Origin of the sequence: Microlunatus endophyticus (genome assembly GCF_014646195.1) — a bacterium.
GTDB lineage: Bacteria > Actinomycetota > Actinomycetes > Propionibacteriales > Propionibacteriaceae > Microlunatus > Microlunatus endophyticus.
Genome location: NZ_BMMZ01000001.1, coordinates 679,132 through 774,678 on the forward strand (window position 1 = coordinate 679,132; position 95,547 = coordinate 774,678).

Consider the following 95,547-nt stretch of genomic DNA (forward strand, 5'->3'; position numbering starts at 1 on the left):
GGACTGACCGGCAGGCTCCGGGCGTGCCCGGGTCCGATCCGTGGCAGCACGGCCACACCGACGAGGACCATGATCAGCACGGCGACGGTAGCGGCGACCACACCACCGACACTCCGGCGCCGGAGGTGCCGGCGGCGTTCCCGGCCGCGGACCAGATCGGCCCCGGGGTCCGCATCCGGCGGTGGCGCGAGATCGACCAGCCGGCCCAGCTCGCGGCCGACCACCTCGTCCAGCGCTTCGTCATGATCAATCACGCGGATCACCTGGCCTTCCTGTCCCGGGGGACGGGCTGTCGTCCAGCAGCAACACGCCGCGAAGGATGCTGAGGGCTGCCGAGGTTTGGCTCTTGACGGTGCCCGTGCTGACTCCGAGGTCGTCGGCGACCTCTTGCACCGACAGTCCCCAGTAGTGCCGCAGGATCACCACCCGTCGCTGTTTCGGGCTCAGCCGTCTCAGCGCAGCCCACAACTCGTCGTTGTCCTCGGATGCCGGTTCCGGTTCTGCCGGCTGATCGATCAGGTCGAGTCCGGGAACCTCGCGATGCCATCGCTGCCGGGCGTGGTCGATGTGGGTGTTGATGATCGCGCGGCGGGCGTACGCACCGATGTCGACCCGGCCGTGGAGGCGGCGCCAGCGGACGTACAGCTTGACCAGGGTCGATTGGACGATGTCCTCGGCACGCTCCCGGTCACCACCGGTCAGGAGGTAGGCGGTCCCGAAGAGCGCCCGCCGACGCGCGGCGACGAAGTCGGTGAACGCGGCATCGAGCTGCGCGTCCTGCTCGCGGCGGCTCACACCGTCCGCCCGTCCCGGCCCGTCACGTCCCGCAGACCTCCCGTCCGATGTCGGGCGCCCGTCGACCCGACATCAGCTATGACGCGTGCGGAGTCGGTTCGGTTGTCTCCGAGTCCGATGTTTCTTCCGTCAGCTCACCTGATCGATCAGCCAGGCGAACTCGAAGGCGGTCTCCTTCCAGCCCTGGTATCGTCCCGAGACCCCGCCGTGGCCGGCCTGCATCTCAGTCTTCAGCAGGATCGGCCGGTCCGGGCCGTTGGTCGCAGTGTGCCGCAGGGCGGCGATCCACTTGGCCGGCTCGGTGAAGAGCACCCGGGTGTCGTTCAGGCTGGTCGTCGCCAGGATCGCCGGGTAGTCCTTGGCCTCGACATTCTCGTACGGGCTGTAGGACTTCATGTAGGCATAGATCTCCGGATCGTGCAGTGGGTCGCCCCACTCCTCCCATTCGGTGACGGTCAGCGGCAGCTCGGGCATCAGGATCGACGTCAGCGGGTCGACGAAGGGCACGCCGGCGTGGATCGCACGGAAGGCGTCCGGAGCGAGATTGGCCACCGCACCCATCAACAGTCCGCCGGCACTGGCGCCGCGAGCAGCCAGCCGATCGGCCGAGGTGTAGCCCGCCGAGACCAGATAGCGCGCGGCGTCGACGAAGTCGGTGAAAGTGTTGATCTTGGTCGTGGTGCGGCCTCCGCTGTACCAGGCACGTCCCATCTCGCCGCCGCCGCGGATGTGGGCGATCGCGTACACGAAACCGCGGTCCAGCAGGGAAAGCCGGGCGATCTGGAAGCTCGGGTCCATCGAGGCCTCGTACGACCCGTAGCCGTAGATCAGCGCCGGTGCACTGCCGTCGATCGGCGTGTCCTTGGCGTAGACGATGGAGATCGGGATCTTGGTGCCGTCCTGGGCAGTCGCCCAGTCCCGCACCTGGACGTAGCCCTCCGGCCGGTAGGCGCCCTTGGTCGGATGAGCAAGGACCGGGGTGATCTTGCGCAGGATCAGCTCCCGATCTGCGACCCGGTAGTCGTAGACGGAGCCGGGCGTCACCAGGGAGGTGTACGAGAGCCGGACCAGACCGGTCGCGTACTCGCTGCCGGAGAACGATCCGACCGTGTAGAGCGGCTCGGCGAATTCGATGTCCCAGCCTTCGCCGAGATCGCCGATGCCGTCGCGCGGGATGATGTGCACACCCGTCAATCCGTTGCGCCGCAGGCCGACCACGACGAAATCGGCGTACGCGTCCACTTCATCCAGCCGGACGCCCGGCTGATGATCAAGAACCGTCTGCCACTGTTCGTGGCTGCTGGCGTCAAGCGGTGCTTGTGCCAGGGCGAAGTCCTCGGCGCCGCCGTCGTTGTGCAAGATCAACAGTCGGTCGCCGGCCGGCTCGACCTCGTACTCGACGCCTTGGCGACGGGGCGCGACGATTCGCGGTTCGGCCGTCGGATCGCCGCTGGACAGCAGCCTGACCTCGGTCGTCAACTTGCTGCCGGCGTGGATCACGATCCATTCCCGGTCCCGGCTGTTGCCGACGCTGACCCAGTAGCGCTCATCGGGTTCTGCGAAAATCACCGGGTCCGTCGAGGAGTCCGTCCCGAGCGCGTGCCGGAAGATCTGGAAGGGCCGCCAGGCGTCGTCCGCGCGGGTGTAGAAGAGTTGGTCATCGCCGGCCCAGGCGAGCCCGTAGGCGACGTCGGAGATCACGTCCGGCAACTGCTCGCCGGTCACCAGATTCCGCAGCCGGAGCTGGTAACGCTCGTTGCCCATCAGATCGACGGCGTAGGCGAGCAGGCCGCCGCCGGGGGAGACGCTGAAGGCTCCGAGGGAGAAGAACTCGTTGTCGCCGGCCTCGGCATTGCTGTCCAGCAGCACCTCCTCGCCCGGGATGTCGGCCGCGATATCGGGCGGGGTCTGCGGGTCGGCGGCAGGTGCCCGGCAGAAGATCGGATACTCCCCGCCCTCGATCGTGCGCTGGTAGTACCAGTACGCCGGCGCCTCGCCGTCCGGTCCGGGCAGGTGGCTGGTGTAGGACGGGACGCTGAGGTCGGTCTCCTTGGTCCGTGACCGGATGTCGGTGAAGATCTCCTCACGCAGCCCGTCGAGGTGCCTGGTCTGCTCCTCGGTGTAGGAGTTCTCGGCCTCGAGGTAGGAGATCACCGCCGGGTCGTTCTTGTCCCGGAGCCACTCGTACGGGTCGTCGAAGGTGTCGCCGTGGTGCGTGCGGATGAAGGAGCGGCGCTCGGCGATCGGAGGCTCGGTGGCAGCAATGTGCGTGTCTTGTGCGGTCACCCGCTCAGGCTAGTGGGCGTTCATCCGACAGCTTGCGCAGCGTCAGGATCTGTTCGGCCCGGCCGACAGGCCCGCTCGGGTCGTACAACGTCGTGGTGGTCAGGCCGATCCCGGACGCTCCCCAGATCGCGGTGCTGTCCAGCCCGACCCAACACCGGGCCGGGTCGTCGAACCGCGGCGCCCGGTAGTAGTGGATGGTCAGATCGATGTTGGGGAATGCCCATCGGTTCGGATGCTGGCGGGCGGCGATGCCGTTGGCGGTGTCGACGAGAGCGGTGAAGGTGGCCAGGTCGGATGCCGGCTCGCCCTCGACCAGCCCGACGTCGGAGCGCAACCAAGCCCGACTGCTGCCCGGTACGGATGCGGGATCGACTCGGAAGTCGACGCTGTCGATGTAGCCGCCGGACCAGAAGCCGGCGACGTCCCAGTTCGGCCATGCCTCCGGGCCGGGCATCGGCGCAGGCCCGCCGCCGGCGACCGCGGCGGTGTCGGAGGTCGCCAGCCGCCAACCGGTCGCCCTGATCGCCGGCCGGCTGCTGATGATCATGCGTGCCTCGACCATCTCGATGGTCCTGCCGGGGCGTACGACCTCGACCTCGATCTCGAACGGCTCGCGGCTGATCACCCCGAGGATCTCGTAGCTGATCCGGCAGAGTTGAAGATCATCGCGCGGATACTGCGTCTGCAGGGCATGGGCCAGCAGTCCGGAGGCCGGCCCCATGTGCTGCTCGGCCTCCCGCCAGGCACCCTGGGTGTGCTCGGTCGGCTCGAAACGGTTGTCGCCGATCCGTCGGTAGAAGCTGGCAGTTGGGTCCGATGTGGAGTCCGACCTGGTCACCGCAGGAGCCTAATCCGCCACCCCGTGGGTAAAGATGGGCCCATGGGTGACGACGTCGAGGAACAGAAGTTCACTCGCGCCGATCGCACCCGGCACCGGGAGCGGGTCCGGGCCGGGCTCGATGTGCTGGCGCGGATGATCGCAGAGAACCGGTTCGAGGCCGAACGTCCGATGAGCGGACTCGAGGTCGAGCTCAATCTGATCAACGACCGCTTCGAACCCGCGATGCAGAACGCCCAGGCGCTGGCCGCGATCTCGGCACCGGAGTTCCAGACCGAGCTCGGCCGTTTCAACCTGGAGATCAACGTCCCGCCGCGGGAGCTGTCGGAGGGCGGCCTCGGATGGTTCGAGCAGTTCCTCCGCCGGGCCATGGTCGAGGCCGACCAGGCGATCAGCGGCGCCCGGCTGATGATCATCGGGATCCTGCCGACCCTGCGTCCCGAACACGCGATCATGGAGAACCTGTCGGCCAACCCGCGCTACGCCCTCCTCAACGACCAGGTGCTGCAGGCCCGCGGTGAGGACATCACGATCAGCATCGACGGCGAGGAGCGGCTGCAGCTGGTCAGCGATTCGGTGATGCCCGAGGCGGCCTGCACCTCGACCCAGGTGCATCTGCAGGTCAGCCCCCAGGAATTCGGTGCCTACTGGAACGCCGCTCAGGCGATCGCCGGGATCCAGGTCGCGGTCGGCGCCAACTCGCCCTTCCTGTTCGGCCGACGGCTGGTCGACGAGTCACGGATCCCCCTCTTCGAACAGGCCACTGACACCCGCAGCGATGATCTCAAGGCCCAGGGCGTACGCCCCCGGGTCTGGTTCGGCGAGCGCTGGATCACCTCGATCTACGACCTGTTCGAGGAGAACAGCCGCTACTTCGCGCCGCTGCTGCCGGTGATCAGCGACGAGGACCCGTCCGCAGTCCTGGACGCCGGTGGCACGCCGCAGCTGGAGGAGTTACAGCTGCACAACGGGACCGTCTATCGCTGGAACCGGCCGGTCTACGACCCCGCCGGCGGCTCGCCGCATCTCCGAGTCGAGAACCGGGTCCTGCCTGCCGGGCCGACGGTGATCGACACCGTCGCCAACGCCGCGTTTTTCGCCGGTCTGGTCCGGGCACTGGCCGAGGCGGACGTACCGATCTGGTCGGAGCTGGACTTCGAGACCGCCGAGTCCAACTTCCGCAGCGGAGTCCGCAACGGGATCGAGGCGACGGTGGCCTGGCCCGAGGCCGGCGAGGTGGCGGTGACCGACCTGGTGCTGCGCAGTCTGTTGCCGCTGGCCCAGGACGGGCTTCGGCGCTGGCAGGTGCCCGATGCGGAGGCGGATCGACTGCTCACAGTGATTGAACGGCGGTGCCTGTCTCACTGCAACGGCGCAACCTGGCAGACTGCCGCCGTAAGGCGACGGCAACACGCGGGGGCTGATCGGGACACAGCGTTGCATCAGATGGTGGCCGACTATCGGGAACTGATGGCGGCCGGCGATCCGGTGCATAGTTGGCCCGTCGGATGATCGTGTGCACGGCGCAACGGTCGGCAGTGTCGCTGGCGAGGTGGGCCGGTGACTCGATCGCCGGCGGACGGGCAGGGAGGACCATCGCATGACGGGAACCGGACCGATACCGGACGCAGACTCGGTCGCCGCCACGATCGTCGTCGGCTACACCGCCAAACCCGAGGGGCGGGCCGCGCTCGAGCGCGCCATCCGGATGGCCCGGGCCGGGGCCGCGAAGATCGTGATCGTGCACACGGCACCGGCCGACGAACTCGTCGGGCTGGACGAGGAGATGGCGACGACAGGGGTGGCGTACGAGATCCACCAGGCGCCCGACGTGTTGGATCCCGCTGAAGAGTTGATCAAGGTTTCGGAAAGCTCCCCGGACTCGATCATCGTGATCGGTTTGCGTCGGCGCTCGCCGGTCGGAAAATTGTTCCTGGGAAGCAATGCCCAGCGGGTCCTGCTGGACGCCTCCTGCCCGGTGCTGGCGGTCAAGGCCGACAACCCCGGCCGGTGATCGCGCTTGATCGGGCCCGATCGGCGACACGTCGAGTCCGACCCGATTCTGCCGATTTGGGTGGCCGTGCCAGAATACTTTTCGGAGCAGGGGTTGACTTCCAATGGCCTGGCCCTGCCCTAAAGTGAGCAGCTCTGCACCGCAGAGACATATCCGATGCATCCGTACCGGTAAGCGAGAGGTTCTTTGTGACACCCACCTCCAATGCCCGACCGGCCGACGGACGCGCGTCCGCGGCGACCTCGGCCGCCAGCAAGATCGACGCGCCTGTCAAGAAGGCCCCTGCAAAGAAGACGTCGAAGTCGACGGCCCGTAAGACCCCGCTGAAGGCGGTGACCGACGCTCCGGAGGTGCTTGAGGAGGAGTTGGCCGCCGACGGGGTCGAGAGCGGTACGGCGAAGAAGTCGACCAAGACTGCGTCCAAGAAGGCGCCAGCCAAGAAGGCATCTGCCAAGACCGCCCAGGGGCGTAAGGGCAAGGACGAGGTCTCCGTCGAGGTCGACGGCAACGACGTCGTGGTGACCGTCGGCGGCAAGAAGCGCAGCCTCGACGATGTCGACGAGTCCAACTTCGACCAGGCCGAAGAGGGCAAGCTGGAGAAGGAGCTCACCGAGGACCAGGGCTTCAGCCTCTCTGACGCCGACGACGCCGATGAGCCCGAGCAGCAGGTGCTGGCCGCCGGCGCGACCGCCGACCCGGTCAAGGACTACCTGAAGCAGATCGGCAAGGTCGCCCTGCTGAACGCCGAGCAGGAGGTCGAGCTCGCCAAGCGGATCGAGGCCGGCCTGTTCGCCGACGAGCAGCTCGCCTCGACCGATGTCAAGATCAAGGAGTCGGAGCGCTTCGACTACGAGTGGATCGCCGAGGACGGCCGGCGCGCCAAGAACCACCTCCTGGAGGCCAACCTCCGCCTGGTGGTCAGCCTGGCCAAGCGATTCACCGGCCGCGGCATGATGTTCCTGGACCTGATCCAGGAAGGCAACATGGGCCTGATCCGTGCGGTCGAGAAATTCGACTACACCAAGGGCTACAAGTTCTCGACCTACGCCACCTGGTGGATCCGACAGGCGATCACCCGGGCGATGGCAGACCAGGCCCGGACCATCCGGATCCCGGTGCATATGGTCGAGGTGATCAACAAGCTGGCCCGGGTGCAGCGGCAGATGCTGCAGGACCTCGGCCGCGAACCCACTCCGGACGAGCTCGCCAAGGAGCTCGACATGACCCCGGAGAAGGTCGTCGAGGTGCAGAAGTACGGCCGCGAGCCGATCTCCCTGCACACCCCGCTGGGTGAGGACGGCGACTCCGAGTTCGGTGACCTGATCGAGGACTCCGAGGCGGTCGTTCCGGCCGACGCGGTCGGCTTCACGCTGCTGCAGGAGCAGCTGCACGACGTGCTCGACACGCTCAGCGAGCGCGAGGCGGGTGTGGTCTCGATGCGTTTCGGGCTGACCGACGGCCAGCCCAAGACGCTGGACGAGATCGGCAAGGTCTACGGCGTCACCCGCGAGCGGATCCGCCAGATCGAGTCCAAGACGATGTCGAAGCTGCGGCACCCGTCCCGGTCCCAGGTGCTTCGGGACTATCTGGACTGAGATCTGGACTGAGTTCCTGCCGAGCGGCCCTTCTCCTTCGGGAGGAGGGCCGCATCGCGTTGTGGTGGGCCGGCCTCGTGAGTATTTTCGCGGTCCAGATCAGGCGGCTGTGGCGTGTCGGGCACGATCCGGCGAACTGGCCCGCAGGTTTACTCAGCTGCCCCGATAGTCCGCCAACAGTCGGTCCCGGGCGGCCGCCTTCTCGGCTGTCCACTGGTTGTCCCAGCTGACGTTGCCGAAGTGCACGACGCCGTAGGCGGACTCCTTCCAGCCCAGGCCGTGGGTCGCCATCACCTGGGTGAGGATGCCGAGGGTGTCCCACCAGCGGCCGGTGCGTTCGCTCTGCACCAGGCCCGCCGAGAGTCCGAAGAGCTCGACCGTCCGGCGCAGCGCCGTGGTGTTGCGCAACAATGCGCAGAACGGGTGGATCCGATCGCCGGCGCGATTCTCCACCTCGAACTCGTACGGCTCCGACCAGCTGTCGGCGCCGGCCGCCCGGATGCTCTCGCGGATCCGGGTGTGCGGGTATCCGCTCGTCGGCGCCGGCCGGAAGACGTCCCCGTCGGGGCCCAGCCATTGCGCCTGGACACCGAACAGCGTCGGATCTGCCGCCAGTTCCTCGGCCAGGCCCGAGATCGTGTTGTCGGTGCGGAAGCAGACGTCACTGTCCAGCAGCAGGTAGGCATCGGTGTCGGGATGTTCGAGGATCGCCGCGGCGACGATCTCGCCGTGCGTGATCACCTGGTGCTCCAGGCTGTAACCCGACGGGCGGACCTCCACGCCGTCGACCGCAAGCTGCTCGAGCCGTTCGAATCCGGGCGAGCTGTTGTCCAGCAGCAGCAACCTGTGGTCTGGTGGTGCCGGACGAAGGATCGGACGAGGAGCTCGGCATACTCAGTGGTGCCGTGGTTGACCGCGATCGCCTGGATCTTCACAACCGGAGAAGCTAGTCGCAGGTACGCAAGTGCCGCTGAGCATTTTCGCCGTCCAGTCCGGGCTCACCCGGCGTGTCGGGCAGGATCCGGCCATCTGGACGGCAGAAATACTCATCGCTGCCCCGAAAAGCACACCGCCGCGACCTCCCAGAGGGAGATCGCGGCGGCGATCGGATATCAGCGGCGGCCGTACTGCTGCTTCCGGCCTACCGAAAATCTCAGCTCAGCTGATCTTGGACGTCTCGTCGTGGATGTTCAGCGCTACCTGCCGGAGCTTGTCGGCGTGTTCCTTGCCGTGATGGGCACAGAACAGCAGTTGCGAACCGCCCGGCATGGTCACGCGTACGTAGGCCTGCGCGCCGCAACGGTCGCACCGGTCCGCTGCCGTCAGGGCGGCGTCGTCGATGACTGAAGTGCTCACGATGGCCTCTCTTTCTCGCGATCTTCCGGTTGCCCGGCCGATCCACCTTCTCAACGCTTCCGACTTACCTACCAGTAAACAGCGGGTCGGCCGAAGTTAGTTCCAGTCTGCGGCCCAATTTCGTGAAGGTTCTGTTACAAGCCCCCCTATGTCCCTGGCACTGCCAGATTACCCGCGGCACCGCAGCCGTCACGCGGCAATGTCAATACTCGGGAGCGTCGCGATCGAGTCGATCCAGCTCGCGGCCCGATCACGCAGCGGCTGGGGAGTGGCTCCGCCGAACTGTCGTCGCGGACAGGTAATCTCACCGGGTGCCCACAGCAAGGAAAACAGCCGCACCCGGCGCCGAGGGCCGGGATTACGAAGCCCGCCATCTGCTGGTCCTGGAAGGCCTGGAAGCCGTACGGAAACGGCCCGGGATGTATGTCGGATCGACCGACACCCGCGGCCTCATGCACTGCGTGTGGGAACTGATCGACAACACCGTCGACGAGGCGCTGGCCGGATTCGGCACCGAGGTCGAGGTCTCGCTGAATGCCGACGGCAGCATCTCGGTCAACGACCACGCCCGCGGCATGCCGGTGGACACCGAACCGCGGACCGGGCTGAGCGGCGTCGAGGTGATCTTCACCAGGTTGCACGCCGGCGGCAAGTTCGGCGGCGGTGCCTACAACGCGGCCGGCGGCCTGCACGGCGTCGGCTCGTCGGTGGTCAACGCGCTGAGTTCTCGACTGGACGTCGAGGTCGACCGCAACTCGACCACCTGGGGGATGTCCTTCCAGCGCGGGGTGCCCGGCACCTTCACCGGGCCGGGGGAGAAGGCCAAGTTCACTCCCGGCAGTGGCCTGAAGAAGATCGGCAAGGCCAAGCGGGGCGTGACCGGGACCCGGATCACCTTCTGGCCGGACCGACAGATCTTCCACAAGGACGCCAAGCTCTCGGTCGAGGAGTTGAAGGCGCGGCTGCGGCAGACCAGCTTCCTGGTGCCGGGCCTGGCGCTGACCATCATCGACGCCAGGAACGGTGACCCCGAGACCGAGACCTTCAAGCACGACGGCGGGATCACCGAATTCTGCGAATACCTGGCCGAGGACGAGGCGGTCACCGACGTCATCCGGTTGCAGGGCACCGAACAGTTCACCGAGACGGTGCCGATGCTGGACGACGACGGCCACATGACGCCCACCGATGTCGACCGCGATCTCGAGATCGACATCGCGGTTCGCTGGGGCAAGGGGTACGGGACCTTGGTCCAGTCCTTCGTCAACGTGATCGCCACTCCCAAGGGCGGCACCCACGTGCAGGGATTCGACCGTGCACTGACGCGGACGTTCACGAAGGCGCTGGAAGGCACCCGGCTGCTGAAGAGTGGCGACGAGGTGATCAAGGACGACATCCTCGAGGGGATGACCGGCGTGGTCACCGTACGACTGGCCGAACCGCAGTTCGAGGGTCAGACCAAGGAGGTGCTCGGCACCCCGGCGGTCACCCGGCTGGTGGGCAAGGTCGTCGACAAGGAGCTGTTGGCCTTCCTCACCTCGACCAAGAGCGCGACCAAGGCCCAGGCTCGGGCCGTGATGGACAAGGTCGTCTCGGCGTCCCGGGCACGGGTCGCCGCGCGGCAGCACAAGGAGGCCCAGCGGCGCAAGAACGCGCTGGAGTCCTCCAGCCTGCCGACCAAGCTGAAGGACTGCCGCAGCACCGACGTCGAGCGCTGCGAACTCTTCATCGTCGAGGGTGACTCCGCGCTCGGCACCGCCCAGGGTGCCCGCAACTCCGAATACCAGGCGTTGTTGCCGATCCGCGGCAAGATCCTGAATGTCCAGAAGGCATCAGTCGGCGAGATGCTCAAGAACGCCGAATGCGCCTCGATCATCCAGGTCGTCGGCGGCGGCTCCGGACGTACCTTCGATCTCGACGCGGCCCGCTACGGCAAGGTCATCTTCATGGCCGACGCCGACTCTGACGGCGCCCACATCCGTACGCTGCTGGCCACCTTGTTCTTCCGCTACATGCGACCGATGGTGGAGGCCGGCCGGGTCTACTCCGCGGTCCCGCCGCTGCACCGCTTCGAGCTGACCAACCCCAAGAAGGGGATGGACAAGTATCTCTACACGTACTCGGATCCGGAGTATCAGCGCAAGGCGGCGGAGTTGACCAAGAAGGGCATCAACTTCAAGGAGCCGCAGCGATACAAGGGCCTGGGCGAGATGGACGCCAAGCAGCTCGCGGAGACCACCATGGATCCCCGCCACCGACTGCTGCGCCGACTGACCATCGACGACGTCGCCGCGGCCGAGGTCACCTTCGAGTTGCTGATGGGCAACGACGTCGCCCCACGGCGCGACTTCCTGGTCGAGGGCGCCTACCAGCTGGACGTCGCCAGTATTGATGCTTAGCCGGCTTCCTGCTGCTGCCGCGAGCTGCGTGGACCAATAGCCAGTTTCCGGGGGCGACCCCGGACCCCGTGCGCACTCACGTCAATGGTTAGCCAGACTCGCCGGCTCCGTTCCTCCGCCGGCGGCTCGCTGGCGCTCGCGGGTGCCGTTCCCTGTGTTGGGGTCGTACGGCTGGCGTCCTGGGTTGTCGATAGGTTTGTATTCCGTGACTGCGGTTGAGGCATCTGCGGAAGATCTGAAGTTGGCGGGCGAGCTTGTCCGCGAGGCTGGGGAGCTGGCCCGGCGGATGCTGGCAGAGGGGCTGGAGACCCACCACAAGACGTCGATCTCCGACGTCGTCTCCGATGCCGACCACGCCGCCGAGCGATTGATCAGTGGCCGGCTGATCGCCGAGCGACCGGAGGACGGCCTGGTGGGCGAGGAGGGTGCCCGGCGGGAGCCCGCCGACGGCAATGCCGGGCGGACCTGGTTCATCGATCCGGTGGACGGCACCTACAACTTCTTGTCCAAGCTCGGCATCTGGTGCTCTGCGGTCGGCCTCACCGACGCCGATGGTCTGGTTCTCGGCGCGATCTACCACCCGGTCGCCGACGAGTTGTGGCTGGGCGGTCGAGGGGTACGGACCACCTGCAACGGCGTACCGGTGGAGCCCCTGGCGGACGCCCCGCTGGCAACGCTGTCGATCGGCAGCTACCTGCCGCCGGCGCGATTGGCCGCCGACCGCGTCCAGGGCATCCAGCCGCTGCTGACCGCCATCTCCGGTGCGGCGACGCTGCGAGTGATCGGCTCGGGCTCGATCGAGCTCGCCTCAGTGGCTGCCGGCCGGATCGGCGTCTCGCTGCACAACATGACGCTGCCCTGGGACTGGGTCCCCGGAGCGGCGCTGGTGGAGGCCGCCGGCGGCCTGACACGGGTGATCGAGCGTGGCGAGCAGCGCTGGCACCTGGCGGGCAATCGGCTGGCCGTCGAAGAGGTTGCACAACTGCTCGCGGAGAGTTGAGCGATTCCTGATCCTCAGCGTCATCCTGAAACGATTCAGCTGTCAGTTTTCGACGTTCGTGTTACAGCTAATGCACGAACGTGAGAGATATCCGTACAAATGATGCACTAGCGTGCAACGATGATCCCCGTTACGCTCCGAGGAACCTCGGCAGCGATCGATGAACTGTCCGGGGAAGACAGCGAAGTTGGGGAGGGGTATGGCGGCGATCGAAGCCGGCGTTCGAGGACGCCCGGCGACGGGTGCGGTCCCGATCTTGAAGAAGGTCTGGCGCAACTACGCGTTGCGTCGTTTTCTGCGCGCGATCTTTGTGATCTGGGTGGTCGCGACGGCGGTCTTCTTCCTGGTGCGACTACTGCCCGGCAATCCTGTCGAGCAGTACATCCAGGTGCAGGTGAGCCAATACGGCGCCACCTACGCCGACGCCCAGCGCAGCGCCCAGGCGTACTTCAACTTCGATCCCGGCACGCCGCTGATCCAGCAGTATTTCGTTTACCTGTGGGGATTGTGCCGACTTGATCTTGGTATGTCGATCGGCAACCGCGGGATGGCGGTCTCCACGCTGATCGCCCAGTACCTGCCGTGGACGCTCTTCAGCGTCGGCATCGGTGTCGGCATCGCGATCATCATCGGCTTGATCCTCGGCATGATCATGGCCTACCGTCGCGGTGGCGCGATCGATCACGCGGTCACGGCGATCGGCAGTTTCCTGCACGCGATCCCGAACTACCTGCTGGCAATGATCATCGTGGTGATCGGTGGCGCTCGGTTCGGTCTGTTCGACATCGCGACCATGCGCGGCACGGCGTCGCCCGGGGTGACCTTCAAGGCCTACGGGCTGGCCTTCTTCCCCGACATCTTCTACCACGCGTCGATGCCGATCCTGACCTACGTGCTGACCACGGTCGGCACCTGGTCGCTGGTGATGAAATCGTCCACCACGCAGGTGCTCGAGGAGGACTACGTCACCGTGGCCCGGGCGCGCGGGCTGCGGGACCTGCGGATCCGGACCAACTACGTCGGGCGCAATGCGATCCTGCCGCTGGTCTCGCAGATCGCCACCACCGCAGGCTTCGTCGTCGGCGGCGCGATCTTCGTCGAGCAGACCTTCAAGTACGACGGCATCGGCACCTTGCTCTACACGGCTCTGCAAGGCCGTGACTACACCGTGCTGGAAGGGATCCTGCTGATCGTGACAGTGACGGTCGTGTTCGCCAACCTGATCGCGGACCTCGTCTACAGCCTGCTGGATCCCCGGATCCGGACGACGGAATCGGGGGACTGAGATGGCACAGGCAACCGTTGAGACCGCAACCCTGGAGACCAGCGTCGACTCGGGCGTACGGAGCGTTCGCGGCTCCAGCCTGTTGTCGCAGCTGACCCGCAGCGCCTCCGGATTCGCCGGACTGATCATCGTGGTGCTGATCGTGGCGATGTCCTTGATCGCACCGCTGGTGGTGCCGGAGGCGAAGCCCAACGTCAACCAGATCTGGAGCGGTCCGTCGTCCCGGCACTGGCTGGGCACCAACAACTCCGGCCAGGACATCGTCACGCTGATCCTGCGCGGCGGCCGTACGGTGATCTTCGTCGGCTTCGGCGCCGCCCTGCTCACGACGGCGATCGCCGTGGTGATCGGTTCGCTGGCCGCCTACTTCCGCGGCCGGTTCGACGCGATCATGCTGCAGATCACCGACATCGTGATGACCATCCCGCAGATCATCCTGCTGGCGGTGATGGGTGCCTTCTTCGAGCTCAACTCGCCGTTCGCGCTGGCCGCCCTGATCGGGGTGCTCAGCTGGCCGGTACTGATGCGGTCCATCCGGGCCCAGGTGTTGTCGCTGAAGGAGCGCGAATTCGTCGAGGCGGCACGGCTGCTCGACCTGGGCACGTTGCGGATCGTCTTCATGGAGATCGTGCCCAACATGGCCAGCTTCATCCTGATCAACTTCATCATCGCCATCACCAACGCCACCTACGCGCTGATCGGCATGTACGTGCTCGGCCTCGCGCCGATGTCGGGTGACAACTGGGGGATCATGATCAACGACGCCTGGATCTCCGGCGCCATGTTCAATCCGAATTCGATGCTCTACATCCTGGCGCCGGTGGCGATGATCGTGATCATGCAGCTCGGACTGATCATGCTCAGCAGGTCATTGGAAGAAATCCTCAACCCGCGATTGCGGGATCGGTGACCGGGAGGCGATGACGATGGCAGAGACGACGATGACAGCGGCGAAGTCCGACGTGAACACGGAAACGCCGATTCTTTCGGTCAAAGACCTGGTGGTGCGCTACACCACCGGTTCGAAGAGCTATCTCGATGCGGTTCGGGGTGTGAGCTTCGATCTCTATCCCGGTCAGTCACTGGCCCTGGTCGGCGAGTCCGGTTGCGGCAAGACCACTCTCGGCCTCGGCCTGCTGCGATTGTTGCCGCGGCTGGGCTCGGTGCCGAGCGGCAGCATGACCTTCGTCGGAAAGAACAACAAGCCGGTCGACGTGCTCAAGCTGGGCACGGCGGCCTTGCGGCGCTGGCGCTGGGAAGAGGCCGCGATCGTCTTCCAGGGCGCGATGAACTCGTTCAACCCGGTGCTGCGGATCGGCGAGCAGATGGCCGACACGATGAAGGCGCACCTGATCGACGGTCACAAGCCCAGCAAGGATGAGATTCTCGACAAGAGTGCCGAGATGCTGCGCGCCGTCCGGCTGGAACCCAAGCAGGTGCTGCCGAGCTATCCGCACGAGTTGTCGGGCGGTATGCGGCAGCGGGTGCTGATCGCGATGAGTCTGCTGCTCGATCCGCGGCTGCTGATCCTGGACGAGCCGACCACCGCGCTGGACATCCTGACCCAGCGGGCGATCGTCGATGTGCTGGGGGAGCTGCGGGAGCGGCTCGGCTTCACGATGATCTTCATCACCCATGACCTGGCACTGGCGGCCGAGCTCGCCGACCGGGTCGCGACGATGTATGCCGGTCGGATCATCGAGACCGGGAGCGTCCGCGACACCTTCCAGAATCCACGCCATCCCTACACTGCGGGCCTGATCAACGCGGTGCCGCCGGTCACCGGCGATCTGCCCAACCTGGCATCGATCCCGGGTTCTCCGCCGTCCCTGGCGACGCTGCCCAAGGGCTGCGCCTTCCGGGACCGGTGCAGCTACGCCGAGGACAAGTGCGCCGAGATCGATCCCGAGCTGGAGATGATCGAGAGCCGGCTCGCCGGCCTGAGCCATACCGCCGCCTGCATCAACTGGCAGCAGGTCCACAGCCCGCGAGAGGTGGTGACGGCTGATGCCTGATCCGATTTCATCCGATCCCAAGTCGTCCGATCGCCCGTCATCCGATCGCCAGACGCCGCTGATGGAGCTGAGCGGCATCTCGCAGATCTTCAAGACCAAGCGAGGTGACCGGCCCGCGGTGCGTGACGTCAACCTGACGGTCAACGCCGGCGAGGTGTTGTGCCTGGTGGGCGAGTCCGGTTGCGGCAAGACCACGACCGCGCGGATGGCCGCCGGGCTGACCAAGCCGACCGACGGCACGGTCGCGTACAACGGTCAGGACATCTGGTCGATGGACAAGGACCAGTTCACCGAGTTCCGGACTTCGGTGCAATACGTGCACCAGGATCCGTACGCTTCCCTGAATCCGATCCGCAGCGTCTACAAGACGATCTCGGCCCCGTTGCGCAAGCACGGACTGTCCAAGGGCAACGACGACTCCTGGAAGCAGGCCTCGGAGCTGCTCCGCAGGGTCGACTTGACGCCGCCGGAGAGCTACCTGTCCAAATTCCCGCACCAGATGTCCGGCGGTCAGCGGCAGCGGGTCGCGGTCGCCCGGGCGTTGTCGCTGAATCCGAAGTTGATCATTGCCGACGAGTCGACGTCGATGCTCGACGTGTCGATCCGGGTCGGCATGCTGAACATGCTCGGCCGGCTCCGCGACGAACTCGGGGTCGGCTTCATCTTCATCACCCACGACCTGGCCATCGCCAAGTATTTCGGCTGGGAGGGCCGGACCGCGGTGATGTATCTGGGTGAGGTCGTCGAATATGGCCCCACCCAGCAGGTCATCAACGACCCCCAACATCCGTACACCCGCGCACTGCTCAACGCCGTGCCGGAGCCGGATCCTGATCTTGCCGCCCAGAAGCTCCCGGGCGGCGGGTTGCGCAGTGCAGACATTCCGAGCCTTGCTGCACTGCCGAGTGGTTGCACCTTCCATCCCCGCTGTCCGTTGTTCGAGGAGGGCCTGTGTGACGTGACGTCGCCCGAGCTGTCCTTGATCGGCTCTCGACGCGAAGTCGCGTGTCACGTTGTGGCGCGAGAGTCCGGACGGGCAGCGGCCGATGCTTCGGTGTCAGTCAGTGGTTGATCGCAGTGGTGGCTCTGGCGGCCAAAGCCGCGATCATGCTCGGGTCCTTCCTCCTGGCGGGATCAGTTCTGCTGTTGTTCCTCGTCAAGCCAGGGACTGACGAGTTCGTAGTGACCATCATCAACCTGATCATGGGCGGGGCCCTCGTCGGGGCGGGCGCAATCGGCGCCCGTTGTATCACCCGCCTGACTTCGTACAAGGAGGACTTGTGACTGAACCCAAGGGCGTGTCCCGGCGGAACGTGTTGCAGATCATGGGCCTGTCGACCGTGGGGGTCGCCGGGCTGGGGGCCGCCGCAGCTTGTGCTCCGGCGACACCGAAGAACGACACCGGCAGTGGCGGTGGAACCAGCGGAACCGGCGGCGCCGCCGCGGGCACCGGCGAGTACCACGGCGCGTACCCGTACACCCAGCCGCCGCAGGGCCACTTCAACATCGCCGGCCAGCCGTTCGTCGCGGTTCCGAACGCGATCTTCCCCGGTCCGTACGGCGACCTGATGAACCTGCCCAGCGGCTACTACCAGTGGAAGGCCAACGCCTGGACCCTGTTCCTGCTGGACTCCTACAAGCTGGACAAGAGCACCAACACCTACACGCTCAAGCTCAAGTCGGGTCTGAAGTGGGCGGACGGCACGCCGCTGACCTCCAAGGACTACCTGACGACCTTCTACTGCCAGTTCGCCCTCAACTCGCCGTTGTGGGCGCTGATCAGCAAGATCGACGCCCCGGACGACACCACGTTCACCGCGGTGATGAAATCCCCGGCGATGGTGGTGGAGCGCTACCTGCTGCGTAGCAACATCATCGACACCAAGACCTACGGCAAGTACGCCGACCTGGCCAAGGCGATCGTCGATGCGGGTGCCGATACCAGCGGCGCCGACTTCACCAAGCTGAATTCGGATCTGATCGGCTTCAAGCCGAGCAAGCTGATCCCGAACGGTCCGTTCGACTACGACTATTCGACGATCAACGCCACCCAGCTCAGCCTGAAGAAGAACACCAGCAGCGTGCTGGCCGAGGCGGTCAAATTCGCCAGCATCCTGCTCTACAACGGCGAGACGCCGACCGTCACGCCGCTGGTGCTGAGCAAGGACGTCGACTACGCGACCCACGGCTTCGCGGTCGCGTCGGAGAAGCAGTTCCAGGCCCAGGGCTACAAGATCCTCCGGTCCCCGGTCTACTCCGGCCCGGCGATCTACTTCTCCTACGACAAGGTCCCGGAGTTCGCCGACTACCGGGTCCGGCAGGCCCTGATCCAGGCGTTCGACCACAAGCAGAACGGAACGGTCGCGCTGGGCGAGTCGGGTGTCCCGCAGACCTACTACTCCGGCTTCTCCGACAACCTGGTCGATACCTGGATCACGTCCGACGGCAAGGGCAAGCTCAAGCAGTACCAGCACGATCCCGACGCGGCAGCGCACGGGCTCGAGGCCGCCGGCTGGAAGAAACAGGGCAGCGGCTGGCAGTTGCCGAACGGGAAGAAGGCCGCCTACGAGCTGCTCTACCCGTCCGACTACGCCGACTGGAGCGGGGCGGCGAAGGACCTTGCCGACCAGATGAAGTCCTTCGGCATCCCGATCACCCTGCACGGTGTGGTGTCGACCCAGATCACCACACCGTGGCAGAAGGGCCAGTACCAGTGGACGATCAACTCGTGGGGTAACTCGACCCAGCCGTACCCGTACTTCTCCTTCGTCACCAACTTCATCACCAACAACTACCCGGGCCTGAAGGGTGTTGGCGGTAAGGGAATGGACTTCCCGATGAGCGCGACGATGCCGGGTCAGGGCAAGATCGACATCAACGACATGATCAACAAGTCCGGGTCGGGCATCGACACCGCCGAGCTGCAGAAGAACATCACCGAGCTCGCGATCGTCTTCAACACCCTGCTGCCGATCATCCCGCTCTTCGAGCGGCATGCCAACGCACCGGCGTTGGACGGCGTCCGGGTCGCGAAGTTCCCGGATCCGAATTCCGACATCGTGCAGAACTCGCTGTACGCCGACAACCCGGTCCTGTACGGGATGTTCACCGGCACGATCGGACCGAAGGCCTGATCAACCGCTCGTGAGCATCCGTTCGTGATCAATTCGTTCTGATCACCGGCTGGGTCCGAACCGAAGGGCCGCTCCTACCGCACCTCCCGGTGTGGTTGGGGCGGCCCTTCATTGTCCCAGGGAGTCTTGACATCCAGGTGTCACGGTCAATACGTTTGGGCTAATTTCGTTCACCCTGAGAGAAATCTACGTCGCACACCATGGTCACTGCCGAACAGGCCCGCTCAGCGAACCGGAGTGCCGTGTTGTCGGTGCTGCTGTCCGGAAACCTCCTCGACCGCAACCAGATCATCGATGGCGCAGACCTGAGCCGGGCGACGGTGTTCCGGATCGTCGACGAGCTGCGCGCATCGGGTCTGGTCGAGGAGTGCGAGCTCGAGCCGCCGAGCGGGCCTGGACGCCCTCCGGTCGGAATCCGGATCGTGGCCGGATCCCGGCTGGTGTGCGGGGTTGATCTGGGTGGCTCACAGTGCCGCTTCGTTGTGGCCGACCTGCTGGGGCGGGCGGTAGCCAGGTCCCACCACCAGACGCCTCGTGATCTTGACGGACCGGGTCTAGCAGTCTGGATCGGCGATCGGGTCGCCACCCTGACCGCAGGCCGGTCGGGGCCCGGAACGCTGGGATCGGTTGCGATCGGCCTGCCCGGCGCACTGTCGGGGGACGGCAGCCGGGTGGTCGCGTCCCAGAACCTGCCGCAGATCGGGGGCACCGACTTCATCGACGCCCTGCGGTCGGTCTTCGCGGCGCCGGTCGTCCTGGAGAACGACTCGAATCTGGCCCTGCTCGGAGAGTTGCGCTACGGCTCGATCGGGGCCGGCGACACCGTCAGCCTGCTGGCGATCGGCACCGGGCTCGGCTCCGCGGCGGCCATCGACGGGACCATCCTGCGGGCCCAGGACGGCCGGCTGGGAGAATTCGGTCGGCTGAATCTGCCGGGCTCGAAGATCCGGATCCGGGACCTCGTCTCCGGGGCCGGACTGGTCGCGTACGCCCAGCAGAACGGGATCGACATCACCGATGCCCGTGAGGTGCTGCAGGCACCGCTGCGCTTCGGCGGCCTGCACCGGCAGGTGATCGAGGCCCTCGTCCATCTGGTGGCGATCGTTGCACTGTCCTACGAGCCGCGGGTGGTGCTGCTGACAGGCGGTTTCTCCCACGGGCTGGACGATGCGCTGCTGCATCGGGTCAGTGCAGAGGTCAGCGAGATCGTCGGTATCCCGGTCGATCTGCAGCGGACCTCGCTGGGTGATCATGCCGGGCTCTACGGCGCGCTGGCGACGGCACTGGCAGGGCTGTACGGGTCGATGGGGATCCTCGAAGAACATCTCGGGTCGATCGACGTCGATCGCGCCAGGGTGACCGACCTCTTCGGCCGGGCACCGAATGTTGTCTGAAAGGGGTTAGGTGATGGCGACTGTCGACCAGCTCGCCCATGCGGTCCTGTTCCCGTCGCTGGGGCGTGCCACCGTACCGCGCTGGATCAGCGAGCCGGTTGCGGCCGGGCTCGGCGGATTCGTGCTCTTCGGCCGGGAGGCCGTTTCCGCTGATCAGTTGCGCGCGCTCACCGCCCAGCTGCGCGAGCGGGCGCCGGGCATCCACCTTGCGGTCGACGAGGAGGGCGGAGACGTCAGCAGACTCGAGGCCACCGGGGTGATCAGCACCCCGGGCAACCTGGCGCTCGGACGGATCGACGATCTTGCGGTCACCCGGGACTGCGCGGTCCAGCTCGGACTGGCGCTGCGCGATCTCGGCGTCGACTGGGACTTCGCCCCGGCCGTCGACGTCGCTGTCAACCCCTTGACGCCCAACGGTGTCCGGTGCTTCGGCAGCGACCGGAAGCGGGTCGCCGAGCACGCCGTCGCCTGGGTCGAGGGACTACAGTCGACCGGCGTCAGCGCCTGCGCCAAGCATTTTCCGGGACACGGGCTGAGTGGTACCGATGCTCATCTCGGCACCCCCAACCTCGAGCTGTCCCGGCATGAGCTGGTCGATCACTACCTGGACCCGTTCCGGGCCGTTGTTGCCGCCGGTGTCGACTCGATCATGGTCTCGCATCCGCAGGTCCCCGCCATCGACGAGTGGCCGGCGTCGATCAGCAGGCCGATCATCACCGGGCTGTTGCGGGACGAGCTCGGCTACGACGGCGTGGTGATCACCGACGCGCTGGAGATGAAGGGCGTCGCCCGGATGGCCGACCTGGCCACCGCTGCCGTACGGGCCCTGCAGGCCGGCGCGGACGCGCTGTGCCTGGGCTCCTGGTCATTCGGCGACGACGTCCGCACCTGCGTCGAGGCGATCACCGCGGCGGTCGCCGCCGGTGACCTCGACCAGGATGCCCTGGAGCGCTCCGCCGAGCGGATCCGGCGAATCGGAGCCGGTCCGGTCACCGTCAGCGGTGCTGCCGATGTGACGACCGGCCCACGGTTGGCCAGGGAGGCGATCGAGGTCAACGGACGGCCGCAGCTGCGCGGCTCGGCGGTCCTGGTCGTACGCCTGGAGCCGGGCGTCTCGCCGGCCGCGGGGCGCGGCCACGGTGATGTCGAAGGGTTGCTGGCCCAGCGAGGTCAGACGGTCGAACGGGTCGCCGTGTCGGAGCAGACCTACAACGGCGACGGCATGATCCACGCGGCCATCGCGGAATTCCGCGAGGAGTACGGTGCCGACGGCGAGGTCGTCGTGCTGGTCCGCAGTCCGCACCGCTACGACTGGCAGCTGCGGGTGCTGGACCGGATCCTGCAGACCACTCCCGATGTGGTGGTGCTGGACATGGGCTTCGCGCACCGCGACTTCTCCGCCGCCCGCGCCTGGATCCGCACCTTCGGCGGCTCGGCGGCGTGTGCGACAGCGGCGACCGAGATCCTGTTGCCGGTATGACCGCGAGGTCCGACGGTCCGATCACCTTTACCGGGGCCAGGATGGTGCTGCCCGACCGGCTGCAGCAGGGCTGGCTGACGATCGACGGCGACCGGATCGTCGCGCTCGGACCGGGCACACCGCCTGGGCCCGGCGGCACGCACATCGATCTCGGCGGTCGCTATCTGGCGCCGGGGTTGGTCGACATCCATTGTCACGGCGCCGATGGTGCGGTGGTCTACTCCGGGTCCGATGATGATCTTGCCCGGGTCACGACATCGCACCTGCGCCGTGGGACGACCTCGATGCTCGCATCGGTTGCCACGACTCCGGTTGACCGGATGATCGACGCCGCATCGACGATCGGCTCGGCGACCCGGGCTGGTCGGCTGCCGAATCTGGCCGGGGTGCATCTGGAGGGACCGTTCCTGTCGCCGGTCCGCCGAGGAGCCCAGCTCGAGTCGGCGCTGGCAGCGCCGGATCCGTCGCTGACCGGTCGGCTGCTGAACGCGGCGGGAGAGATCCCGATCATGATGACGATCGCACCGGAACTCGAGGGCGCGGTCATGATCATCGAGCAGTACGCGTCGCGGTGCCGGTTCGCGATCGGCCACACTGATGCGACCTTCGAGCAGACGATGGCCGCCGTCGGCGCCGGGGTGCGTCATGTCACCCACCTCTTCAACGGGATGATCCCGCTCGGCCACCGGAGCCCCGGCCCGATCACCGCGGCGCTGACGGATCCTCGGTTGAGCTACGAACTGATCGCCGACGGGCATCACATCGCGACCCCGGTCCTGCGGTTGGCGGCCGCGGTCGAGGGCGGCCGCCGGGCGGTGCTGGTCACCGATGCCTCGATCGCCGCCGGTCTCGGGGACGGCCACTACGCCTTCTCCGGCCGGGAGGTCGACGTGATCGATGGCGTCGTCCGCCGGTCCGGCACCGGCAGCCTGTCGGGGTCCACCGTGTTCTTGATCGACTGCGTCCGGACCATGATCACCCGGGTCGGGGTCGGTGTGGCAGACGGATTCCGGATGGCCTCGCAGACCCCGGCGGCTGCGGCAGGACTGGCCGACCGCGGCAGTCTCGCCGTCGGCAACCGCGCTGATCTGCTGGTCCTGACCGAAGAGTTTCCTTGCAGGAAACGTATTGCGGTGGCGTACGCCTCCCGCCGAGCAGCAACCCCTGAAGTCGAACCCGCGGCAAGGATGCCGGAGCCACAACCCCCAAGGAGTGCCATGAGTGACCAGAGCGGCGTGTCACGCCGGAATCTCTTCCAATTGGTCGGCCTGTCGTCGCTGGGCGCCGTCGGCGTCGGCGCGCTCGGGTCGGCCTGTGCACCGGCGACGCCGAAGAGTGCGCCGGGCAGTCACGGAGCTGCGGCCGCCGGCGGCGAGTTCCATGCCGGCACGCTGTATCTCCCACCCACGCAGGGCAATTACAACTGTGCCGGTCAACCCTTCGTGAAGGTGCCCAACGCGATCCTGTTCTCCGGCAACTACGGCGATCTGGTGATGTTGCCCAGCGCCTTCTACCACTGGAAACAGCAGACCTGGGACCTCTATCTGATCGACTCCTACAAGCTGGATGACGCGACCAAGACCTACACCGTCACCATCAAGTCCGATCTGACCTGGAGTGACGGCAAACCGATCACCTCCCAGGACTACCTGACGACTTTCTGGTGCCAGTGGGTGCTGGGATCGCCGCTGTGGGAGTACATCGACAAGATCGCCGCTCCGGATGATCATACCTTCACCATGAGCATGAACCAGCCGGCGCCGGTCGTCGAGCGGTATCTGCTGCACAGCAACATCATTCCGACCAGCCAGTACGGCGACATCGCCGAGCAGGCACGCAAATCCGCTGAGACGGGGGGAGCGTCGGCGAAGCCATCGGCCTCCCTGACCAACAAGCTGGTCGGGCTGCAGCCGGACGCCTACATCGCCAGCGGCCCCTTCAACATCGACTACAAGACCCTGAACAACACCCAGCTGACGCTGGTCAAGAATGCCAAGGGGTACGCGGCCGATCGGGTCAAATTCGACAAGATCGTGATCTACAACGGCGAGACGCCCGCAGTCACGCCGCTGATGTTGAGCAAGACCATCGACTATGCGACCAACGGTTTCCCGGTGGCGTCGGCCAAACAGTTCGAGGCCATCGGCTACGAGATCCTCAAGCCGCCCACCTATTCGGGCCCGGCACTCTTCATGAACTACGGCGCGCAGCCGGAATTCAACGACGCCAGGGTCCGGCAGGCGCTGAACTACGTGATCGATCATGATCGCAACGGCGATGCTGCGCTGGGATCGTCGGGCAAGGCGACCAAGTACTACACGGGATTCTCCGACTTCCTGGTGGACGGCTGGGTGGATCCGGCCGGCAAGTCCAAGCTCAACGGCTACGGCCACGACCCGGACAAGGCGGCAGCACTGCTGGAGAGCGCGGGATGGAAGCGCTCCGGTAAGAAGTGGCGGCTGCCGAACGGCAAGCCGGCCACCTACGAGTTGCTGTTCCCCTCCGACTACGCCGACTGGAGCGGTGCGGCCAAGGATCTCGGCGAGCAGTTCGGCGGCTTCGGCATCCCGATCACCCTGCGCGGTGTGGTCTCCACTCAGCAGCCGACCAGCATCTACAAGGGCCAATTCCAGCTGGCCATCCAGTCCTGGGGCAACTCGGCCCAGCCGTATCCGTACTTCTCCTTCGTCGCGGCATTCCTGAACTACAACTACACGATGGCGCAGAGCAACGGCGGCAAGGGCATGAACTACGCCCTGAAACGTACGGTGAGCGGCTTCGGCACCGTGGACATCCAGAAGTTGATCAACGCCACCGGCAGCGGCATCGACCAGAAGGTGCTGATCGCCAACACCACCAAGCTCGCGCAGATCTTCAACGCCGATCTGCCGATCATCCCGCTCTTCGAGCGACTGGGGAATTCGCCGGCGCTCAACGGTGTCCGGGTCAAGAACTTCCCGACCAACGACGATCCGCTGATCCAGGACTCGCTCTACGCCGACAACGTGGTGATCTTGTCGATGCTCAGCGGGCAGCTGGAGCCGGTGGCCAAATAGCGGTCTCCATCGCTCACTGGGCCAGCAGCCTGGTCCCGGCCGCCACGATCGGCTGTGCGGCCGGGGTGCCGGAGCCGTCCCGACGTCCGTCGGCCGCCGGCAGATCGATCGGTGCACCACTGTCGGCGGCGGCAACCGCCGGTACCGGTCCGGCCCAGGCGAACAGCAACGTATCCTCGCCCTTCAGGAACCGATGGCACCGTACGCCGCCGGTCGCGCGGCCTTTGCCCGGATACTGGTCGAAGGGCGTGACCTTGATCGTCCCGGCGTCGGTGCCGGGCAGCGCATCGCTGCTGCCGGCGACGGTGACCACGATCGCATCGGTGTCGGGGCGGAAGGCGCCGAAGAAGGCCACCCGGCGGCCGGCCGAGAGCTTGATCCCGGCGATACCGCCCCCGGACCGACCCTGGGGGCGTACCGAGGATGCGGGGAAGTGCAGCAACTGGGCGTCGTCGGAGATGAACGCCAGCTCGGCGTTGTCGTCGGCCAGCTCCAGCGCACCGACCACCTGGTCCCCGTCGTCGAGCCGCATGATGTCCCAGACGTCGCGGTTGAGGGTCTCCGGATTGACCCGCTTGACGATGCCGTTGCGGGTGCCCAGTGCGATGGTCGTGGCCTCGTCGCCGAGCCGGACGAGAGCCAGGATCCGCTCGCCGGGCTCGGCGGCCGCGATCAGCTCGGCGACGTGGGCGCCGCCCTGCAGGTTGGGAGCATTGGCAGTCACCGGCACGGTCGGCAGATCCAGTGCGTTGCCACGGATCAGCCGGCCGGAACTGGTGATCAGGCCGTACTCACCGCGGGCCGTGGTCCGGACCGCGGAGATGATCACGTCGTGGTTGCTCCTGCCCCCCTCGGTCGGTAGCGGTTCGGCATTCTCGGTCCGGGCCAGCAGCCCGGCCGAGGACAGCAGCACCCAGCACGGGTCATCGGGCACCTCGAGCGGGGCCGCGTTGGCGGTCGTGGTGACACCGCTGGAGGACAGCAGGATCGTCCGCCGCGGGGTGCCGAACTGCTTGGCGACCTCGGCCAGCTCATTGCCGACCAGGGTCCGCAACAGCTCGTCGCTCTCGATGATCTCGGTCAGCTCGGCGATCGTGTTCTGCAGCTCGTCGCGCTCGGACTCCAATTCGATCTTGGAGTACTTGGTCAGCCGACGAAGCTGCATGTCCAGGATGAAGTTGGCCTGGGTCTCGGTCAGGTCGAAGGCCTCGATGAGGCGCGCCCGGGCAGCCGCGGCGTCGTCCGAACCGCGGATGATCGCGATCACGTCGTCGATGTCGACGATCGCGATCAACAGGCCCTCGACCAGGTGCAGCCGGTCGGCCGCCTTGTCCCGGTCGAAGGTGGTACGCCGCAGTGTCACCTCCAGCCGATGCTTGAGGTAGACCTCCAGCATCTCCTTCAGGGGAAGGGTTCTCGGCTGTTCCTCGACCAACGCGACGGCGTTGATCGCGAACGAGTCCTCGAGCTTGGTCAGCCGATAGAGCTGCTCCAGCAGGGCATCGGGGTTGAAGCCGTTCTTGACCTCGATCACCAGCCGGGTGCCATTGGCCAGATCGGTCAGATCCTTCAGGTCGGCGATGCCCTGCAGCTTCTTGGCGCCCACCTGCGTCTTGATCTGCTCGATGATCTTCTCCGGACCGACGTTGTAGGGCAGCTCGGTGATCACGATGCCCTTGCGGCGCGGGGTGACCTGCTCGACCCGGGCGGTGGCTCTGATCTTGAAGGAACCCTTGCCGGTCTCGTACGCCTCCCGGATGCCGTCCAGGCCGATGATCTTGCCACCGGTCGGCAGGTCAGGGCCAGGGATGAAGCGCATCAAAGTGTCGAGGGTCGCGTTGGGATGCTTGAGCAGGTGCCGCAATGCCTGGACGACCTCGACCAGGTTGTGCGGGGCGCAGTTGGTCGCCATCCCGACCGCGATGCCGTTCGTGCCGTTGACGAGCAGATTCGGGATCGCCGACGGCAGCACGATCGGCTCGGTCTCCTTGCCGTCGTAGTTGCTCTTGAAGTCGACGGTGTCCTTGTCCAGCCCGTCGGTCATCGCCATCGCCGGTGACGCCATCCGGCACTCGGTGTAACGCATGGCCGCCGGGCCCGCGTCCAGCGAGCCGAAGTTGCCGTGCCCGTCGACCATCGGCAACCGCATCACCCACGGTTGGGCCATCCGGACCAGCGCGTCGTAGATCGCGCCGTCGCCGTGCGGGTGCAACACGCCCATCACCTGGCCGACGACCCGGGCGCATTTCACGTGTGGACGGTCGGGATAGATCCGCATGTCCCGCATCGAGTAGAGGATCCGCCGCTGCACGGGTTTGAGGCCGTCCCGGGCATCCGGCAGCGCCCGGGCGTAGATCACCGAATAGGCGTACTCGAGGAAGCTGGTCTCCATCTCCGAGGAGACGTCGATGTCGACGATCCGCTCGGCGAAGTCGTCGGGCGGTGGTGTCTGGGACTTGCGGGCAGGCATCGTGGGTCGGTGACTCCTCAGTTCTGGGGCTTGGGAGATTGTCTCTCAGGCGGCCAACAATCGCTGTGATGGCTCGCCGAGAGGTCACCGAGCCCGCGACGCGCCGCAGGAATCAGGGACTTTGTGACCCCTCGGCTATTTGATGCGCTTGGCGACCAGCTTGCGGAGCCGGCGGCGGTGGTCGGCCTCGGCGGCGTACAACACCCCGAAGGTGAAGCCGTTGCGGCCGGGGATACCGCCGAGATCGCGCAGGAAGACCGAGGCCAGCCGGCTGTCCTGGTAATCGCCGAGCAGGTCCTGCAGGTCCTTGCGGTCGGCCACCACCTTGTCGGCGGCCTGACCGAGCACCGGGACAGCCGCCTCGGCCGCGTACCGGTGCCGCTTGCCCGCCTTGCGCGCTGAATGGATCAGCTCGTCGGCCTCCTCGTCGTGGGCGGCGACGGCGGCCATGGCCCGGCGCAACCGCTTGGCCAGCGTGTGGTCGGCCTTCCGGACGTACTTCTTGATCTTGGCAGCGGGCTTGTCGGCCGGCGGGGCCCACGGCGGGCGGCTCTTCCAACCGTGCAGCTGCGCAGTGAGGTCGGCGTAGCGCTCGCTGTGGGTGGCATCGCGGAGCCCGGCGATCGCGATCTGACGCCGGTAATCGATCTGCTGCGCCAACTCCGCCCTCGGATCGTGCAGCACCAGATCCTCGTCCAACTCGTCCAGGGCGGCACCGATCCGCGCGGCCAGCACGTCGAGGTCGCGGATGCCGCCCAGCGCCAGCCCGTACCAGCGCGCGTCATCGGACAGTCGTCCGGCCTCGGGAACCGAGAAGACGTCGGCGAAGACCCGGGTCACGCTCCGCAACCGACGACAGGCGACGCGGGCATCGTGCACCTGGTCGTCGTCGATCTGGGGCGCCGCCGACTCCAGGACCTTCTCCAGTTCGGCGTTGATCGACAGCACCACCTCGCACTGGACGGCGATGTAGCGGCCCAGGACGTCGGCCAGGGTGCTCTCGGACTCGATCTTGCTCACCTGATGTCCCCCGTCGGTCGTGGGCTAGTCGAAGTCACTGGCGTAGAACTCGTTCTCAGCGCGCCGGCCGTCCCGGGCCTCCTCGGTCCGGCGCAACTCAACCCGCCGGATCTTGCCGCTGATCGTCTTGGGCAGGTCGGCGAATTCCAGGATCCTGATCCGCTTGTACGGCGCCAGCTGGGCCCTCACGAAGCCGAAGATATCCTTCGCGGTCTGCGCGTCGGGCTCGCGACCCGCCGTCAGCACCACGTACGCCTTCGGGACCGCGAGCCGGACCGGATCCGGGTGCGGTACGACGGCGGCCTCGGCAACCGCGGGGTGCTCGATCAGCACCGACTCCAACTCGAACGGGCTGATCCGGTAGTCGCTGGCCTTGAAGACGTCGTCAGCCCGTCCGACGTAGGTCAGGTAGCCGTCGGCGTCGATGCTGACCACATCGCCGGTGTGGTAGACCCCGCCGTCGAACGCGTGCTGGTTCTTGACGTCGTCGAAGCTGTCGGCGCGTTCCTTGTAGCCGGTCATCAGCGACAGCGGACGGCCGTGTCCTGAGCCTGTCGAAGGATCGAGGTCGAGGCACAACTCGCCCTCGTCGGGCCGGGTCTCACCGGTCGCCGGATCCACCAGGCGTACGGAATACCCGGGCAGTGGCCGGCCCATCGAACCGAGCTTGAGCTCCACTCCGGGCGGGTTGCCTGCCTGGGCAGAGGTCTCGGTCTGGCCGTAGCCGTCGCGGATGGTCAGGCCCCAGGCCGTACGGACCTGTTCGATCACCTCGGGATTCAGCGGCTCGCCCGCCGAGACCGCCTCCCGGATGGAGTTGGTGGCCGCCGCGAGATCGGTCTGGATCAACATCCGCCAGACCGTCGGCGGCGCGCAGAAGGTGGTCACGCCGGCCTGGCCAAGGACGCGCAGCAGCCCGTCGGCGTTGAAGCGCTGGTAGTTGTAGACCAGGATTGACGCGCCCGCCAGCCAGGGTGCGAAGAAGCTGCTCCACGCGTGTTTGGCCCAGCCGGGGGAACTGATGTTGAGATGCACGTCGCCCGGCCGCAGGCCCAGCCAGTACATCGTGCTCAGATGCCCGATCGGATAGGAGACCTGGGTGTGTTCGACCAGCTTCGGCAGCGCGGTGGTGCCGGAGGTGAAGTAGAGCAGCAGCGGGTCCTCGGCCTTGCTGACTCCGGGGAAATGGCGGTCCGCGGACGGATCCGTGATCACGGTCGCGTAGTCGTGCCAGCCGCCGGGTGCCGGGGCGCCCGAACCGGAGCCGTCGACCGCGACCTTGCCGTACGGAACCTGCAGGTCGGCGAACTTGTCCTGGTCACCGGTGTCGGCGATCAGAATCTTGGCGTCGCCCCGATCAACCCGATCGGCAAGATCATGCGCGGCCAGCTGCGGGGTGGCCGGGATGATCACCGCGCCGATCCGGATCGCGGCCAGCATCACCTCCCAGAGCGGGACGCAGTTGCCGAGCACCAGCAGCACCCGGTCACCGCGGCGTACGCCCAGGCCCACCAGCCAGTGCGCCACCGCAACCGAACGGTCCCGCAGCTCGGCGAAGGTCAGTGACTGATCGCGCCCGATGCCGCCGTCGGCCGTCGCATCGACCACCCGCAGCGCGACCTGGTCCGGCGTCTCCTCGGCCAGCCCGTCGAACCAGTCGGTCGCGAAGTTGAACAACGGCAGCTCGGGCCAGGTGAAGCCGGCGTACGCGGTGTCGTAGTCACTGCGGTGCAGCAACAGGAAGTCCCGTGCGGCGCGCACCTGCGGATGGGTCGGCATGAGCCGACGCTACCGTGAATCGACGTCGACCCAGCCCAGCGTGCGCTCAACCGCCTTACGCCAGTTGGCGTGTCCGCCGGCGCGGGCCTGGTCGTCGATCCGCGGTGTCCAGCGTTTGTCCTCGTGCCAGTTGGCCCGCAGTTCGTCGGTGTCCTTCCAGAAGCCGGTCGCCAGGCCGGCGGCGTAGGCCGCACCCAGGGCGGTGGTCTCGGGGACCTGTGGGCGGCTCACCTGGACGCCGAGCACGTCGGCCTGGATCTGCATGCACAATTCGTTGGCTGTGATGCCGCCGTCGACCTTCAGCACGTCCAGATGCACGCCGGAGTCCTTCTCCATCGCGTCGGCGACATCCTTGCTCTGGTAGCAGATCGCTTCCAGCGTGGCCCGGGCGATGTGGGCGCCGGTGTTGAAACGGGACAGGCCGACGATCGCGCCGCGGGCGTCCGATCTCCAGTAGGGGGCGAAGAGGCCCGAGAACGCCGGCACGAAGTAGACGCCGCCGCTGTCCTCGACGCTGGCTGCCAGGGTCTCGCTGTCCGCCGCGTCGTCGATGATCTTGAGCTGGTCCCGCAACCACTGCACTGCCGAGCCGGTGACGGCGATCGATCCTTCGAGCGCGTAGACCGGGTCGTCGTCGCCGAAGCGGTAGCACACCGTCGACAACAGCCCGTTCTCGGAACGGACCAGGTCGGTGCCGGTGTTCATCAACAGGAAATTGCCGGTGCCGTAGGTGTTCTTCGCCTCTCCGCGCTGCAGACACACCTGCCCGACCATCGCCGCCTGTTGATCACCGAGAATGCCGGCCAGCGGCAGTTCGGCACCGGCCGGACCGTCCGCGCGGGTAGTGCCGAAGAGATCGGGCTCGGACGAGCTGCGGATCCGCGGCAGCATGGTGCGGGGAATGCCGAAGAAGCCGAGCAGCTCGTCGTCCCAGTCCAGCGTGACCAGATCCATCAGCATCGTCCGGGAGGCGTTCGTGACGTCGGTGGCATGGACGCCGCCGTCCGGGCCGCCGGTCAGACTCCACAAGATCCAGCTGTCGACGGTGCCGAAGAGCGCGTCACCCTTTTCGGCGGCGGCACGGACACCGTCGACGTTGTCCAGGATCCACTGCACCTTGCCGGCCGAGAAGTAGGTGGCGGGCGGGATGCCGGCCTTCTGCCGGATCACATCGCCGTGGCCGTCACGGTCCAGGGCGGCGGCGATCCGGTCGGTGCGGGTGTCCTGCCAGACGATGGCGTTGGTGTAGGGGCGGCCGGTCCGCTTGTTCCAGACGACAGCGGTCTCGCGCTGGTTGGCGATGCCGACCGCCTCCAGATCGGAGGCGGCGAGGTGCAGCTTGTCGAGGGTGGCGCCGATCACCTCGCGGGTGCGTTCGATGATCTCGACCGGGTCGTGTTCGACCCAGCCCGATCGCGGCAGGATCTGCTCGTGTTCGACCTGGTGCTTGCCGATCTCCTTGCCCGCGTGGTCGAACACCATGAACCGGGTGCTCGTCGTCCCCTGATCGATCGCCGCTACGAAATCGCCCATGCGGGTGATCATGCCAGGGCGGCCGTGAGTACATCAGCGGGCCAGATCGGTCATCATGGACTTGGGGGTCGGTTTTGCGCATCTGACCCGCAATAGTTCACACCCGCGCTGCCAGAGCGCGCCGGATGCACCCGATCACCCAGTCGGCGGACTGCGTGATCTGCTCCCACGTGAAGTTGAGAACCGTGTATCCGGCGAGAACCAACTCGTTGCGCCGACGACGATCTCGCTCGAACGCGGCCCGGTCGTGGTGGAACTCGTAGCCGTCGACCTCCACCACGACCTTCCGGCTCTTGAACAAGACATCTACGAAGGCGCCCCGGGTCTCCAGATTCGGCAGACCGATCCAATAGTTGGCGGACCAGCCCTTGATGTTTTCGGCGTGGAGCAGGGCGTGCAGCCGTCGCTCCGCCTCCGACCACGGGCTGTCCCTGGAGTCTCGCAGCAGCCGCTTGCGAGCCGTATTCCCGACGCGGCCCCGAGTGTTGTCGAAGGCCGCCTGGATCCGGTCCAGGGTCACCCCGGCTCGCAATGCACGATCGATCGCATCGCCGCCGTCGCGCTCCGACGCCAGATCGATCGCGGTCAGTTCGGGTGCTGCGATTCGCAGGCCGTGGTGATGCCACACCAGTTCTGGTGGGGTGACTCGCTGGGTCAACGTCCATGGGCCACGACGTCCGTGGCGCTTACGCGGTGTGGCGAAGTCGTAACGTCGGACCTCGAGTTCCGGCCAGAAGGTGAGCCGGGCGGCCGAACGTCCGATCAGGACCGAATCCGGTCCTGCCCACAACTGGCCCGCCCGGAGTGCGATCACCAGGTCGTTCGTCGAACCCGGGAGGCAGAGAATTCCCGGCAGCGGAGATTCCAGGATGCCTCGGCTGCGTAGGCCATCGAGGCGACGGCTGAACAACGGATGGTCAGCGCGGCGCAACACCCCTCCGTTCGCTCGGAAGAGCTCTTCGATGTCTGCCTTCACAATCGGAACAATGGGGCTCGATCGAGCAGGTGTTTCGGGCCGAGCCGAATCTGTGGAAAAGCCTCGGAGTGTGTTCGGCTGTGGACAACGTGCATTTCTGCGGGTCAGATCATCGATTCGGCCCAGCTCTGGCAATGGATGCGATCTGGCCCGCCGATCTTCTCGTATTACCGTGGCCCAGTGCATGATCACGCTTCTTGCTGCGCTCCGGGCGGACGGGGCGACGGCCCGCAACCGCTCGGCAGCCCCACGATGCCGAGCCCGATGCCGAGCCGGGTGGAGCCGGACCTGGGAGAGCGGATCGAGTTGCCGGGCGGCGAGTTCCGGATGGGGACCGACGACGCCGAGGGTTTCCCCGACGACGCCGAGGGGCCGATCCGGTCGGTGCGGCTGGATCCCTTCGCGATCAGCGCGACCGCCGTGACCAACGACCAGTTCGCCCGCTTCATCCGGGCGACCGGCCACCGGACCGAGGCCGAGACCTTCGGCTGGAGTTTCGTGTTCGCCGGATTCCTGCCGGCCGCGCTCCGCAAGATCAGCTCGCGCCCAGAAGGAACGCCCTGGTGGTGCGCGGTCGACGGCGCCACCTGGGATCACCCCGAGGGGCCCGGCTCTGAGCTGGGTGGTCGCGGCAACCATCCGGTGGTGCATGTCTCCTGGAACGACGCGGTCGCCTACTGCGACTGGGCCGGCGGCCGGCTGCCGACCGAGGCAGAGTGGGAGTACGCGGCCCGTGGCGGCCTGGACCAGGCCCGCTATCCGTGGGGCGACGACCTGACCCCCGGCGGCAAGCATCTGTGCAATATCTGGCAGGGCCGCTTTCCGATTCGCAACGAGGCCGAGGACGGCTACCGCGGGACCGCCCCGGTGCGCAGTTTTCCGGACAACGGCTACGGCCTCTACGAGGTGGTCGGCAACGTCTGGGAGTGGACGGCCGACCGCTGGGGGACCGATCACCCGATCCGCGCCGACGGGACGCCCGAGCACAATCCAACCGGCCCGGAGACTGGCCCGCAACGGGTGATGCGGGGCGGGTCGTATCTGTGCCACAAGTCCTACTGCAACCGCTACCGGGTCGCGGCGCGGAGCAGGAACGACCCCAACAGCGGCGGCGGCAACAACGGATTCCGGATCGCTTTCTGATCGCCGGACAGGCCTTTACAACCTTGTAATCAGTGTGGCAGGGTCACAATCACGGTCTGTTTCCATCGGGGTGGATCATCGAGGCGAGCTAATCGAGAAAGGGGAGTGCCATCCGTGCCGCAGCCCGCGAACGCGACGATCAGACTCGATCCGATGTTCACGGTCGGCCCGTTGCGCCGCCGGTTGTTCGGTTCCTTCGTCGAACACCTCCGCCGCTGCGTCTACACCGGCATCTACGAGCCCGACCACCCGACAGCCGACGAGCACGGCTTCCGTCGCGATGTCGCGGAGCTAATCACCGAACTGGGTCCGACGATCATCCGCTACCCGGGCGGCAACTTCGTCTCCGGCTACGACTGGCGCGACGGCGTCGGTCCGGCCGCCGACCGACCGACGAGGCTGGACTTCGCCTGGAACACGATAGAGACCAACGAGGTCGGCACCGATGAATTCCTGCAGTGGTGCACGCGGCTGGACCTGGAGCCGATGCTGGCGGTCAACCTCGGCACCGCGGGCGTCCGGGAGGCGATGGAATACCTGCAGTACGTCAACGGCAAACCGGGCACCGCGCTGTCGGACGAACGCGTCCGCAACGGGCACCCGGAGCCGTACGATGTCGATATCTGGTGCCTGGGCAACGAGATGGACGGGCCGTGGCAGCTCGGCCACAAGACACCGCAGGAGTACGGCCGGCTGGCTGCCGAGACCGCTCGGGCGATGAAGATGTTCGACCCGTCGCTGCAGCTGATCGCCTGCGGGTCGAGCAATCGCGGGATGCCGACCTTCGGCACTTGGGAACGTGAGGTGCTCGACCGCTGTTTCGACCAGGTGGAGTTGATCTCCGCCCATGCCTACTACGAACCGGTCGACGGTGATCACCAGTCATTCCTGGCCAGCGCGGAGGACTTGGACCGATTCATCTCCTCGGTGGTGGCGACCGCTGATCATGTCGCGGCGACGCACAAGTCCGACAAGCAGATCATGATCAGCTTCGACGAATGGAATGTGTGGTTCCAAGAGCGGTTCGCCGACCGTGATCTCGAACGGGTGAAGGCGGCCCGGGATCTGATCGAGGACAGTTACGACGTCCAGGACGCTGTGGTGGTCGGCAGCCTGCTGATCGAGCTGCTCCGGCACACCGACCGGGTCGCGGTCGCCTGCCAGGCGCAGTTGGTGAACGTGATCGCCCCGATCATGACTCGGCCGGGCGGTGCGGCCTGGCGGCAGACGATCTTCCATCCGTTCGCGCTGACCGCCCGGCACGCGAAACCGGTCGTGCTCGACGTCGCCTCCCGCGGCCCGGTGATCACCACCGACCGGTACGGCGAGGTGGATCAGTTGCACAGTGTGGCCACCTACGACGATCAGACCGGCGAGCTGGTGATCTTCGCCGCCAACCGGAGCCGTACGGATCCGTTGCAGCTGACCGTCGACCCGGTCGCCTTCGGCGGCACGCTCCGGCTCGTCGAGCACCTGATGATCAGCGATGACGACCCGCATGCCCACAACACCGAGGAAGCCCCGGACCGCGTGATCCCCAGGCCCGGTAGCGCCACCGTCACCGACGGACGCCCCACCGCCGTACTGCCGCCGATCTCCTGGCACTGCCTGCGATTGTCAACACGCTGACACAAACCCGCACGAAGTCCGACGACAAGGATCAATGATGATCATGAACCGCGGAGTTGCCACCAAGTGCTTGATCATGTTCTCCGGCCTGTTGATGCTGATCGGAGGCCTGGTCGCCGTCCGGCCGGTACCGGTCGCCACAGCCGCGCCACCCGGCCCAGCGGCGCTGCGCTACACGAATGCGGTCAGTGATTCGTTCTCCGACACGTTCGCCGATCCGTCGATCATCCAGGCCAAGAACGGGTGGTGGTACGCCTACGCGACCGCCGATCCGCTCAAGGCCGGTGATCAACCCGGGCTGATCCACATCGCCCGGACCAAGGACTTCGTGCACTGGCAGTACCGCGGTACGGTCTTCACCGACAGGACCCGGCCGTCGTACGCGACCGGTTCCGCCGGGCTGTGGGCGCCGGACATCCGCTACATCGACGGACGCTACGTGCTCTACTTCGCGGTCACCGACACCACCCTCAATGCAGACGGCGCCGACAACGCGATCGGCGTCGCGACAGCGCCGAATCCCGACGGTCCGTGGACCGCGACCGATGCGCCGATCATCAAGCCCCGGTTGGCCTCGGGCGGCTACTTCCTGGGCACCATCGACCCGGCCGGTTTCACCGACGTCGACGGCCGGAACTACTTGTATTTCGGCGGTTTCAACGGCGGCATCTGGGTGGCCAAGGTCAGCGCCGACGGGCTGACTGCGGACACGAACTACACCCAGATCACCATCGACAACCGTTACGAGGGCGGCTACGTCATCCGCCATGGCGGCTGGTACTACTTCATGGGCTCGGTCGCCAACTGCTGCGCCGGGCCGACGACCGGCTACTCGGTCTACGCCGGCCGGTCGCGATCACCGCTGGGTCCGTTCGTCGACCAGGACGGTCAGAGCCTGCTGGATCCGTACGTCGGCGGCACCAACGTGATCATGCAGAACGGCAACACCTACATCGGCCCCGGACACAACGCGATCGCGACCGACGCCCAGGGACGCACCTGGATCGTCTACCACGCGATCGATCGCAACAATCCCTGGCTCACTGATCCGTTCGGGGTCAACCGGCGGCCGATGCTGATCGACAGGATCGACTGGATCGACGGCTGGCCGCGGACCCGGGCCGGCGCCGGCCCGTCGGACACCTCGCAGGCCGCTCCGGTCACCACCTCCGGGCTGGGCATCGCCGCCGACGATCCGGCCGCGCACGGCGTTCGCGGGCTGTCCGCAGGTCCGATCGATGATCAGGCCGGCCGGACCGCCCGGTTGGACGGAATCGCCACGACGGTTGCCAAAGCTTCGTCCGGATCGGTACGCGTCCGGTTCGATCTCAAGGCCACCGGGCATCCGGTGACGGTGACGGTCGGCGACCAGGGCGACGGGCTCAGGGTGACCGTGGATCCCACCGCCGAACAATTGCAGGTGATCACCACGAGCCACGGCCGGACCCGGACCGGCGCCGACACGATCGTGGGCTGGGACAGCGGATGGCACACGCTGACCGTGCAAGTCGATCATGCGAGGATCCAGGCCTCGCTCGGCGAATCCGATCTTGCCGATCCGGGGGCCGAGGTGCGCCTCGGCGGCGTACGACTGCCGGCCGCACCGGTCCGCTTCAGTGGGCACGGCGCCGAACTGGACAACCTCACCATCCGGCCGGTTGCCCGGGAGGCGACCAGGTTGGTTGCCACACCGAAGGCCGGGAAACTTCTGGCGGACGAGGAATTCTCCGATTCCGACCTGACCGGTTGGACCTGGATCCGGCCCGACTCCGCGGCGTCGGTCAGCAAGGGCCAGTTCGACTTCCCGGTGCAGGCGGGTGACCTTTCCGGTGACGACGCCGACGCATCGGTGCTGTTGCACGATCCGCCGACGACCCCGGGCGACTGGATGGTCGAGACCAAACTCGATCTTGATCTCGGCACCGACGAGGTCCGCAACTACCAGCAGGCAGGACTGGTCGCGTACCGGAACGACAACGACTTCGCCCGGCTGGACAAAGTCGCGATCTGGAACACCCGGCAGGTCGAATTCGGGCGGCAGCTGGTCGCGACCGACGACGGTCAGACCTCCTGGGGCGGCTCGATCCAGGCCAGGCCCGCCAGGGGGTCGACCTGGTTGCGGCTGGCCTACCACCGCACCGCCGACGGCGAGCAGCAGTTCCGCGCCGCCGTCAGCCGGGATGGGAGGAACTGGACCTGGGGCGGCGTCTGGACCTTCAGCGCCGGCGAGGTGCCGCGGATCGGGCTGGTCGCTCAGGGCGGCAGCAGTCCCGCGCTGGACGCGAAGTTCGACTACGTACGGTTCCACGCCGTGAACTGATGCTGGGAAGTGATGGGAGCCACAGGTGCCGCGGCCCGGAATGACGCAGCACCGGCAAGGCGCGCCTCCTACGATGGGGCGCGTGCCCCACACCCCCCGCGAGAACCCGCCCGGTTATCCGGCCGGCTGGGAGGCCGATGTGGTCCTCAGCGACGGTGGGCTGGCGCGGCTGCGCCCGATCCGGCCGGCCGACGCTGATCTGCTGGTCGACTTCTACGGGCGGGTCTCGGACGAATCGAAATACCTGCGGTTCTTCGCGCCCTACCCACGGCTGAGCGAGCGCGACGTGGAGCGCTTCACCACGGTCGACTATGTCGACCGGGTGGCCTTCATCCTGACCGTCGCCGACCAGATGATCGGGGTTGGCCGCTACGAGCGACTGGAGGACGACCGGGCCGAGGTGGCGTTCCTTGTGGAGGACGCGCACCAGGGCCGTGGTGTCGGCCAGTTGCTGCTGGAACATCTGGCCGAGGCGGCGCGGGAGCGCGGGATCACCGGCTTCGTCGCCGAGGTGCTCCCGGAGAATGCCCGGATGGCGCAGGTCTTCGCCGACGCGGGCTACCGGCTGACCCGCCAGTACGAGGACGGCCTGCTGGTAGTGGAGTTCCCGATCCTGCCCTCCGACACCTCGGTCGGGGTGATGGAGCGGCGTGAGCATCGCGCCGAGGGCGAGTCGATCCGGCGGATGCTCAACCCACAACGCGTGGTGGTGGTCGGTGACGGCGTGCGTGCGCAGGCCATCGTGACGGCGATGCTGTCCGGCGGATTCCGCGGCGAGGTGGTCGCGGTCAGCACCGACGATGTCGAGGTCTCCGGCGTGCCGACCAGCCCGTCGCTGGCGACCGTGGACGGCAGATTCGATCTTGTGGTGGCCTCGATCCCACGTGATGATCTTGGTGCCGCGGTGATCGACGCAGCGCACAAGGGTGCGCACGCGATCGTCGTGCTGACCGGTGCCGACATCGGCATCGCCGACAGTGCGCGGGTGGTGAGCCTGGCCAGGGCGTACGGGATCCGGGCGCTCGGCCCGGATGCGCTGGGCTTGATCAACACCAGTCCCGAGGTCGCGCTCAACGCCAGCCCCGGGCCGATGCCGCGGGTCGGTGGTGTCGGGCTGTTCTGCCAGTCTGCGGCGGTCGGTGTGGCGCTGCTGGCGCCCGCGCTGCGGCAGCAGATCGGTATCTCGTCCTTCATCTCTACCGGTGAGTACGCCGACGTCAGCGGCAACGACGTCATGCAGTACTGGGAAGACGATGATCAGACCCGGATCTGCCTGCTGTCGCTGGACAGTCTGGGCAACCCGCGCAAATTCACCCGGATCATCCGCCGGTTGGCCCGGCGCAAGCCGGTGGTGGTCGTCTCGCCCGGCCGGGCGCGGCGCGCCTCGCGCCCCGATGATCATGGTCAGACGTACGCCCCCGATGCCGCCGTGGACGCGCTCTTCCGGCAGTCGGGCGTGATCGTCACCGATCGCCGGGACGAAATGTTCGGTATCGCGCAGGTTGCTGCCCGGCAGCCCCTGCCGGCCGGGCCGCGGACGAAATTGATCATGAATTCCGAGACCTTGGCGCACCAGTCGTCGCACACCGTGGCCGCCTCCGGCCTGATCCTGGCGGGCGATCCCGTCGTCCTCGGCCCGGGGCAGCCGCCGGAGCGGTTGGCCGAGCTGGTCGCCGAGGCCTTGCGGGACGACGGCTGCGACGCGGTCATCTGTGCGGTGATCGGGGTGTTCGGGTCCGACCCGCAGGCCGCCCGGTGGCGACTGGATGAGTTGGCCGCGACCACGACCAAACCGCTGCTGGCCGCCTTCCTCGACTTCACCGAATTCGACGAATCCGAGGACGGGCCAGACGCCGGGCAGTCGCTGCCGATCTTCGAGGGGCCGGCCGACGCCATCCATGCGCTGGCCGCTGTCAGCGCCTACGCGCACTGGCGCGAACGCGACCAGGGAGCCGTTCCGCTCCTGGAGGACATCGACCCGGCCGCAGCGCACAAGGTGGTCAACCAGGCGCTCGCCAGAAACCCGCTGGGCGGGCGGCTCTCCGACGACGATGCGGCGGCGCTGTTGGCGGCGTACGGGATCGAGCTGGTCAGGCAGCGCCGGGTGGACGCGCTGGACGAGGCGCTGGCCGCCGGGGAGGCGTACGGCTGGAATGTCGTGCTCAAGGCGACCGACGAGCGGGTCAGGGGCCGGCCGGACCTGGCCAGCGTCTTCCGCAGCCTGGACGGCCCGGACGCGATGCGACGGGCGTGGCTGGATCTCACCGTGCTGGCCGGTGAACTGGGCCTGGAGACTGAAAAGGGTCTGGCGGCGGCGGCTCCGGTGGTGCAGCCGATGGTGCCGGCCGGCGTACCGCTGCGGATCGCCACCCACGAGGACATCGCCTTCGGCCCGATCGTCGAGCTCGGTCTGGCCGGCATCGCCAGCGATCTGCTCGGCGACCAGGCATTCCGGGTGCCGCCGCTGACCACCGTCGACGCCGCGGCGATGGTGCGTGATCTGCGGGCTGCCCCGACGTTGTTCGGTCAGCACGGTGCGCCGGGAGTGGATGTCGCCCGGGTGGAGGAGTTGCTGCACCGGGTGTCCCAGCTGGCCGATGAGCTGCCGCAGTTGTCCTGGCTGCTGTTGACCCCCTGCATCGCCACCCGCAACGGCCTTTCGGTGCTCGGCGCCCGGATCGAGATCGCCCCGACAGGAGACCAGCGCGACCCGCTCGCCCGCACCCTGTAGCGGCCCCCAGCGGATGCCCGGGGGCTGTGGATGCGGATAGGGTTCCTTGCCGGACCGCGTGCAATCATGGCCCCTATGACCCAGGCGTCGATCAGCGTACGGCAGGAACTGCGTGCCGATATCGAGTCGTGCGGCTTCTTCCCCGATCTGGTCGAGGACGGGGTGCTGCTGGCTGCCGGCGACGAGCCGATCCTGAGCTTCCTGGTGCACTACGAGCCCACCTTCGACCGGGACGAATTCCACCGGCACCTGACGGTGCTTGCACTGACCGCGACCCGGCTGCTGGTCGGGCACACCGACGATCACGCGGTGGAGGGTGCCGGTGAGCACACCTATGCATCGTCCTCGACGGAGTCGATCGCGATCCGCAACATCAACACCGTCGTTCTGACCCGGGTGGTGGCGGATCCGGAGAATTTCCGACCCGCGGCGTCCCCGGTCGAGGAGACCTGGCTGTCGATCGGCTGGGGGGCGATGCGCCGGTTGGATCTCGAACCGGCCGGCTGTGCTGACCCCAATTGCGAGGCCGATCACGGCTACACCGGAAACCTGGTCGCCGACGACCTGACCATCCGGATGAGCCCGGCCGGCAATGGTGCGGACCGGGTGGCGCGGCTGGTCCGATTCTCCAGCGACCTCCAGCGGGCGGCCGCCCTGTGACGATCGCGAACGGGGGGACGATCGCGAACGGGGGGACGTTCACCAGCGGGACGTCGTCACCGGTTGCGGTCGGTGCGGCGATGGGCGGCCCGCGCCGGCTGCCGGAGATGATCAGGCCGGCGTATCAGCGTTCGACCTTGGCCGATGTGCTCCCGTCCGCGTGCGCACAGTTGGGCGTCCCGGGCTGCGAGGACGTCCTCGGCCTGCCGGGATCGCAACGCTACGTGGTGGTGCTTGTCGACGGGCTGGGCTGGCATCTGCTCCGCCGGGCCGTACGCAGTGCGGCCTTCCTGACCAGCTTGCTCGGCGATGCCCGGCCGATCACGGCGGGCGTGCCGAGCACGACGGTGACCAGCCTGACCAGCCTCGGCACCGGCCTGCCGCCGGGCCAGCACGGCATGGCCGGATACACCACCCGAGTGCCGGACCTCGGCATAGTGCTCAACGCGCTCTACTGGGACGTCCCGGTCGATCCGCGGGACTACCAGCCGCGCCAGACGATCTTCGAGCGGGCGCTGGCGGCCGGTGTCGCGGTGACGTCGGTGTCACCGCAGCATTTCGCCACCAGCGGGCTGACGATCGCCGCCCAGCGCGGCGCCGAATTCGTCGGTTTTGCCAACAAGAGCAGCGATCGACGCCGGTGCGAATTGATCACCGAGGCGGCACTGCGCGGCAGTCGCAGCCTGGTGTACGCCTATGAACGCGATCTTGATCATGCCGGCCACGCCTACGGGTGCGAGTCCGGCGACTGGCTGGATGCGCTGACCCAGATCGACCGCCGGCTCGCCCTGTTGCGCGACCTGTTGCCCGACGAGGTGACCATGATCATCACCGGTGATCACGGCATGGTCGACATCCGGCCGGGACACCGGTTCGTCGCCGAGGATGAACCGGATCTGCTGGTGGGCGTCGATGCGATCGCAGGTGAAGCGCGTTTCCGGCAGTTGTACGTCGACCGCGACAATCCGCATCTGGTCGCCGCCCGCTGGGCCGATCTGCTCGGCGAGCGCGCCTGGGTGCGGACCCGCGACGATGCCATCGACGACGGCTGGTTCGGCCCGGTGGAGGATCGGGTGCGGGAACGCTTCGGACACGTCCTGGTCGCACTGCGCGACGACTGGGCGGTGATGACCCAGACCCAGACGCGGGAGCATGGGCTGGTCGGCATGCACGGTTCGCTCACCCCGGCGGAGATGACCGTCCCGCTGCTCGTCGGCTAGCTGCCGGGCTCCGGTCCCCGAGAAGCGAACGCCCCGGCGGGAAGCGAGGACCGCCGGTGCGGACCCGGCGGGAGCGAGGTTGCCGCTGGAACTGGCAGGATGGACCCTCGTGGCTGAGTTGGTGTTCTTCACGGGTCCGATGGATTGTGGCAAGTCGACGCTGGCGCTGCAGATCGACTACACCCACAGCAATACCGGCCGGCTCGGGCGGCTGTTCACCAGCCGCGACCGGGCGGGCGATTCGATCATCTCCTCCCGGCTCGGGCTGCGAAGGCCGGCCGTCGAGGTCACCGAGGAACTCGACTTCTGGTCCTATGTCGTCGGGGAGCTGACCAACGGGCAGCGGATCGACTATCTGATCTGCGACGAGGCGCAGTTCTACCAGCCGGGACAGATCGACCAGCTCGCACGGCTGGCAGACGAGTTGCAGCTCGACGTCTTCACCTTCGGGATCCTGACCGATTTCCAGACCAAGATCTTTCCCGGCTCTCAGCGACTGGTCGAGCTGGCGGACCGGATGGAGACCCTGCAGGTACGGGCCCTGTGCTGGTGCGGCGCGCGGGCCACCCACAACGCGCGTACCGTCGACGGTCAGATGGTGACCGAGGGCGATCAGGTCGTGGTCGGCGACACGGCACCGGACGACCAGGATGCTGATCATGATCAGCCGCAGTACGCGTACGAGGTGCTGTGCCGCCAGCACCATCGCCGGGGCGTGACCCGGGCGGTCGCCCGGGCGACACTGTCGGACCCGCTGCCGTTCGGCGAGGAACCGGGCTTCTACGACGAATCCACCGATCGGCTGCACTGATCTCGGTCCGGCACCGACCGCTCACCGCCGCCGATGCTCGCCAGCACCGAGGTTGTGACCACGCGCGTCCGGCGGCGGGCCTGGCCTCAGCTGAGGTCGACGAGCTTGATCGCGAGATTCTCCGGGTAGGGCTCGCCGAGCGGTTCGGTGATCCAGCCCGAACGAGTCCCGTCGGCGGTGTGCCGCAGCCGCAGTCGGTGCGGGGTGTTGATGAAGGAGAGCTCGGCGTCGATGGTGCCGTCGGATCCGGCCACGGCGCTGCCTGAGCAGGCCAGTGTGTGATCACCGATCGCGATCGTGTTGGCGACCCAGTGCCCGACTCCGCAGTTGATCTCGAGCTGCACCACATCGTCGGTGCTCGGCCGCAACGGTGCTCCGACGGCCTGCTGATCATGATCAAGGGTCAGTGTGATCACATCACCGTCCTGGTCGACCTTGATCACCCGGACGGGGTCGCGATTCGTCGCCGGGTTGTTGACCGGCTCCGGGATCGGCTGCGGCTGCCAGTCCTCGGCGCCGACCGGGGTCAGGGTCAATCCCGCCAACCGCTCGGCCAACGCGGCATCGGCGTTGTCATCGGCAGGCTGCGGCTGGTCACCGAAAGCCGGCAGCAGGTGCTCCCAGATCCGGTCCAGGATGCCCTGCATGTCCGACGAGGCGCTGGTGATGGCGACCACTGCATCCTGCTCCGGCAGGACGACGCAGAACTGCCCGTACGCCCCGTCGCCGCGGAAACCGTGCCGCGCCATCCAGAACTGGTAGCCGTACCCCTGGCTCCAGTCCGGATTCTCCTGGCTGCTGTTGTCGGTCTGGTACGAGGTCGCTTCGGCCAGCCACTGCGGATCGAGCAGCTGCCGGTCGCCGATCCGACCACCGTCGATGATCAACCGGCCGAAACGGGCGATCGACCCGGTGGTCAGGTGCAGCCCGGAGAAGCCGAGGTTGCGGCCCCGGTTGTCGGTCTGCCAGTAGCAGCTGTCGATGCCGAGCGGCTGGAAGAGCCGGGGCGCCAGGAAGTCGACCAGGCTCTGCCCGGATCGCTTCTGCACCGCGGCGCCGACGACGAAGGTGGCGACGTTGTTGTAGCAGAAGATGGTCCCGGGATCCTCGTCCAGCGGTACCGACAGGAAGCCGCGGACAAGATCATCGGGGGAGTTGCGGTAGGCACGCTCCAGGGCGTCCTCGCGATGCCCGGTCGCCATCCGGACCAGCTGCCGCAGGGTCAGCTCGTTCGACCGCGGATCGACGACCGCGTCGGCGTGTTCGGGGAAGATGTCGACGACCTTGTCGTCCAGCGACAGCAGCCCCTCGGCCTGGGCCAGACCGGCGGCGGTCGAGGTGAAGCTCTTGGACAGCGAGTAAAGCAGGTGCACGTGATCCGGGCCGTACGGCCCCCACCAGCCCTCACTGATGATCCGGTCGTGCCGGACGATGATCAGGCTGTGCGGCTCGATGCCTTCGGCGTCTTGCACCGAATCGAGGAAGGCGTTGATCGCGGCCGGGTCAACGCCCTGGCTCTCCGGGGTGGCCCGTTCGAAGGGCGGAACCGTCGGTGCCTGGGTTGATGGTGCCGGGGTTGACGGTGACGTGAGGGGCGAGGGCTGAGGCGACGTTGACACGTTGTCAGCCTATAGATGCCGTGCAGGATCAGGCCAGGAGGATGCCAGGATGGGCATGCGGATGAGTGCAGGATGAACCGGACGTGCGCTGAAGAGACGCGCGCTGACAGGAGGGGCGGCAACCGATGGGTGTGCTGATCGAGGTCGACGAACTGGCCGCACTGCTGGACTCGGCTGCGCCGGGCACGGTGCTGGACGTGCGCTGGACGTTGGGCGGCCCGTCGCGGGAGCCTGACTTCCTGGCCGGTCATGTTCCGGGAGCCCGCTGGGTCGATCTGGAGAACGACCTGTCCGACCACGAGCGCCCCGGTGGGCGGCACCCACTGCCCGAACAGGCGCACTTCGAGTCGGCTATGCGCCGGGCCGGCGTACGGTCCGACCTGCCGGTGATCGTCTACGACGCCGACAACGGGCTGGCAGCGGCCAGGCTGTGGTGGATGCTCACCGACGCCGGCCACGGCGAGGTGCGGGTGCTCAACGGCGGGTACGCGGCCTGGATCCAGGCGGGACAGCCGACCGAGGACGGTCCGGGTGGGACGCCTTTGGCCGGTGACTTCATCGCCCACCCGGGGCAGCTACCGCGGATCGACGGTGATCAACTGGCGGCACGGGTCGCTGACGGCACGGCTCCGCTGATCATCGACGTCCGGGGCGCTGAGCGGTATGCAGGGGAGTCCGAGCCGATCGACCCGGTGGCCGGTCATGTGCCCGGTGCGGTCAACGTGCCCTCGATGGTCAACGTCGACGGATCAGGCCGATTCCGTGCGGCTGCGGAGATCGCCGCGCACTTTCCCGAGGCGGGCACCGAGGACGTCGTCTACTGCGGTTCCGGCATCACCGCCGCCCACACCGCGCTGGCCCGAGCCTCGGCGGGGCTGCCGATTCCGACGATCTACCCCGGATCGTGGAGCGACTGGATCACCGATCCGGACCGTCCGGTCGCCACCGGCGACAAGCCCTGAGTTCGCAGCAGTTGCTGTGACCGACAGGCAGTCGACAGCTGGCGCCGGGTCGATCGGTGAGGTGATCGCCCGGCTGCCCGACGAGCCGGGCGTTTACCGGTTTCGCGACGCCTCCGGTCGTGCGCTCTACATCGGCCGGGCGGTCCGGCTGCGGCGCAGGGTCCGCTCCTACTGGGGCGATCTCGGGGACCGACGGCATCTGCGCCGGATGGTGCCCCAGATCGTACGAGTGGAGGCCGCGGTCTGCGCTTCGGCCCATGAAGCGAGTTGGCTGGAACGGTTGCTGTTGGAGGAATCCCGGCCACGCTGGAACCGGGCACTCGGCGGTGCCGAGGTGGGGCTGATGATCATCCTCGACCGGGGCCGGGCTCGGGTGCAGGTGGTGCATGAGACCGGGCTTCCTCCCGACGACGAGTTGATCTTCGGACCGTTCCTGGGTGGCACGAAGGTACGGCTGCTGGCGAGCGCGATCCATCGCGTCCATCCGATGATCTACGCCCGCGAACAACTCAGCGGCGCGGAACGCGATCTCGGCCGGATCCGTGGCGTCGGCGTCCAGGATCGCGACCGCATGGTCGCCTCCGTGATCGCGGTGTTGGAACGCCGGCCGTCCGCTGTCGCGGAATTCCTGGCCGCGCTCGAGTTGCGCCGGGACACGGCATCCCGGCAGCACTCGTACGAACTGGCTGGGCAGATCCATCAGGAGTTGGCCGCCGCGACCTGGCTGCTGGCGCCACAGCGGGTGGCGATCGGAGCGGACGGCCGTACGGTCGACGAGCGGGATCTGTACGGCTGGCACGACGGCGTTCTGGTCCGGTTCACGCTGCGATCGGGCCGGATCCGGGGATGGCAGATCCGCGATCTGGGGGACCGGGCGTCCCGGCAGCGTGTCGCAGCGACTCCATCGCAGTGGCGAGACTTCACCGAGAGCAATGCCCGCCTGGCCGCGGCGCTACGGCACGTCGCCGACTAGCACCACGATGGCCCCCGCGGCTGCGATCAGGTGCTGATCCTTACCCTGTCACTTGCCCTTGGGGCCCGGGCTGCCGAACATGATCTCGTCCCAGCTCGGCACGGCAGCTCGTTTCCGCTTCTTGGACTTCGCCGCCGGCTTCTCCGCGGGCGGCTCGGGGGAAGGTTCAGTCTCGGTCGCGACTTCAGGCTCAGGCTCAACCTTGAGTTCAGGCTCACCATCGGGCTCAGGATCTGCACCGGGGAGCGTCTCCTGGGTCGCACCGTCAGCGAAGATGTCGGGCTGGACGGGCTCGCCGGGCTTGATGACCGGGACCGTCGGCTCGGGGTCTGCAACGGAATCGGCCGGCTCGGCCTCGTCAGCGCGGCCTTCGGTCTGATCCGCGATCTCGGTCCCGTCCGGGGTCTCGGCTTCATCCTCAGGCGGCTGCCAGCCGCTGTCGGCGACATCGGGCACGGCGACCGCGTCGCTCAGTCCCTCGAAGACCCGGATCGAGTCCTCGGCGAAACCATCGTTGCCGAGCAGTTCGTAGAGCAGGTCCAGCTGCGACGACTGGTCCGGGATCGCGCTCGATGCCTCCGGATCGCCGTCATCAGCGACGACCGCCTGGTAGTCGACGACCTCGACCACCGCCTCGAACTCGGTCTCAGGCTCAGCTTCAGCCTTGCTGTGGGTCTCATCGTCGGGCTCCGGATCAGAACGAGCCTCAGGCTGCGGTTCAGGTTCGGGCGAGCGCTCAGGCTCGCGCGCAGGTTCAGGCTCAGGTGTCGGCTCGTTGGTCTCGATTGCGCGCACCAGGGCAAGTTCATCAGCAGGGCCCGCCAGCTTGAGGGTCGGCTCGGAGTCGAATTCCTCGGCCCGCTCCCTGACGCTCGTGCGACGGGCATCCTCGCTTTGCTCGCCGATCGCCCAGCGGGCGTCGTCATTGCCTGCGACGGAGAATCTGCCGCGCTGGTCGAAGTAGAAGACCGCGTCTCGGTCGGCCTGTTCCAGCCGGTAGGCAGCGCTGACCGACCAACGACCGTCGTCCATCTTGAACGCGTCCCAGGTCACCGTGTCCGGATCGACGCCGCGTTCTTTGAGCCGCTCGTTGACCGCGGCCCGCAACGTACGGTGTCCGCTCGGTTCGCCGGTGCGTCGGACCGATCCGGTCTGTGCCAGCCCGGCGATGTGGTTGCGCTCGGCGATCACCGGCGCGGCGAAGGCCTCGACCCTCTCGACCGGCATCCCGGAACTCTCGACGATCTCCTCGACCGAGGCGCCGGCACGGATCTTCATCTGGATCTCGCGAGGTGTCATCGATTGCTCCATCTCGTTCTCCAGGTGTCGTCGTGGCCGGTTCCGTAAGGCTGCGCGCAACCCATCGTCGACAGGGATGGAGATCGACTCGCCGTCGGAGGTCTCGACGATGATGAACTGTCCGTCATCGCTGTGTCCCACCGGTCGTGCCGTACGCATCGATGGGTCGTGCCTCGCTCTCTCGATCCATCCCAATCCACTCGCCTTGGGGAATCAACCTACCTCGACTGTTCGCCCGGACGCTGCAGGCGCGGCAAGCGTGCCAACGGTGGTTGCCCGATTGACCTTCCGTTTGGTCCTGATCAGTCAGCACGCGGCAGAGTCAACCAGAGGAACGTGCTGAGGTCTGCCTGGCCCCGGGCGTCGGCGCCGACGTGATGGAGAGCAACGATACTGTGCGGTGCCAGGACGGATTAGGACTGGTCGGCCTGCCGGTCGAGCTTGGCTTCAGGGGGTCTGATGACACTGTGGGACGTCACCGGTCACGGAAGTCTCCACCCGAATACCCGGGCCCTCGACCACCAGGGCCGCCATGATCCGCTCGGTCGGTTCGCGCACCTGCTGCCCGAATGTGGGTTGAAAGTGGGGATACTGACGGATCTGAGCCAGCGGACTTTGTTGCGCGAATGGTTGGGCCGGCTATCGAAGAGCACCATCGACCTGGTCCTTCCGCCCTACTCCGATCCCACGGGGTATGCGAGTGAGGGCATCAGATGCCACCTCGCTGCGGGCTACCTTCAGGTACAAGAACGACTGAGGACCGTCGGGCCGCACGACGTGATCATCGATCTTCGAGATCGGCGCGACATTGTCCGAGCGCGGGTCTGGCGATCGATGTTTCTTGACCTGCGACCTGGCGGCCTGTACATAGTCGACCGTAGGACCGCCAGGCGACCCGATCCGCGGCTGGCTACGTGGTTGGACTCCCTGGATGCCCGCAGGAGCGACGATCGGGAGTATCTGGACGCCGTGGAGGATATCGCTGTCAACCGGCAAGTAGTGATCTTGACCAAGCGCGGCGTCCACCTGCCGAAGCTCACCTCGGCCAAGGTCAATGGAATTCTCCCGAAGCGCGACGGGGGAGTGCAGCTCCGGCTGCTGTCTGCGTTGGATGCAGGAACGTTCAGCCCCTCGTCGAGGGATTTCTCAGGAGCCGTCGGCGCCGCTTTCGGGGAAGACGTCACGTATCCGCGGATCTATCTGCGCTGTTACGCAGGGGATGTCGTCTGGTCGCCGCCCGGACTGATCATGGCCAACTACTGCGTGCTTCCCGGGTCGACTGGCGTGGATCCGGCCTCGATGACGCGAAACCAGCCGCCCCAGGCAGGTTTCGTCCGTGTCGAGGAGATTCAGCCAACCAACGAAATCTCTGGCGTCGCCTATTCGGTCGATGTCCCACCGGGACTGGACATCGCTCGTACGGTCTCCGAAGTCGCATCTCGTTTGTGGGGATGGGACATCGCGAAGGCAAGGTTTCCCGATCTTAAGGCCGTGTACACCAGCCGGGGGCTGGAACATGACGACCTGCTCATCGCGATGCTGACCGCGTACGGTATCGATCCCTCCGAGATAGTCGGGGTGCAGGAATGTGTGAAGGTCGAAGCGCTGATTTCTGCCGACGCGGTGTGGGGGGACGGTGCGGACACGTTTGCCCATCCCGAAGTGAAAATCCCGTGGCATCGGATTTCCGCGGGCCTGGCCGACCGGTCTGGACCGGGTTCTCCACCGCGACATAAGCGTGTGCTCATCAATCCTCGGGCCTCGGGACAGCCTGAATCAGTCATTCAGCTGTTACAGGCAAATGGGTTCGCCGTTATCGTGCCTGAGGAGTGTGCACTGCCTGAGTTGGCCGCAGTTGTGCGGCAGGCCGAGGTCGTCGCGGGCCGCGGTATGTCGGCGATGACGGCATTCATGCCTGACTGCCCCCAGACCTATGTCGTAGTCGGTTCGGATCCATTGGGTCATCGCCGAGCGACAATCCATGCCGCGCTGGCGGGGGGAGCAGTTCACCATCTCGGTCACACGACCGCACCTGGCCAAGCCGATACGGCATCCGAGCGCGATGAGGCAGATCAGCTGGTCCTGGAGCGCGAGCTGAGCGACGTGTTGCAGCTGCTCTGACCAGGTCGACCTGGTCAGACGGCTCTTGCGCGAGGGGTTAGCGTGAGTAGCGTCTCTACTGAGCCCTCCATTCCTGTCCGCCCAATAGTCAGCCCGCACGACCCATTCCGACTGCTCGTGATGACGCGAGGTCGTGGATCGGCCAGGCAGCGGGATGATCACAGGAGCTCCATGTCATGAGTCAGGCATCCACCCACACCCCATCGGCCGAACGCCCCCGCACCGTCGGGCAGCTAAAGGCCTCCGGATATCGCACTCGCGGAGTCAAGGAAGAGATCCGCGCCAATCTGCTCGATCGGCTGAGGTCCGGTGAGACCGCGTTCCCGGGCATCGTCGGCTTCGAGGACACCGTGCTGCCCGAGCTCGAGGCCGCGCTGCTGGCCGGCCACGACTTCGTGCTCCTAGGCGAACGCGGCCAGGGCAAGACCCGGCTGATGCGGACCGTCGGGAAGCTGCTGGACGAGTGGGTCCCGGTCGTCGACGGTTGCGAGATCAACGACGACCCGTACGAGCCGTTGTGCGTCCGCTGCCGGACACTGGCCGCCGAGCTCGGGGACGAGCTGCCGATCGGCTGGCGGCACCGTGATGACCGCTACACCGAGAAACTGGCCACTCCCGATACGTCCGTCGGTGACCTGATCGGCGACGTCGACCCGGTCAAGGTCGCCGAGGGCCGCACCCTCGGCGATCCGGAGACCATCCACTACGGCCTGGTGCCGCGCACGCACCGCGGAGTCTTCGGCCTGAACGAGCTACCGGACCTTGCCGAGCGCATCCAGGTGGCCTTGTTCAATGTGCTGGAGGAGCGTGACATCCAGGTCCGCGGCTATTCGATCCGGCTGCCGCTGGACGTGCTGGTGATCGCGACCGCCAACCCCGAGGACTACACCAACCGCGGTCGGATCATCACCCCGCTCAAGGACCGTTTCGGCGGCGAGATCAGGACCCACTACCTGTCCGACATCTCCGACGAGGCGCAGCTGCTGCGGCAGGAGGCGCAGCTGGTGGCCGAAGTGGGTGATCATCTGCTCGAGGTGATTGCGCGGCTCAGCCGAGGCCTGAGGGAATCTCCGTCGGTCGATCAGCGGTCCGGCGTCTCGGCCCGGTTCTCGATCGCAGCGACCGAGGCGGTCAGTGCATCAGCGCTGCGCCGCTCGGCCCGCACCGGCGAACCGGACGCAGTGGCCCGGATCGGTGATCTTCCGCAGATCCTGCCGACATTGCTCGGCAAGATCGAATTCGAGATGGGCGAGGAGGGCCGGGAGGCCGCGGTCCTTGATCATCTGCTCAAGCTCGCGGTGGCCGAGACCTTCCGAGAGCGGCTCAGCGGAGTTGATCTTTCGGCCTTCACCCAGATCTTTGCCGAGGGTTCGGTGGTGGAGACCGGTGACCTGGTCGCTGCCGACGAGTTGCTGGGCCAGTTCGGCACCTTGTCGGGGTTGTCCCGGGTGCTGGACCGGCTGGGCTACGGCGACGACGCCGGGCGGGGTGAGGTCGCCGCCGCCGTCGAATTCGTGCTCGAAGGCCTGTATCTGACGCGGCGGATCGAAAAGGATGTCGTCGACGGTCGTACGGTCTACGGCGGCTGATCATGAACGATCGTCAGGACAACCTGGGATTCCACCGGGACCGGCACGGACGGATCCGTTACGGCCCGTGGCGTGGCGGGCCCGATCCGCTGGCCGCGCCCTTCGATGTCCGGTCGGCGATGGACGAGCTCGGCCAGGACGTGCTCAACTCGGGCAACATCGGCGATGCGCTGCGGGATCTGCTGCGGCGCGGCGCTGACGGCCGTGGCGGACTCGACCGGCTCGCCGACAGGATCCGGCGGATGCGCGAACAGGCCCGCAGGCGGGGCAACCTCGGCGGCACGCTCGATCAGATCCGGGCCGCGCTGGATCAGGCGATGGCTGCGGAGAAGGAAACGCTGGCCGGTGACGACAGCACCGACGCGCGATTCGCCGAGATGGAGCTGGACACGGTTCCCGATGACGTGGCTGGAGCCGTACGGGCGCTGGAGCCGTACAACTGGAAGTCGCCGGAGGCACGTCAGACCTACGAGTCGATCAAACAGATGCTGCGCCAGCAGGTGCTCGAGTCGCAGTTCCAGGGACTGCAGCAGGCGCTGAGCAATCCGGACCCGGAGGCGATGCAGCGGGTCAAGGACATGATGGCCGATCTCAACCAGTTGCTGGACGCCCATGCCCGCAATGAGGACACCGATCAGCAATTCTCCGACTTCATGGACAAGCACGGAGAGTTCTTCCCCGACGATCCGCAGAATGTCGAGGAGCTGATCGACTCGCTCGCCCGGCAGCAGGCCGCGGCGGAGCGGATGCTCAACTCGCTCAGCCGTGAACAGCGTCAGCAGCTCAGCGAGTTGATCAACGACGCGTTGCGCGATGCTGATCTTGCTGCCGAGATGGCGCAGTTGCAGGACAACCTGCGCGCGCTGCGGCCGGGGCTTGATCGACGGTCGCCGACCGGGATGCCCAACGAAGGCGAGGGTGAAGGGCTCGGGTACGGCGATGCCGTCTCCGCGGTTGCTGATCTTGCCGATCTGGAGGCACTCGAGGCGCAGCTAGGGCAACGGCACCCGGGCGCAACTCTGGACGACGTCGACATCGACGCGCTCGAACGGCATCTGGGCCAACAGGCAGCCAGGGATTTCAGCCAGCTCCGTGATCTTGAACGCGAACTGGAACGGCAGGGCTATCTGCGCCGCGACGACGACGGTTTGCGGCTGACGCCCAAGGCCGTACGGCGTCTGGGGGAGACGGCGCTGCGTCGGGTGTTTGCGGAGATGGAGGCGCACGGAACCGGTGACCACGCGGATCGACGGACCGGTTCGGCCGACGAGCAGACCGGGTTGTCGCGGCAATGGACCTTCGGCGACGAACTGCCGATCGACGTGCCTCGTACTGTCGGCAACGCGCTGCGCCGCCGGGCCTCGGCCGGGGCACTGCGGTCCGGGCGGTTGCTGGAGGTCGACGATTTCGAGGTCACCGAGACCGAACGCCGGACGACCGCCGCGGTGGCACTGTGTGTCGACCTGTCGTTCTCCATGTTCGCCGACGGCCGCTGGGGGCCGATGAAACAGACCGCGCTGGCGCTGTCGCACCTGGTGGAGACCCGGTTCCGGCAGGACGCGCTGCAGATCATCGGCTTCAACCTGCTCGGCCGTCGGATGTCCGCGGTCGAGTTGGCCGAATCCGAGCCGGAATGGGTGCAGGGGACGAATCTGCAGCACGCGCTGATGCTGGCGTCCCGGCACCTACGTCGGTATCCGGATGCCGAACCGGTGGTGATGGTGGTCACCGACGGCGAGCCGACCGCGCATCTGACCGAGACCGGCGAGCCGGTCTTCCACTGGCCGACGACGCCGGAAGCAGTACGGGCGACCGTCGCCCAGGTCGATGAACTGGCCCGCTACGGAGCGACGCTGAACACCTTCATGCTCGGCGAGGATCCCGGTCTGGCACGATTCGTGGACGCCATCGCTCGGCGTTGCGGCGGCCGGGTCTTCACTCCCGACATCGGCCGGCTGGGGGAGTACGTGGTGGCGGACTACCTGAGGACGCGCAACCGAGGACGCCGCTGAGTGATGCCGGAGATCCTCGGTCAGGCCCACGCGGTGCAGTGGCGCCTGATGCGGCGGGACCCGAGTCAGAACGGTTCGCCTGACCGGAGGCGCTTTGGCGGATCGACACAGCGCCTGATTGTTGGCAGATCGTTCAGTTGGCAGTAACTCCTGGTTAGGATGCGTGACAACCTACGTATCTGTGGAGAGGCTGTTGATGAGCGAGACGAAGAGCGCCTATTGGGAGCGCTACTACGCCAAGGGTTCTGGCCTCGCCCGGCCGGTACCGTCGCAGTTCGCGGCTTTCGTTGCAGGCGAACTGCAGGGGCCGTACAGGGTCGTCGAGTTCGGATGCGGCAACGGACGCGATGCGCTGTTCTTCGCCTCGCATGGTCATGAAGTGACTGCGATCGACGGCTCGTCGGCGGCAACCGAACGCGGCAAGGCGGTCGCGGATGCCCACGGGGAGAAGGTCGAATTCATCACCTCGGCGATTGACGCCGCGGAGTTGGCGGATCTGGTTTCCGAGGCCGGCGACAAGACCTTGGTGTACGCGCGATTTTTCCTACACGCGATCACGGGCGCTGAAGAGCAGGCGTTTCTCGAGTGCGCTGGCGAGCTGACCAAACCGGGCGACCTGATGGCAGTGGAGTACCGGACGATCAGGGACTCCAGCGGCGTCAAGGAGACGGCGGAACATTACAGGCGCTTCATGAGCCCGGCGGAATTCCAGTACTCGGCGATCCAGCATGGTTTCCGAGTGACCTATGCAGTCGAGGGGTACGGCTTCGCCAAGTACAGGCAGGACGACGCCTATGTTGCGCGAAACCTGCTCGAGCGGGTGTGAGGCGAGGTGCGGCGTAGGTAATGCGGGCGCGACGGCCGCCCAGCCGATCGGCGCCGTACACAGATCAGATTCACAAACAAGGAGGTCGGTAGCGGATGGCGATCGGGCGCAGCACCGAAGTGGCAGGAGTTCAGCCTGACTACTCCGGCCAGGAGTTCAGCGAACAAGACGTAGCCAACGGCGAGCACCGTAAGTTCGTTGGCGGATCGTGGGACACGCACGGCAAAACTCAATTGCATTACTTGCAGTCCCGAGGTCTGAAGCCCGAGCACCGACTGCTTGACATCGGCTGCGGCGCGTTCCGGGCGGGCAGGCACTTCATCGACTACCTCGAGCCGGGTCACTATTTCGGTATCGAGGCCAACCCGACCCTGATCCAAACGGGCTACGATCGTGAGCTATCGGATGAGCAGCGTGATAAGGCTCCAGAAGACAACTTTCGGATCACCGATCGTTTCTGGAGTAAGTTCGGGGCGACGAAGTTCGATTACGCGCTGGCGCAATCAGTCTTCACTCATATTTCGCTTAACCACATCCGTCTGTGCTTGCACAGGACAGCTCAAGTTGTGAAGCCTGGCGGGCATTTCTACGCGACGTTCTTTGAGCGTCCCGATGATACGTCCCTGGGTAAGGTCTTCAATCAAGGAGGCAACCGCCCGTTCTTCACGGAGAAGAATGCGTTCTGGTACTACCGGGGCGATCTCGAGTGGGCGGCTTCTTACGCGCCGTGGAAGATGAACTACATCGGGGATTGGGGCCATCCCGCCAAGCAAATGATGATTGAGTTCGTTCGGATGGGGCCTGGCGAGGAGATGCGTTGGCGCCAGCGCCGAGCCGCCCAGATCGATGGCGTACCCGATGAGCCGTCAGTGAGGTCTAGCCTGCAAAGACTGCAGAGTGATCTCGCCGACTTGTCGCGCGTAAGCCGCTCATGGGTAGCCGAGAAGATCGCTTCTTCTCGGTCGTGAGTTGTCAGCGAGATCCAGCTTGACTCATTTGCATCTGCGGGCGTCTGTGCGCGTGTTCTTGGCAGCTCAACATGGCGCAGCCGGAATGCATGCCGGTTCTCCCGTCGTTCATGGCGGCAGTCGGCGCCATCGTAGGGCAACATCGATTGATAGGGGTTTGCGCCATGGTGGCAATTAGCGAGGCGGTTCGGATGCCCCTCATCGAGGAGCAAACTGTCTCGGACTCGCTCGCGCTGGGGCGGCGGGTGGTCGCGAAGTTCCCGGATCTGCGGTTCCTCAACCCGGGTGGCGAGTTGGAGCTCAAGATGCGCATTCCCGCGGCGACCGCAGTGCGGATCGAACTGCCGTCCACCGAATCGCTGCACCTTGCGACGGTCCTTATCGATGCCGACGGTGTGACGGACCTTGTCGCGGCCACCAGTCGAACCACGAGCAGCAGCTGGAAGGACTACGACAAGACACTCGCCTCGGGCATCCTATTCGACCCGGGGAACCGGGAGACGGCTATGCATACCCGAAAAGAGTGGCAGCCGTGGATGCAGATAAGCTTCACAGACCCTGTGGAAATCTCGCGCATCTTCATCCGTAACAGAGACGACGGCACGAGCGTTCGAGCTCGTGGCCTGCAAGTGTTAGTGCAAAATGATCACGGTCGTTGGACGACAGTTTATGACGGGATCCGCCGCGAGCGTGAATTCGCCGCGGCGATGAATCGCGCTTACGGCGGTCTCACAGCGAGGCTCGACCCCGTCATCGGCCGATTGCCCGCTTGGATACGACCTGATCTTCACCGCGGCGCTCCGGCAGGCATCCTTGCCAGCAAGCCGCAGACGAACAGACTCGGCGGTGATCTAGTCAGAATTCTGACAGCGCTCTATCTTCGCGACTACACAGGTGTTGCGCGAGACTCGGATCTACTCGATATGTCGGCGGATCAGGCCGCCCACTTTCGGGCGCTTGTTAATAGCAATATCCTGGCAGAGCGTGAACTTGAGTGGACTAGTCACGGAATTCGCAGGTCATTCAGATTTTGGCCACGGGTTGAACAGGAACAATATGTCAGCTTTGCAATGGGGGTGGTCGAGGCACTCAGGGACCTGAATGACTGTGTGTGTCTCGGCTTCGGGTCTGTGCTTGCCGTTGTTCGAGATCATACGCTGATACCGCACGACGACGACCTTGATATTCTGATCGGATTTACTCAGGATCAGGCAAGTTCGCTTGCCGATGGAATTGCGCTCGTACGCCAATGCTTAATCCCGAAGGGCTATTCGGTGACCGGAAATCTCACGGCCCACCAATGGGTGACTAAGTCGGGAAGTAGCCATAAGGTAGATGTCTTCGTGGGTCTTTTTGAGGGTCAAGCCATCTCCTGGTATCCAGGTAAGCGTGGTTCTCTGACGCGTGAAATGATGTTTCCGGCCAAGTCTATGCAGTTTCTTGGTACGGAGTGTGTCGTGCCACGCGAGCCCGAACAGTACCTTGAACAGGTGTACGGTTCTACCTGGTCTATTCCGGACTCGAACTTCCGCCATCAATGGGTACGGTCGGAGTACGCAGACATCGCCAAGTGAACACATCATTCGTGGTCGTGTCCTCTATGGAATCAGCGAAAGGTGGAGGAGTCAGTAGGGCGGGTGCTTCGTGCGCTGCCATGGTCTTGTATGCTCGTCGCGCGTTGGCGGGACGAGGGAGGCGATCGATGACACGACGAGGAACGTCGTCTCCGGGGCAGATTCCGTGCGGCCACAGACCAATAGCCATCGACCACCGGGAAGAGACGTGTCACCGTTCCTACGGCGTCTGATGGGTCGGCGCGCGGGTCGGATCACCGTTGAGCCGATCGGCCAAACTGGCCCGCTCCGCAGTCAGAAGGGGACTGCGACGCTCCTTCCTTCGTTGGGCTACTTTGGTGGGATCGCCGCCAATCACCTATGCGTGAGCGTGCCTTCTCCGGTGGCAGAAATCCGCCTTTCGCTCCCCGGTACGGCAGAGCAGTTGGATCTGCGTGGGCTTGAGTTGCTCCGGGAGAGACGACTGGTCCGGGTCGATGAAGGCAGGACGCGTATATCGCAGAGCTCCGGCGGGCGATCACACGGCGTGCAGCGCAGCCCGCTCGCGTTCGGGGGCATCCGGACCGAACGTGAGTCGTCGCCGTGGTGGGCGATGGCCTTCGATCCGCCGATCGACATCGATGAGGTGCGGCTGTACAACCGGCTCGATGGATGGGGCGTTCGGGCCGACCATCTCGCCGTCGCTTTCTCTGAACCGGGCGGCGAGCTTCAGGACCTTGTGTCGGTCGATTCCGATCTGATCATCGACTCGACTCTTGCTCTGCTCCGGCGGTTGACTGGACTCGATCTCCCCGTCGAGATACTGGCGACGAAGGGCAGCGCGGACCAAGCGCGGCGGGAGGTGCTCGGCTCGCTTGCAGGACTGGCATCACGAGCTCGGCTCGCCAAGAGCCGGGAGGAGCAGCGTCTCCTGGCGTCTCTGCTCCCGCGACGACCGATGGCGGGGCAGAAGAACCTCACCGATGACGAGTGGGCTCTGCTCGGTCATTTGCTTGCGTGTGAGCGTCTCCGCGTTCCCTCCAGCAAGACCTCTGTCGTGTCGTTCCACCGAGTGCTCGATACGCGTGACAAGTTGTCTCGCCTCGAGACGGAGGTGAACCGAGCGGCGACCGTACTTCGGTGCGAACCGGTTCTGCTTACGCGCCACGGATTCAGCGAGGTCAGCGCGCTCCGGCGCCGATCAGGTGAGTTTCTCGATCTGATCGAGCGGGCCGGCAACGTTCTGGCCGAGTGCGGATATCCTGCCATGCTTGCCTATGGCACGCTGTTGGGGGCGGTGCGCGAGGGTGACTTCCTGGCGCATGACGATGATGTCGATATGTTGATCCCGATTCCGGCAGCGACGCGAGATGACGTGGAGAAGGCGCTGGCTCCGCTGGCCGATCAGCTTCGCGCACGGGGGTGGCGAGTGTCGCGGCCGAACTCGTACACGAATTTTCACCTCACCGACCCAGGCACCCGGCTTCACGTGGATGTTTTCCCATTGCTAGTGGATGGTTCGAGCGCAAGCTTGCACATGGAGGAAATGCGGCTGCGTCCGATCCCGACCCGGATCGTGCTGCCGCCGAAGCCGTTCACCTTTCTTGGGCGGGATGTGCTTGTGCCGGCCGATCCAGAAGCTTTTCTCGAGGAGCGCTACGGTGCCGGTTGGTCGACGCCCGATCCCTTCTACGACTGGCCATGGAAGCTGCAGGACTGAATCATTGAGAGCTGCTGATCGTCACCGGTGGAGCGAAGCGCGTTGGCGCTTCCTCAGCCGTCGCAGGACGGTGCGGCGGAGTTCCTGAGCGAGCTCCCGGGCGCGCTCTCGCGTGGAGCTTGATCGAAGCGCCGCCAGATCTGCTGTCACTCGGTCCCGCTCTGCGGTGACTCGGTCCAGATCCGCACGAAGCCGATTGATCTCGGCAGCGCGGTCGGCGACCTCCTTCGAAAGGTCGGTGCGTGCCTTCTGCCCGGCAAGAATCCCACCCGCGACTGCTTCGGCGGCGACATCGATAGGAACCGCGGACATAGTCGGCCAATCCGCGGTTCGGAAGTCAGCCCCGATGGTGTCTACGTCTCCCACTATCCGCACTCCCGAGTGCCGGATGGCGTCGGCAAATTGCGTGCCGTCCCGGCGCGCGATCTCGCCCGCCCAAGAAGGCAGGACGACTCGAGGCTCGCCCGGCGACAGCTGACGTCGCTCAGGGCCGAGCTTGATCGCGCCGTAGCGGACGAGCGAGTGGAAGGTTGACCATCCCGCGCCCCGGTCGCGCAGGATCGCATTGACGTGGCGGAAGAGCTCGGCGTCGATCGCAGCCAGCGAGGCGTTGCTGGGCCGCCATTCTAGGACGCCGTCGGGCAGTCCCAGCATCGCCTCGAAGGTTCCCGTCAGCAGCCTAGGATCGGACTTGTCGACGACGATGACGGTGACGTTGTCTGGCCCGACGAGCCGTGCCCAGCGGTTGACGAGTTGGCCTTGGTCGTAGGCGCGCTGGAAGCGGGCGGAGATGGGATGGACAGGATCCTTTCCGAAGAACCTTGCGAGCCAGTCCACGAATGGTTCGGTCTGTGCATCGTCCCTGACACTTTGTGCCCACAGCGACGGGACGATCTCACCGGGGGACCGCAGGGTGATGCACACGTGGATCGGCTCCCCGACAGCCTCGACGACCTTCCGAGCCGTCGAGTCATCAACCTGACTCACGAACTCATGGGTCAGGAAGATGCGCCGGTCAGGATCGGCCTCGATCTCGGCTTTGACGCGATCCCAATCTCCACGGGGCGGTACCCCTTTAGCGTCGATGTCGAGGCGATCGGGCTCCAGAGGCTTCGCCCTCGCCCACGTATTGACGCTCCACCCGATCAGTGCACCGAGCTGCCGGCGCTGATTGACCTCCGTCCCCGGATACCGCACGCCGTTGGCAAGCAGGACCTCACGCCTCGCTCGAGCGGCCAGTTGCAGCGACGTCGTTCCCGTCTTCATCGGTCCGATGTGAAGCAGTCGAGTCCGGGGCGGCAGCAGCAGACATCGCTTCTCTATCTGATCAACCATGGCTCGGCGCTGCCCCTCTCCGCTGGACATCTGCGTGATCTGCGCTGCCCTCTGTCGGGAAGACGGCATCCACGACGCGCTGCGCAGCCTCGCCATCGTCGTGTGGAGCGAATTCCGTGACGAATTGTGCGTACTGCCTGGCATAGCGGGCGCGCATCTTATCGAGGTCGGCCAACGCCTTGTTCAGAGCCGGAGTGTCCCGGCAGATCGGCCCCGGCGCGATGTCGGGCAGATCGAGATAGAAGCCTCTCGTGACGTCGCGGTATCGATCGAGATCGGGTGTCAGCAGCACGATCGGCTTGCCGGTCACGCAGTAGTCGAACATGATCGAGGAATAGTCGGTGACCAGCACATCCGAGGCCAGGATGAGGTCATTGACATCGGGATGGTCGGTGACATTGATGACTCCGGATTCCTCAGCGGCTCTGTCGTGGGCGGTGTTCGCATGCCCCCGCAACAGAATCACTGAACCCTCCCCGAGCGCGATCCTGGCCGAGCGCGTGTCGAGATAGGACACCATCGCGTAGCCGCTCGAGACCGACACGTTGTCCCGCCAGGTCGGTGCATACAGCAGGGCGACCTGGCCCTCCGCAATGCCGAGTGCCTTTCGCGCCCGCTCGCGATGTGTCTCCGTGTCGTCTCCGACCAGCAGGTCGTTGCGGGGGTACCCGACATTCAGCACGCGGCCTTCGTAACCGAACGCGGCCGGTAACACCTTTGCGGCGAAGTCGTTCTGCGCAAGCAGGACGTCCCAGTAGCCTGCCTCGCGCTTCATCAGTTGCCGGTAGGACAGAGAGAGATTCGCGCCGGGAACGTCGTTGCCGATCCGCTTCAACGGCGTGCCGTGCCAGGTCTGGAGGTAGGTCTGGTCCGGTCGCTTGCGGTAGTAGAACGGGAAGTTGTTGTTGTTGATCAGATAGCGAGCGTTGTGCAACGCATCCATGTAGGCCCGCGAATGAATCAGCACCGGGGATGATCCGTCGGGGATCGCGGTCTCCAGGTCAGCGACCGACCAGAGATACTCCAACGCGGGATAGCGCTCGCGGAGCTCATGGTAGATCGCCAACACCGAGTCGCTGACGTAGCGGCCGTTGAAGCTCTCCAGGAGCACGGTGTTCCGGGGTCGTACTGTCAGGCCACCACCAGCCGAGGTGAGGCGTTGGAAATGCTCGTGCAACTGGCGTTGAGCGAACCGGCCACGCTCATCGAGCAGGTAGGGCGGACGGAACCGCACCCAGAGGGCTCCCGCGCTTCGAGTCCGGGTGAATGTCACCCCGCGGAGCGTTGCCATCGCATTCATCGGGAAACTGTGCTGCAAGTCGTTGCTGACCTTCAGCCACCGCTCCTGATGCCGACCGTCGAGTACCACTGACAACCGGGCGCTGAACCCATACCGGGTGCTTGGCGCTCGACCACCTTCGCTGAGTGGAAACCGAACCGTGAACCTCTCCCTGGACGCGTGGAAGTGAACCTCATCGGCATCGATAACGTCATTCCCGCCAACCAGCCGCCCCCAAAGCGCTTTGGCGCCAGGGGCGCAGATCCGGCCGGTGACGGTTATCGACTCATCTTCGATCTTGACACCGTCTGCCACAGCCCACCAGCGATTCTGGATCAGCCGCAAGGTTCCGGCTCGGGTGAGCGATGGCCGGACACGCCAGTGCTCTGGCACTGCCTCATGCAAGTCGTCGATCCCGCCCGGGTAGACGATTCTCCGTGTCGTTCCGGCACCCGCCCGCAGCTCCAGAGACCAGACGTGCTCGGTGCCCTGAGCAGTCGTGCCTGTCACTTCGGGCAGGACGACTCGGAAGACAATACGGCCAGGTGTTGTCGTCTGGCGGCGGCCCGACACCTCCAGCGTCTTGCGAAGCGATTTGCAGGTCAGCGTCAGATGGGTAGCGTCCGCGTCGTCGACTTCGATCGACAGCCCCGCGCCGTCAGCGGCGATAGAGACTGCCGGCGAGCCTGGGTTGATCGAGCGCCGCAACGTGAGCCGATTCGCTTCCTCGAAGGTCGCCATCCACCGCACGGCGGCAACCTCGGGGGCAACAGGTTTTGTGCCGGCAATGCCGCGAGGGTCGAACTCTCTGACGATGGTCGACCGGCTGAGTCCTTGCGTCGTCACAGTCAGCTCGAGGTGCCATGGATCTCGGGCCTCGAGCGGCAGCTCGCTCGGATCGATCGTCACGGAGAATCCGGCCAGACTGTGGTCGTTCCATGCGTCATTGGTCTCGGTTGCCAGGATCGGGTCCGGGCGTGCATCGACGACGAGCGGAATCCGTCTCCGGTCCGCTGACACCAGATCCAGCTCGATGCGTGAGTTGTCTGGATCGAAAGGCACATTGGTGATGTATCCATGGCCCTCGATCCGCAGACGTGTTCCGGACCACCACAGGGAGGTGACTTTGGCGACGACCCGGAGGTCGACATCGCCGACTCGCAGTTGCCCATCGGTCAGATACAGGCCGATCTGACCAAGATACGAGCGCTGTACGACGGTCTTGCCGTCTCGAACCTCCGTCGGAAAGAACCACCCGTACTCAGCGCGAAGAGTCACCGCCGCCGTCACATCATCGGGCCGGTTGGCGAGCACTGCCAGCGACGGGATCCGGTCGATGATCGGCACGCGCTCCCAGGTGTGTTCGGTCGCTCGTTCGGCCAGCGCGATGGCGCCCGCCCTCAACTGATCGAAGTACTCCCGATCTGTCCGAGGCACCTCTTCGAAGTAGGGCCGAAGGTCGAATCCCAGGGCCTTGGCAAGCCAGGCGTCATGCGATTCGTGGCTCGCGCCCGCCGAAATGACCTCGGACACCCGGTGCTTGACCAGGAGCCGATCGTGAAGGTCGCGTGGATCGGCCTTCTGCTGGGTTATTGAGGTGCCGTCCTCACGATCCCGCCAGTAGTAGACCGGGGCGCTCAGCACGTCGAACCTGCCGCTGACATAGGCTTTCGCCGTCGGCTCCTGGTCCTCGTACCGGATTCCTTCAGGGAAACCACTCACCGCACCACGGAAGAACTCGGCGTCGAAGAGCTTGTTCCAGGCGAAGACGTCTTTGAGGATGTCGGGGAAGTCGTCGAGTCGGATGCCGAAGCGGTCCTCCGCGTGCACTTCCTTGGCCCAGCCGGGAAGCCACTTCCGGCCGTTCGCGATTCGCCAGGGCGCGCCGACCGCGAAGTCGGATCCGCTCCGCTGTAGCGATCTGACCATGAGTTCGATCGAGTTCGGAGGCAGGATGTCGTCGGAGTCCGCAAAGCACAGGTAGCGGCCGCGTGCGATAGCGATGCCGGCGTTCCGAGCACCTCCGAGACCGCGATTGGCCTGCCTGATGATGCGGATGCGAGGGTCCCACCGCGCATAGCCCCGAGCGATGCGCGCCGAACCGTCCGTTGATCCGTCGTCGACCACGATGATCTCGAGCTTGCGGTAGCTCTGGCCGACGATCGACGTCAGGCACTCGCCGACGTACTCCTCGACGTTGTAGATGGGGATGATGATGCTGACGAGATCCAGTTGTTTGCTGTCCTGACGATATGAACGCACGCGTTTCGTCGTCGCTCGCAGTGCGGGATGGGCTCGACGCCACATCCCCCGGGCTACCTTCTTAGCAGTCTCAGGTCGCAATTTCGCGGACGCTCCTCGCGCTCGGACAGGTGACAGTGCACCACCAATCGCCCAGCTTTCGGGGTGGGCGAACCGACGCGGGGATCCTATCGTTAGCCGGGCATTAGACGACCACTCGAGGCATCTGATACAAACAGTAGGCAAAATCTAGCTGACGAGACTGTTACGGTGTCCGAGGCTTGGGGTGGTGCTTGATGGAGACGAGACCGGGGCGAGGACTTGGTACTGCCGCGGTAGTCGAGCCTGCCCGCCGGGTTGGTCAGTGGTGGCGACGGCGTCGTGAACACTCGCGTCTGCACAAGCTGCCCGAGTATCAGTTGCATTCCGGTCGCCACTTCGACGTGCTGCTGCACTTCCCGGACCTGCCGGTCAACCTCTACCAGGTCCGCCAGTGGTACGGACCGCTCGAGCAGCTGTCGCGACAGCGATCGGTCGCGATCCTGTGCTACGAGCCCGAGACTGCCGAGATCATCCGCCGGGAGACCTCGCTGCCGGTTCTCCTGACCCGCGGCGGCCTGCCGGATCTCGAGAAGGTCCGCACCGACCATCAACCGAAGGTCATTCTGTATCCCAATCAGAATTACACCAATTTCGGAATTCTTGGTCTCAACACCGTTCAGCACGCCTTCATCTGTCATGGTGAATCTGACAAGATCTACATGAGCTCCAACTGGATGAAAGTATTCAACTATGACCTGGTTGCCGGCCAGGCGGCAAAGGATCGGTTGAGTCGTCGACTCTTCGGCTATGATGTCGAGGCTCGGACTATCGAGATCGGTCGACCGCAGATCGACATTGAATTCCAGGCGCCGTACACGTTCGATGAATCCCGGAAAACGGTGCTCTACGCACCGACCTGGGAGGGTGGTCGGACATCGATGAGGTACGGCTCCGTGGCCAGCCACGGACTGACCATGGTCAGCTCGCTGCTTGCTGATCGACGCTTCCGGGTCATCTATCGACCACATCCGAGGACTGGGATCCTTTTGCCGCAGCACCGGGCAGCGGACCTCCGAATCCGCGAGCTCATTGATGTCGCCACGGCCTCCGATCCATCCGCGGGGCACTTGGTGGACGACACGCCGTTCGGGTGGCAGTTGAAGGCTGCGGACGTCATGATTACCGACATCTCCGCGGTTGCCTACGACTGGCTGACTACGGCCAAGCCTCTCATCGTCACACAGCCGATCGAGCCGTCGGCAGTTGTGGACCAGGGCAGCTTCATTGGCGATCTGCGATTGGTCACTGCCGACGAAGCGCATCGCATACCTGAGATGGCCGACCGGGCACTGTCCGATCCCGAGCAAATCGGACGAATGCGCCGGTGGTGCGCTTACTATTACGGCGACACCACACCGGGAGCATCGATGACGCGATTTATAAACGCCATAGAGCGGATGATCGAGGAACGGGATGGTTGGGTCTTCCAGGACCACGATGTCGCGGACGAGCTTGCGGCGATCGGGCCGGTAGCCGTCTGATGGTCGCTCACCAGCCCGATGTCACTCTGCGTTCCCGCGCAGAGCGCCCAACCGTCGCCCCCATACGGCTTCGTCGGGCGCTCGAGTACGCCCGTCGTTACCATCGGCTCTCAGTCAATCTCCGTCATCAGCATCTCGTCCTTCCCGACAGCCGGGCACGGGCTGCTGACCCGGCCAACCACACCCACTTCCTGATCAACTTCCCGGGATCACCCAGCGGCGTCGACGAGTTGACCGCCTGGCTGCCGATGCTGCACCGGCTGAGTCGATGGGCTCCGGTGGCGATTCTCGTCGGCGACGTGCTGGCATACCGTGCAGTTTCGGCGGAGACGGCATTGCCATGTTATTTCGGGCGCGTCGCCAGTGAGGCGGAATATGTCGCCCAGCAACTTCAGACCAAGGTGATGCTCTACGTCAACCAGTCGAAGTTGAATCTGCGCGAGGCGGGCTTTCACGACATCCTGCACGTGTTCCTCGGCGCGCCAGGGCCGGGGCGGCAGAACTGGTTGAACAATCGGCTGCGTTTATACGACTATGTCCTTGCTCCCGACGACGAATCGAAGGCGTGGCTCGCCGCTCGGATGATGGCCTACGACGTCTCGACGACGGTGCGGATCGTCGGTCGGCCGGTCCCTCCAGCTGGACCGTTGAGTGGCCTCGGGGCCAGGCTGCGAGCCGCCGATGTCGCGGAGGCCGGTGTCGATGTCGATGCGGTCGTTGAAGAATTGCTGCAGATCCGTGATGAGCGAGATCGTTTGGTGACTGAGCGCGACGCCCGCCTCGCCGAGCAAGGAATCGTCCTGCTCAAGGGCGGTCAGGCCTGAAGCTGGATCTCCGTGCGAACTGCTGCGACGTCGCCGGCGATGATGCAGTCGAGCAATCGCTGACGCGGCTCCGAGAGCCTCGCGCGGACGGCGCTGTCGGCATGCTTCGTCAAGAATGCGCCGTGAGCATTCAACCACTCGGCCTGTCGGCCGGAGTCGTATTGCGGGAACCGAGTTGGGAGGTAGAACCGCAGCACCTTTCTGCGGATGATTTCGGCGATGAGCGCTCGCGTCATCGCGGGCCCACGGCTCAATTCGTGCACATTGGCGGCAATCTTCTCCAAAGACGCTACGTACGCCTCGGGCACGATCCGGCGGGACGAGATGTTCTGCCCGTCCTCGCGTCCCCGGAAGAAGTAATAGTCCTGGTCGGCGAGGACCGAGATCTTGTCGGCCAGGAGGTAGCAGCGGGACAGCAGAATGCCGTCCTCCAAGCGGATCTCACCTTCGGGAAAGCGCAGATCGTTGGCCTCGATGAGCTGCCGGTCGATCAGTTTGTGCGGGGTGAAGGTACGAAATGCCTGCCGTTTGGTAATCGATGGCTGCGTGGAGACGAACTTCCGCCGACCCGATCGCGTGCCGCAGCGCAGCACCCGTGGAATCACGATCTCGGCAGCCTGTTGGTCGCCGAATCGTACGAGTTCGGCCAGTCCACGCGGCACGAGATAGTCGTCGACGTCGGCGAAGAAGACCCAACGTCCGGTTGCGACATCCAGGCCACGATTTCTCGGCATCCCGGGCCAGCCTGAATTCGGCTGGGTCAGGACCTGAACGTTGCGGCGATCTCGGCGGAAGCGATCCAGCACCCCCGACGACCCGTCGGTTGACCCATCGTCGATCAGCACAACTTGGAATTCACGGTCGGTCAGGCCTTGGTTGTCGATCGAGTCCAGGAGATCCGGCAGGTAGGGGAGTGCGTTGTAGACGGGAACGATCAACGAGACCAACGGGGCCTTCGTGAGCACAGGCATTCGCTTGAACACCATGGACCAGGCCCCGTTCGCCAAGCTCATCAGTTTGACACGCTGCGTTCGTATCGGCCCGGCGGGACGACGCTCACACGATATAGCCTGCAGAAGGTCGCGAGAAGCCTAACCGCGGGACACTGCCGCCGGTGCGAAAGCTTGTCCAAGCCTCGACTCAACGAGCCCCGAGATCTGCGGGCGCAACTCGTCTGGATGGGTGGTCGGGTCTGTCCCGGCGATCAGCTCCAGCAGGCCGGAGTCGAGGACCCGATGTGGAGCGGCGACACCGAGCCGGTCCAGCAGGCGCTCAGGCACCCGCTGCGGATCGGCATGCCGGAACTCTTGCAGGATCTGGTCGTAATGATCACGAAGCACGGTGTTCGCCGGGTCCAGGCCGGTGATCATCAACAAGCCGGTGGGCCGGGTGTCGACCGTGATCACCGACAACTCGGGCCGGTACTTCGCGAACACGCCGAGCATCGAATAGACATCGCCGGTCCATCCGTTGGTGTGCCGGACCCGGGCCGCCTCGTCCACTGACCGAGGCAGCATGTCGTCGAAGATGATCACGCCGCGGTTGCTGGAATGTCTCTCAGCGTTGATGAAATCGCGGAGCGCGAATTCGAAGAGATGCAGGCCGTCGATGAAAGTCAGGTCGAAGGGCTGCCCCCCGGTCGGTGTTAGCGGATCGGGCCGGGAGAAATATTCGTCGCTGGTCGTCCGAAAAAGCGACACGGGCGCATTCAACTCAGCGGTGATCGAATATGCGGGATCGATCGCCACCGAAGCGCAACGGGAGCAGGCAAGGCTGCCGCCGTTACGGATACCGATCTCCAGGTAAGTGCGCGGCCGCAGCCGCTCGTGCACCCGGGAGAGGAAGTCGTAGTAATAGAAGTACATGGTCGATCTCTCTCCTCAGCCCCGCCCGGTGGCTTTGCGATAGGCGCTCTTGATCAACGGCGACCGCGAAGCAGCCCGTGCCCATGGTTGCAGCGGCTTCGGCACCCGGCTGATGATCCGTCCCGACCGCCTCTGCTCGGGCTTACCCTTGCCTGCTGATCCGGTTGCCTTCTTGGCTACCGGCTTCTTGGCTACCGGTGCTTTCCCCCCCTGCTTCTTGGCGGCCGGCTTCTTGGCGGCCGGCTTCTTGGAAGGGACCTTCGGGGCGGCTTCGATCGTCATCTCCCCGGCCGGCCCGATCCTCAGTTGCAGTCCGAGCGGCTGCTGCTTGGTCCCGCCGAAACTCGCCTCGAGCCTGCTCACTCCCGCGAGCCCGTTCAGGTAACACTCGATCTGCGCACTCGATCCGGTTGTCCGCAGGACGGCCGGAGCCCGGAACTTGCCGAGGAAGAGTGCCCCGTGCAGGATCGCGTCGCCGCGCGCGACGGCATCCGGCAGCGTGATCGTCAGGAGCGCGCCGGCCGCGGTCTCGTTGATCGTCGCCTGCTCGGGACTGAGCCGTGCGCCGAGGAAACCGTGTCCTCGGGCGCCGACATCGAGCCGCAGCCGGCCGTCGACGGCGAAGACACTGACCGGCGTACCGTCGACGACTGCGCCGCTCGCAATGCCCGTCGTGCTTCGGGGCTGTGGCAGTGCCGCGCTGATCGTTCGATCGGAACCGAATCCATTCAGGCGTACGAGGATCTCCCAAGTACCGCGCTCAAGCGGTTTGCCCGCGGCTGCCAGAGCGGCGTCGACCGATGCATGCACGATGAAACCGGCGGAGTCGCGCGCGGCATCGGCCGTGCTCGGCAGGACGTATTCGATCCCGGTCGCGAGGTTGCGGATAGCGGCGGCGAGGGTGAAATCCGGTCGTGGATCCGCCCGCGGTAGGCCCTGGACGACGCCCATGACCGTCAGGTACAGCACTCCGGCCGACCACTCGGCCGACGTGCTCGGTACGGCCAGCCCGATGTCGGCGACCGCCTTCGTCGCGCTGTCGGCACCGGCGACGTCGGCAGCCACAAGCGTCCGGACAACGTCCCGTTGCGCATATGGCAATGTGTCAACATCCCGATCCGTCCATGCACTGCGAACCAGTCCGACGATCTGGTCCGCCGTCGACCGGGGCACGCCGCCGGCTCCGCTGTGTCGGAAGGTGGCCGCCGCCTGGGCGGCGACCAACCGGGCCGATGGTTCGGCGTCAAGGTGGCCGAGAGCCTCGGCGAGGTCGGACCAGGCATCCTCGATGGATTGTCCGCCGGACGGGCCCATTCCGAGCCCGACCGGCGACGTGGCCACTACCGAGGCCCCGGCGGCCTCGAGCACCGCCGCGCGCAGGCTGCGGAAGCCGGCGTCCCGGCCGGCTTCAGCGGCAGCGGACATGACTTCGGTCAGCGTCGTGCGTCGGATCAGCGCGAACGGCGCCAGCATCGCGATTCCCCCAGCCGGGTCGGACGCGTCGATCGTCATGCCGGGGGACAGATCCTCGCTCACAAACCCCGCCGGCCCGGATTCGCTGCCGGTGGCCACCACCAGCTGCGCACCACCGGCAGTGGCATCGAGCAGCGACTGGAGTCCGCCGGGGAAGAGTAGGTCGTCAGGCCCGAGTAGCAGGACATAATCACCCTGCGCTGCCTCCACGCCTGCCTTCCAGGCATTGCCCTCGGTACCGGGACTGATCGGGAGCAGCGTGACATTGGGCCGTCGGACGACGAGCTCCCGCAACCGTCGGCTGGTCCGCTCCGAGGAACCCGGGTCGAGATAGATGACCTCGTACCGACTGTAAGGAAGCGACTGATCGTCCAGCGACGTCACGATCCTGGGCAGCCTGTCGTCGAGAGTTCCGGCGTCGATCAGGACCGAGGCCGTCACTGCGTCATGCTCCATGGTTCTCCGTCACGTAGCCCGATGAACAGATTCCGGACACACTACCCGCCGACCTGCCATCCACGACTCAAGGCGGCCGATCGCTCGGTACGCGAGAGACCGGAGGACTCCGGATACTGCATGTGGCCGACGCGCCTCCACAGGATCGGCTAATGTTCCCGGTAAAGTCCCTAATACCTAGTTGGAAACAAGGGGATACTGATGTCGTTGGGAGTGTCGATTGGCCGTGCGGTGGCCGAGACCGCGCGAATGCGTCTGGGACGGCGGTACGCCGACAGGTTCGGCGTGCGTCGGTTTCGCCGGTTACTGGACGACTACGAGGTCGCCGATCTCATCGAGACCGATGGCAAGGTCCCGCTCAACTACTTCGTGTACAAGCCCAACTTCGGTGACCTGCTGTCGCCGTGGCTGGTCCGCCACATCACCGGTCGTGACGTTGTCGTCGCCGACCGCCGCAGCCCGCACTACGTGGTGATCGGCTCGATCATCAATCAGGGAACGGATCAGTCGATCTTCTGGGGCACCGGCATGTACGGCACCGAGTCGGCGAAAGAGGTGCCCAGCGGCGCGCAGTATCTGGCGGTCCGCGGCCCGCTGACCCAGGCCAAGCTCGGTGCAGCACGGGGCTTCGGCGTCCGGGCACCGAAGACTTACGGGGATCCGGCCCTGCTGCTCCCGCTCTACTACCAACCACGGGTCCCGATCCGCTACGAATACGGCGTCGCGGTGCGGTGGAGCGAACGTACCTGGGCGCACGCCGAGTACGGTCCCGGCGTCAAGTTGATCGACTTCGGGCACTCCGATGTGGAGGCGGTGATCCGCGATCTGCTGTCCTGCCGGCGCATCGTCACCTCGTCGCTGCACGGCTTGATCGTCGCGGATGCCTACGGCATCCCGAGCGCCTGGCTGGGGTCGAAGTCTCCGCGAGGCGGGGTCTTCAAGTTCTACGACTACTTCGCCTCGGTCGACAAGTTCCGCCGGCCGCACGAGTTCAATCCGGCCAAGGAGCCGGTCACTGTCGAGCGGCTGCGACAGGCATTCACCTTCAGCGATCAGCCGATCCAATTCGACTACCGGGCCTTGCTGGAGTCCTCGCCGTTCCTGCGACGCAAGCGCGACGTCATCCCGGCAGCTCCGGACGGCTTGGAGACCACCTCCGCCGTTCGACGCGCGGTCGTCAACGCATGAGTTCTGCCTTGAAGCCTTGGCGCCAGGACGGATAGCGCAGCGTCCAGCCCAACTCCCGCTTGGCCTTGGCGTTGGAGAACCCACGACCCTGGGTCATCATCACCACGGCCTGCTCGCCGGCCAGCATCCGGGCCAACCACACGGGGATCCGTCGGGGCTGCTTCGCTCCGGCGCACTCGGCCAGATAGGGCAGCCAATCCCGGGCCGGTGCCGGGTTGTCGTCGACGATGTTGAAGACGCCGTGGGCGCGCAGCTCGATGGCCAGCACGGTGGCTCTGGCGGCATCGTCGAGGTGGATCCAGGAGCTGTAACCGCCACCGTCTCCGACCAGCGGATACTGCCGCTTGCGGAGCAGGGTCACTTGATCGTCGATGGCACCCGGACCGTAGAAGGCGCCGTATCGCAGCACCGCGCCGCCGAGCGCCAGAATCCGATCCTCGGCCTCCTGGAGGATCGCCAGCCCGGCGTTGGTGGTGAGATTCAGCGGATCGTCCTCGGCCTTGACCCAGCCGCCCTCCGGTGCGCCGTTCCAGCTCGCATAACCCTGTGAGACGAGATGCGGCACGGCAGCAGCGGCGGCTGCTGCGATCAGGTTGTCCGTGCCCTCCGAGCGCAGCCGATTGGTGGTCTCGAACCATTTGTCCGGGTGTTTGAGATCCGGCTTGCCCGCATGCGCCACCGCGATCGCGGTCATCTGATGAACCACGACATCCGGCGCTGCGGCGCCGACGGACTCCTTGACGCGCGTCGCGTCGAGTCCGTTCATCACCACGCCGGTCGCGCCGAGATTCTTGATCAGCCCGAGTTTCTCGCTGCTGGTCGTGGTCGCCGTCACCTCGTGCCCGCGCGCCACGAGCTGCGGCAGCAGCCGCCTGCCCAGCACGCCGGAACCACCCGCTACAAACACCCGCATGTCCTGCACTCCGTTTCGTCGTCGGTCGTCCGGATATCCGAACCACCATTCAGACGAATCCGAGGCATCAGATGTGACGTACGGGTCAGAGAGTGAACCTGTGGCCCGGGACGAGGTCCAGCTGCAGGTCCCGCCGGCCAGGCATCCTGATCATCACCTGCTGTCCGATCGTCGGCATGATCATCACCTCGGTGATCGCACCGTCCCGCCAGCTCAGGTCCATGATCAATCCGCCTCGCGTGCGGACCCCGCGCAGACTTCCGTCCGCCCAGGTGTCGGGCAGGCAGGGGAGCAGGTCGATGATCCGTACGCCCTCGGCCGTCCGCCCGTGGGACTGGACCAGCAGCTCGAGGATTCCCGCGGTGACACCGAAATTGCCGTCGATCTGAAAGGGCGGGTGGGCGCAGAAGAGATTCCGGTAGACGCCGCCGGCCTGGGCGACCTGCGGGCCGGCGGCCGCGATGTCGTCCGGCACCGGCGCCAGGAAGTAGCCCAGGCTCTGCTGCGCAGCCGCGGTCTCGTGTAGCCGGGCGTGCAACGAGATCCGCCAGGCCAGCGACCAACCGGTGGAGTAGGCACCGCGCAGCCGCAACGTCTCGCGTGCTGCCTCGATCAGATCGGCCTGCTCGGGGTCGTAGACGGTGACCGCGTCGCCGGGGTGGATGTCGTAGAGATGGGACTGGTGCCGGTGGCTCGGCTCGGCCTCGGCAAGATCATCCCGCCACTCCGGATAGCTGCCCCGCGCCGTCGGCCGGGGAAGCGGCAGCCGGTTCAGCGTCGCCCCGACGGTCGTGGTGCGTACGGGGTCGATGTCGCCACCATGGCGAGTGACGATCTCGGCCGCCCGCTGCCAGTTCCGCAGGCATTCGCGGATCAGCGCACCATCCATCGTCGAGGAGATCGTCACCGCTGCACGGTCACCGTCGGCTGTCAGGTAGCTGTTCTCCGGCGACGTCGACGGGACGGTCCCCAACGATCCATCGGGCAGGTCGACCAGTGTCGCCAGCGCGAATTCGGTCGCCCCGTCGAGCAGCGGCCAGGTCCGGTTGATCAGGAAGTCCTCGTCGCCGGTGAATTCGTACTGCTCCCAGAAGTGCCGCAGCAGCCAGAATCCTGCCATCGGCCACGCCGCCCAGCACGGGTTGGCGTCGCCCGGACCGACCGGCAGGCTGTAACCCCACTGGTCGGCATTGTGATGGGCCGCCCATCCGGGCCGGCCGTAGACCCGGCGCGCAGTCTCGGCACCGGTCACCGCCATTGTCTCCACCAGGTCGTACAACGGCTCGGCCAGTTCCCCCAGATGCGCCGGGAATGCCGGCCAGTAGTTCATCTCGGTGTTGATATTGACCGTGTAGTTGCTGCTCCACGGCGGCTGCACCCACGGATTCCAGATGCCCTGCAGGTTGATCGCCCGGGATCCGGGCCGGCTGGAGCTGATCATCAGGTAGCGGCCGAAGGCGACGATCAGCGCGACGAGTCGCGGCGACACGTCGCGATCGCGGGAGCGGGCCAGCAGCGCGTCGGTGTCAGCATGATCATCGGCCGCGGTCGGATCGGCCAGCTGCAGGTCGAAGCGATCCCACCACGACCGGTATTCCTCCAGGTGCTCGGCGCGGAGTCGTCCCACCGGGATGGCGGTGACGTCGGCCGACCGCTGCCGCGCGGTGCGGATCAGGCGATCAAGATCACCGTGCGGAGGAGTCAGGCTGTCGCCGAAGTCGGTCTCGGTGACGACGGTGATCACGAGCTCGGTCGCCGCGGCGATCCTGATCACCGGGCCATCGGCGGAGACCGTTCCGTCGCTGGAGATTCCGGCGACGGCGACGGCCGTTACCGCGGCGCCGGGGGTGTCGTCGTAAAACACGGATCGGGTCGCGTGATCATGACCTGGGAACACATCCGACGGCATCCGGCTGACCAGCAGCAACTGATCTTGATCCGCTGTCACCATGCTGCGGCGGCTGTCGGCATGGGCGGCGGTCAAGCCGATCGTCAGATCGCGTGGCCGGTCCCACCGGTAGTCGCCGACGATCGCCGCCGCCGGGGCGCTGGCGAAGACCTCGGCCCGTCCGCCGTCGGACTGCCAGCCGGCCACGGCGGTACCAAGATCAAGATCGCGGCGGGTCAAGGTGCTGGCCGGACCGGCGACCTCGATCTCCAACTCGGCCAGGGGTTGGTAGGCCTGGGAGTGGCCGTACTGGACCTTGCGAATCTCGCGCTCGGCGGTGACGACATCGCCGGCCAACAGAGCCGCCCGGACGCGTTCGATCACCTCCGGCGACGGCTCCGTGGACGCGGGTACGCCGGCGGTGCTGCTCGGCGATCCGGACCAGCAAGTGTCGTCGTTGAGCTGCCAACGATCATGGTCCGGTTCGCCGTAGAGCATGGCGCCGATCCGGCCGTTGCCGATCGGCAGCGCGTCGGTCCAGTGCCGGGCCGGGGTGGCGTACTCAAGTCGGTGCGGTGCCGCTGCGACGCGGTCGGGCATGGTCACTCCTCATGATCACTGACGAGGAACGAACCTATCGGACCTGCTTCGCGCGTCGCGGCGCGCCTGCGGGGGAACCCGCGAAACTCGCGTTGTCACGGCTTGCGCGGACGGCCCGGGCCGTTTCGTCCGTCGAACTCGTGTTGTCGCGAGTCTCGGGGGCGGCGTACGCGGGTCGGAGGTCCGGGGACGACGACCCTCAGGGGAGGGCGACGGTGATGCCCGAATGCGATAACGGCTGGCCCATCCCGACCAGTGCTCGACCGGCCCCGGGCAGATCGGTCACCTCGGTGATCAACTGCTCGGGACGTACGCGACCGGAGCTGACCAGCTGCAGCAGGCCCGGATAATCGGCGGCTGCGATCCCGTGCGAGCCGTGGATCGACAGCTCCCAGGCGATCGCCCGGTCCATCGGCAACGGCGGGGTGGCCGCCGGCCCGAAGAGCAGCCCGACCTGCACGTGATGGCCGCCACGGCGCAGGCTGCGGACCGAGTTGAGAGCGGTCGTCGCCGTGCCGGCGCAGTCCAGACTGAGGTGTACGCCACCGGTCCGATCGGTGATCAACCCGGCCGGATCGCCGTCGGCGGCATTGATCGTCTGCTCGGCACCCACCTGTGCGGCCAGTTCGAGCGCGGCGGCGGACAGGTCGACGGCGATCACCCGCAGGCCGAGTGCGGCCCCGATCATGATCGCCGACAGCCCGGCTCCGCCGGCGCCGTACACCGCAAGCCAGTCGCCAGCGCGGACCGGCGCGTGCCCGGTCACCGCACGATAGGCGGTCGCGAACCGGCAACCGAGCGCGGCGGCGGTGGTGAAGTCGAGATCATCGGGGAGCCGGACCAGATTGAAGTCGGCGGCGTGGATCGCCACCTGCTCGGCGAAGGATCCCCAGCCGGTGAAGCCTGGTTGGGTCTGGTCCGGACAGACCTGCGGGGCCCCGTTACGGCAGTAGTCGCACCGGCCGCAGCCGCAGACGAACGGGGTGGTGACCCGGTCGCCGACCGACCAGCGCGTCACCTGGGGCCCGATCTCGACGATCTCGCCGGCCAGTTCGTGACCGCCGACGTGCGGCAGGTCGACGGGGTCGTGACCCACCCAGGCGTGATAGTCGGAGCGGCAGACGCCGGTGGCCCGGACCCGGATCAGCACGCCGTCGGCCGGGCACCGGGGATCGGCGACTTCCGCGACGGCCGGGGTGCTGCCGGTCGCCTCGTACACCAGTGCTCGCATACCACTCCTGAGAAACGGGAAAGCCTGAGAACGACGAAAGGCCTGCGTCAGGATGCGTTATAGCGCGTCCCGACGCAGGCCTTCCGGGTGGGGCTACTTGACCCCGGAGAACCGCAGGCTAACGATCTGGAACGGCCGGACCTTGACGGTCGCGGACTCGCTGCCGCCCTCGACCAGGGCCGGCTTCACGTCCTCGATCGCGTCGATCGGACGCTCCAGCAGGTCCACCTCCGACACCGACGCGAAGCCGAAGCCCGGCGTGATGGTCGCCGTGCCCCGAGCGCCGTACGGCTCGTAGGCGCGGATGATCACATCACCGGACTTGTCCTCGGCCAGCTTGATCGCCTCGATGATCACGCCGCCGTCGACGGTCGCGATCGCCGGCACGGTCGCCGCACCCGGCTGCCGGCGCTCCGGCAGGTTGAGCGCATAACCGGCATTGACGGCGTCGGCGATCCCGGCACCGATCTCGAACCGGGCCTTGACCGTGTGCCGATCCTGGTCGGTGCGCGGGTCGGGGTAGCGCGGGCCGCGCAGCAGCGACAGCCGGACCACCGAGTAGCTGCCACCGTCGGGCGAGGCGTGCCGGGAGACGTCGTGGCCGTAGGTGGAGTTGTTGGCCACCGCGGCGCCGAAGCCGGTCTCGCCGACGTGCACCCAGCGGTGCGCGCAGACCTCGAAGCGGGCGCTGTCCCAGGAAGTGTTCTCGTGGGTCGGCCGGTAGAGATGGCCGAACTGGGTCTCGTACGCCGCACTGTCGGCGTGCACGTCGATCGGGAAGGCCAGCTTGAGCAGCTTCTCCTGCTCGTGCCAGTCGATGTCGTTGCTGATCTCGACGCCGGACTCGCCGGGCCGCACGATCAGCGTCTGGTCGACCGTCGAGTTGCCGAAGGTGCGCTTCAGGCTGACCTGCACCGAGCCGTTGGGCAGCACCTCCGCCGCCAGGCCCTCGACGTCGGTCAGGTTGGTGACCGTGTGCTTGTAGAACTCGTCGATGTCCCAGGCGTCCCAGGCATTCGGGAAATCGGCATGCAGCTGCAGCAGGTTGGCGGTCTGGCCGGCCGGCAGGGTCTCCCGGCCGGTGGCCAGATCGATCGCCGAGGTGATCAGGCCCCGGGCGTCGATGGTGATCTTGATTTCGGAGTTGGTGATCACATAGCCGCCGTCGGCCTCGGTCAGCGAGACCGGCTCGACCACGACCGATTCCGCCGGTGCCGCCGACAGTGCGGCGAGTCCGCCGCGCGCCACCGGAGCGCCGTTGAAGACCGTCTCGCCATCGCCGGTGCCGAACTTGGCCACCAGCGCCTGCTGTGCGGCGTCGATCAGCGTCGTCACATCGGCGATGATCTTCTGGTAGTTCTCCCGCGCCTCGCGATGCACCCAGGCGATCGCCGAGCCCGGCAGGATGTCGTGGAACTGCTGCAGCAGCACCAGCTTCCAGATCCGCGCGAGCTCCTCGTACGGGTAGTCCAGACCGGCGTGCACGGCGGCCAGCGCCGACCACTGCTCGGCCTCGCGGAGCAGGTGCTCGCTGAATCGGTTGCCCTGTTTGGTCTTGGCCTGCGAGGTGTACGTCCCGCGGTGGATCTCCAGGTAGAGCTCGCCCTTCCAGACCGCCGGGTTCTTGTACTCGGCGGCCGCGTCGGCGAAGAACTCCTTGGGCGAACGGACCGTGACCTTGGCCGAACCCTCGAGATCGGCCGTACGTCGGGCCCGCTGCAGCATCTCGCGGGTGGGGCCGCCGCCGCCGTCGCCGTAACCGAACGGTGCCAGCGAATGGCTGGACGCACCCTTGTCACGGAAGTTGGTCACCGCATGATCAAGTTCGCGACCCGACAAGTCGGAGTTGTAGGTATCGACCGGCGGGAAGTGGGTGAAGACCCGGGTACCGTCGATGCCCTCCCACATGAAGGTGTGGTGCGGGAACTTGTTGACCCGGTTCCAGGAGATCTTCTGCGTCAGGAAGTGTTTGACGCCGGCCAGCTTGACGATCTGCGGCAGACCACCGGAGTAGCCGAAGGAATCGGGCAGCCAGACCTCGTCACACAGGATGCCGAATTCGTCGCGGAAGAAGCTCTGGCCGAAGAGCAGCTGGCGGGCCATCGCCTCGGAGCCGACCATGTTGGTGTCGGACTCGACCCACATGCCGCCGACCGGCACGAAGCGGCCCTCGCCGACGGCTGCCTTGACCCGCTGGTAGACCTCGGGACGGTTGTCCTTGATCCACTCGTACTGCTGGGCCGAGCTCATCGCGTACACATGGTCGGGATAGGTCTCGAGCAGGTTGACCTGGTTGGCGGTCGTACGGGCCACTTTGCGGATGGTCTCGCGGACCGGCCACAGCCAAGCGGAGTCGATGTGCGCGTGACCGGTCGCGGTGAGCTGGTGGGCGCTGGCATTGGCCTTCTTGGCGAAGACCGGCTTCAACGATTCCCGGGCCGCGGCCGCGGTGCCGGGGATGTCGGACAGCTCGATCAGGTCCAGGGCGTGATCGAGAGCCAGCAGGATCTCCCACTTGCGCGGTTCGCCGACCGGCAGCGACTTGCCGAGCTGATCAAGAACATCGAGATCGGCGACCAGCTCGTGGACCTCTTCGTGGAAGATGTTCAGGTCGGCACGCAGCAGCTTGTAGATCGGGTCCTTCGGGGCGGTCAGCTTGTCGCCCATCTCGGTCGGACGCCAGTCGCCGACACTCGGGTTGGCCGCGGCCTCGACGTAGAAGTCGATCGCGGTGCCGGTGACCTTGATCCACTCGTTGAACGGGTTGATGCCCTTGATCACGCTGCCGTCGGGCAGGTAGATCAGGCCTTCGGCCTGGAAACCCGGGCCACCCCGGTTCCAGCCGAGGTTGATCACGATCTCCAGGTCGGCCGGGTCGAGCCCGTCCGGAACGGTTCCGGTGACATGCAGCCAGCTGGTACCCCACGGTGGGCCCCACGGATCGCCGACGCCGAACGGCACGTACTCGGGACGGGTGTTGCCCTCGAGCCCGAGGGCGATCGCCGGCTGGACCGGCTCACCACCACCGCCCTCGACGTGCCAGGCCTCGATCTGCAGATCGGCCACTGGGGTGTAGACAGCCGGCGAGACGCGCTCCCGCAATACTCTGCGAACGCGGTTCTCGATCTCGGTCTGACGGTCGTGCATCGGTGCAACTCCTCAGGCGGAACGGTGACCGGGACAGGGCGTCCCGATTTTGTCACGTGGATTGATTAATCCCGGTCAGGAACCTTATCCGATCCGAGCGGCTCTGCACTGCCCGGTTGTCGATTCCTGGACGATGCGCGGGAGATGTCGGGCGTGATGTCGTCTACGACGCTGTGTAGGACCTGATGGCCGCCGGGCGGGTCGGATGTGTGAAGATCTGATCGTGAGTCCTGTTTCGCAACTCGAGCCGTACGACGCGGTGGTCCTGGTTTCCTTCGGCGGACCTGAGAAGCCGGAGGATGTGGTGCCGTTCCTGCGCAACGTCACGCGCGGCCGCGGGATCCCCGACGAACGTCTCGAGGTCGTCGGCGAGCACTACTACCTCTTCGGCGGCAGGAGCCCCATCAACGACCAGTGCCGCGCGCTGATCGCGGCGCTGGAGAAGGAGTTCGCGGACCGGGGACTCGAGACCCCGATCTACTGGGGCAACCGCAACTGGGAGCCCTACCTGACCGACACGCTCCAGCAGGCCGGGGCCGACGGCCACCGCCGGGTGCTGGCAATCACCACCAGCGCCTACCCGTCGTACTCCTCCTGCCGGCAGTACCGGGAGAATCTGTACGACGCCGGCCACGACACCAGCCTCAGCATCGACAGGATCCGCCAGTACGCCGATCATCCCGGTTTCGTCACTGCATCGGTGGACGCGGTCCGCGCCGGGCTGGCGCAGCTGGGCGCCGAGGGTCACGATCCCGCGTCCGCGCGGCTGGTCTACGTGACGCACTCGATCCCGTCACCGATGGCGGAGGCATCCGCCCGCGCGACCCGCGGATACGAATCCTGGCACCGCGCCGTCGCCGACGAGGTGACCCGGCAGGTCGCGGCGGCGACCGGCGTCGACTATGCCGGTGGTCACGACAGCGATCTGGTCTACTGCTCACGCTCCGGCGCGCCCGGCCAGCCGTGGCTGGAGCCCGACATCAACGACCGGCTCCGGGAGTCGGCGGCAGACGGCACGAAGGCCGTTGTCGTGGTGCCGATCGGCTTCATCTCCGACCACATGGAGGTGATCTACGACCTGGACACCGAGGCGGCCGAGACCGCTCGGGAGCTCGGCCTGGGCTTCGCCCGGGCCGCGACCGCCGGCACCCATCCGGCCTTCGTGGCTGCGTTGGTCGACCTGGTAGAGGAGCGGGCTGCGATCGCACGCGGGGAGCAGCCGGAGCAGGCCGTCATCCCGGGCGCTGAGATCGGTGCCGTCGTCTGTCCGGTCGACTGCTGCCTGAATCTCCGCCAACCGGACCGTCCGGCGCTCTGCCAGCGCTGATCGAACTGACGCCGCAGCTCGGAGTCGGCATGTGAGAGGCTCGACCTCATGGCGCGACGGGTGTTGGTGACAGGTGCGGCCGGATACATCGCCGGGTTGGTCCTGCCCGCGCTGCGGGAGCGCTACGACCTGACTCTGGTCGATGTCACCGACACCGACCGGGACGGCAACCGGGTCGACGGGGTCGAGGTCCTCGACCTGCTGGCCGACCCGGATGATCGTTTCCGCCAGTTGTGCGAGGGCGTCGAGACCATCGTGCACGTCGGCTTCCGGCGACCTGCCGAGGGGCCGTCCTACCGCGAGGAACGGATCAACGTTGACTTGGCTGCGCAGGTGTTCGAGACGGCAGCCGCGACCGATGTCCGACGGGTCGTCTGCACCAGCACCAACCAGGCCAGCAAATGGTACGAGCGACCCTGGAAGCAGCAGCGGATCGATCGGGTCGCCCCCTTCGACTACCCGCGGCCGGACACCTTCTACGGCTGGGCCAAGGCGGCGTACGAAGCGCTGGGCTTTCTGTATGCGACCGGTGCGCAGACCCGGGCCGTCCCCAATGTGCAGATCCGGATCGTCGCACCGCGGCCGATCCGGGCGGCCGATTTCACCGACCGGCCGTTGATCGACTATCTCCGCGACATCGCGGGCTGGGTCAGCGAACGCGATCTGCAACAGCTCTACGTGCGCAGCATCGAGGCGGAGTCGATCGACGACGAATTCGGGGTGCCGTTCCAGATCTTCTACGGCGTCTCCGGCAACGCCCGGACGTTCTGGTCGATCAGCAACGCCCGCACGCTCATCGGCTACGCGCCGCAGGATGATTCCGAGATCGCCTACGCCGACGAGATCGCGGCGATGCTGGCCCGAGGCTGAGCCTGGTCGGGCCGAGACACGGCTCGTCCGTCGATCGCGTACAGTCCTTGCGCGGTGTTGATCTTCGACCAGCGACGAGAGAAGACGATGGCTGAGCTGACCGGATTCCAGGAACAGGCGCCGTACGACGAGCGCATCGATCTGCGGACCGACTTCGTCATGGTGTACGGCCTCAACGACACCACCGCGGAGCGGATCGAACGCTGGCGCCGGGCCGGCTACCGCATCCATCTGATGACCGGGATCTCGTGGGGCACCTACCAGGACTATCTGTACGGCGACTGGGACGGCGAGCAGCACTGGGACGACGCGCAGACTGTGGCAGACGGGTCACCGATCCTGCACGGCAAGGACATCCCGTACATGGTGCCGACGGTGTCCTTCACCGACTACCTGGTGCAGAAGCTGCGGCCGATCCTCGAGCTCGGCGTCGAGGGCGTCCATCTCGAGGAGCCGGAGTTCTGGGCCCGGGCCGGCTACTCGCCGGCCTTCCGGCGGGAGTGGCAGGCCTACTTCGGTGAGCCCTGGCAGGACCCGCACAGCTCGCCGGAGGCACATTTCCGTTCCGGGCAGCTCAAGCAGCACCTGCTGACCCGCAGCCTGGACCGGGTCACCACGGTGCTGCGGGACGAGGCCCTGCGGGCCGGCCACGACCTCCGTTTCTATGTGCCGACCCATAGCCTGCTGAACTACACCCAGTGGCAGATCATCAGCCCGGAATCCAAACTTCGTGATCTTGTTTCGGTGCACGGGGCGATCGCCCAGGTCTGGACCGGCACCTCCCGGACGCCCAACATCTATGCCGGCCGGCATGCCGAGCGCACCTTCGAGACCGCCTACCTCGAATACGGCATCGCGCAGGATTTGACCCGGGGAACCGATCGCACGCTGTGGTTCCTGCACGATCCCATCGAGGACCAGCCGGACCGCACCTGGCAGGACTATCTGGCCAACTACCACCGGACGCTGGTCGCTTCGTTGCTGCACCCGGACGTCACCCGGTTCGAAGTCGCGCCGTGGCCGCACCGGATCTTCACCCGGCCTTATCTGTCGGAGGGCTCGACCGAACGGATCGGTATCCCGCCGGCGACCGCGACCTCGTATCTGATCACCATGAACGCGTTGCGTGATCTTGACGGGCGGGGGGTGTATCAGCAGCCCGACCTGCCACACTTCGGCGTGTTGCTGTCCGACACCGCCATGTTCCAGCGGTGGCGTCCCGGCGAGGCGATGGGACACTACGACGGGCTTCAGGACGCGCTGGCGGTCGAGGGCCGGGAGCTGCTCAACTTCTCCGACTTCTACGGGCTGGCGTTGCCGCCGCTGTTTGCCGGGCAGCAGGTCCGTCCGGTCCAGCTGGAGAATCTGATCACAACACCCGGAGCTCTCGATGATCTTGACGTGTTGATCTTGTCCTACGAATTCCAGAAGCCGCTGACGCCGGCGCTGCACTATGCGCTGGCGGCGTGGGTGTCGCAAGGCGGTGCGCTGCTCTATGTCGGCGACGGATCGGATCCGTACCATCGGATCCGGCAGTGGTGGACCGGACGCTATCCGGATCCGGCCGTGCACCTGGCCGAGGCTCTTGGCATCCAAGGAGATTCCGCTGGGATCCAGGCTGTCGGCGCCGGTCACGTCCGGTTCGTCGCCGCGTCGCCGGCGGACTTCACCAGCTCGCCGGAGCGGGCCGCCGAACTGTGTGATCATCTTGAGCGGCTGACCGAGGCCGCCGGGCACGACTGGACACCCAGTCCGTGGCTCTCGGTGCGTCGTGGACCGTATCTGATCGGCGCCGTGCTGTCCGAGGCCGAGCACGGGGTCACTGTGTCGGGTCGCTATCTGGATCTGCTCGACCCCGACCTGCCGGTGATCACGAACCGTGATCTTGATCCGGGCGACGTGGTCTGGCTTCGTGATCTTGACCAGGGCGACGAGTTGGTGCTCGCAGCAGCCGGTCGGATCCGTGATCTCGAGCGCGCTGCCGACACGGTCAGCTTCCGCTGCGAGGCACCACGGGACGTCGCGGTGATCATCGCGCTGCGATCGGTCCGACCGCCGCGGCAGGTCGTTGGAGCTGAGTGGGAGCACGAGCCGGCGCCCGGCGTCCTGCGGCTGCGCCATCCGGGCTCGCCGGCCGGCACGGCGATCACCATCAGCTGGTGACCGCGCAGCCCGGACAGCTCTGGGATAGCTTGAGACCCATGACGCGTGCAGTCTCATCGTGGTCCCTGCACCGGACGCTCGGCCGGTATGTCGCCGATGATCCGGAGCCGGCGGGATCCGACGGCCTCCGACCCACCGGCCCGGTAGCGGCGACCAGTCTGCTGGAACTGCCCGGCCAACTGTTGGTGCACGGCTATGACACGGTCCAGCTCTGCCACTTCCATCTGCCGCATCGCGACGACGGCTACCTGGCCGAACTCCGGGCCGCGTTGGACGATTCCGGGATCGCCCTGGATGGGCTGCTGGTCGATGCCGGCGATCTGACGCATCCGACGGACGCCGATGCCCATCAGGCCTGGATCGATGCCTGGATCGACGATGCCGAAGCGCTCGGCGCGCGGCGGGCCCGGGTCATCGCCGGTCAGCAGGCCCCGACCCCGCAGCTGCTGGAGCAGAGCGGCCGGCGGCTGGCCCGGCTCGCCGCCGCCCATCCTGACATCCGGATCGTGACCGAGAACTGGATGGCGCTGTTGCCCGACGCCGATTCCGTACGCTCCGTGCTGGACGCCGCCGGCGACTCGGTCGGACTGCTCGCCGATCTGGGCAACTGGACCGGTCCGGACAAGTACGACCAGCTGGCCGCGATCGCGCCGTACGCCGAGACCTGTCACGCCAAATGCCACCACACCGCCGACGGCGAGTTGGAGACCGAGGACTACCGGCGTTCGGTGCAGGTGCTGCTGGACGCCGGCTTCGGCGGGCCGTTCGCGCTGGTCTACGACGGGCCGACCGACGACGAGTGGGCGTCACTCGATGTCGAGCACGAGATCGTCGCCGGCCTGGTGGAGCAGCCGGCCGGCTGACCGGGCGGTACGCCCTGGCTGGGCGGCACACTCTTGATCCCGCCGGCAACGGGAGTACCGTCGTCAGCAAGCGCTCGACGACGAGCGCATGAGAACGGGTGCGCGATGCATGCCTGGATGATCTGGGTTGCCGTCGCCGCGGGCCTCGGGGTTGCCGAACTGGTCGCGACGACGCTCGATCTCGCCCTGCTGGGTGTCGCCGCTCTGGCCGGCGCCGGGCTGGCCGCGCTCGGACTGCCGATCGGCTTCCAATTCCTCGGTTTCTGTATCTCCGCCGTGCTGTTGATGGCCGTCGTCCGCCCGGTCGTCCGCCGGCACATGCTGACCGGTCCGCCGATCCGCTCCGGTGTCGCGCGACTGATCGGCAAGGAGGCCGTCACACTCACCGACGTCGCCCGGGACAGCGGTCGGGTGCGGATCGGCGGCGAGGAGTGGACGGCTCGTCCGTACGACTCCGACCTGGTGATTCCCAAGGACACCACAGTCGAGGTATTCGCGATCGACGGCGCAACCGCCCTCGTCCATCCCAGGGAGCTCCCATGGCAGGTTTGATCATCGGCATCGTCGCGGCCCTGTTCGCGGCCTTGATCGTCTTCCGGACCGTACGGATCGTGCCGCAGGCGCGAGCCGGCAACGTCGAGCGGCTCGGCCGCTACATCCGAACCCTGGAACCCGGGATGAATTTCGTGATCCCGTTCGTGGACCGGGTCCGGCCGTTGATCGACATCCGCGAGCAGGTGGTGTCCTTCGAGCCACGCTCGGTGATCACCGAGGACAACCTCAGTGTGCACATCGACACTGTGCTCTACTTCCAGGTCACCAATCCGCGCGATGCGGCGTACGAGATCGCCAACTACATCCAGGCGATCGAGCAGCTGACCGTCACCACCCTGCGCAACGTGATCGGCAGTCTTGATCTTGAAAAGGTGCTGGTCTCCCGGGAGTACATCAACTCTACCCTGCGCGGGGTGCTCGACGAGGCGTCCGGCAAGTGGGGGATCCGGGTCAACCGGGTCGAGATCAAGGGCATCGAGCCGCCGCCGTCGATCAAGGAATCGATGGAGAAGCAGATGCGCGCCGACCGGGAGAAGCGGGCCGCGATCCTGACGGCCGAAGGCGTACGGCAGTCCCGGATCCTCACCGCAGAAGGCGAACGGCAGGCGGCGATCTTGAAATCCGAGGGCCAGGCAAAGGCGATCGACACCGTCTTCGAAGCGATCCACCGCAACGACCCGGATCCGAAGCTGCTGGCCTACCAATATCTGCAGGTGCTGCCCGAACTGGCCAAGGGCCAAGGCAACACGTTCTGGGTGATTCCCAGCGAGGTCACCTCAGCCCTGCAGAGTGTCACGAAGGCGTTCACCGACAGCAAGATCAACACCGATGGCGACAACACCGACAACACCGACAACACCGACAACACCGACAAGCAGCAGGGGATCAGGATCCCCTTCGATCCGATCGCTGCGCTCAACGGCAAGGATCACAGCGAAGATCAGTGACGATCAGGCGGTCTTGATCGATCCCAGGCCGCTCTCCTGCAGCCACTGGCTCCAGGAGAGGTTGTAGGCCGCGTAGCCGTTGGTCGGGTCCGCGTCGCCCCGCGGCGAGCCGGTGATCGTGACGGGATCACCGATCTGGATGTGGTTGTAATACCACTTGGCATCGGACAGTGACAGGTGGACGCAGCCGTGTGATCCGTAGCTGTGCCCCGGGTAGGGGTCGCCGTCGGAGTAGTGCACGAAGGTGCCCGACCAGGTCAGCCGGACCGCCCAGGGGTAGTAGCCGTCGTAGTAGTTCGGGCTCTTCTTGTTGCAGGTGATCCCGGCACTGCAGGACGTCATGTGTTCGTTGGGATCCTTCTCCGACACGGCCATGGTGCCGTCCCAGCTGGGGAAGTCCGGGCTGCCGGCGTCACTGGGGAAGGTCTTCAGCAGCTTCCCGTCGCTGTACACCTTGGTGGTGTGGTGGGTGACGGAGATCTTGGTCTCGAAGTCGCCGCCGATCGTGAACTTGTGGACGTAGGAGTGGGTGCCCTCGCGGCCGTAGCCGTCCTTGACGTGCTTGAACTCCGCGTCCAGGGTGACCGAATCACCGGCCGGCCAGTAGTCCTTGGGGCGGAATTCGACCTGGCGATCACCGAACCAGTGCCAGGCACCGGTGACCGGGGTGGATGCCGTCAGCTTCATCGCCTTCTCGATGCCCTTGCGGGCCGAGGTCTTCACCGGGTCGGTGAAGACGACGATGATTGGCATCGCGACGCCGACGGAGGCGCCGTCGGACGGCATGATCGAATCCAGCAGCATCGCCGGCGGCGGGGGAGTCGGCGTCGGAGTCCGTGTCGGGGTCGGGCTCGGCGAGTCGGATGCGCCGGCGCTGGTCGACGGATCCGGGACGCCTGAGGTCGGGCCGCCATCGGTCGCGCCACCGGTGGGCGCCGGCTGGGAGGTCGCGGTGGCGGCGTTCCCGCCGGCCGTCTGATCCGACGGGCGGACGCCACAGGCGGCAGCCAGCAACAGCACGGTGGACAGACCGATCGCGCCCAGCGAGCGGACGCCGAGGACGCGTCGGCGCCCACCGACCGGCAGCTGGTTGAATCTTGTCACCGGTACATGATCACCCGGACAGGCCCAAAATCTCGCATTGGCGCAGGATTTTCCCAGCACCGCCGCTAGATCTGTAACCGAGAGACCAGTACGTGACGATCAGTACGTGACGATCAGTACGTGACGATCAGTACGTGACGATCAGTACGTGACGGGGGCCGGGCCGAGCTCGTCGAGCAGTTGCTGCATCTTCACGTACGCCTTGTTCCGGTACGCGACGAGTTCCGGGGTGTCCTCGGCGGGCACGTTCAGGAAGCCGGCGCCGGACTTGGTGCCGAGCTTGCCGGCGTCGACCAGGTCCTTCAGGATCTTCGGCGTGGCGAACCGCTCCGGGAAGCCCTGCTGCAGCGATTCGTAGCAGAAGGCGTACACGTCCAGTCCGGCCATGTCGGCGATCGCGAACGGGCCGAAGAACGGCAGCCGGAAGCCGAAGGTGGTCCGGACCACGGTGTCGATGTCCTCGACCGAGGCGACGCCCTCGTCGACCAGCTGGGTGGCCTCGTGGAAGAGCGCGTACTGCAGCCGGTTCAGCACGAAGCCGGTGACGTCCTTGATCCGCGCGGTCTGTTTGCCGGTCGACTGCACGACCGCCTCGGCGGCAGCGAAGGTGTCCTCACTCGTCCCGTCGTGGCCGATGATCTCCACGCCCGGGATGAACGGCGACGGGTTGGAGAAGTGCACGCCCAGGAAGCGCTCCGGATGATCGACGGCCGAGGCCATCGCGCCGATCTGGATGGTCGAGGTGTTGCTGGCGATCACCGCGTCGACCGGAGCGGCAGCGCTGATCCGGGCCAGGGTCTCGCGCTTGAGGTCCAGCTTCTCCGGTACCGCCTCCTCGACGAACTGCGCCTGCGCGACGGCTTCCTCGATGGAGGCGGCCGCGGTCAGGTGGGCGTCGATGGTTGCGGTCGAGCCGGCCTCGAACAATCCGTCGGCGACGAACTGGTCGGACTCGGTGAGCAGCCGCTTGCGGTTGTTCTCGGCGACCTCGGCGCTGACGTCGGAGATGATCACCGTGTGCCCGGCCAGCGCCAGCACCTGGGCGATGCCGCCGCCCATGTAGCCGGAGCCGACGATGGCGATGGTCAGCGGGTTGTCGGTCTGCTTGATAGCCATGATCTTCTTCCTGCTGCTCAGGCGGTCTTGGAGAGGGTGGTCTGCTGGGTGACCAAGCTGCGCGGGGCGGTGTGCGGCCTCTTGGGCAGTGCGTGCCGGCGCAGGTAGTCCTGGTTGGTGGCGCACACGCTGAGGCTGTCGCCGCCGTAGTGCTCGCACATGATGACGCCCTGGAAACCGGAGGCGACGGCAGTGCCCATCGCGGACCGGTAGCTGATCAGCCCGGCCTCCAACGGGGCCGGCGTCGCGAACCATTGGCCCTTGGCGCGGTCCTCGTCGCGGAAGTAGTTCTTGACGTGCCAGAAATTCGCGTACGGAAGGGTCTTGGCGTGGGCTTCCTGCCAGGACTCGATCGGCCGGTGCAGGCGCACCAGGTTGCCGATGTCGGGATTCAGGCCGACGTTATCCAGACCGATCTCGGTGACCAGCCTGACCGAGGAGTCGGCCGTGCCGAGGTAGGTGTCCTCGTACATCTCCAGGGACATGATCTGGCCGTTCTCGGCGGCATGCCGGCCGAGATCCTGGAAGCGTTCGACCGCGAGGGCAAAAGCCTCCTTGTCCTCCGGATCGTCGGTGTGGCCCTGGACGGTCCAGAACCACAGCTGCTCCTGCTGCTGGGGCGTCAGCGCCTGGTGCAGGCCGAAGGAGACCACCCCGATTCCCAGCTCGGCGGCGGCGTCCAGAGTGCGGTGGCTGTAGGCGAGGTTGTCCTCCCAGGCATCCTTCTGGATCACACTGCGGCGGATCGCCGAGACCGAGGCGTAGCGGACGCCCTGCTCCTTGGCGATATCACCAAAGGCCTTCAACTGCTCCGGATTCAGATCTCCGGGGCGGACCCAGCTGTCGGTGATGTCGGCGTAGGCGAACCCGGCGTCGGCGACATCGCGCAGATTGCTGGTCCACTGCTCGACGGGCGCCGGCGCGTCCGGTGCGGGTTGTCCGTCGCCGGCCCACATCATTGCGGTGGCGATCGGCCAATTGTCGGCTGTGAAGCCGGGTTGCGTTGCGGTGTCCTCGGACGCGGATTGGGTGGCCATGGGGGGATTGTCCCAACCGCACCCGGTCCGGCCAAAGCCGGGGTCAGCCTGCGGAGCTCCACAGCTGCGCCGCCCGGGCTCCGGCCTGCCGCAGCCAGTGCACGGGATCGGCGAGCGCGGCCTCGGTCGACCCCGCCAAGTCAGCCAGCCCGATCGCCGGCACGGACTCGATCCGGTGGGCGACCTGGCCGGCGATGATCGCCGCGTCGACCCCGTACGCCGCCGCCCGCTCCAGGACGTAGCCGACCACCTTGCCACCCAGTGACGTCTGATCGAACCGGCCTTCGCCGCTGATCACCAGGTCCGCCTCGGTCAGTGCTGCCGGGAGTCCGGCGAGCTCGGCCAGATACGGCGCCCCGGGCGTGATCACCGCGCCCAATCCGGTGACCAGGCCGTGGCCGAGGCCTCCCGCGGCACCCATGCCGGGGTCGTCGGTCGAGCCGCCGAGCAACCCCGCGAAGCGGGCCAGGTTGGCGTCCAGGATGCCGATCTGACCCGGATCGGCGCCCTTCTGCGGACCGAACACGGCCGCTGCGCCCGTCGGCCCCAGCAACGGCGCGTCCACGTCGCTGAGCATGATCAACTTTTCCGGCCGGCGCGCGGTGCCGGCGATAGTGGCCAGCCGGGCCAGCCCGCCGCCGCCCGGCGGGACCGGGCGACCATGATCATCGAGCAGTTCCAGGCCGAGCGCGGCCAGCGCTCCCGAGCCGCCGTCGGTGGTCGCCGAGCCGCCGGCGCCGACGATCACCGTGCGACAACCCGCGTCCAGCGCGGCGGAGATCAACTGGCCCAGTCCGTAGGTGGTGGCGCCGAGCGGATCCAGACTCTCCATCAGCGGCAGCCCACAGACCGAGGCAATTTCGATCACCGCGGTTCCGGCACCCAATTCCAGCCAGGAGGCCGACACAGCCCGGCCGTCCGGGCCGTGCAGCTCGTCGACCCGGTGTCGCACCCCGTCCGGGCGGGCGGCGGCGACGGCGTCGACGGTGCCTTCGCCACCGTCGGCCAAGGGAATCGCCAGCAGTCGGTCATGATCACGAACTTGCCGCCAGCCCTCGGCGATCAAGTCGGCGGCGTCGGTCGCGGTCACCGTGCCCTTGAAGGAATCCGGTGCGATGGCGACGGTCAACGGCCGGTGGCGCTGGTCTGCAGTCACAGTGTCGGATGTCCCTCGTACGGTCGGTTCGGGCATGGCATATCCTTTCGCGGCCGGATCCCTCAACAGGCTCAGGGGCGGTTACCCGGCTATTCCACCGAGCCAGCACGACCGAATCAGCACGACCGAACCAGCACTAGGGGCGAGATGGCGTTCATCGGCGATCAGGACCGAGTCGATCTCAATGATCAGGAAGCTACCGGTGATCACGAATCTACCGGTGCGGGGCTGGGGGCGTCGCAGGAGCCGTCCGATCCCGACGAACAACCTCTCGGCTCGCCGTGGGACGACCTGCGTGCCTACATCAGCCTGCCCCGGCTCGGATCGCTGGTGCTGTCGCCGACCGGCACGTTGTTGGTGTCGGTCAGCGAGTTGAACCATGATCAGACCGCCTATCGGTCGAGCTGGTGGTCGGTCGACCCGACCGGTTCCGCCCCGGCCCGGCGATTCACGCGATCGGCGGAGGGCGAATCGGTCGCGGCCTTCCTGCCCGACGGCAGCCTGGTCTTCGGATCGCGCCGGCCGGCGCCGCCGGCCGCCAAGGCGTACGGGCCCAAGCCGGAGACCAAGCCCGACGACAGCGATGGCGTGCTCTGGCTGCTGCCGGCCGGCGGGGGAGAGGCGTATCCGATCGCGCGCCGGGCAAGCGGCTGGCGGAGCATCGCGGTGGCCCGCACGAGCCCGCGCGCGGTCTTCAGCGCCGCGGCTCTGATCGGCACCGAGTCGGAGAAGCAGGACCAGGATCTGCGCAAGCTCCGCAAGGCCAAGAAGGTCTCCGCGATCCTGCACGAGGGCTACCCGGTGCGATTCTTCGATCATGATCTCGGCGAGCGGACCCGGCTCTACGCCGGCGAGCTGACCGGTGAAGTCGATCATGGTGACCTGGACGTCGACCTTGATCAACTGACCAAGCTGCTGCCCGACACCGGACGGGACGGCGTCGAATTCGAGGCGATCGCCGACGACGGCAGCTTCGTGATCATCAACCGCCGGGTGCGCAAGCCGCGGGGCAAGTCGGCGGGCACCCTGGTCGAGCTCGATCTGACCGATCCGGACGCCGAGCCGGTAGTCCGCGCCGAGGAGGACGACGCCCAGTTCGGCGGTGCGGTGATCAGCCGCGATGGTTCGCTGATCGCGACCGTACGGCGTACGGAGCCGACCGCGACCGAACCGCCGACGGTCAAGCTGTGGCTGATCGACCGGGCCTCCGGCGAGGGCCGGGTGCTGGCCGGGGACTGGGATCGCTGGCCGCACCCGGTCGCCTTCAGTGCCGACTCGTCAGTGCTCTACGTAGTCGCCGACGAGGACGGCAACTCTCCGATCTTCGCCGTCGACCTGGCGACCCAGACGCCGCGCCGGCTGACTGCGGACGGATCGTACGGGTCGGTGCTGCTGTCACCGGACGGCAACACGCTGTACGCGACCCGTACCTCCTACACCGACCCGGGCAGCGTCGTGGCGATCTCGGTCGCCGACGGCTCGCTGACCGAGCTCAACGCACCGGTCAGCTACCCGGAACTGCCCGGCACCCTGGTCGACGTCGAGACCGAGGCTGCAGACGGCGTACGGATCCGTGGCTATCTCGCGCTGCCCGAGGGTGCGTCGGCGACCAACAAGGCACCGCTGGCGCTGTGGATCCACGGCGGGCCGCTGGGCTCCTGGAATGCCTGGTCCTGGCGCTGGTCGCCGTGGTTGCTGGTCTCCCAGGGCTATGCGGTGCTGTTGCCCGACCCGGCACTGTCGACCGGCTACGGCCAGGAATTCATCAAGCGTGGCTGGGGACGCTGGGGTGCCGAGCCCTTCACCGACCTGATGGCGATCACCGATGCGGTGGTGGAGCGTGACGACATCGACGAGACCGACACGGTGGCGATGGGCGGCTCGTTCGGTGGGTATATGGCGAACTGGGTCGCGGGTCATACCGACCGCTTCACGGCGATTGTGACGCATGCCAGCCTGTGGAATCTGGGTGCGTTCCGGTATTCAACCGACAACGGCATCTATTGGTTGACCGAGTTGAATGACGAGATGATCGCCCAGCACTCGCCCCATCTGTCGGTCGACAAGATCGTCACGCCGATGCTGGTGATCCACGGGGACAAGGACTATCGCGTGCCGCTGAGCGAGGGGCTCGCTCTATGGACCGAGTTGGTCGCCCGGCACGAAGGCGACCCAGAGGAGCTGAAGCACAAGTTCCTGTACTTCCCGGACGAGAATCACTGGGTGCTGAAACCGCAGCATGCGATCGTCTGGTACGAGACCGTACGGAACTTCTTGGAATCGGCCCGCAGCGGCGGGAATTTTGATCGGCCGCGGGTGTTGTAAGGCAAGTCTCGCGCAGGTCTTGACTTGGTGTGATATGCATTGCGCTCGGACTTTGCGCGTGGCGGTGTCCGATGCAGACTCCGGTACCTGGCCGCCGGAGGAGTTGAAGAGGGATACGAACTCGGGTGTCAGGCCCGGGAGGGGAAGAGATGGCGACCGATTACGACGCCCCACGTAAGACCGATGAAGATGTCAGCGAAGACAGCATCGAAGAACTGAAGAACCGACGTAACGACAAGAACTCCGGGAAGGTAGACGAGGACGAGGCCGAAGCGGCCGAGGCCTTTGAGCTCCCCGGCGCCGATCTGTCGCACGAGGAGCTCACTGTCCGGGTGCTACCGCGCCAGGCCGACGAGTTCACCTGTGCGAGCTGTTTCCTGGTCCGGCATCGCAGCCAGCTGGCCGAGACCCGGAACGGTCAGATGTACTGCGTCGACTGCGCCGGCTGATACGACCGCCTCATCGAGGCGTCAGGCGGGGCCCGTACCCAGTAAGGGTGCGGGCCTTCGTGTTGTCCGCTCCTCGGCCGGCCCGTGGCCTGCTGCGCCGCGACCCCGGATCTGATGCTCAGTGGTCGGGCTCAGTGGTCGGTCAGCGTGCACAGGAAGAGGCGGACATACCGGCGAACTCGATGTCGCTGATCGCGTTGGCCAACAGCGGTAACAGCACTCCAGCTTCTCCAGCCGTCCGAGGACGGGAGGAGCTAGATCTTCAGCTTGATCTGGGGGATCCCGGGCGCCTGGGTCCCCATGTCCTTGGCCCACCGCTTGGCGGCGAACCGGGTCACCACGAACTGCGTCAGCCCGACGCCCACCCCGCTGGCGATCGCCCAGCTGGCGGCCTCGGCGAGCGGGATGTCGGGATCGGTCGGCAGCGGCGGCTTCTTGCCGGTCGCCGCCTTCCAGGCCAGCTTGATGCCTTGTTGGGCGGCGATCGTCGTAGCCGCCCCGAAAACACCTATGTAGATCTTCCACACCAGCTTCGACGTCGGTCGCATGGGTCGACTCTACCGTCGTGTCCGGCCGACTTCTGTGGATCGGTCGGCTGCGCGTACCGTTGCACCGTGTCAGCAAGTCCCGATCAGCCTCCCGAACACAGTGCTCGCCCCTTGTACAGGGAGCGGCTGTGGGTGCCGGTCGGCTGGTGGGTTCTCACCGGGCTGTTCGCGTTGTCGCTGCTGATCGCGGTGCTGTTCTATCTCGGGCCGGCCTGGGGCCTCGGGTCCGGGGTGCTGGTGATGGTCGTGATGGGCGGGGCCTTCCTGCGCTACGGCCGTGAAGAGGTACGGGTTGAGCGCGACCGGCTGTGGGTCGGCGGCGCGAACATCGAGTGGCCGTACATCGCCCAGGTGCGGGTGCTGGACGAGCACGCGACCCGCCGGCGCCGTGGGCCGGATTCGGATGCCCGCGCCTACCTGGTGCTGCGGCCATATCTCAACCGGGCGGTCGAGGTGACCATCGCCGACCGGACCGATCCGACGCCGTACTGGCTGATCAGTTCGCGTCGGCCGCAGCGGCTGGCAGAAGCGATCGCATCGCGGTTCGGCGCCGACGAGACGAACGCGAGTGCCGATGCAGGTGCGGATGCGGTCGTACGCCCCCAAGTGTCCCCACCCCGAGATACCGTTGAATCGTGACTGAGACAACCTCCGGCGAGGAGCGAGGACCCGGTTCCGGGATCGGCTCCCAGAGCGCGGAAGGGGTTGACGTGGTCGAGGTGCAGTTGCTGCTCCTCGACCCGGGGTTACCTGCGCCCAGCTACGCGCGGCCGGGTGACGCGGGCGCCGATCTGCACCTGGTCAGCGACACCATCTTGGAGCCGGGGGAGCGACGCCTGGTCGGCACCGGAGTGGCGATCGCATTGCCCGCCGGCTATGTCGGTCTGGTGCACCCGCGGTCCGGCATGGCTGCCACCCACGGTCTCAGCATCGTCAACGCTCCGGGCACCGTTGACGCCGGCTATCGGGGCGAGATCAAGGTGTGTCTGATCAACACCGATCCGTCTACGCCCATCAAACTGTCCCGCGGGGATCGCATCGCTCAGCTGGTCATTCAGCGGGTAAGTCGAGCGGAGTTCGTAACGGTGTCACAATTGCCCGGGTCCATCCGCGGATCGGACGGCTACGGGTCGACCGGCGGGATGCCGGCCGCGGCCGGTGCGGCCTCGCACCAGCCGGACAGCACACAGGAGAAGAATCGATGATCTTTCGCTCGCGACGGCGGCGAAATGACTCCGAGGTGACCGAGGACCCGGCTCTCGACGAGACCGCCGCGGCTGCCGAGGACGCTGAGGTCGACGACTCGTCGGCGTCGGACTCGGTCGACTCGGTCGACTCGGTCGACAAGGAGAATGCGACCCCGACCCTGGCCGAGTTGGACGCCCAGGAGTGGCGCGACCTCGGTCCGTACGACGTCGCCGACGTGGACACCGACAGCCTGGAGGACGAGCTCGAGGCCGGCCGCCGGATCGATCTGGGCAGCCTTGTGCTTGCCGCCGGTGATGGCGCCGAATTGCGGCTGCAGGTCGACGAGGCCAGTCAGCAGGTGGTCTCGGCGATGTTGATGCGTGGCGACTCCGCACTGGAGGTCGGTGCCTTCGCCGCACCGCGCAGCGGCGGCCTGTGGGCCGAGATCCGGGACGAGTTGGTCCAGGCCGCCCACGAGGCGGGCGGCTCGGCCGATCTGGTCGCCGGTCCGTTTGGAGTCGAGCTGCGGCGTTTGCTGCCGGTCCGCTCGCCGGACGGGCAGGAGGGCTACCAGCCGTCACGGATGTGGGTCGCGGAGGGCCCGCGCTGGATGCTGCGCGGGATCGTCTACGGCCAGGCCGCGCTCGAGGACGGTCTCGACGGCGCGGTCGCCGGTTTCCTGGAAGCCTTCCGGATGATCGTCGTCCGCCGCGGCGACGAAGCCATGGCACCGGGAGATCTGCTCCCGCTGTCTCTTCCCGAGAATGCCACTCCGGCCGACGTGCCGGATGAATCAGGAGAGGCCTGATGAGTACGGATCCGCAGGTCGGCCCACGCGCCGACGCGGAACAACGCCGTGGACTGGTGCGCCGAGCCCTGCGGCGGCTGGCGTCGTCCAATGCCGAGTTGCAGGACGAGGACCGCCAGCGGGTGGTGCGCGAAGCGGGCGCGATGCCGATCAGCACCTGCGGCGATCGCCAGCTGGTCGACCTGTGTGGCGACGTCGCCACCGTGACCATCAATCCGCACGGCGGCAAGCCGGCGCTGGAGGTGGAACTGCGCGACGGGTCGGGGTCGGTGACGCTGGTCTGGCTGGGGCGGCGCAAGATCCCCGGTATCGAGCCCGGACGCAACATCCGGGTGGCGGGTCGGCTGAGCTGTTCGGCCAACGGCCATCGGGTGCTGTTCAACCCGCGTTACGAGTTGCTCTGAGGTGTGCGCGGCCAGCTAGTGTCGCGCGTCTGAAGTTCGTTGACGGGTGGCGTGAGGCAGGATTTCGTCGGCGGGTTTGGTCC

72 protein-coding genes (1 of these 72 only partly in view) are annotated in these 95,547 nt (G+C 66.4%); 45 read left to right on the forward strand and 27 right to left on the reverse strand.

Annotated elements, in window-relative coordinates; genetic code table 11:
- From IEY07_RS03335 to IEY07_RS03350, 4 genes are all read right to left on the reverse strand, one after another.
- A protein-coding gene (locus IEY07_RS03335) for a hypothetical protein (RefSeq protein ID WP_188893710.1) crosses the window boundary here: on the reverse strand, nt 1-263 show its beginning. 574 nt of this gene lie to the left of the window's left edge; the window shows 263 of its 837 coding nt (coding positions 1-263); its start codon is at nt 261-263; the stop codon falls past the left edge of the window.
- Nucleotides 247-795: a SigE family RNA polymerase sigma factor gene (locus IEY07_RS03340; RefSeq protein ID WP_188893711.1), complete on the reverse strand. Its 549-nt coding sequence runs from the start codon at nt 793-795 to the stop codon at nt 247-249. Before IEY07_RS03340 ends, IEY07_RS03335 begins: the two co-directional genes overlap by 17 nt.
- 129 nt (nt 796-924) lie before the next feature.
- Nucleotides 925-3,081, reverse strand: a complete 2,157-nt coding sequence (locus IEY07_RS03345) for a S9 family peptidase (RefSeq protein WP_229669648.1) — start codon at nt 3,079-3,081, stop codon at nt 925-927.
- Between the two features lie 4 nt (nt 3,082-3,085).
- Nucleotides 3,086-3,919: a thioesterase family protein gene (locus IEY07_RS03350; protein ID WP_188893712.1), complete on the reverse strand. Its 834-nt coding sequence runs from the start codon at nt 3,917-3,919 to the stop codon at nt 3,086-3,088.
- 42 nt (nt 3,920-3,961) lie between these two features.
- Here IEY07_RS03350 and IEY07_RS03355 point away from each other — a divergent pair, with 42 nt between their 5' ends.
- The 3 genes from IEY07_RS03355 to IEY07_RS03365 all read left to right on the forward strand — a co-directional run bounded on the left by IEY07_RS03355 (nt 3,962) and on the right by IEY07_RS03365 (nt 7,528).
- A complete protein-coding gene (locus IEY07_RS03355) occupies nt 3,962-5,431 on the forward strand; it encodes a glutamate-cysteine ligase family protein (RefSeq protein ID WP_188893713.1) in 1,470 nt (489 codons plus the stop codon).
- An 88-nt stretch (nt 5,432-5,519) separates the two neighbouring features.
- Nucleotides 5,520-5,933: a universal stress protein gene (locus IEY07_RS03360; RefSeq protein WP_188893714.1), complete on the forward strand. Its 414-nt coding sequence runs from the start codon at nt 5,520-5,522 to the stop codon at nt 5,931-5,933.
- Between the two features lie 188 nt (nt 5,934-6,121).
- Complete coding sequence (locus IEY07_RS03365; RefSeq protein ID WP_268239181.1) at nt 6,122-7,528, forward strand: RNA polymerase sigma factor; 1,407 nt, start codon at nt 6,122-6,124, stop codon at nt 7,526-7,528.
- Between the two features lie 153 nt (nt 7,529-7,681).
- Here the strand turns inward: IEY07_RS03365 and IEY07_RS03370 are convergent, their stop codons facing one another.
- On the reverse strand, nt 7,682-8,371 hold the full coding sequence (locus IEY07_RS03370; protein WP_188893715.1) for a hypothetical protein: 690 nt from the start codon (nt 8,369-8,371) through the stop codon (nt 7,682-7,684).
- A gap of 315 nt (nt 8,372-8,686) precedes the next feature.
- Nucleotides 8,687-8,884 carry a DUF7455 domain-containing protein gene (locus IEY07_RS03375; RefSeq protein ID WP_188893716.1) on the reverse strand — a complete coding sequence of 66 codons (198 nt, stop codon included), beginning with the start codon at nt 8,882-8,884 and terminating at the stop codon, nt 8,687-8,689.
- 311 nt (nt 8,885-9,195) lie between these two features.
- Here IEY07_RS03375 and IEY07_RS03380 point away from each other — a divergent pair, with 311 nt between their 5' ends.
- The 11 genes from IEY07_RS03380 to nagA all read left to right on the forward strand — a co-directional run bounded on the left by IEY07_RS03380 (nt 9,196) and on the right by nagA (nt 24,647).
- Nucleotides 9,196-11,283, forward strand: coding sequence for a DNA gyrase/topoisomerase IV subunit B (locus tag IEY07_RS03380; protein WP_188893717.1), 2,088 nt, complete (start codon nt 9,196-9,198; stop codon nt 11,281-11,283).
- A gap of 205 nt (nt 11,284-11,488) precedes the next feature.
- On the forward strand, nt 11,489-12,283 hold the full coding sequence (locus IEY07_RS03385) for an inositol monophosphatase family protein (RefSeq protein WP_229669649.1): 795 nt from the start codon (nt 11,489-11,491) through the stop codon (nt 12,281-12,283).
- A 199-nt stretch (nt 12,284-12,482) separates the two neighbouring features.
- Nucleotides 12,483-13,568, forward strand: coding sequence for an ABC transporter permease (locus tag IEY07_RS03390; protein WP_188893719.1), 1,086 nt, complete (start codon nt 12,483-12,485; stop codon nt 13,566-13,568).
- Between the two features lies 1 nt (nt 13,569).
- Entirely contained in the window at nt 13,570-14,478 is a 909-nt protein-coding gene (locus IEY07_RS03395) for an ABC transporter permease (protein ID WP_188893720.1), read from the forward strand.
- A gap of 16 nt (nt 14,479-14,494) precedes the next feature.
- Nucleotides 14,495-15,583, forward strand: a complete 1,089-nt coding sequence (locus IEY07_RS03400) for an ABC transporter ATP-binding protein (protein ID WP_229669650.1) — start codon at nt 14,495-14,497, stop codon at nt 15,581-15,583.
- A complete protein-coding gene (locus IEY07_RS03405) occupies nt 15,576-16,655 on the forward strand; it encodes an ABC transporter ATP-binding protein (protein ID WP_188893721.1) in 1,080 nt (359 codons plus the stop codon). The genes IEY07_RS03400 and IEY07_RS03405 overlap by 8 nt, the downstream gene beginning before the upstream one ends.
- Entirely contained in the window at nt 16,652-16,867 is a 216-nt protein-coding gene (locus IEY07_RS03410) for a hypothetical protein (protein ID WP_188893722.1), read from the forward strand. Before IEY07_RS03405 ends, IEY07_RS03410 begins: the two co-directional genes overlap by 4 nt.
- Complete coding sequence (locus IEY07_RS03415) at nt 16,864-18,717, forward strand: ABC transporter substrate-binding protein (protein WP_188893723.1); 1,854 nt, start codon at nt 16,864-16,866, stop codon at nt 18,715-18,717. Before IEY07_RS03410 ends, IEY07_RS03415 begins: the two co-directional genes overlap by 4 nt.
- 200 nt (nt 18,718-18,917) lie before the next feature.
- Complete coding sequence (locus IEY07_RS03420; protein ID WP_188893724.1) at nt 18,918-20,111, forward strand: ROK family protein; 1,194 nt, start codon at nt 18,918-18,920, stop codon at nt 20,109-20,111.
- Between the two features lie 13 nt (nt 20,112-20,124).
- Nucleotides 20,125-21,591, forward strand: coding sequence for a glycoside hydrolase family 3 protein (locus IEY07_RS03425; protein WP_188893725.1), 1,467 nt, complete (start codon nt 20,125-20,127; stop codon nt 21,589-21,591).
- Nucleotides 21,588-24,647: an N-acetylglucosamine-6-phosphate deacetylase gene (gene nagA / locus IEY07_RS03430; RefSeq protein ID WP_188893726.1), complete on the forward strand. Its 3,060-nt coding sequence runs from the start codon at nt 21,588-21,590 to the stop codon at nt 24,645-24,647. Before IEY07_RS03425 ends, nagA begins: the two co-directional genes overlap by 4 nt.
- Nucleotides 24,648-24,660: 13 nt before the next feature.
- Here nagA and IEY07_RS03435 read toward each other — a convergent pair whose 3' ends face one another.
- The 5 genes from IEY07_RS03435 to IEY07_RS03455 form a co-directional block, all read right to left on the reverse strand.
- The gene (locus tag IEY07_RS03435; protein WP_188893727.1) at nt 24,661-27,117 is read right to left on the reverse strand and encodes a DNA gyrase/topoisomerase IV subunit A; all 2,457 of its coding nucleotides are present in this window, start codon (nt 27,115-27,117) and stop codon (nt 24,661-24,663) included.
- 135 nt (nt 27,118-27,252) lie between these two features.
- The gene (locus IEY07_RS03440; RefSeq protein WP_188893728.1) at nt 27,253-28,137 is read right to left on the reverse strand and encodes a CHAD domain-containing protein; all 885 of its coding nucleotides are present in this window, start codon (nt 28,135-28,137) and stop codon (nt 27,253-27,255) included.
- 24 nt (nt 28,138-28,161) lie between these two features.
- Entirely contained in the window at nt 28,162-29,916 is a 1,755-nt protein-coding gene (locus tag IEY07_RS03445; protein WP_188893729.1) for an AMP-binding protein, read from the reverse strand.
- Between the two features lie 9 nt (nt 29,917-29,925).
- On the reverse strand, nt 29,926-31,449 hold the full coding sequence (gene glpK / locus IEY07_RS03450) for a glycerol kinase GlpK (protein WP_188893730.1): 1,524 nt from the start codon (nt 31,447-31,449) through the stop codon (nt 29,926-29,928).
- Nucleotides 31,450-31,546: 97 nt separating this feature from the next.
- Nucleotides 31,547-32,263 (reverse strand): endonuclease domain-containing protein, encoded by a 717-nt coding sequence (locus tag IEY07_RS03455; RefSeq protein WP_188893731.1) that lies wholly within the window; start codon nt 32,261-32,263, stop codon nt 31,547-31,549.
- A 300-nt stretch (nt 32,264-32,563) separates the two neighbouring features.
- Between IEY07_RS03455 and IEY07_RS03460 the strand changes: the two genes are divergently transcribed.
- From IEY07_RS03460 to IEY07_RS03490, 7 genes are all read left to right on the forward strand, one after another.
- Nucleotides 32,564-33,568: a formylglycine-generating enzyme family protein gene (locus IEY07_RS03460; RefSeq protein WP_444543311.1), complete on the forward strand. Its 1,005-nt coding sequence runs from the start codon at nt 32,564-32,566 to the stop codon at nt 33,566-33,568.
- Nucleotides 33,569-33,682: 114 nt separating this feature from the next.
- Complete coding sequence (gene arfA, locus IEY07_RS03465) at nt 33,683-35,197, forward strand: arabinosylfuranosidase ArfA (protein ID WP_444543312.1); 1,515 nt, start codon at nt 33,683-33,685, stop codon at nt 35,195-35,197.
- 37 nt (nt 35,198-35,234) lie between these two features.
- Entirely contained in the window at nt 35,235-37,517 is a 2,283-nt protein-coding gene (locus tag IEY07_RS03470) for a glycoside hydrolase family 43 protein (RefSeq protein ID WP_229669652.1), read from the forward strand.
- 73 nt (nt 37,518-37,590) lie between these two features.
- A complete protein-coding gene (locus IEY07_RS03475) occupies nt 37,591-40,248 on the forward strand; it encodes a GNAT family N-acetyltransferase (protein WP_444543313.1) in 2,658 nt (885 codons plus the stop codon).
- A gap of 75 nt (nt 40,249-40,323) precedes the next feature.
- Entirely contained in the window at nt 40,324-40,908 is a 585-nt protein-coding gene (locus IEY07_RS03480; RefSeq protein ID WP_188893734.1) for a DUF5998 family protein, read from the forward strand.
- The gene (locus IEY07_RS03485; RefSeq protein WP_229669653.1) at nt 40,905-42,128 is read left to right on the forward strand and encodes an alkaline phosphatase family protein; all 1,224 of its coding nucleotides are present in this window, start codon (nt 40,905-40,907) and stop codon (nt 42,126-42,128) included. Before IEY07_RS03480 ends, IEY07_RS03485 begins: the two co-directional genes overlap by 4 nt.
- 109 nt (nt 42,129-42,237) lie before the next feature.
- Nucleotides 42,238-42,939: a thymidine kinase gene (locus IEY07_RS03490; RefSeq protein ID WP_188893735.1), complete on the forward strand. Its 702-nt coding sequence runs from the start codon at nt 42,238-42,240 to the stop codon at nt 42,937-42,939.
- An 86-nt stretch (nt 42,940-43,025) separates the two neighbouring features.
- On the opposite strand, the gene IEY07_RS03495 is transcribed toward IEY07_RS03490, so the two are convergent.
- Nucleotides 43,026-44,558, reverse strand: a complete 1,533-nt coding sequence (locus IEY07_RS03495) for a serine hydrolase domain-containing protein (protein WP_188893736.1) — start codon at nt 44,556-44,558, stop codon at nt 43,026-43,028.
- A gap of 125 nt (nt 44,559-44,683) precedes the next feature.
- On the opposite strand from IEY07_RS03495, the gene IEY07_RS03500 reads away from it, so the two are divergent.
- Together IEY07_RS03500 and IEY07_RS03505 are read left to right on the forward strand one after the other, a co-directional pair.
- The gene (locus tag IEY07_RS03500; protein ID WP_188893737.1) at nt 44,684-45,520 is read left to right on the forward strand and encodes a sulfurtransferase; all 837 of its coding nucleotides are present in this window, start codon (nt 44,684-44,686) and stop codon (nt 45,518-45,520) included.
- A 16-nt stretch (nt 45,521-45,536) separates the two neighbouring features.
- Nucleotides 45,537-46,493: a GIY-YIG nuclease family protein gene (locus tag IEY07_RS03505; protein WP_188893738.1), complete on the forward strand. Its 957-nt coding sequence runs from the start codon at nt 45,537-45,539 to the stop codon at nt 46,491-46,493.
- Nucleotides 46,494-46,541: 48 nt separating this feature from the next.
- On the opposite strand, the gene sepH is transcribed toward IEY07_RS03505, so the two are convergent.
- Complete coding sequence (sepH, locus tag IEY07_RS03510; RefSeq protein ID WP_268239182.1) at nt 46,542-47,951, reverse strand: septation protein SepH; 1,410 nt, start codon at nt 47,949-47,951, stop codon at nt 46,542-46,544.
- 300 nt (nt 47,952-48,251) lie between these two features.
- Here sepH and IEY07_RS03515 point away from each other — a divergent pair, with 300 nt between their 5' ends.
- From IEY07_RS03515 to IEY07_RS03545, 7 genes are all read left to right on the forward strand, one after another.
- Nucleotides 48,252-49,913 carry a glycosyltransferase family 61 protein gene (locus IEY07_RS03515; RefSeq protein WP_188893740.1) on the forward strand — a complete coding sequence of 554 codons (1,662 nt, stop codon included), beginning with the start codon at nt 48,252-48,254 and terminating at the stop codon, nt 49,911-49,913.
- A gap of 176 nt (nt 49,914-50,089) precedes the next feature.
- A complete protein-coding gene (locus tag IEY07_RS03520; protein ID WP_188893741.1) occupies nt 50,090-51,502 on the forward strand; it encodes a sigma 54-interacting transcriptional regulator in 1,413 nt (470 codons plus the stop codon).
- A gap of 2 nt (nt 51,503-51,504) precedes the next feature.
- Nucleotides 51,505-53,514: a vWA domain-containing protein gene (locus IEY07_RS03525; protein ID WP_188893742.1), complete on the forward strand. Its 2,010-nt coding sequence runs from the start codon at nt 51,505-51,507 to the stop codon at nt 53,512-53,514.
- Nucleotides 53,515-53,710: 196 nt separating this feature from the next.
- Complete coding sequence (locus IEY07_RS03530; protein ID WP_188893743.1) at nt 53,711-54,340, forward strand: class I SAM-dependent methyltransferase; 630 nt, start codon at nt 53,711-53,713, stop codon at nt 54,338-54,340.
- Between the two features lie 95 nt (nt 54,341-54,435).
- Nucleotides 54,436-55,308: a class I SAM-dependent methyltransferase gene (locus tag IEY07_RS03535; protein ID WP_188893744.1), complete on the forward strand. Its 873-nt coding sequence runs from the start codon at nt 54,436-54,438 to the stop codon at nt 55,306-55,308.
- A 191-nt stretch (nt 55,309-55,499) separates the two neighbouring features.
- On the forward strand, nt 55,500-56,882 hold the full coding sequence (locus IEY07_RS03540) for a galactose-binding domain-containing protein (protein ID WP_229669654.1): 1,383 nt from the start codon (nt 55,500-55,502) through the stop codon (nt 56,880-56,882).
- Between the two features lie 382 nt (nt 56,883-57,264).
- Entirely contained in the window at nt 57,265-58,581 is a 1,317-nt protein-coding gene (locus IEY07_RS03545) for a LicD family protein (protein ID WP_229669655.1), read from the forward strand.
- A gap of 21 nt (nt 58,582-58,602) precedes the next feature.
- Here IEY07_RS03545 and IEY07_RS03550 read toward each other — a convergent pair whose 3' ends face one another.
- Both IEY07_RS03550 and IEY07_RS03555 read right to left on the reverse strand, forming a co-directional pair.
- Nucleotides 58,603-59,847 (reverse strand): hypothetical protein, encoded by a 1,245-nt coding sequence (locus IEY07_RS03550; protein ID WP_188893747.1) that lies wholly within the window; start codon nt 59,845-59,847, stop codon nt 58,603-58,605.
- 61 nt (nt 59,848-59,908) lie between these two features.
- Nucleotides 59,909-63,457: a bifunctional glycosyltransferase/CDP-glycerol:glycerophosphate glycerophosphotransferase gene (locus tag IEY07_RS03555; protein WP_188893748.1), complete on the reverse strand. Its 3,549-nt coding sequence runs from the start codon at nt 63,455-63,457 to the stop codon at nt 59,909-59,911.
- A 740-nt stretch (nt 63,458-64,197) separates the two neighbouring features.
- On the opposite strand from IEY07_RS03555, the gene IEY07_RS03560 reads away from it, so the two are divergent.
- Nucleotides 64,198-65,019 (forward strand): CDP-glycerol glycerophosphotransferase family protein, encoded by an 822-nt coding sequence (locus tag IEY07_RS03560; RefSeq protein ID WP_188893749.1) that lies wholly within the window; start codon nt 64,198-64,200, stop codon nt 65,017-65,019.
- Nucleotides 65,020-65,249: 230 nt separating this feature from the next.
- Entirely contained in the window at nt 65,250-65,843 is a 594-nt protein-coding gene (locus IEY07_RS03565) for a hypothetical protein (RefSeq protein WP_188893750.1), read from the forward strand.
- On the opposite strand, the gene IEY07_RS03570 is transcribed toward IEY07_RS03565, so the two are convergent.
- From IEY07_RS03570 to IEY07_RS03580, 3 genes are all read right to left on the reverse strand, one after another.
- Complete coding sequence (locus tag IEY07_RS03570; protein ID WP_188893751.1) at nt 65,834-66,814, reverse strand: glycosyltransferase family 2 protein; 981 nt, start codon at nt 66,812-66,814, stop codon at nt 65,834-65,836. The two genes, IEY07_RS03565 and IEY07_RS03570, sit on opposite strands and share 10 nt — an antisense overlap.
- 120 nt (nt 66,815-66,934) lie before the next feature.
- Nucleotides 66,935-67,708, reverse strand: coding sequence for a class I SAM-dependent methyltransferase (locus IEY07_RS03575; RefSeq protein WP_188893752.1), 774 nt, complete (start codon nt 67,706-67,708; stop codon nt 66,935-66,937).
- A gap of 15 nt (nt 67,709-67,723) precedes the next feature.
- Nucleotides 67,724-69,622, reverse strand: a complete 1,899-nt coding sequence (locus IEY07_RS03580) for a glycosyltransferase family 2 protein (RefSeq protein ID WP_229669656.1) — start codon at nt 69,620-69,622, stop codon at nt 67,724-67,726.
- Between the two features lie 228 nt (nt 69,623-69,850).
- On the opposite strand from IEY07_RS03580, the gene IEY07_RS03585 reads away from it, so the two are divergent.
- The gene (locus tag IEY07_RS03585; RefSeq protein ID WP_229669680.1) at nt 69,851-70,825 is read left to right on the forward strand and encodes a polysaccharide pyruvyl transferase family protein; all 975 of its coding nucleotides are present in this window, start codon (nt 69,851-69,853) and stop codon (nt 70,823-70,825) included.
- Here the strand turns inward: IEY07_RS03585 and IEY07_RS03590 are convergent.
- The 4 genes from IEY07_RS03590 to IEY07_RS03605 form a co-directional block, all read right to left on the reverse strand.
- Nucleotides 70,815-71,738 (reverse strand): NAD-dependent epimerase/dehydratase family protein, encoded by a 924-nt coding sequence (locus tag IEY07_RS03590; RefSeq protein WP_188893755.1) that lies wholly within the window; start codon nt 71,736-71,738, stop codon nt 70,815-70,817. The two genes, IEY07_RS03585 and IEY07_RS03590, sit on opposite strands and share 11 nt — an antisense overlap.
- Before the next feature lie 85 nt (nt 71,739-71,823).
- Nucleotides 71,824-74,226 (reverse strand): glycoside hydrolase family 95 protein, encoded by a 2,403-nt coding sequence (locus IEY07_RS03595; protein ID WP_188893756.1) that lies wholly within the window; start codon nt 74,224-74,226, stop codon nt 71,824-71,826.
- Between the two features lie 199 nt (nt 74,227-74,425).
- Nucleotides 74,426-75,457 carry a zinc-dependent alcohol dehydrogenase family protein gene (locus tag IEY07_RS03600; protein WP_188893757.1) on the reverse strand — a complete coding sequence of 344 codons (1,032 nt, stop codon included), beginning with the start codon at nt 75,455-75,457 and terminating at the stop codon, nt 74,426-74,428.
- 93 nt (nt 75,458-75,550) lie between these two features.
- Nucleotides 75,551-78,604: an alpha-mannosidase gene (locus tag IEY07_RS03605; RefSeq protein ID WP_188893758.1), complete on the reverse strand. Its 3,054-nt coding sequence runs from the start codon at nt 78,602-78,604 to the stop codon at nt 75,551-75,553.
- Between the two features lie 223 nt (nt 78,605-78,827).
- On the opposite strand from IEY07_RS03605, the gene IEY07_RS03610 reads away from it, so the two are divergent.
- The 6 genes from IEY07_RS03610 (at nt 78,828) to IEY07_RS03635 (ending at nt 85,329) form a co-directional block, all read left to right on the forward strand.
- A complete protein-coding gene (locus IEY07_RS03610) occupies nt 78,828-79,931 on the forward strand; it encodes a ferrochelatase (RefSeq protein ID WP_229669657.1) in 1,104 nt (367 codons plus the stop codon).
- Between the two features lie 48 nt (nt 79,932-79,979).
- Complete coding sequence (locus IEY07_RS03615) at nt 79,980-80,801, forward strand: NAD-dependent epimerase/dehydratase family protein (RefSeq protein ID WP_188893760.1); 822 nt, start codon at nt 79,980-79,982, stop codon at nt 80,799-80,801.
- An 87-nt stretch (nt 80,802-80,888) separates the two neighbouring features.
- A complete protein-coding gene (locus IEY07_RS03620) occupies nt 80,889-82,964 on the forward strand; it encodes a hypothetical protein (RefSeq protein ID WP_188893851.1) in 2,076 nt (691 codons plus the stop codon).
- A gap of 38 nt (nt 82,965-83,002) precedes the next feature.
- Nucleotides 83,003-83,827, forward strand: coding sequence for a sugar phosphate isomerase/epimerase family protein (locus tag IEY07_RS03625; protein ID WP_188893761.1), 825 nt, complete (start codon nt 83,003-83,005; stop codon nt 83,825-83,827).
- 117 nt (nt 83,828-83,944) lie between these two features.
- Nucleotides 83,945-84,379 carry an NfeD family protein gene (locus tag IEY07_RS03630; RefSeq protein ID WP_229669658.1) on the forward strand — a complete coding sequence of 145 codons (435 nt, stop codon included), beginning with the start codon at nt 83,945-83,947 and terminating at the stop codon, nt 84,377-84,379.
- Nucleotides 84,367-85,329: an SPFH domain-containing protein gene (locus IEY07_RS03635; protein WP_188893763.1), complete on the forward strand. Its 963-nt coding sequence runs from the start codon at nt 84,367-84,369 to the stop codon at nt 85,327-85,329. Before IEY07_RS03630 ends, IEY07_RS03635 begins: the two co-directional genes overlap by 13 nt.
- 3 nt (nt 85,330-85,332) lie before the next feature.
- Here the strand turns inward: IEY07_RS03635 and IEY07_RS03640 are convergent, their stop codons facing one another.
- The 4 genes from IEY07_RS03640 to IEY07_RS03655 form a co-directional block, all read right to left on the reverse strand.
- Nucleotides 85,333-86,433, reverse strand: a complete 1,101-nt coding sequence (locus IEY07_RS03640; protein ID WP_229669659.1) for a L,D-transpeptidase — start codon at nt 86,431-86,433, stop codon at nt 85,333-85,335.
- Between the two features lie 141 nt (nt 86,434-86,574).
- Nucleotides 86,575-87,549 carry a 3-hydroxyacyl-CoA dehydrogenase family protein gene (locus IEY07_RS03645; RefSeq protein WP_188893764.1) on the reverse strand — a complete coding sequence of 325 codons (975 nt, stop codon included), beginning with the start codon at nt 87,547-87,549 and terminating at the stop codon, nt 86,575-86,577.
- 17 nt (nt 87,550-87,566) lie between these two features.
- On the reverse strand, nt 87,567-88,586 hold the full coding sequence (locus tag IEY07_RS03650) for a sugar phosphate isomerase/epimerase family protein (protein ID WP_188893765.1): 1,020 nt from the start codon (nt 88,584-88,586) through the stop codon (nt 87,567-87,569).
- 43 nt (nt 88,587-88,629) lie between these two features.
- On the reverse strand, nt 88,630-89,778 hold the full coding sequence (locus tag IEY07_RS03655; RefSeq protein ID WP_188893766.1) for a glycerate kinase family protein: 1,149 nt from the start codon (nt 89,776-89,778) through the stop codon (nt 88,630-88,632).
- A 111-nt stretch (nt 89,779-89,889) separates the two neighbouring features.
- Between IEY07_RS03655 and IEY07_RS03660 the strand changes: the two genes are divergently transcribed.
- Both IEY07_RS03660 and IEY07_RS03665 read left to right on the forward strand, forming a co-directional pair.
- The gene (locus IEY07_RS03660; protein WP_188893767.1) at nt 89,890-92,067 is read left to right on the forward strand and encodes a S9 family peptidase; all 2,178 of its coding nucleotides are present in this window, start codon (nt 89,890-89,892) and stop codon (nt 92,065-92,067) included.
- A gap of 149 nt (nt 92,068-92,216) precedes the next feature.
- On the forward strand, nt 92,217-92,516 hold the full coding sequence (locus IEY07_RS03665; protein WP_188893768.1) for a DUF4193 domain-containing protein: 300 nt from the start codon (nt 92,217-92,219) through the stop codon (nt 92,514-92,516).
- A 254-nt stretch (nt 92,517-92,770) separates the two neighbouring features.
- Here the strand turns inward: IEY07_RS03665 and IEY07_RS03670 are convergent, their stop codons facing one another.
- Complete coding sequence (locus IEY07_RS03670) at nt 92,771-93,064, reverse strand: DUF4235 domain-containing protein (RefSeq protein ID WP_188893769.1); 294 nt, start codon at nt 93,062-93,064, stop codon at nt 92,771-92,773.
- 66 nt (nt 93,065-93,130) lie between these two features.
- Between IEY07_RS03670 and IEY07_RS03675 the strand changes: the two genes are divergently transcribed.
- The 4 genes from IEY07_RS03675 (at nt 93,131) to IEY07_RS03690 (ending at nt 95,464) form a co-directional block, all read left to right on the forward strand.
- A complete protein-coding gene (locus IEY07_RS03675; protein WP_188893770.1) occupies nt 93,131-93,703 on the forward strand; it encodes a DUF3093 domain-containing protein in 573 nt (190 codons plus the stop codon).
- A 71-nt stretch (nt 93,704-93,774) separates the two neighbouring features.
- A complete protein-coding gene (gene dut / locus IEY07_RS03680; protein WP_229669681.1) occupies nt 93,775-94,269 on the forward strand; it encodes a dUTP diphosphatase in 495 nt (164 codons plus the stop codon).
- Nucleotides 94,266-95,060, forward strand: coding sequence for a DUF3710 domain-containing protein (locus tag IEY07_RS03685; protein WP_229669660.1), 795 nt, complete (start codon nt 94,266-94,268; stop codon nt 95,058-95,060). The genes dut and IEY07_RS03685 overlap by 4 nt, the downstream gene beginning before the upstream one ends.
- On the forward strand, nt 95,060-95,464 hold the full coding sequence (locus IEY07_RS03690) for an OB-fold nucleic acid binding domain-containing protein (RefSeq protein WP_188893772.1): 405 nt from the start codon (nt 95,060-95,062) through the stop codon (nt 95,462-95,464). The genes IEY07_RS03685 and IEY07_RS03690 overlap by 1 nt, the downstream gene beginning before the upstream one ends.
- The last annotated feature ends 83 nt before the right edge of the window (nt 95,465-95,547 follow it).

Excerpts from the sequence above, each read along its gene's own strand:
- IEY07_RS03530 (WP_188893743.1), top strand. The coding sequence starts at position 53,711 with ATGAGCGAGACGAAGAGCGCCTATTGGGAGCGCTACTACGCCAAGGGT.
- IEY07_RS03360 (WP_188893714.1), top strand. The coding sequence starts at position 5,520 with ATGACGGGAACCGGACCGATACCGGACGCAGACTCGGTCGCCGCCACG.
- IEY07_RS03655 (WP_188893766.1), bottom strand. The coding sequence starts at position 89,778 with ATGCCCGAACCGACCGTACGAGGGACATCCGACACTGTGACTGCAGAC.
- IEY07_RS03600 (WP_188893757.1), bottom strand. The coding sequence starts at position 75,457 with ATGCGAGCACTGGTGTACGAGGCGACCGGCAGCACCCCGGCCGTCGCG.
- IEY07_RS03595 (WP_188893756.1), bottom strand. The coding sequence starts at position 74,226 with ATGCCCGACCGCGTCGCAGCGGCACCGCACCGACTTGAGTACGCCACC.
- IEY07_RS03420 (WP_188893724.1), top strand. The coding sequence starts at position 18,918 with ATGGTCACTGCCGAACAGGCCCGCTCAGCGAACCGGAGTGCCGTGTTG.
- IEY07_RS03660 (WP_188893767.1), top strand. The coding sequence starts at position 89,890 with ATGGCGTTCATCGGCGATCAGGACCGAGTCGATCTCAATGATCAGGAA.
- IEY07_RS03645 (WP_188893764.1), bottom strand. The coding sequence starts at position 87,549 with ATGGCTATCAAGCAGACCGACAACCCGCTGACCATCGCCATCGTCGGC.
- IEY07_RS03435 (WP_188893727.1), bottom strand. The coding sequence starts at position 27,117 with ATGCCTGCCCGCAAGTCCCAGACACCACCGCCCGACGACTTCGCCGAG.
- IEY07_RS03515 (WP_188893740.1), top strand. The coding sequence starts at position 48,252 with ATGACACTGTGGGACGTCACCGGTCACGGAAGTCTCCACCCGAATACC.
- IEY07_RS03540 (WP_229669654.1), top strand. The coding sequence starts at position 55,500 with ATGCCCCTCATCGAGGAGCAAACTGTCTCGGACTCGCTCGCGCTGGGG.
- IEY07_RS03425 (WP_188893725.1), top strand. The coding sequence starts at position 20,125 with ATGGCGACTGTCGACCAGCTCGCCCATGCGGTCCTGTTCCCGTCGCTG.
- IEY07_RS03390 (WP_188893719.1), top strand. The coding sequence starts at position 12,483 with ATGGCGGCGATCGAAGCCGGCGTTCGAGGACGCCCGGCGACGGGTGCG.
- IEY07_RS03615 (WP_188893760.1), top strand. The coding sequence starts at position 79,980 with ATGGCGCGACGGGTGTTGGTGACAGGTGCGGCCGGATACATCGCCGGG.
- IEY07_RS03470 (WP_229669652.1), top strand. The coding sequence starts at position 35,235 with ATGATCATGAACCGCGGAGTTGCCACCAAGTGCTTGATCATGTTCTCC.
- IEY07_RS03405 (WP_188893721.1), top strand. The coding sequence starts at position 15,576 with ATGCCTGATCCGATTTCATCCGATCCCAAGTCGTCCGATCGCCCGTCA.
- IEY07_RS03355 (WP_188893713.1), top strand. The coding sequence starts at position 3,962 with ATGGGTGACGACGTCGAGGAACAGAAGTTCACTCGCGCCGATCGCACC.
- IEY07_RS03630 (WP_229669658.1), top strand. The coding sequence starts at position 83,945 with ATGATCTGGGTTGCCGTCGCCGCGGGCCTCGGGGTTGCCGAACTGGTC.
- IEY07_RS03670 (WP_188893769.1), bottom strand. The coding sequence starts at position 93,064 with ATGCGACCGACGTCGAAGCTGGTGTGGAAGATCTACATAGGTGTTTTC.
- IEY07_RS03685 (WP_229669660.1), top strand. The coding sequence starts at position 94,266 with ATGATCTTTCGCTCGCGACGGCGGCGAAATGACTCCGAGGTGACCGAG.
- IEY07_RS03480 (WP_188893734.1), top strand. The coding sequence starts at position 40,324 with ATGACCCAGGCGTCGATCAGCGTACGGCAGGAACTGCGTGCCGATATC.
- IEY07_RS03575 (WP_188893752.1), bottom strand. The coding sequence starts at position 67,708 with ATGTACTTCTATTACTACGACTTCCTCTCCCGGGTGCACGAGCGGCTG.
- glpK (WP_188893730.1), bottom strand. The coding sequence starts at position 31,449 with ATGGGCGATTTCGTAGCGGCGATCGATCAGGGGACGACGAGCACCCGG.
- IEY07_RS03570 (WP_188893751.1), bottom strand. The coding sequence starts at position 66,814 with ATGCCTGTGCTCACGAAGGCCCCGTTGGTCTCGTTGATCGTTCCCGTC.
- IEY07_RS03620 (WP_188893851.1), top strand. The coding sequence starts at position 80,889 with ATGGCTGAGCTGACCGGATTCCAGGAACAGGCGCCGTACGACGAGCGC.
- IEY07_RS03520 (WP_188893741.1), top strand. The coding sequence starts at position 50,090 with ATGAGTCAGGCATCCACCCACACCCCATCGGCCGAACGCCCCCGCACC.
- IEY07_RS03460 (WP_444543311.1), top strand. The coding sequence starts at position 32,564 with ATGCGATCTGGCCCGCCGATCTTCTCGTATTACCGTGGCCCAGTGCAT.
- IEY07_RS03535 (WP_188893744.1), top strand. The coding sequence starts at position 54,436 with ATGGCGATCGGGCGCAGCACCGAAGTGGCAGGAGTTCAGCCTGACTAC.
- IEY07_RS03690 (WP_188893772.1), top strand. The coding sequence starts at position 95,060 with ATGAGTACGGATCCGCAGGTCGGCCCACGCGCCGACGCGGAACAACGC.
- IEY07_RS03590 (WP_188893755.1), bottom strand. The coding sequence starts at position 71,738 with ATGCGGGTGTTTGTAGCGGGTGGTTCCGGCGTGCTGGGCAGGCGGCTG.
- IEY07_RS03395 (WP_188893720.1), top strand. The coding sequence starts at position 13,570 with ATGGCACAGGCAACCGTTGAGACCGCAACCCTGGAGACCAGCGTCGAC.
- IEY07_RS03665 (WP_188893768.1), top strand. The coding sequence starts at position 92,217 with ATGGCGACCGATTACGACGCCCCACGTAAGACCGATGAAGATGTCAGC.
- IEY07_RS03525 (WP_188893742.1), top strand. The coding sequence starts at position 51,505 with ATGAACGATCGTCAGGACAACCTGGGATTCCACCGGGACCGGCACGGA.
- IEY07_RS03550 (WP_188893747.1), bottom strand. The coding sequence starts at position 59,847 with ATGAAGACGGGAACGACGTCGCTGCAACTGGCCGCTCGAGCGAGGCGT.
- IEY07_RS03650 (WP_188893765.1), bottom strand. The coding sequence starts at position 88,586 with ATGGCCACCCAATCCGCGTCCGAGGACACCGCAACGCAACCCGGCTTC.
- IEY07_RS03400 (WP_229669650.1), top strand. The coding sequence starts at position 14,495 with ATGGCAGAGACGACGATGACAGCGGCGAAGTCCGACGTGAACACGGAA.
- IEY07_RS03560 (WP_188893749.1), top strand. The coding sequence starts at position 64,198 with ATGAGCTCCAACTGGATGAAAGTATTCAACTATGACCTGGTTGCCGGC.
- IEY07_RS03500 (WP_188893737.1), top strand. The coding sequence starts at position 44,684 with ATGGGTGTGCTGATCGAGGTCGACGAACTGGCCGCACTGCTGGACTCG.
- sepH (WP_268239182.1), bottom strand. The coding sequence starts at position 47,951 with ATGCGTACGGCACGACCGGTGGGACACAGCGATGACGGACAGTTCATC.
- nagA (WP_188893726.1), top strand. The coding sequence starts at position 21,588 with ATGACCGCGAGGTCCGACGGTCCGATCACCTTTACCGGGGCCAGGATG.
- IEY07_RS03635 (WP_188893763.1), top strand. The coding sequence starts at position 84,367 with ATGGCAGGTTTGATCATCGGCATCGTCGCGGCCCTGTTCGCGGCCTTG.
- IEY07_RS03445 (WP_188893729.1), bottom strand. The coding sequence starts at position 29,916 with ATGCCGACCCATCCGCAGGTGCGCGCCGCACGGGACTTCCTGTTGCTG.
- IEY07_RS03605 (WP_188893758.1), bottom strand. The coding sequence starts at position 78,604 with ATGCACGACCGTCAGACCGAGATCGAGAACCGCGTTCGCAGAGTATTG.
- IEY07_RS03475 (WP_444543313.1), top strand. The coding sequence starts at position 37,591 with ATGGGGCGCGTGCCCCACACCCCCCGCGAGAACCCGCCCGGTTATCCG.
- IEY07_RS03625 (WP_188893761.1), top strand. The coding sequence starts at position 83,003 with ATGACGCGTGCAGTCTCATCGTGGTCCCTGCACCGGACGCTCGGCCGG.